Below are 115,343 nucleotides of genomic sequence, written 5' to 3' on the forward strand. Positions count from 1 at the left end.
GCTGAACCAATTTTGAAAATCTCTATATTATGTTGGGCAAAAATTGCTTCCACTTCAGCATTCGCTTGGAAAACAACTCCGATATTCTCATTAAATAAGGCTTTAACCGTATCTTTTTCTCCTAAAGAAGTCAAGTCGATTAATGCTCCTAATTTATCATCTGCGAAACACATTTCTAATAAAGTTGTGATTAAACCACCGCTTCCAATATCGTGTCCTGCTTTAATTTTTCTGTCTTTGATTAAATCTTGTAAAACGTTAAACGCTTTTTTGAAGAATTCCGAGTTTTGAATTGTTGGAACGTCATTTCCAATTTTATTCAACACCTGAGCGAACGAACTTCCTCCTAATTTAAATGAATCTTGCGATAAGTTGATGTAGTATATGTTTCCGCCATTTCGTTGTAAAACGGGTTCTACTACTTTTGTAATGTTAGAACAATTTCCAGCTGCTGAAATAATAACCGTTCCTGGTGCAATTACTTCATCATTTGGATATTTTTGTTTCATAGAAAGCGAATCTTTCCCTGTTGGAATATTGATTCCCAATTCAATAGCAAAATCCGAACATCCTTTTACAGCTTCATATAAACGAGCATCTTCACCTTCATTTTTACAAGCCCACATCCAGTTCGCGGATAACGAAACCGATTGTAAACCGTCTTTTAAAGGTGCCCAAACGATATTTGATAACGCTTCAGCGATAGCCGTTCTTGAACCTGCCACCGGATTCACTAAAGCCGAAATAGGTGAGTGTCCAATAGAAGTAGCAATTCCTTCTTTTCCTTTGAAATCCAAAGCCATTACTCCGACATTGTTTAGAGGCAATTGTAAGGGACCAACACATTGTTGTTTTGCCACGCGTCCACCTACACAACGGTCAACTTTATTGGTTAACCAATCTTTACAAGCAACAGCTTCTAATTGTAAAACTTGACTTAAATAGCTTGCTATATTTTCTTTTGAATATTCTAAATCTGAATAATTGGTTACAACGGTTTTATCCGTCATAATGGTTTTTGGCGAACTTCCGAAGAAATCTTCTAAGGCATAATCCATTGGTTTTACACCTGTAGATTTTGATTCGAAAGTAAATCGATGGTCGTTTGTAACATCACCTACCTGATACATAGGAGAACGCTCTCTATCGGCAATTCGTTGTAAGGTTTCAATATCTTTTTCACCAATAACCAATCCCATTCTTTCTTGTGATTCGTTTCCGATGATTTCTTTAGCTGAAAGCGTAGGGTCACCAACTGGTAGTTTATCTAAATCGATTAATCCTCCGGTTTCTTCTACTAATTCTGAAAGACAGTTCAAATGTCCACCAGCACCATGATCGTGAATTGAAACAATCGGATTATTATCGCTCTCTACCAAACCACGAATAGCATTGGCAGCACGTTTTTGCATTTCTGGATTCGAACGTTGGATGGCATTTAATTCAATTCCTGAACCAAAAGCACCAGTATCTGCAGACGAAACTGCAGCTCCGCCCATTCCAATTCTATAATTTTCACCCCCTAAAATAACGATTTTATCGCCAACAGTAGGTTTCTTTTTAATTGCTTGATCTAATTTTCCGTAACCAATACCACCCGCTTGCATGATGACTTTATCGTAACCAATTTTACGATTGTTTTCTTCGTGCTCGAAAGTCAAAATAGAACCCGTAATTAGAGGTTGTCCAAATTTATTTCCAAAATCTGAAGCTCCGTTGGATGCTTTAATTAAAATATCCATTGGAGTTTGGTACAACCAAGGTCTTTCTTCCATTCCGTTTTCCCATGGACGTTCTTCTGCCAAACGTGAGTATGAAGTCATATAAACCGCAGTTCCCGCTAATGGTAATGAACCTTGTCCGCCAGCTAAACGGTCACGAATTTCTCCTCCTGAACCCGTTGCCGCTCCATTGAATGGCTCAACCGTTGTAGGGAAATTGTGCGTTTCTGCTTTTAAGGAAAGAACCGAATCAAATTCCTTTTCTTGATAGAAATCTGGTTTGTCCGCGCTTTTTGGAGCGAATTGTGTTACTTTCGGACCTTTTACAAAAGCTACGTTATCTTTATAAGCAGAAACAATATCGTTTGGATTTGTTTCTGATGTTTTCTTGATTAATTTGAATAGAGAAGTTGGTTTTTCTTCTCCATCAATCACAAAGGTTCCGTTGAAAATTTTGTGACGACAGTGCTCAGAATTCGCTTGTGAGAACGCAAAAATTTCAGAATCGGTTAACTTTCTACCTAATTTAGTAGAAAGGTTATTTAAATACTCAACCTCTTCTGGGCTTAGCGCTAAACCTTCTGATTTGTTGTAAGCGTCAATATCTTCGATATCCAAAATCGGTTCTGGTTGGATATTAATTGTATAAATTTCTTGATGTAATTCCGAATACTTTTGCGACAGCATTGGGTCGAAATCATTAAAATCAGCAGTTACCTTTTCAAATTCCTCAATACGAATTATGCCAGAGATACCCATGTTTTGCGTAATTTCTACCGCATTTGTACTCCAAGGGGTAATCATAGCGGCACGTGGTCCAACAAAAAAATCCGACAATACGGATTTTTCTATTTTATGTGCGTTGCCAAAAAGCCAATTTAATTTGTTGATGTCTTCAGTCGATAATTCGTTTTGCGTTTGAACCGCAAAAACGGTGTTGGATTGGTTTCCGAAGAAATGAATCATTGTAGTTGTGTTTTTTATTTGTACGGACAAGTCGCGACTTGTCCGTACGTTGTGTTGTTGTTTTGAAAGTGCAAATTTATTCTAAAAAGTTAGAAGTTCAAAGTTTTAAAAGCGCATTAAACAAAAAAAGCTGTTCTTTTTTTGAACAGCTTCATTCATATTAATTTATTTTTTTATTTTAATCGGGTAATACCAATATTGATGTATTTAGCGTCTAAAGGAGTTCCATTGTTGTTTAAAACGTACTGAATCCTGATGATGTCTCCAGCATTAACCGTAATTCCTGAAGATCCACTAAATCCAAATTCGTCAACAGTAGGATTATTAACAATTCCTCTTGCTAAATAATTATACAGTAAACCGTTTTTATAAACGGCAATAATGTGTTTCACATTGCCTATAGGCAGATTTGATGTGGTTAGTCCAGCTACAATTGAGTAAACACCTGTTTTTAAAATTCGGATGGTTCCATTTCCTATAACTTCATATGTTAGGGGTTCGTTTTGAATAATACTTGCCGCATTTATTGGTAAATCGTAATACGTGTTATTTCCTGTTGAGAGCGCATTGTTTCCAGCACTAAATTCTCTATTTAAAAGAATAACATCATTGTTTACGAAAAACATACTTTGCCAACCAGCAGCAGTTTTTACATACATGGCATCTTCGGTGGTATTATATACTATAGAGCCATTTAATGGAGAAGGTATTGCATACATTTGAGCTCCTGTCATTCTGGGAGGAACAAAAGTTTGAGTTGAACTTTCTAATTCTAATATAGAGCTAGAACTGGGAGTTGTTGTTCCTATTCCAACTTGAGCGTATGTAACTAATGAGTTGATGATTAGTAAAAAAGTAATAATTTTTTTCATTATCTTAGTTTTGTGATGTTATAGGTTACTATCGCAATGGTTTTGGTTGTCCCGTTTTCATTCAAAAAATAGCGTAAATCAAAAACATCATTTGCATTCGCATTTATCATAATTACACCATTTCCGCCCCAGAAATCGTTAGAAGGGAAATTAAAACTCGTAGCAGAAAGATTTCCTACTGCAATATTATTTTTATAGAGTTTTAGATAAAATTTTTTATTACCAGCATTCAAATTTGAGGTGCTTAAAGTTGAAGCAAATAAATAAATTCCATCTTTCAGTATAGTTACTCTACCATTAGTATTATTAACACTGAAAACGGCAGGGTCATTTTCTACTATATTGCTATTGTTCAAAGGAAGTTGGAACTCGCTTGTAGTTGAAGTTGTAAATGTCCCTGAGTTACGTCTCAGAAAAAGAGCGGGAGTTCTGTTACTTTCAAATTTTGTCCATACATTATTAATATATACGTATGGTACTTGTTCTGTAACATTAAAAACAAATGAACCCTCTAGGGGATTAGAAATGGCGTTCATCTCTGATGTAGTAACTCGCGTAGTGACAAATGCTTGATTAGAACTCTCTAATTTGAGTAATACACTTGGCTCAATCGTCGTTGTTCCTATACCTACTTGGGCAAAGCTGTTTGTAAGTAATAAAAAAAAGAATAAAAATTTCATAGGGTAAATTGAGGTACAAAGTTAACCAAAATTAATGCAGATTGAAATTTTAGGAAGATGTGGGAATGCAAATGTATGAAATAAATTAAATTTTAATCAAATACAATAAAATTATAAGCTCCTATGTCAGATGGATTAGTCCTAGAATTGTTCAAAATATCATTAAAAGTAGAGTAGGTATAATTTCCCATTCCTTTGGCGGCTGAGTTTTCTCCTATAATCAATTCATTATTACGAGCGTCTTTAAAATCGGGTGTATTGGAAATTTGGTTAACAGCAATCAAACAATCTTCAAACAAACTTGAATTAGAAAAATTATAAAGAGGATTGTTTGAAAATTGATTACTAAAATCAATAAACTTTATCAAACAATGATTGAAATTATAGTTGAATACACTACCTACTTTTATTAACGATAAACTAAAATTATTTGAGCCATAAAGCAAACAATTTTTGAAGCTGGCTTTTGTTAAGGCTGTTTCACTTGTTTCACTAAGATTTTCATTGCTTAGGACTACACACGTTTGATTAGATGTTGGCCAATAATTCGCAAAAGTACAATGGGTAAAATCATAACTTCCTCCAAATGTTCCAGCAAATGAAGCTTGACCACAATTATTGATCACTACATTTCGACCTTCTATATTTCCTGTTCGAGCTAAAATTCCAACATTAGAACAATTGTAAATCTGTGTGTTTTCCATAACAAGTGTAGGTGTTGAAGTACCATCATTTCCTGACACTAAAATTCCAACGGTTGCATTTTTTATGGTAAGATTTGAAAATTGATTATTAGTGCTTCCTTGTGTTAACCAAATAGTGCCCCATTGACCAGGAGTTTCAGAAAAGTTGGGCTCTAGTCGATCCCCTTCAAAAATTACTTCATTTTCCAAAGTAGCCGTAGTGGAGTTTGATCCATTCACATGTATAGAGGCATTATTGGCAACAATTAAACCAGACTCGGAATGAAAATGAATTCTTGCACCTGCATCAACTATTAATGTTTTGTTTGAAGGAACAGCAGCATAACCATAAATGACATAAGGTTTGGTATTGTTCCAATGCAATTCATCTCCATTAATTGGATTGGTTTCTTCTAGAAATCTACCCCTAATCCTAATTGGATTTCCATCTTCATCAATTCCTAAATTAAGTTCGTCGTATGTATAGGTTTCATCTGGATTTTGAATCCTGCCAGGATAAATAAAATAAGCATCTTGAATTAAGGTAACCAATTCCACTTTTTGATGATTTGGATGGGTTTCTTCCCCAAATAATATTTGATCGGTATACAAAAAATCGGAAGGATTAGTATCCGCTACTTGAGCAGTGACCGAAATAAAAATAAAAAGACTGTCTTTTGCTAATAGTTCAACATTTTCAAAAATTTGTCCCGCCATGCCGTCTACCATCAATCTATATTTTGAGGTGGTTTCATTTGCAAGTTTAATTGTTGGAATGGAGATGTTTTTATCACTCTTATTGTAAACCTTAAGCGTATAGGTGCTAGAACTAGTATTGGTGAAAACAGTATCTAAGTAAACAGTGTCTTTAGAAAAAGCTAGGTTTCCCACATTTGATTCAAATTCAAAATCATTACGACATGATGTTAGTGAGATTGTTAAAACCAAAAGTAAAAGTAAATAGCGATACATGAAAATGGAATTTTTGTAAAAGTAATTATTTATTTTGCTCAGGCATAAAAATACTTATTAAAACGTTAATTCTACTAAAATATTCTATTTGGAATGATTAATTTTACAAAAAATATAATTATGATTTTTGATAGAGAGAAAATGCTACAATTGTGTAACGATTGGAGCAAAAATACTTTAATGAATACTTTAGAAATTGTATATACAGATGCAGGGGAAGATTTTCTTACAGCAACTATGCCTGTAAATCCTAGAGTGCATCAACCGATGGGTTTATTACATGGAGGTGCATCAGTAGCATTAGCAGAAAGTGTTGGAAGCGCTGCTTCTCTTATGTTTGTAAATCCCGAAAAACAAGAAGTTAGAGGTATTGAGATTTCAGCCAATCATTTGAAAAGTAAGCGTGAAGGAATGGTTACTGCTACAGCAAAAATCATTCACAAAGGGGCGAGTTTGCATTTATGGGAAATTAGAATTGTGGATGAAGAAGGGAAATTAATTTCACTTTGTAAGCTTACCAATATGGTATTATCAAGAAGGTCATGATACAACTTTTGGATGTCATACAAAAGCAACTAAACCTAAAACTTCCGTTTGTTTGTTATTTAAAACCCAATTCATTTGATTGGAATTTAATTGTTCAGCACACGGACGAATTGGTTACTTTTAATGGACAAAAAGGTTTTGTTTTTTTTCCTTTCGAAAAAGGAAATAAAATTGTAATTCCATTTAAAAAGGACTGTTTTAGTTCAGGTAGTTTGGCTTTTTCCGAAGACACAATTTTAAGAAAAGCTACTTATGAATTCAACAACACGGAGAAAGAAGCTTTTGAAAAATTAGTAGCTAGAGGTATTGAAAGTATTGAGGATGGAATTTTTCAAAAAGTTGTACTCTCGAGGAAGATAGTTATAAAAGCATTTATTTCAGAAATTGCAACGTTCAAAAATTTAATTTTCACTTATCCAAATGCTTTTCGTTACCTGTTTTTTCACCCTAAAGTAGGTTTGTGGATGGGGGCTACACCAGAGCAATTAATACAAATAAATGACAGTCACTTTGAAACTGTAGCTTTAGCTGGAACCCAACTTTACTCAGAAAATATTACATGGAGTAAGAAAGAGGTTGAGGAACAACAAATAGTTACAGATTTTATAGTCCAAAGTATTGAAGGTAAGGTCAAACATTTTGAGGTTTCTGAAAGTAACACCGTTCAAGCAGGAAATTTAGCGCATATTAAATCAATAATTTCTGGGGAGTTAACTAATGATTATACTCCAAGTGAAATTGTGGAAGATTTACATCCCACTCCAGCAGTATGTGGTTTGCCAAAAGAGGAATCGAAAGCGTTTATTTTATCGAATGAGCGCTATGACAGAGCCTATTATACTGGCTTTTTAGGGGAATGGAATATGAATAAAAATACGGATTTATTTGTGAATTTACGTTGTTTACAAGTCGAAGCGCACGCAGTCAATATTTATGTTGGATGTGGTATAACCAAAGACAGTAATCCTGAGAAAGAATTTTTTGAAACAGAAAATAAATCATTTACGATGCGTACTATTTTAGTAAATAAAAAGGTCTAGTTTTAAACTAGACCTTTTTATTCTTAATAACTTACATATTCTGTAATTTCAAGACCATATCCAATCATACCTACTCGTTTGGTTTGAGCCGAACTGTTTGATAATAGTTCAATTTTAGAAATATCTAAATCATGAAGTATTTGTGCTCCGATTCCAAAGTCTTTACTGTCCATTTTAATTTGTGGAGCTCTCATTTCTCCTTGGTTTTGTAGCGTTTTTAATTCAGTAATTCGGTCCAATAATTCTAGTGATTTTACTTCCTGATTGATAAAAATTATGGCCCCTTTTTCAGCTTCATTTATTTTGTTGAAAATATCATCTAGTTTTTTGTCATTGTCACTAGTTAGCGTGCCTAAAATATCATTATTAACCTGAGTTGTATTAATACGGGTTAATACGGGTTCTCCTGAATTCCAAGTTCCTTTTGTCAATGCAATATGAACTTGTTTGTTAGTGGTTTGTAAATAGGCACGCATTCTAAAAGTTCCAAAACGAGTTTGAACATCAAAGTCCTCTTTCTTTTGAATCAAACTATCGTGTTGCATGCGGTAAGCCACTAAATCTTCAATAGAAACCAACTTTAGATCGAATTTTTTAGCTACTTCAACAAGTTCAGGCAAACGTGCCATCGTTCCATCTTCATTCATGATTTCAACAATTACTCCTGCAGGTTTGAATCCTGCTAAACGAGCAAAATCTATAGCGGCCTCGGTGTGCCCGGTTCTTCTCAAAACACCACCTTGTTTAGCAATTAGCGGGAAAATATGTCCTGGGCGTGCTAAATCAAAAGGTTTTGTTTCGGGATCTATCAAAGCTTGAATTGTTTTCGCTCTATCAGATGCTGAAATACCTGTTGATACTCCGTTTCCTTTTAAGTCGACAGAAACAGTGAAAGCAGTTTCCATGTGATCCGTGTTGTTACGTACCATAGCATGCAGGTCTAGTTCCTTACAACGTGACTCTGTTAATGGTGCGCAAATTAATCCCCTACCATGGGTTGCCATGAAGTTAATCATTTCTGGTGTTACTTTTTCGGCTGCAGCCAAGAAGTCACCTTCATTTTCTCTATCTTCATCATCTACTACTATAATTACTTTTCCTTGACGGATGTCTTCAATAGCTTCTTCAATCGTGTTTAGTTGTATGTTTTTAGACATGATGCTGTATTAGTTGTTGTCGTTTTTGTTTTGAGTTATTTTTGAAAATAATTTTACAAATGGGTCAGTTATCCAATCAAAGTTGATCATGATTCCAATGTCATTCGTGGCTCTATAGGTTAAAAGTATGGCAAATGGGGTTAATACCAAAGATGACATTGAAGATCCTAGAATTGCTGGGATACTATCTTCTTGAGCCAGTTTTCTTCCAAAGGTGTTTATAAAATGGAATGTAATAAAAATCAGCATAGCAAATACGATAGGTAGCCCTAAACCTCCTTTACGAATAATTGCTCCTAGTGGTGCTCCAATAAAAAACATTAACAAGCAAGAATATGCAATTATAAATTTTTCATAAATGGCTAACCAATGATTGTTTATGCTTTTTGATTTGCTTTCTAATTCAATTTTATTGTTTTGAATATTAAAGGATATACTTGAAATATTATTTTTAGCAGTCTCAATAATCCTTCTTTTATCTGCTTCAGAAAAAATAGTTAATAAATCTTCTGTTTTGTTTGTTTTGGCTGTCTTTTCAACTTTTGGTCGCTCTCTAAAAACATCATTATTTCTTTGAATAATGTTATCTGCATAAGAAACCATGTCTTTGTTGTAGTTTTTTTGTAAAGAATCTACAGTATATTTTAATTCGGTTACGGTTAACATTTTTTCAGAGGTAATGTCACCGTTTTCCAAGTCCGTTTGATTCAGCTTGGTTAAATCGATATTGATGACATATTTTTTAAAACTACTTTTAGCAAACGGTAATCGCTTACGTTCCTCATATTTTTTTGGATGAATGTCTTCATAGTAATACCCATCGTATAATTCTAATTGTAAATAATTAGAATTGTCTTCACTAACTAGCAATCCTCTTTTGGCTTTAATGATAGTATTGGCACCAAGCCCCATTTTATTGTTTTTCACGTGCATGGTTACTCCTTCTAAAATTTCACCATTATCTCCTGATTTTTTGTCTACTTTAATGTTAGAGGTACCTATGGTTTCAAACTGACCCTCTACAATAGCCATTGCAGGTTTTTGCTGTACAATATTTTTTCGCAAATTTATGAATCGAAATTGTGCATCAGGAATTACATTGTTAGCAAAGAAAAAAGCAATTATAGATAAAAATCCAATGCTAATGGTTAACATTTTCATGGCGCGTTGAAGCGAAATACCTGAAGATTTCATAGCAGCGAATTCATAATTCTCAGCAAAACTACCAAAAGTCATAATAGAAGCGAGTAAAACCGATAATGGTAAAACCATAGGTACGATTGTAGGAGCGTAAAAAGATAAAAATTTAATTATAGTAAAAAAGTCCAAATCTTTACCAGCCAGTTCAGCAATGAAAAGCCAAATTCCTTGTAAAACGAATATAAAAAACAAGATTACAAATACCGAAGTAAATGTAATCATGAAAGATTTAATGATGTATTTATCTAATATTTTCACCCGAACGAAATTAGTCTAATTTATTGATGTAATAATTAGGGTATTTTGACTTGGTAAAGGTAAAATGATTTTTCGATAATGGCTGATTTGTTTTAAAAGAATTAACAGTTAAAGTAGTTTTTGTTCCATTTTTACCTACTTCAATAACTGTGTAAATATGTTTGGTTTGAACGTCAATACCAATTAAAATTTCTTTTCGTTGGTCTTTACTACTATTGGGTATCAATTTTACATATTGAATTTTTCTTCCTTTCACATTTTGAAGAATATCCCAAGCATATCGATAACCCGAATTAAAAAAGGTCAACATCTTATTTGGGGTTATGGCATTTTCATCATTAGCATCAAAATTAGCCACGGTAATTTCTTCATCTTCTGGAACGATTGTATAAACTTTTTTTCCATCAAATATTTTAGTAACTCCCATAAAGCTAAGATTGTATAAATTCCCTTGAAGCGCTACATTACCTTTGCTTTCTTGGTTAATATTTTCTTTTGGATTATGTAGGGCGTATTTAAAATCAATCACAATATTGTCATAGGATTTAACTTTAGAAGAAACTTCATCTAGTAATTCCTTAGCTTTTTTAGCATCTTGAGCTTGTATTGAAAAACCTAGAAGTAGTGCGATTGTAACTTGAAAAAAACGTGTCATTTTATTTACTTTTATTCATTATTTAAAAAATGTTCTAGAGTAGTTAAATCTGGTATTAAAACCGATCGGGCCTTGCTGCCTTCAAAAGGGCCTACAATTCCAGCAGCTTCTAATTGATCAATCAAGCGGCCTGCTCTGTTGTAGCCTAATTTTAATTTTCGTTGTATTAAAGAAGCACTTCCTTGTTGTGCTGTTACAATTACTTCTGCGGCTTCTCTAAACAAAGAATCCCTTTCGGATATGTCTATATCAAGTTTTATGCCACTTTCTTCACCCACATATTCTGGAAGTAAATACGCTTCTGGATAAGCTTTTTGTGCTCCGATGAAATCACAAATTTTATCTACTTCAGGTGTGTCTACAAAGGCGCATTGTACTCGCACAATTTCATTTCCTTGCGTATATAATAAATCACCTCGACCTATTAATTGATCAGCACCTCCAGAATCTAAAATCGTTCTTGAATCAATTTTTGATGTTACCCGAAATGCAATTCGGGCTGGGAAGTTGGCCTTTATCATCCCTGTAATAACGTTTACCGAAGGACGTTGCGTAGCAACTATTAAATGAATTCCAATAGCACGGGCTAATTGTGCCAAACGAGCAATAGGGGTTTCCACCTCTTTACCTGCAGTCATAATTAAGTCAGCAAACTCGTCTACTACTAAAACAATATAAGGTAAAAAGCGGTGCCCATTTTCTGGATTTAATTTGCGATTTCTAAATTTTTCGTTGTACTCTTTGATGTTACGAACCATCGCATCTTTTAATAAAGAATAACGGTTGTCCATTTCAATACATAAAGAATTTAAAGTGTTGATTACTTTTGTGTTATCAGTGATAATAGCATCTCCACCATCAGGAAGTTTCGCCAAATAGTGGCGTTCAATTTTATTGAAAAGCGTAAGCTCAACTTTTTTCGGATCCACCAAAACGAATTTTACTTCGGCAGGATGTTTTTTATACAATAATGAGGTTAATACAGCATTTAATCCAACAGACTTTCCTTGTCCTGTAGCACCAGCCATAAGTAAATGGGGCATTTTGGCCAAATCTACCACAAATGTTTCGTTTGAAATGGTTTTTCCTAAGGCAATTGGTAATTCCATTTCAGCGGTTTGAAACTTTGGAGAAGCTATTACACTCTTCATGGAAACCATGGTTGGATTGTTGTTAGGAACTTCAATGCCAATAGTTCCTTTACCTGGAATCGGCGCAATGATTCGAATGCCCAAAGCTGCTAGAGATAAGGCAATATCGTCTTCTAAATTTTTGATCTTAGAAATACGAATACCTGCTTCGGGTACGATTTCGTATAAAGTAACTGTGGGGCCAACTGTGGCTTTAATTTGTGAAATACCAATACTGTAATTTTTTAAAGTATCAACAATTCTATTTTTGTTTTCTTCTAATTCGGCTTGATTGATCGTAATACCACCTGAAGAATATTCTTTTAATAAATCGATAGGAGGAAATTGGTAATTTGACAATTCTAATGTTGGGTCAAAAAGACCAAAGTCTTGTACTAATTTGGCAGCCAAGTTTTCTTCAATAACCTCTTCTTCCGCTACTTTTTCAATTACGAAAGCGTCTTCATTTACAAAATCTTCTTTCGGAATACTTTTGTCTTCAATTGAAAAATCTTTTATTTCGGATGTTTCAGATTTAGATTTTGGGTCTAATGTCAATTCAGATGCTGATGCTATTGTTGGTTTTAAAGCTTCTTTATTGATTTCGAAATTTGACGGATAGGTTTTCAACTCGAAATTTCCCATTTTTTCTTCGTCTTCTCTCAAGACAAAGTCTTTTTTGGAATTAGTTTGTGGCGCTAATGCTATTTCCGAATGGATTTCTTCATCCTCTAGCATTATTGAATGCTCCTCTGATGGCGTAATAGTACTTTCAGCTACGGTATCTTCATTTAGCTCTGATTGTGGCTTTTCAAAAACTTTTGTAAAACTTTCGGGCGACATTTTAATTTTGAAAACTAAGAAAAGGACTATTCCAAACAAAAGGACTAAAAGTGTTCCTGTTTTGCCAATATAATCTTGAATGTATAGATTCATTTCATATCCAACCGTTCCTCCCAGTTGAGGCATATATTCCCAGAAAAAACCAAAAATGACAGCCACGAAAATAATTAGATATAAATCCCAAAAAATACTTCTTTTTAGCTTTGATAAAGCCATGTCTAATACTAAGTAGGCACCCATTAAAAAAAGGACTCTTACAAATAAAAAAGAAGCTACTCCGAAACCTTTGTAAAGGAAGAAGTCTGCTAGATAAGCACCAAATTTACCTAACCAATTTTCGGCTTTTACATTTCGGTTCGTTAATTCGGTAACGATATTTTGATCATTATTTCCTGTCAAAAAATAAGAAATAAAAGACAACAATAATGCTACAGAAAAGAAAATCAATAAAATACCCAGAACAAATTTCTGTTGACGATTTAAACGCCAAGAAAATTTTTCTTTGATTTCAGAAGGAGAATTTACGGAATCTTTAGTTGTTTTTTTAGCCATGTAAACGCAACAATTTGTACAAAAGTAGCTAAATTAAAACAAATATGGAAAATAAATAATGCAACCGATGATGATGGCTGTTATGGCTGCAAAGAATACAGCGCCAGCAGCAATGTCTTTGATAAAACCAATGCGTTCATGAAAATCAGGATGAACAAAATCTGCTATTTTTTCTACAGCGGTGTTTAAACCTTCAATACTTAATACCAATCCGAAAACAAGAATTTGCATCATCCACTCATACCGATTTATACCAAAGTAGCATCCTGCTATAATCATAATTATTACTATTATAGATTGCACCATGATGCTGTGCTCAGTAGTAACTAATTGTTTTGCTCCTTTAACTGCAAAAACGATACTTTTTAATCGTCCTGTAAAAAGGGTTTCGTCTTTTTTGAATTTCATTTGTATGGTAGTTAAAAAGACTGTCCTAAAATCAAATTAATAATTTTAGGACAGTTGTACTTTTTACAATACAGCTAAAGCGGCATCATAATTTGGCTCGTCTGCAATTTCTTTTACTTGCTCTGTGTGTAAAATAGTACCATTTTCATCTAAAACGATTACTACACGAGAGTGTAAACCAGCTAAAGGACCGTCAGTAATTTCTAACCCATAGTTTTTTCCAAAACTACCGTCTTTGAAATCGGATAAGTTGATTACGTTATCTAAACCTTCAGCCCCACAAAAACGTTTTTGAGCAAATGGTAAATCTCTTGAAATGCATAACACTTTTGTGTTTGCTAAAGCGCTTGCTTTTTCATTAAATTTTCTTACCGAAGCAGCGCATGTTCCTGTATCAACACTTGGAAAAATGTTTAATACCACTTTTGATCCTGTAAAATCAGCAAGTGATGCATTTCCTAAGTCGTTTTTTACTAAATTAAAATCAGCAGCTTTCGAACCTACTGCAGGCAATTCGCCATTTGTGTGAATAGGATTTCCTCCTAGTGTAATTGATGCCATAGCTTTAATTTTTTTTTTGAATAACAAAAGTAACGAATAATTGGCTAAAAAAGTAATTTCATTACTCTACAGCATTTTTTTATTTTAAAAAAACCAAAAAGTAATTTCTAGCGTAAATGTCATTATAAAACTTAAAAAAAATACATATTATGAAAACGAACAAATTTTTTGCTGCTTCTGTAGTTGCTTTCGGTTTATTATTTGGAACAATCTCTAATGCGCAAACAAAAGAGAAAACGGTTGAAGTAGGAGGGGCTCCTATGTATCCAAGTAAAAACATTGTAGAAAATGCGGTTAACTCAAAAGACCATACTACATTAGTAGCAGCTGTAAAAGCGGCAGGATTGGTTGATGTTTTAATGTCTGATGGTCCTTTTACTGTTTTTGCCCCAACCAATGCTGCGTTTGCTAAATTACCTGCTGGAACAGTTGAAACCTTGTTAAAACCAGAAAATTTAAAAACGTTACAGACTATTTTAACGTATCATGTTGTAGCAGGAAAAATGAATGCTAAAGATATTGATGCTGCTATTAAAAAAGGAAACGGAAAAGCTACTTTAAAAACAGTTAGTGGTGGTACATTAACAGCTTGGATGAAAGGTAAAGAATTATATATTACTGACGAAAATGGAAATAGTGCAAAAGTTACTATTGCCGATGTGAATCAAAAAAATGGAGTTATTCACGTAGTGGATACTGTTGTAACTCCAAAATCATAATTCTCATAATGTTTAGTTTAGTTGGTTGAATAAAAGCTCTGAAGTTCGTTCAGAGCTTTTATTATTTTTGTTGTAACCAATTTTTAAAATCAAAGAAATTTTGAGGTGCCACACCATGCCCCACAGGATATTCATGGTATTCTACTTCTAACCCTAAATTTTCTAAAGCTGGTTTTGCTTTTCTTGCCCATTCTACGGGAATTACTTGATCAACCGAACCATGTGAAACAAAGAATTTTAAATGTGAAATGGCATTAGTCTCAATAACTTCAGGTATAATTTCTTGATTAAAGTAACCGCTTAACGCTACTACTTTTGAAACTTTCTGAGGATAGGTTAGGGCAGTGGCATAACTTAAAATGGCACCTTGGCTGAAACCAATTAACGTTACATTTTTTGCATCGATTGGATATTGTTTTACGATTTCGTCAATAAAACCTGCAATTAACTCAACCGACTGTTTCGCTTGTACATTATCCGAAAATTTATTTTCGTCTGCATCAAAATGAATCGCATACCAAGCGTGTCCGTAAGGTTGTAAATCATATGGAGCACGAACCGATATTACATAATGGTCTTGTGGTAATTCACTAGCAAAAGAAAATAAATCTTCTTCGTTGCTTCCATAACCATGCAACAATAGTATTAAAGGATTCTTATCATTTTTTATTTTTGGTTCTTGTATGAGATAGTGTAAATTCATTCTTATTATAAGAGTTTATGAGTTTTAAAAAAATTAAAAACTTTTGAATACGTTTTGATAGAATTCACCTAGAAAAGGGACTGGTTTCTGTTCACCATTTAAAGCGTTCATAAATCCGAATAACCATAAAATAAAGATGAATGTCCAAAAAGAAGCAGAAACCATCCAACTATCAAAATATCCAATAGGATAACCTAATAAAAAGAATGTTAGAAAAATTCCTAGTGCTTGACGGATATGAAAACTTGCAAAAGAATTTTTTGTTTCGTTGTTCATAAATATTGCAATGATTGTGCCTACTATAGTGATATAACTTATCCAAGCGATTTGTTTACCTTGTTCGATTTCCTTCATCTTACATTATTTTAAGAGTTTATTATTAATTGTCCGTTGTTATAAATTCCAATTGCTCTTCCTTTCATTTTTTGTCCTAAGAAAGCCGAATTTTTAGATTTTGAAAGGATATTTTCTTTTCCAAATGTCCAATTGTCTGTTGTAGTGAAAAGGGAAATAGCTGCTTGATTATTGGTTGCTATAGTTGGGTTTTCTAAATTTAAAACCCTTTTGATCGCATTTAGTTTTTCTATTACAACTTCCATTGGTAAAACCGTTAATAAAGCACTAAAAGCACTCTCTAAACCAATTGTTCCGTCTTTAGCTAAATCGAACTCTAATTTTTTGTGCTCTATATCTAGCGGATTATGATCAGAAGTAATGCAATCAATAGTCCCATCCAAAACAGCTTCTACTAAAGCTTTTCTAGTTGCTTCATCGCGTAATGGGGGCGAAACTTTGTATCGGGTATCAAATCCCATTAATACTTCTTCGTTTAATACTAAATTATGAACGGCAACACTACAAGTTATTTGTATTCCTTTTGCTTTGGCATCTTTGATTAATTTGATACTTCCTTGCGTGGAAATAGTTGGGATATGTAGTTTTCCTCCTGTATATTCTAATAAAAATAAGTTGCGTGCTACCTGTAATTCTTCAGCCAAAGCAGGAATTCCTTTCATACCTAATTTGGTGCTGACGGCGCCTTCATTAGCAATTCCAATTCCTTTTAAAGTACTGTCTTGAGAAAATGCGATAACCATTGCGTCGAAATCTTGCACATATTGTAAGGCAATTTTTTGAAGGTTGGCGTTTTGTAAGGCTTTTTTATAATCTCCAAATGCAATAGCGCCTGCGTTTTTCATATCAAATAGTTCTGCTAAATCTGTTCCTTCACTTCCTTTGGTTAAAGCTCCGATGGGATATAAAGTTGTAGCGTGGTTTTTTGCTCTGTCTAATACAAATCGCACTTGCGCTTGATTGTCAATTGTTGGGTTTGAATTGGGTTGTAAGGCTATCGCTGTAAAGCCACTTTTAGCGGCTACTTTTAGTCCGTTTTCAATAGTTTCACGCTCTTCATAGCCAGGTTCTCCGAAGGAAACAGAGCTGTCCATCCAACCTTTAGAAACGTGTAAATTGGATATATTCACTACTTCAAAACCTGAAGGAGCTGCGATTTCTTTTTCTATTTGCGTTATCGTGTCATTTTCAATTTTGATGTCCATCACTTTGTTGTGATACGGACTTGAAGGGTCTATAATTTTGGCTTGTTTTAGAATAACTTGCGTCATTTTACAAATTTTTGGATTAGTAGTTCTGTTATTAAAAATAGTAGTGTTGCAATGATAAACCATTTCCAAATTTCATTGCTTGTACGTTCGGAAGCAATGTCGTTTAGAACGGTGGCTATGTTGTTTACTTTTGTGAAATTTTCAAAATTGGCATTTGAAACTTGCGTTAAATCACTTTCTGTTCTTGGATAATTGAAACTGATTTTCTTTAGTGAATTGTTTGCTTTTATGACATCAAAATTCCCGGCTTCTTCTGGATAATCACCAAAAGACAGTTTGCATTTGGTATTCAAAATTTGTTGCATTGGAATAAAACTGTAGCTTTCTTTTTGAATCGAAACAACTTCGTCTTTGGTTAAAATGGTTTCTAAAATTAGGTTTTCGTTTTCTCCAATGGTGTATGCGTTAATTCCTGTTTTTCCTTGATTTTGTCCCATGTTGTAAAAGGTGGGAACAATCAAAGGGGCATTTTGGAAATTACTGTTTTGTTTGTTTATCGGAGCCGAAAACGCGTAAAACGTTCCCAACCGATTCGTAGTTGAACCTACGAAAACCGAATTATCGTCATATTGTAAAATATTCGTAATTCCTGATAAAGTGAAACTTTCTTTTACATTTGGATATTGGAAATTACTCACTTTTTTCTCAAAAACTGTTTGGTATAACGGATGATTAAAGTTGATTTTCGTGATTTGCTTTTCAGAAGTTGAAAGTTGGGAATAGCTTAATCCACCGAAGTTTTTCACGAAAGCATTTAATGAACTCGGCGTGTTTTTCGCATTCGGAATCAAAACGATATTACCACCTTTTTGGTAAAAAGATTTCAATGTTGTTCCTAAAGCAACTGGCAAATCTTCTAATTCGTTTAACACAATTGCATCTTGATTTTCGATTTGATTGTAATCTAAAGTAGCCAATTCCGTACTTTTAAAATTGAATTCATCAGCTGTAAAAATGCGACTTAAGAAATTGTTTTTATCTGAACTCCCGATTGCAATTACATTTGCTTTTTCTGGTTTTGAAATGCTCAAATAATAATCGTTATCGTAGCTTAAGCTATTATCTTCGATACTTATGTTTCCGTGAAAATCGTTTTTTGGAATGGTGATTGCAATTTCTGTCTTTTGATTTTCAAATTTTGCAATGGTTTTGGCAATTGCCTTGTTGTTGCTAAAAACTGAAAGAGGCACTTCATTTTCTGTTTCTCCAAAAGCTTGAAGCGTGATTTTCAATTCGTAAAATTGATCTAAAACTTGTGAAATTGCAACGTTATCAATGCTTATGTTGGTTTTGTTTTGCGCTTCAGGTTGGATGAAATATACTACATTGTTTTCTACTAAATCCAATGCTTTTTTGCTTTCGGATTGAATTGCATCGGTAATGATAACGTAGTCTTTCTTAGTATTTTTCTTTTTGGTTTCCACTTGATTAATCAGATAATCCAGCCGAAATGGCATTGCCGAATAGTTTAAATTCTGCAATTCTTTTTGAATGGCTTTGATATCGGTATCCCAAAAAACATCAGAATTGGTAAGTAATGAGAATTGTTGGTTTTCTGGTAATTCTTCTAATAAATCTTGAATGCTGCGTTTTAGTAATTCGCCCCTCGCTCCTTTGGCTTGCATGGAGAACGAGTTGTCTAATAAAATGATGAGTTCGTTTCCTTTGTTTGTAGTGTCTTTGGCGTCAAAAAAAGGTTGGGCAAAAGCAATAATCAAACAAGCTAACAACAACAAACGTGTTGCCAACAATAACCATTTCTTGATTTTAGAACTTTTTCGGGTTTGAATTTGAAGTTCTTTAAGGAGCTTTACGTTTGTAAAATATTCTTTTTTAAAACGTCGTAATTGAAATAAATGCACCAAAATTGGTATGACCAACAGAAAAAGGAAGTAGAGAATTTCTGGATGTTTGAACTGCATTTACTATTAGAATTTGTCAAAAGTACGAAATTCCATTTAGAATTTAGAAATTAGAATTCAGAAAATGTTGGGTGGTGTTTTTTTGGAACGCAGATGACACGGATTGGAGAAATTTACGCGGATTTTACTGCCAACTAAAAACTGAACACTGATCACTAAAATATTATCTTTTCTTTTTCTTCTCCGCACGTTTTCTCTCAACCGCACGGTTTCTGGATTCTGTTTTTCTTGGCGTTCGTTTTCCTGGACCGCCTAGGTTAACTTTAGTATTTTTTTCTTTTTTCTTATGAAAAGCCTCTCCACCTTCTTTTTTAGGTGTTTTTAGTAAGAACTTCATTTTTTTCTTTTCCTTTTCGAAGTCCAAATAGCGTTCTTCTATTTTTAAATCTTCTGGGATAGGGAGTTCTTTAATCTCGGTATTCATTAATAATTCTACCTCAATTTTTGGTTCCACTTCACTTGGTGAAATCAAACTTATGGCAATACCTGTTTTGTCAGCACGACCGGTTCTACCGATACGGTGCATGTATTTTTCTGGTTCTTCGGTAAATTGTAAGTTAATAACATGGGTGATATCGGAAATATCCAAACCACGCGCCATGATATCTGTGGTAACCAAACCTCTTAATTCGCCTGCCTGAAAAGCTGCCATCGTATTCAAACGGTAATTTTGCGATTTGTTTGAGTGAATTACTCCAAATTGCTCAGGAAATTCACTTTCTAAGGTTTCTGAAACTAATTCTACGATACGTTTGTTGTTTACGAAAATCAACACGCGATCCATTCCTTCGGTTTCACGAACCAAATGTTTCAACAGGTTTAATTTGGTCAAGAAATTCGGAACTTGATATACAATTTGTTCAATTTGTTCTAAGGGAGTTCCACTTTGTGCCAAGGAAACTTCCTCAGGAAATTCGAAATATTCATCTAACATGGCATCTACTTCTTCAGTCATGGTTGCCGAAAATAAGATGTTTTGTTTTTTGCCACGCATCATTGATAAAATTGAAGTCAATTGGGCACGGAAACCTAAGTTTAGGATTTCGTCAAATTCGTCGATTACTAATTTTTGTAATTCATCGAATCGCAATACACCATCCAATCCTAAATCCATTACACGACCGGGTGTTCCTACTAAAATATCAACGCCTTCCGCTAATGCTTTTCGTTGTGTATTGATATTCACACCACCATAAATACCTAGCGTTCGTACACTCATGTATTTTGTAAGTTTTTCAACTTCTTCTGCAACTTGTACAACTAATTCACGCGTTGGAACTAAAATAACTACTCTTGGCGATTCGTTATTTTGAAATTTCCATTGTTTTAAAATTGGTAACAAATAGGCGAATGTTTTTCCGGTACCTGTTTGTGCAATTCCCATCATGTCTCTTCCTGAAAGAATTACCGAATGCGATTTTTCTTGAATAGGCGTAGCGTGAACAAAACCTAATTCGTCTAATGCTTTTTGTAATGATTTTGGTAAATCGAATTCTAGGAAAGTTTTCATATGCGTAAATAAAATTGTTGGCAAAGGTACGGAATCTTTTTGGATTGAATTTTGGAGTACTTATGCCTTGTGAAGAACGTTTACTTTTTTGGATTTTGGAGCAAGCAAAAGGATATTTAAAAACCTTCAAATACGCCCAATCCAAAAAGAGCAAAATCATATTTTACAGGGTCCGTTGCATCTAATTTTCTTAAATTTTCATCTAATTCAGCCAACGCTTTAGCATCATTTTGTTTGCGAGTTAATAAACTTAATTTTCTAGCCACATTTCCTGAATGTACATCTAACGGGCATGATAATTTAGAAGGGGAAATAGATTTCCAAATCCCCAAATCAACACCATTATTATCTTTTCTACAATTCCATCGAAGCCACATATTTATTCTTTTACTAGAAGAATTTTTACTTGGGTCAGATACATGTTTTTCAGTTCTATTAAGATGAGGTATTTCAAAGAATATCTTTTTAAATTCAGTGATAGCATTTTGCATTGAATCTTTTCCTTGATGTTTATCAAATATGGATTCTAATCCACCGTGATTTTCATATATATTTTTTAAGCTTTTAATAAATACAGAAAAATCTTGTCCATTAAAAGTTCGGTGAACAAAAGATTCTAGTCTAACTAAATCATCATTATTATGAGACATAATAAAATCATAAGGAGAATTTCCCATCAAATCCATCATTTTCTTAGAATTATTGATAATCATTTTACGATTTCCCCAAGCAATAGTTGCGGCAAGAAAACCTGAAATTTCAATATCTTCCTTTACAGAATATAAGTGAGGTATTTGAATAGGATCGCTTTCAATAAAATTGGGATTGTTATATCGTTCGACTTTTTCGTCAAGAAATTCTTTTAATTCTAATGGTGTCATTTCGATTCAAACATTGCGTTAGTCAATCGGTTCCATTTTAGAGAACGGCATTAAAAATTTACTATGTTTCCATTTACCATCGTAAGTTTTCTATCTGCCATATTAGCAAGTTCTTCGTTGTGTGTTACAATTACAAATGTCTGACCAAACTCATCACGAAGTTTGAAGAAAAGTTGGTGTAAATTTTGTGCCGTATTGGTATCTAAATTTCCTGAAGGTTCGTCGGCAAAAATAACGGCAGGTTTGTTAATCAAAGCTCTAGCCACTGCAACTCGCTGTTGCTCTCCTCCAGAAAGTTCGCTAGGTTTGTGAAATATTCTTTCCCCTAGACCTAGATAATACAGTAGTTTTTTGGCTTCATTTTCGACTTCTTTTTTATTTCTATTAGCAATAAAACCGGGAATACAAACATTTTCTAGCGCTGTAAATTCGGGTAGTAATTGATGGAATTGGAAGATAAACCCCAAATGTTGATTTCTAAATTTTGATAGTTCCTTGTCTTTTAGATTTAACACAGATATACCATTGATTTCAAGTGTAGTATCTTGCTCTTTAGAAGGTAAATCGAGAGTACCTAAAATTTGTAACAATGTCGTTTTTCCGGCTCCTGAAGCTCCCACGATGGAAACAATTTCACCCCTCTTGATATGTAAATCCACTCCTTTTAGAACATGAAGTGTATCATAATATTTATGTAGATTTCTGGTTGTGATCATAACGGAACATTTGTACAAAGAAACAAAGAATTTTGCCGAATAAAAAAACTATTCTATAACTATTCGCGTAATTGAAATAATAAATTTTAGTTAAATTAGGATTTGTGTTTAATTTTTATGTAAATTTGTTAAACAAAACAATAAATTGATTTTATGAGAAAAGAAATAGTATTGGTATTGTGTTTTATTTTTAGTTCTTGCATAGCTAAAGAGAAACCGATTGTTGAAGAAGAATTTAAAGAACCTGTAAAAATAAAAGTAAAAGAAGGTATGGAAGTTGCAACATTTGCTGGAGGCTGTTTTTGGTGTACTGAAGCCGTTTTTCTAGAAGTTAAAGGAGTTGAAAAAGTAGTTTCGGGGTATATAGGAGGTAAGACCATAAATCCTACATACAAGGAAATTTGTACAGGTGAAACAGGTCATGCGGAAGCCATACAAATAACATTTAATCCAAATGAAGTGGCTTATGAGGATTTGTTAGAAATTTTCTTTGGGACTCATGATCCTACCACGTTGAATCGCCAAGGTGCTGATGTGGGAACCCAATACAGAAGTGAAATATTTTATCATTCGGAGGCTCAAAAAACAAAAGCGGACAACTACATTCAATTGTTGGAGAAGGAAAAATTATACGAAAAAAAGATTGTGACTAAAGTTTCATCTGCTACTGTTTTTTATCCTGCAGAAGATTATCATCAGAATTATTACAATCAAAATTCTGGTCAAGGTTATTGTCAAATGGTTATTGCACCTAAATTAGAAAAGTTACGTACCTATTATAAATCGAAGTTAAAATAGAAAGGAAAAATTGTTATGAATACAACTATAGAAAAAGAGATATTTGATATTATAGGTGATAATCACCAAATGACATCGGTTGAAACTCCACTGAGATCAGATGCTTTTGATAGATCAGATGCTCAAAAAATGGAAGTTATTGAACACCATTTTGAAATCATCATGAAAGAATTGGGTTTGGATTTAACTGATGACAGTTTGCAAGGAACACCACATCGCGTGGCCAAGATGTTTGTACAAGAAATTTTCTCAGGATTAAATCCTGCAAACAAACCCAAAATTTCTGTTTTTGACAATTCTTACCAGTATGACAAAATGCTTGTGGAGGCAAATATTAGTTTTAATTCTACTTGCGAGCATCATTTTTTACCTATTGTAGGGAAAGCACATATCGGTTATGTTTCGTCAGGGAAAGTTATAGGGCTATCAAAACTAAACAGAATTGTAGATTATTATGCTAAGCGACCACAAGTTCAAGAACGCATGATTATGCAGATTTTTATGGAATTGAAAACAGTTTTAGAAACGGACAATGTAATTGTTGTAATGGAAGCTACGCACCTGTGTGTTTCAAGCCGCGGTATTAAAGATGAAAGTAGTTATACCTCAACTTTGCAATATGGAGGTGTTTTTAATCAAAAAGAATTTCGTGATGATTTTTATAAAATGATTCACAAAGAGTAGTTTGGCATTTGTTTTGTATATTCGTTAAGTATATACATAACATAAAATGACAACAGTAGTGAACAATATAGCGGAACCTGTAAAGAACGATAAAAACTCAAAATTAATTTTGAGTTTATTGTTTGATGGAATAGGAATGTTATCCTATTTGGTCCCTGTTTTTGGAGAAGCAATTGATTTTATTTGGGCGCCAATTTCTGGAATACTCCTGATTGTGATGTTTAAAGGAGCAGTTGGGAAATTAGCTGGGGTATTCGGTTTTATTGAAGAATTAGTCCCCTTTATTGATTTTATACCAACATTTACCATAACTTGGTTTTATACTTACGTCATAAAAGGAGGTAAGGAACAAAATTAAAAAAGGAGCTATTGCTCCTTTTTTAATTTTGAATCTACATATTTTCCTATGAAACCAAGTTTCATGCGATTTAACATTTTTTTTTCGAATTCCCAGAAAAAATCAAATTGACCAAAAATTGCGCCAATAATTACAAGAAGAACTTGATAAGCGGGGAAAATTATTAAAAGCCGAATTGGCCAATAGAGCCAAAGCGATAAGTTTTCTTTAGTTATGCCCAAGAAGTTTGTTAGCGGTTTAGATAGATAGGCAGCACTTGATCCTGTAATGGCAAATACGATAAAAATTATTGTTAACTGCCAGTTAGATGATATGTTCCAACGTTCTTTTAGTTTGTTCATATGATTAGATTCTTGGAGTGAAGCCTCCTAACTTTTGGTTTTTAGTTAATTGAAAATAGACTAAGTAATTGTAAAGCATATAATTTACTTCATAACCATAGTTGGTACTGCTATCATAATTAATTGTCATTTCATAAAGATTGGGGTTATATTGCATAGGTTGCATGGCTCTTCTGTTCCACTCCAATACCCAAAATATATTTCTAGCTTCCAAATAGGATTGCGAGTAGTAATTTCTTGGTTTTGCAAAACTATTGAACCAAGACGAAAAACCAACATCAAAAATTAAGACCTCATATTCTAATTCTTCATTGGCTATGCGAATAGTGTCGCTTTCTAGTTTTGGTTTATCATCAAAGCTTTTTTTGTCCTGAGTAATGGTACAGCCTATCAGAACAAAAAGCAAAGCAGACAAAAGTAAAATAATACGTTTCATAATTTTTGCTTTTGAAAGTATAAAGATAAAAAAAAGCACCGGATTTACCGATGCTTTTGAATGTTTTATTGCTATTACTTACCAAAAAGTTTTCCTAAAAGTCCGCCTAAACCTCCTTTTTTCGATACAGCAGCCATAGCATCTCCCATATCAACTTTTCCGTCATTATTTTGATCTAAACCAAATTGGCCACCATATTTAGAAACAGCTTCCATTAAACCACCTCCTTTTCCATCAGAAATAGCACTTACTAAATCGCTCATGTTAAATCCAGGTTGGTTCGGGTCTTTGGCTTTATTAATTAATCCTCCCAAAATTTGAGGGATTAAACCTCCAGCAACACTACCCGCAGCATCAGAAGAGAGACCAAATTTCTCCCCTAAGTTTCCGGTTACTTTTTCGGTTAATTGCTGTACTACAGGATTATTTCCATCAATTGCAGCTTTACCACTTAAAATTTCAGTTAAATTGTTAATATTTCCATTAGCAACCATGTCCTTTAAGCCTGTGAGGATTGAACCTCCAGCCTCTTGTATTACCGCATCATTTTGTTCATTTGGCACGGCTGGGTTATTTACGACAGCATCGCCTCCAAATTGTTTTACTAATTCTGATAGTTGGTCAAACATAATTTTATAGTTTTAGTTTAGCTTACTAAGTTACAAAAATTAATTGTTTTTTAAAAGACTAATGATTTGCTCTGCTAATTCTGTTCCAATTCTGTCTTGTGCTTCTAAAGTAGCAGCACCTATATGAGGTGTTAATGAAATTTTTGGGTGCATTAAAATTTGAATTTCTGGATTTGGTTCGTTTTCAAATACATCTAAACCAGCAAATAAAACTTTTTCATTGTCCAATGCTTCGATTAATGCTACTTCATTAATGACTCCACCACGAGCACAATTTACAATTCCAACATTTTCCTTCATTAATTGAAATTCCTCTTTATCAAGTACGTAACCATCTTGAGCAGGCACATGTAAGGTGATAAAATCAGAATGTTTGATTACGTCTTCTAATGATTCTGTAACAATTTCAACATTGATGAATTGTCCATTGTAGAAATCCACACGGATTACCGCTTCATTCACATATTTATCAGCAGCAATTACCTTCATGCCTAATCCTAAAGCCATTTTTGCAACTGCTTGACCAATACGACCAAAACCAATAATTCCTAATGTTTTTCCTCTAAGTTCAATACCGTTGGCGTATGCTTTTTTCAATCCGTCAAAATTGGTATCGCCTTCTAATGGCATGTTTCTATTTGCATCGTGTAAGAAACGAACACCAGTAAAGAGATGTGCAAAAACCAATTCAGCCACGCTTTCAGACGATGAAGCAGGTGTGTTGATTACATGTAACCCTTTTTCACGAGCATAAGCTACGTCAATATTATCCATTCCAACACCACCACGACCAATGATTTTTAATCCTGGACAAGCATCAATAATGTCTTTTCTCACTTTTGTGGCACTACGAACTAACAACACTTTAACATCATGTGTATTGATAAAATTAGCGACTTGTTCTTGTGCTACTTTTGTTGTAATTACTTCAAAACCTCCTTTTTCTAAAGCTTTAATTCCGCTTTTTGAAATTCCGTCGTTTGCTAAAACTTTCATTTTATTTTTATTTTTTATGCTAGTTACTATTTGCTAGTCACTAATTACTAAATTTTACTCTCTAATTGTTGCATTACATCCACCAAAACCTGAACACTTTCAATTGGCATTGCATTATACATGGAAGCTCTATAACCACCAACCGAACGATGTCCAGCTAAACCAGAAATACCAGCCGCTTTCCACATCGCATCAAATTTTTCTTGGTGTACTTTATCATTTAATAGAAAGGTTGCATTCATGTTACTTCTATCTTCTTTAGCTGCCGTTCCTTTAAATAATGGATTGCGATCTATTTCAGTGTAAAGTAAATTTGCTTTTGTTTCGTTGATTTTTTCAATAGCCGAAATTCCACCTAGTTTTTTCAACCATTGTAAAGTTAAAAGTGATGCATAAACTGGAAATACGGGTGGTGTATTGTACATACTTTCTTTAGAAACGTGTTGTTGATAGTCTAATATGCTTGGAATTGTTCTTCCAGTTTTTCCTAAGATTTCCGTTTTTACAACTACTAGTGTTGCACCTGCTGGCCCCATATTTTTTTGTGCTCCAGCATAAATTAAGTCAAATTTTGAAAAATCTAAAACACGAGAAAAAATATCCGAACTCATATCACATACTAATGGAACATTTACTTCTGGAAACGATTTCATTTGCGTCCCAAAAATTGTATTGTTACTTGTACAATGAAAATAATCTGCATCAGCAGGAATGATATAGCTTTTTGGGATATGATTGTAATTTTCAGATTTTGATGAAGCTACTACTACCGTTTCTCCAAAATGCTTTGCTTCTTTAATAGCACCACTAGCCCAAGTTCCGGTATCTAAGTAAGCTGCTTTTCCGTTAACTTTCATTAAGTTATAGGGAGCCATTAAAAATTGCATGCTCGCGCCACCGCCTAAAAACAATACTTCGTATCCTTTTCCTTCTAATCCTAAAAGTTCTAAAACTAGAGCTCTTGCTTCGTCCATCACGGCTACAAAATCCTTACTGCGGTGTGAAATTTCTAAAATAGATAATCCGGAGTTGTTGAAATCTAAAATAGCTTGTGCCGATTTTTCGAATACTTCTTGCGGAAGTATACATGGACCAGCACTGTAGTTGTGTTTTTTCATTGTAGTTGTAGTTATTTATTTAAAAGTCAAATTTCGTAAATCTTTAATAAAAAACAGTTTTAAATACTACAATAATTATGAGATGTTATTAACAAAAACGATTTCGCAATTTTATTTCTTCTTTTTTAACGTTTTTCGATTTGAATTTACTTTAGCCTCCAAATTAAAATTGGGTTCGTGTTTGTGTATTTCTTTCTCTTTTTGAATTTTGATAATTTTTGAAATTTTCATGTTACAAACTATTTAAAAACGCTAAAGTATCCACATTATCAGCATAATCCCAGAGTTTAGGTTGTTGGGTTTGACCAAAAGCCACTGAATTTGGAATTAAGTTTTTAGAAACCACACATTGAATTTGCTCTGCATCAGCATTTAATCGGAATTGAATTTCTTCTAAATCTTCATAGCATTCATAAAAGACAGATGAAATAGGCGAGGCGTAGCTCACATCTTCTTTAATCGTTAAAAACGCATTATCTAATAATTGAAAATTACTCATTAAGAAAACGGCTTTGTTGTAATCGTAGTTGTTCGCATATTTTTCGTACTGAATCACATCACGATATTCATACATCGCATTGAAGAAAGTGTCAAAATTGTAACCTTTAGGAACAAAAATTTTAGAGACATTGCGACATCCTAATCCAAAATATCTAAAAATATCCTTGCCTAAGTTTACTAAATCTTCATGCGATTCTGTTCCATCTAAAACGGCAACTGAGTTTCTGTTTTTGCGAATGATGCTTGGTTTGTCTTTGAAATAAAATTCAAAATAACGAGCGGTGTTATTACTTCCTGTGGCAATTACTGCATCAAAACCTTCTAGTTTTCCTTCTGCAAACGTTATTTTAGAGTTTAGTTTAGGCTGAATCGAAATTAAGTATTTCGCTAAAAATTTTAATAAATGTTGGTCATTTGAAGAGGTTTTTACCAATACATCATGTTCCGAAATCAATACCGAAAGAAAATCATGAAAGCCTACCAACGGAATATTTCCAGCTAAAATTAAGCCTACTTTTTTCGGTTTAATTTTTGAAAAATCATAGTTAGAAAGCCACTGATTTAAGTTTTCTTCTGTTAAAGCTTTCGCCCAAGATTGTACGCTAAATTGTACTTGCTCTGGTGTAAACCAACCATTGTGTGATTGTGAAAGAGCAATCAAGTTGGCAAAGTCATCGAAGAACAAATCATTGTGTAAAACCGATGCCGATTTAACGTTTCCCTCTTCAGAAAATTGACGTAAGAAATTCCCTAATTCAACAAAACTCGATTTTATTTCACTTTGTGACATTTGTAACTTGTTTATGTTTGGTTTACATTGTATTTTTGTAGCGCAAAATTAATCATAATATTAGAATATCACGTTTTTCTGAATTCTAATTTCTTAATACCGTTACTAACATGGCAATTATTATAACAGACGAATGTATCAACTGTGGAGCTTGCGAGCCTGAATGTCCCAATACAGCAATTTATGAAGGTGCAGATGATTGGAGATGGAAAGATGGTACAAAACTAAGTGGAAAAGTAATTTTACCTGACGGAACAGAGGTTGACGCCGATGCCGTTCAACGTCCTATTTCAGATGATATTTACTATATTGTTCCAGGAAAATGTACAGAGTGTAAAGGTTTTCATGAAGAGCCACAATGTGCGGCAGTTTGTCCTGTGGATTGTTGTGTTCCTGATGATAATCATGTAGAAAGCGAAGCGACTTTGCTGAATAGACAATCTTTTTTACACAACGAGTAATCGTCACAACATCAAAAAAAAGAGAGTTTTCAACAGAAAGTTCTCTTTTTTGTTTAAATTTATACTTGAAAACTAGTTTAAAAAGCAATTTTATCCCAAATCGGAATTGTTTTTGACTTTTTAAATAATGTTCCATGATAAAAAAAATTTCCCTCACGTTCTTATTCTTTTGTCATTTCCTGTACTCTCAAACTTTAGAATTTGCTGTTATTGTTAAAGATTTTGATACTGATCAACCCATTGATGAGGTAACCATTACTGCTGTAAAAAGTGGTCAAAGCTTTTTAACGAATAAAGAAGGTAATTGTATAGTTAATTTGTCACGACCTTCTGATTTGGAATTTCTTCACGGTTCATATAAGAGGATGGTGGTAAAATATACTGCTTTAAACAAAAAAAATAATATTGTTTACCTAGAGCCTATAGTAGAGCAATTGGAAGATTATGTTGTTACACGAGAACATCCTCAAGAAATTTTGAGAGGTTTGGTCGCTAATTCTAGAAGTAGAATTTCTTTGCCAATTAATTTAAAAGTCTATCTCAGAGAATTTTATAAACAAGATGACCAAATTGTTTTTTTTAATGATGGATTAATTAATTTTCAAATTTTAGGTACTATTAGAAATATCAAGACCGATATTTTAGTAGAGCAAAATAGAGCTATTGGGTTTATTGAAGGTAATTTTTATGCTGACATTTTAGGTTATAATTTAAACAACATAATTGAAAATTACTATCAATTTAAGTATCTAGATGAGGTACTCGATGCTGGTGCTAGGAAGAAATATGAATTTTATGTCAAGACCTTTTCAGCAAATGAAGATGAATTAGTTATTAAAATAGTTCCTTTAGATGATTCAAAAGGGATTTTATCTTCTTTTTCCATTCGATACGATACTAAAAAGAGAATCATTTTAGAACTTAGTTCTTCTGTTTCACCTGAACGATTACAGAAATACAAGGAGAATTTCTTTGCTACTAGAAAAGTATATAAACTTGAATTTAAAAATACTTTTAGAGAATTTGATAATCTGTATTATTTAGTAAACTCTAAGGAAGTTATCGGTTTTGAAAAAAGGATTAAGAAGAAAGAAGTGCGCATTGAAGTGAAAAATCACATGGTGGTAACCGATTTAGATAAAAAATTATTTGAGTATAGTGATAAAAACATATTCAAAGACAAATCGTTAATCAATAAGAAGTCCTCCTTCTTTACCAATTACTGGGATGTTGCATCTGGTTTTGTTGCTACAAATGAAGAAAAATTAATTATTGATCAATTGGGTAAGGAATATAACGAGGTTGAAGCGGAGAGTGATATCCCTAGTAATAAATGAATTGATTTTACAACAAAGACCTTTTATTTAATACTTTGATACTAATCCGGATTAGAGTATATTTGCGCACTTTTAAAAATTACATTCAGAATGAAACGCTTTGCGTTACATATCACTTAATAAAAAAATATCAAAATAGATATGAAAGCAGGAATTGTAGGATTACCAAATGTTGGAAAATCAACTTTATTTAATTGTTTATCAAACGCAAAAGCGCAAAGTGCTAACTTTCCGTTTTGTACTATAGAACCTAATATTGGAGTAGTAAACGTTCCAGATCCACGAATTGCTCGTTTAGAGGAATTGGTAAAACCAGAGCGTGTTCAAATGGCAACGGTAGATATCGTAGATATTGCAGGTTTGGTAAAAGGAGCAAGTAAAGGAGAAGGTTTAGGAAATCAATTCTTAGGAAATATTAGAGAATGTAATGCTATTATTCACGTTTTACGTTGTTTTGATAACGATAATATCGTACACGTTGATGGAAATGTAAATCCAATTCGTGATAAAGAAACTATCGATATCGAATTGCAATTAAAAGACTTAGAAACCGTTGAAAAACGTTTGGAAAAAACCAATCGTGCAGCTAAAACGGGAAATAAAGAAGCACAAGCTGAAAAAGCGTTGTTAGATAGAATTCGTGAAACCTTATTAGCGGGAAAATCTGCTCGTACGGTAATTCCTCAAAATCAAGATGAGGTGGAGATGATGGAAGAATTCCAATTAATTACAACAAAGCCAGTTTTATACGTTTGTAACGTTGACGAAGCTTCGGCAGTAAACGGCAACAAGTATGTAGACCAAGTTCGTGAATTAGTAAAAGATGAAAATGCTGAAGTGATTATTCTTTCAGTAGGAGCAGAAGCGGATATTACCGAATTAGAAAGCTACGAAGAGCGTCAAGTGTTCCTAGAAGATATGGGCTTGACAGAGCCAGGTTCGGCAGTGTTAATTCGTGCCGCTTACAAATTATTAAAATTACAAACCTATTTCACGGCTGGTGTTAAAGAAGTTCGCGCTTGGACAATCAACATCGGTGATACAGCACCAAAAGCAGCAGGAGTTATCCACACTGATTTTGAAAAAGGATTCATCCGTGCAGAAGTAATTGCTTTTGAAGATTTTTCTAACTACGGTTCAGAAGCAAAAGTAAAAGAAGCAGGAAAATTAAGAGTAGAAGGTAAAGAATACATTGTGAAAGATGGTGATGTAATGCATTTCCGTTTTAATGTGTAATTTCTGAGAATATAGAAAATAAAGAAACCGTTGAAAGCTTTTCAGCGGTTTTTTTGTGGCACAAAATTTGCCTTTGGAATCAAAACAAACTATCATGAAAAATCTCTTAATTTTATCGGCAATAATGCTATTTTATGCTTCTTGCAAAGAACGAGCAGCAGAATACCCTATTGGTAACACATATTATTATCAAGAACCACAGCCTATCAATGATTCAGAGTTAAATTCAATTCCAAATAAATATTTAGGATTGTATGTAAATGAAGATTCCATCTATTTGAATGTTTCCAAAAAAATGATTGCTAAAGAAAGTTTTTTTAAATTTCGAATCCATAAAAATAGTTTAGATTCAATTGCTGATGAAATTGTGAGCGATAATGGTAAATATAGGTTCAAAAATGAAACGACTTTTTTAGAAGATAAAATTATTGGAGATTCTATTGAATTTTCAAAAAAGGAAATAGATACTTTTTTTATCTTTTCTGATAAACAAAAAGCGAAACGGATTAATGGTAAGTTGGTTATAAGTGATAAAGATTCCATTTATTGGCAATCTAAATTGGTTTATTTGAATAAAGATAAATTGGTAATTAAGTATTTGTATTCGGATGATGATTTAAGAAAAATGGATTCTATAACTAAAGTAAAATCCAAACAGTTAGATTCGACAACGTATGTGATTTTTCCATCAAGATCTGAATTTAAAAGATTTTTTGAAGTTAAAAACTTTGGTTATGAATCAAAATACAAGAAAATTGCAAAATGAAAATTATCAAAAAGCTGCTGAAATACATAGTGATTTTCATTTTATCATTGGTCACGTATTTGTTAATCGTAACGTTATTGTCTTTTATTTCTGTAAACGAAGATTTGGTTGAAAATCAAAAAGAAATTCCCATTTACATTCTAACAAACGGTGTGCATACCGATATCGTTTTGCCAATTAAAAATGAACATCACGATTGGTCAAACCAACTCAAATTTGAAGAAACAAAATCAAAAGATACTACGTATCAATATGTAGCTTTAGGCTGGGGCGATAAAGGTTTTTATTTAGAAACACCAACTTGGGCAGATTTAAAAACAAGTACAGCTTTAAAAGCGGTTTCAGGATTGAGTTCGTCAGCAATGCATGTAACGTTTTATAAAAATTTGAAAGAGAATCAATCTTGCAAAAAGATTCAAATTTCGTTAGAAAATTATAAAAAGTTAATTGCATTTATTAACGAATCTTTCCAAATCAAATCAGGCGATTTCCTAAAAATTGAAACCGATGCCGTTTACGGAAAACACGATGTTTTTTACGAAGCAAACGGAAGTTATTCATTATTTTACACTTGCAATTCTTGGGCAAACCAAGCCTTAAAAGCAGCCAATCAAAAAGCTGCTCTTTGGACAATTTCGGATAGTGGAATTTTTAGACATTATGAGTAATTAGAAAGTCTTTTTTCTTAACTCTTTTTTCTATCTTCTTAACCATATTTTGTCAATAACTTCTCGGTTTTTCGCTTCTAAACTTTGGAGATAAATGCTATATTGCACAAAATCCAAAATCTGTCTATGTTAGAGCAAAATCAATATACCGAAGACAACATACGTTCGCTCGATTGGAAAGAGCACATTCGTATGCGTCCGGGTATGTATATCGGAAAATTAGGTGACGGTTCATCGCCTGATGATGGTATTTACATTCTGTTAAAGGAAGTAATGGACAACTGTATCGATGAATTCGTTATGGGTGCCGGAAAAACCATTGAAGTCACTATCAAAGATAAATTGGTAACCGTTCGCGATTACGGTCGAGGCATTCCGTTAGGAAAAGTAGTCGATGTAGTTTCCAAAATGAACACAGGAGGAAAGTACGATTCTAAAGCCTTTAAGAAATCTGTTGGTTTAAATGGTGTCGGAACAAAAGCCGTGAATGCGCTTTCAAATTATTTCCGTGTAGAATCCGTTCGTGATAACCAACAAAAAGCAGCCGAATTCTCAGCTGGAAATCTAACACTTGAAGAAGATATTCAAGAAACTACTAAACGAAAAGGAACCAAAGTTTCTTTCGTTGCTGATGATACGATTTTCAAAAATTACAAATACCGAAACGAGTACATCATTAAAATGCTCAAAAACTATTGTTATTTGAATCGTGGTTTAACGATTTATTACAATGGTGAAAAATACGTTTCGGACTATGGATTGAAAGATTTATTAGAAGAAAATATTTCGGCAGAAGATATGGTATATCCTATCATTCACTTGGAAGGAGACGATATCGAAGTCGCAATTACGCACAGTAAATCTCAATATTCTGAAGAATACCATTCGTTCGTAAATGGACAAAACACTACACAAGGAGGAACCCATTTAGGTGCTTTTCGTGAGGCGATTGTAAAAACCATCAAAGAGTTTTACAACAAACCTTTCGAAGCTTCTGATATTCGTAAATCAATTGTGTCTGCAGTTTCGGTTAAGGTTGAAGAACCCGTATTCGAATCACAAACGAAAACTAAATTAGGTTCTACCGATATCGGTCCAAATGGTCCAACGGTTCGTACGTTTGTAAATGATTTCATCAAAACGAATTTAGATAACTTCTTACATAAAAATCCAGAAGTTGCCGATGCGTTACTTCGTAAGATTTTGCAAGCCGAACGTGAACGTAAAGAACTTTCAGGAATTCGTAAATTAGCTAAAGAACGCGCTAAAAAAGCAAGTTTACACAATAAAAAATTACGTGATTGCCGTGTGCATTTAACCGATGCTAAAAATCCTAGAAGTTTAGAAAGTACGCTTTTTATTACCGAGGGAGATTCGGCTTCGGGTTCGATTACCAAAAGTCGCGATGTAAATACACAAGCGGTTTTCAGTTTACGTGGAAAGCCCTTGAATTCGTATGGAATGACGAAAAAAATCGTGTACGAAAACGAAGAATTCAATTTATTGCAGGCCGCATTAGACATTGAAGAATCGATGGAAGATTTGCGCTACAACAACATCGTAATCGCAACTGATGCCGATGTGGATGGGATGCACATTCGCTTGTTGTTGATTACGTTTTTCTTACAGTTTTTTCCTGAGTTAATCAAAGACGGACACTTGTATATTTTACAAACGCCTTTATTTCGTGTGCGAAATAAAAAGGAAACGATTTACTGTTACAGTGAAGAAGAACGCGTTAACGCCATCGAAAAACTAAAACCAAAACCAGAAATCACCCGATTCAAAGGATTAGGGGAGATTTCGCCAGATGAGTTTAAGCATTTCATAGGGCAAGACATTCGTTTAGATCCTGTCATGTTAGATAAAGCCACCACGATTGAAACCTTGTTAGAGTTCTACATGGGTAAAAACACCCCAGACCGACAAGAGTTCATCATCAACAATTTGAAAGTGGAGTTGGATGTGGTAGAGAAGTAAGCGTAGCACAAAGTTTCACAATGTAAGGCACAAAGTCACTCAAAGGAATTTTAAGCATTGTGAAACTTATTGAAAAACATAGTGTAACATTGAGATATGATAAAATATGACTGAAGAAAACGAAATAAGCCGAATAATTTTAGATTGTGCCTACAAAGTTCATACAAAGTTAGGTTCAGGATTGTTGGAAAAAGTGTATAGAGAATGTTTAGCTTATGAGTTAACAAAATGCGGATTAGAAGTTAAACAAGAATGTCCATTTCCAGTTATTTATGAAGATATAAAAATGGATTGTGGTTACCGAGTAGATATTCTAGTAAATAATAAAGTTATAGTTGAATTGAAAGTAGTTGAAGATTTTACTATTGAACATACTGCTCAATGTTTAACTTACATGAAACTATCGGAATGCAGATTAGGATTGCTTTTAAATTTTTATAAGAAATCATTAAAAGACGGTATAAAAAGATTAATATTATAACATTGTTTTTTGGTACACAAAGTATCACAATGTAAAGCACAAAGTCACACAAATTAATTTTAAAACATTGAGTTACTTCGTAAAAAACTTTGAGAATCATAGTGCTAAAAAAACAAAAAAAAACAAAGTAGAAATATAAACATTGTGAAACTTAGTGTAAACTTTGAGTAACATAGTGATACAAAAACATGAAAGAAGTAGTTGTTGATTGTAATATCAAAACCAAGAATTCCACAATCACTGTCTACGGAATTGAATTCGGTTAAGTATAGAATTAGATATTTGTAATTATTACAGAAAAAAGAATAAATTTTAAACATTGTGAAACTTTGTGTAAACTTTGAGTAACATAGTGCTACAAAATCATGAAAGACGAAGAAGATAACATCATCCCAGAAGACGACAATTTAGAGCATCAAGACCAGCCTCAAAAAGAGGAAGGTTTTGAAGATATTCATTTGTCAACGGGACATCATTTTTACGAAAACAACGAAAATCCAGAGGATACCATTACGAAAGTTACAGGAATGTACAAGGATTGGTTCTTGGATTACGCTTCCTATGTAATTTTAGAGCGTGCCGTTCCTGCGATTGAAGACGGTTTTAAACCGGTACAACGTCGTATTATGCATTCCATGAAAGAGTTGGATGACGGTCGTTATAACAAAGTGGCGAATATCATCGGACACACCATGCAGTATCATCCACACGGAGATGCGAGTATTGGCGACGCAATGGTGAACATCGGACAAAAAGATTTGTTGATTGATTGTCAAGGAAACTGGGGGAATATTCTAACCGGTGACGGAGCCGCAGCTCCACGTTACATTGAAGCACGGATTTCAAAATTTGGCCACGATGTGTTGTTCTCGCCAAAAGTTACCCAATGGCAATTGAGCTACGATGGTCGTAAAAACGAACCGATTCATTTACCCGTAAAATTCCCATTATTGTTAGCGCAAGGTGGTGAAGGTATTGCCGTAGGTTTATCGACTAAGGTTTTACCTCATAATTTCATTGAGTTAATTGATGCGTCAATTAAAATTTTAAAAGGAAAACCATTCACTTTATTCCCAGATTTTCCAACAGCCGGAATTGCCGATGTTTCTAACTATAATGATGGAATGCGAGGTTCTCGTGTTCGTGTGAGAGCTAGAATTGCACCTTTAGATAAAAATACGTTGGTGATTACCCAAATTCCATTTTCAACCGATACGACCAAATTGATTGATAGTATCTTGAAAGCCAATGAAAAAGGAAAAATCAAGATCAAGAAAATTGAAGACAATACCGCTGCTGAGGTTGAAATCTTAATCCATTTACAACCCGGAACTTCACCAGACAAAATGATTGATGCGTTATATGCGTTCACCGATTGTGAATTGTCTATTGCGCCTCTAGGTTGTGTGATTGAAAATTGCAATAAGCCTTTATTTATTGGCGTTTCCGATATTTTGAAGATTTCTACGAATCGTACTTTGAATATTCTAAAACGCGAATTGGAAATTCAATTAGACGAACTTGAAGGCAAGTGGCATTTTGCGAATTTAGAAAAGATTTTCATTCGTGAAGAGATGTATATCGACTTCAAATTGTATTCGGATAGAGATTCGCTTTACAACTACATGTACGACCGATTTGAGCCTTTCAAAACCATTTTAATCCGCGAAATTGAAGACGATGATTTGCAACGTTTGACGCAAATTCCAATGATTCGTATCACACGATTTGACTCGGATAAAGCTGACGATGCGATTGCGAAATTGGAAGCCGAAATCGAGCAAGTGAAATACCATTTAGATCATTTGATTGATTACGCGGTAGATTATTTCACCAATTTAAAAGACAAATACGGAAAAGGAAGAGAACGCTTAACCGAATTACGTAATTTCGATAATATTCAAGCGACGAAAGTAGTATTGCGTAACCAAAAGTTCTATGTGAATAGAGAAGAAGGTTTCGTAGGAATGGGCTTGAAAAAAGACGAATACGTGGGCGAATGTTCCGATATAGATGACATTATCGTTTTCTTACGCGATGGAAAAATGATGGTAACGAAAATTGATGATAAAAAGTTCATCGGTAAAGACATTATACACGTTGCTGTTTTTGATAAAAACGATAAACGTACCATTTACAACATGATGTATCGTGATGGTAAAAACGGTTCAACTTTTATCAAGCGTTTCAATGTTTCTGGGGTAACTCGTGACAAATTCTATGATTTAACACAAGAAAAATCAGGATCGATGGTGTCCTATTTTTCAGCGAATCCAAATGGAGAAGCAGAAGTGGTGACTATTTTATTGCGTCAAGTAGGAAGTGTGAAAAAACTGAAATGGGATGTCGATTTCTCTGAAATTGCAATCAAAGGAAGGGCTTCACGCGGAAATACAGTAACCAAACATCCAATCAAAAAAATAGAACTCAAAGAAAAAGGGATTTCTACACTACGTCCCAGAAAAGTTTGGTTTGATGATACGGTGCAACGTTTGAATGTAGATGGAAGAGGGGAGTTATTAGGCGAATTTAAACCCAATGACCGCTTATTAATTATCAATCAATCAGGAAAACTGAAAACGATAATACCAGAGCTTTCTACCCATTTTGAAGAAGATATGATTGTTTTGGAAAAATGGAATCCAAATAAACCGATTTCGTGTATTTATTTTGATGGCGAAAAAGAACGTTATTTTGTGAAACGTTTCTTAATTGAAAACGAAAACAAAGAGGAAATTTTCATAACCGAACACGAAAAATCACAATTGGAGATTGTAGCTACCGATTGGCGTCCAGTAGCGGAAGTTGTTTTTGCGAAAGTCAAAGGCGTTCAAAAGGAAAATCAGGTAGTCGATTTAGAGCAATTCATAGCAGTAAAAGGAATTAAAGCGTTAGGGAATCAATTAACTGCGGATAAAATTAAGCAAATCAATATGTTGGATCCTCTGCCTTATGAAGAAGTTTTGGAAGAACCAGAAATTCCAATTAACGATGCTACAGATGAAGGAAACGATATTCAAGATTTCAATATAGAATTAGACGACGACGGACAAATTACGTTGTCTTTGGAATAACGAAAAGCCTTTCAATTTGAAAGGCTTTTTTGCTTATTGGATATTTTTCAAAAACGCTAAAATTTCCATTTCATTTTTTAATTTTTTTCTTAAGAAAAAGGCAAAACCTATTAAAAATCCATAACCACTAACCACTAGGTATATGAAGAATGGAGTTGAAAATTCCGTTTTGAATGTTGGGATTAATAGTGAAAAGCCTAATAAGTAAACCATATAGATAATAGGAGTAACGACATAATGAATTTTTTTTCTCCACTCATAAAAAGCAGTTGCTTTTTTACAGTAATCAACTAAGGGTAATGAAGTATTTAGAGACTCAAATTTTCTTATACTAACCCCTTCAATTAGAATACGAATTAACATTGAGCTTATCATTAGTGCTAATCCTAATGTAAAAAAGGAAAAAGAATAGCTTCCTATCCAAATAAAATAGGTAATCAAAATTAATGTTGTGATGCCAATAATTACTAGAGTGCCAATGTGATTTAATTGTATCTTTTTGGAATGTTCTTCTGCCATTACAATCAATTCAGCTGTATTTTTTTTGTGATTTGAAATACTTTGGGCATTCCAAATATCTTGTAAATTTTCGAATGTTTTCATTGTTGTACACATTGAGTTAAATTTTTTTTGATTCGGTGAATACGAACTCGTAAAGATTCTTCTTTGATTCCTGTAACATCCGAAATTTTTTCATAATCAAATCCTTCTAAAATCATAAGGATAATTATTTTACCTGTTTCATCTAGTTTTTGAATGCAATCGTACATCTTTTTTAGTTGTACATCTTTTTCTTCTGAATAATTTTCCGAAGGAATTATGGGAAACGAATCGGTGTTAAATTCTTTCTTTGATTTTTTCTTTCTGAGATGTAACAAACAGGTGTTGACGGCTATTCTGTATATCCAAGTGCTAATGTTTGCTTCCTTTCGAAACGTATCTAGTTTTTCCCAAATTTTAATAAAAACTTCTTGAGAGGCATCGTCAGCAAGAGCAGTATCCCCTTGGAAGTAACCTTTACAAAGTCGGAATACTTTTGGATAGTGTTCTTGATAAATGATATTGAACTGTTGCTTTTTATCCACTTTAGTTCAGTGTTAGTTTGACATTTTTTAAAAACCATTCGGGTTGATCATACATTACAAAGTGAGCTGCATTTTCAGCATAATGTATGACTACACTTGGTAAATTTTCATATTGCTTGGTATAAGTGTTTTTAACCATTTCTAAGTTTGGAGATGATGCCGCTAAAATTACAACAGGAATTTTAATTTTTGCAATATCTTTTCTCAAATCTAAATTAAGCATATCGATATATCCATAAACATAGGTTTTTCTGTCGGCTAAACACATCCATTTGTTAATGGTTTCGTGTTTGTTTTTATTCAAGCACATATACGAAACGGATTGAGAATTCATAGAGTCGAATTCAGTCTTACTCATTTTAAGCATCGCATTGCTTTGTGGGTTATCATAAGGTATTTTTTCTCCCTTATAATTAGGAATCATTAAAGCAGCAGATCCTGGAAGCGCATCCACTAAAATTGCTTTTTTGAACATAGCTGTTTCGGTAGCAGCTAACCAAAGGCTTAGTGTTCCGCCTAAACTATGTCCCATCAAAGTGGGTTTTTCTAATTTTTCTTCTTTTACATATTTTATAATTTCCTCTTTAATGGTTGTTAGCCATGGTGTTTCGATTGGGGAAACATTCCCAAATCCAGCAAAAGTAAAAATGTGACATTCGTTAGTTTTTGATAATTCTGTAACGGTTTCTTCCCAAAGTTCGCCCGTACATCCAAATCCTGGGAACAATAAAATAGGTTCTCCTTTTCCTTTTACATTTACCGTAAATGCTTTTTGACCATTTGAAATTTGTGTAATAAAGACCATGGCTAATGCCATTAAAAATGATTGCGTTTTCATGTTGTTTTTGTTTAAATTTACCTTTTGATACATCATGTTTCAAATTGTTACATGATTTTATTGATTTTTATCATTTTTCATTCGAATTTAAAAATTTAACTTCGTCCTAAATTAATACATAACAACATGTCAACATTTCCATCAGATATTGAAATTGCGCAAAATGCAACGATGTCTCACATAAAAGATATTGCTAAAAAAATCAACATCTCAGAAGACGATTTAGAATTTTACGGCAAGTACAAAGCCAAATTACCACTACACTTACAACAAGAAAACCCAAAAGGGAAACTAATTTTAGTTTCGGCTATGTCGCCAACGAAATATGGAGAAGGAAAAACTACTATGTCAATCGGTTTGACGGATGGTTTGAATTACATTGGTAAAAAAGCGATTGCTGTTTTACGTGAGCCTTCACTTGGACCTGTTTTTGGTTTAAAAGGTGGTGCTGCTGGTGGTGGTTATGTACAAGTGTTGCCAATGGAAGACATCAATTTGCATTTTACTGGTGATTTTTCCGCAATTGAAAAGGCAAATAACTTGCTTTCGGCAGTGATTGATAACAATTTACAAAACTCGAAATATTCTTTAAATCTTGATCCAAAATCGATTGCATGGAAGCGTGTAATGGACATGAACGACCGTTCTTTACGTCAAATCATTATTGGAGTAGGAGCGAAAGCAAATGGAACTATGCGTGAAGATGGTTTCAATATTACTCCCGCTTCTGAAGTCATGGCGATTTTATGTTTGGCAAAAGATTTAGAAGATTTGAAATTTCGATTAGGAAATATATTTGTTGGGAAAACAGTAGATGGGAAAGCTATTTTTGCTAGAGATTTGAATGTAGTAGGAGCCATGGCAACTTTATTAAAAGACGCTATTAAGCCTAATTTAGTACAAACGATTGATGGAAATCCAGCCATTTTACACGGAGGGCCATTTGCTAGTATTGCGCAAGGAACGAATACGGCAATTGCGACCAAAATGGGCTTGTCATTAGGAGATTACGTAGTAACAGAAGCAGGTTTTGGAGCTGATTTAGGTGCTGAAAAATTCTTGCATATTAAATGCGAGCAAAGCGGTTTAAAACCCGATGCTGTTGTTTTAGTAGCAACAATTAGAGCCATTAAACATCATGCAGGTTTAGTAGCGGAAGATTTTAAAACGGAAAACGTAAGCGCAATTGAAAAAGGCTTTTGCAATTTGGAAAGACACATTGAAAACATGCAACAATTTGGATTGAATCCTGTGGTTTGTATCAATGCTTTTCCAGATGATACACAAGCGGAATATGATAAACTGAAAGAATTGTGTGCGACTAAAGGAGTTACTGCAATTGTAAGTACGGCCTTTGCTCATGGTGGAAAAGGTTCGGCTGAAGTGGCACAAAAAGTAATAGCAGAAATTGAAAAAGGAACTGCGAATTATAAACCGTTGTACCAATCTTCGGATTCTATTGAACATAAAATTAATGTAGTTGCCAAAACCATTTATGGGGCGAATTCGGTTGAGTTTTCTCCAAAATCGAAAACGCAATTGAAAATGATTAACGATTTAGGATTTGGTCACTTTTCGATTTGTATGGCCAAAACCCCAGCGAGTTTTTCCGATAATGAAAAATTAATCGGTCGTCCTGCGAATTTTGATATTACGGTTCGCGAGTTTGAAATTTCTTCAGGTGCTGGATTTGTGGTGCCGCTTTTAGGAGACGTTATGCGAATGCCAGGCTTACCAGCGATTCCCAACGCAGAACGTATTGATATTGATAACGAAGGAAGAATTACAGGATTGTCTTAAAAACAATAATTGATGAAATGCATTTTACTTTTATTTTTTGTATTTGCTTCCTCATTATATGGGCAAGACGCTAACACTTCAAAACTTTTACTAATTGATTCAATTTGTTCATCAATAAATAGTTTGAAACCAAATGAATATAAAACTTATCAAAGTTCAGGAATAATTAAAAAAAAGAAATTTGTGTTTTTTTATAAAAAGATTGGAAGTTTTCATATTGATGGTTTTTACATTAATGATAAACTTCTAAAAGTTGTTTACACGCACAATTTAAGTGAAAATGTTTTTAATGAAGTTTATTATTTCAGCGAGAATAAGATTATAAGATATGAGTGTACATCTTTAAAAAGTAAAACTTTTAATAAAAGCGAAGTTCTATCGAAAGCATATTTCGAGAATGATTTCTTAATTATTTTTAAGACAAATAATTTTAATAATTTTAATAATTTTAATAATTTTAATAATTTTAATAATTTTAATAATTTTAATAATTTTAATAATTTTAATAATTTTAATAATTTTAATGACTTAATAGTAGTACAAACCGCAAATCAATTAAAAAATGATTTTTTAGACTTTATTAAATTATAATATATCTTTATAGTAATACAAATCTAAACTAACCCTAATAGTAATAAAAATAAAAATGGTCACTAAGGTTTTCGAAGTCACCATTTTTTATTGTATTTTGAATAGGAATACTAACTATTTGTTCCGAATTCTAATTCGCTTTCTTACGCATTTTCATATTTATAAATTCTACAGCTAATGAAAAAGCAATAGCAAAATACAAATAGCCTTTTGGAACTGCACCTACATGTTGTCCAACTAGTTCGGCATTAGATAAGTGCATACTTTCCGTAATTAGCATAAATCCAATTAGGATTAAGAAGGCTAAACCTAAGATTTGAATTGATGGATTTGCGTTTACGAAATTTCCAACAGGTACGGCAAACAACATCATAACACCAACTGAAATTACTACTGCAGTAACCATGATAACTAATGCCCCTTCAATACCATTAGTCATTCCCACAGCGGTTAAGATACTGTCAACAGAGAAAATCAAATCGATAAGAAGAATTTGTCCAATAACACTTCCAAATGATTTTGTAGCTGACGTTTTTAATTCTTTTTCTTCTTCGCCTTTGTGATCTACCTTTTCATGAATTTCTTTGGTGCTTTTATAGATAAGAAATAATCCTCCTAATAATAAAATTAGAGCTTGACCTGTAATTTCAGCTGAGAACCAACCAAAATCAAAACTAAACCAAGGTGCTTTCATTGCAATTAAAATGGTGATTCCAAAAAGTAATGCGATGCGCATGAACATGGCTAAAAATAATCCAATTCGTGTGGCTTTTTTTCGCTTTTCTTCTGGTAATTTTCCAGTTACGATTGAAATAAAGATGATGTTATCGATACCTAAAATAATTTCTAAAAATGTTAGGGTTAAAAGGGCTATCCAAGCATCAGGGTTTAAAAATACTTCCATTTTATTTATGTTTTAAATCTTGTTATACGGGATTAATTTGTTTTTGTTACGGTACCGCGTTGTTTTTTTGAATCGCCCACAAAAGAATATTCAAAAGTGTAAGTATTGTCTTTGGTTGTCAAAATTTTCATTTGAATTGCCTTTCTTTCTTCGCGGTTTTTTGGGTTGATGTTTTGAATGATATATTCGCAATCGTTTGTCCAACGTACTTTAAAGGTGTCAATTTTTCCTTCATACATTTCGATTTGAATCGAATCGTTTCGTTCAAACGTACTCGTGAATTTTTTGCCTTCGATTTCGGTTTCGGATCTAAATTTTCCTGTTTTAAAATGGTTACAATTACGCTCTTGTTGGTAACATGAAGTTAGCAAGCTAAGGAGTAGTAAACTGCAACAAGAATATAGTGTTTTTGATTTCATATTTTAACTTGTTATTGCATAGCGTTTCACGGACTTCTTTATCTCTTATTTTATGTTGCGAGCGCTACACAGATACGTTTTACTAATTTGAGTTTTTTGAAGTTTCGACATTAAAAATGTTGTTAACGTTTCACCTATTATTACCCTTTTCTATCGCCATCAAACAAGCTTTTCACCATGGTATTAATTCCTTTGTAAATTAAAAAAATGGCTGCAAAAGCGATCACAATCCCTAAAGCCAATACGTAAGGATAATACGGATGTTTTTCGTTGGTAAATGCGTTATTAATAACGATTGGGCCAAGAAATAATAAAGGCAAAGCACCTCCGAGATATTTAATGCCTTTAACGAGTATATTTTTATCTGTAGCCATTAGAAATTAATTTGAAGTCCAAGACCATTAGAATTATTTACGATATTGAATTCGAAATTGTCGCCTAAACTTTTCTTTTGATCTTGTAAACCAGAATTATACATATCGATACTTTCTTGAACCATTTTCTTTTTTCCAGATAAAATAGGGATGGAAATCGCCATTAAACCAACACCTGCATAAGTAAGAGCACTCGGATATTTTACTTCTGAAGTTAATCCCATAACTAAATCAGCAACAGTTCCGCCTAAGCCCAAACCCAAAATAAAGCCTCCAACAGATTCTTTTGTTTTTGCTTTTTTGAAAACATGTAAAGCCTTTAAATCGGTTTCCATCGCTTTTTTAGTTTCAAAAGAAGATAATTGTTCTCCATTTTGAAAAATTTTCCCGTTTGTGTATTCTAATTTTTGTGCGAAAGATAACGAAAAGCTTACTATGGTAATTGTTAAAAAAAATTGTTTCATCTTGTATAGATTTAAAAATTTAATTGAATTCCAAAGCCACTATTGTTACTAACTATATTTAGTTCAAGAGCATTGTCAGAATTGTCTAATTTCGATTTTATATTTGCGTTGTAGGTATCAACACTCTTATTCAAGAGTTTTTCCCTACCTGATAAAACAGGGATAGAAATAACAATCGCACCTAAGCCAATGAATGTTGGAGCTCCCGGGAATTTATAGTTATAGGTGTTTCCTCCAACAATTGCATCTGTTAACATAAATCCTAATCCAAATCCAAGCAATAAACCTCCAACGGTACTTTTGGTTTTAGCCGTTTTATAATATGCTAACGCTGTTATATCTTCAGCTAATTTTTCTTTAATTTCAGAATTAGTAAGTTTTTCTTCATTTTGATAAAAATCCCTATTTTTAAAAACTATTTCTTGAGAAAAAGAAAGTGAAAAGTTAAGTAGGGATAGTATTAAAAGTAAATATTTCATGTTTTTTTATTTGTTGTTATTATAAAAATTCACTGCATTTCTGACACTTCTGTGTGTTTCTAAAAGTTTTCCAGCTTCTTCATAACTCACTGGAATTTCTTCCATAATCATCCGAGTTCCTCTGTCGATTAATTTGGTGTTACTCAATTGCATATCTACCATCTTATTGCCTTTTACACGTCCTAGTTGAATCATGGTTGTAGTCGAAATCATGTTTAAAACTAATTTCTGAGCCGTTCCTGCTTTCATGCGAGAACTTCCGGTTACGAATTCTGGACCTACGACCACATCAATAGGAAATTTTGCCGTTTTTGATAACGGACTTTCCGCATTACAACTAATACTTCCTGTGCTGATGTTGTTTTGATTACACATTTCTAAACCGCCAATTACATAAGGTGTGGTCCCTGAAGCGGCAATTCCAACCACAACATCGTTTTCATTGATGTGCCATTGTTGTAAATCTTTCCAAGCTTGTTCTCGGTTGTCTTCGGCAAATTCTACGGCTTTTCTTATTGCTGTATCACCACCTGCAATAATTCCGATAACCCAATCAAACGGAACTCCAAATGTAGGGGGACATTCTGAAGCATCGACTATTCCTAAACGTCCCGAAGTTCCAGCGCCTATGTAAAACAAACGACCGCCTTGTTTCATTTTCGATACAATTTCAGTCACTAATTTTTCAATTTGAGGCAATGCTTTTTCAACAGCTAACGGTACGGTCCTATCTTCCTTGTTAATATTTGCCAACAAATCCTTCACCGACATTTTTTCTAAATGTTCGTAATTGGAAGTTTGTTCGGTGGTTTTGGTGAAATTCATGCGATTATTTTAAAACATGATGTGCCAAAACATTTTGTACATCATATACATTAACAGATTTATTAAATTGTTTCACCACACTTGGATGTGCTTCGCTAGAAACCCAAATTTTTAATTCTGCTTCTAAGTCGAAAGTGCCTGCCGTTTCTACACTAAAACGCGAAATACTCTTGTAGGTAATAGATTTATATTCAATTTTACTGCCAGTAATTCCTTGCTTTTCAATTAATATTAATCGTTTATTGGTGAAAATAAAGGTATCGCGAATCAATTTGAAACCCAATTCAATTTCTTCACCTGTGATTAGTAATTTGCCGTAATCTTTCATTAAAGTTTCTTGATTTACAGCACCTGCATTTCCAAGTAAGGCAGAAAAAATTCCCATGTTTATTAATTTAAATGTTTTTCAAATTTAAGTAAAAACTACTTATTTTTTTGTTGCAAAGTAATATTAATGCGAATGTCCCATCTCCATCAAAAATGCCAATAAAAATCCTATGACAATCATGGTGATTTTTGCCAAATTGAATTTATGGCCTTCATTACTTTCAAAAATGATGGTAGAGGAAATATGAAATAAAATTCCCACTACTATAGCCGAAATTTCTTTAGCGTAATGTTGAGCAAAATGCATTTGTTCAGCTAAAAACGTACCTATAGGAGTCATCAAGGCAAAAGCAAACATAAAAGCAAAAACCATCATTTTATTCATTTTCGCATTCACGAAAAATAACGTTAAAATAATAGCGATAGGTAAGTGGTGCACCGCAATTCCGTATGCTAAGTTGTGATTATTGTGAATAGGGAACCCTTCTAATAGGGCATGGAGACATAAACTGATGAACAACAACCAAGGGATCTGATGCAATTCATTGTGTTCGTCGGTATGCACGTGAACATGACCGTGTTCGGCTCCTTTTGAAAAAAATTCTAATAAGATTTGGAATAGAATTCCTATCATGATGAAAACGCCTACTGGTAAAGTCTCATGATGGGATTCTCCTTCGTGAATATGGTGATGCCCTTCACTGAATAATTCGGGGAGTAAGTGTAAAACAGTTAACGAAAGCAAAAATGCACCACTAAAAGCCAATAACAATTTGATGTTTTTCTTTTTTTGTGGTTTTAAAAGTAACGCGAATAAAAAGCCAATAATTACGGCCGAAAAAGTAATGATATATTGCATTATTTAAAAATCATGATTAAACGTTCCGATTGGTTTTTATAGAATTTTCGCAATTTGTAATCGCCAAATATGTCTAAGAGATAAATGCCTGCCTCCTCCATTATTCTTTCAAAATCTTCCAAACGAAGGGCTTGCACTTTTTCTGTAAAATGAAATTTTTCTCCGTTATCTTCGAATGAAATTTCTTTAAAAATGTGATCGTCTTTGTAATAGCGTTGGATGTGAAAATCAATTCCATCCACTGATTTTATTTCATCAGCCACTAAATTTTCTATTACATAATCCACATTCATGAAGTCGATTACTCCAAAACCGGTTTCGGTTAAACTGTTATGAATGGCTTTGATAGTTTTGTAATTATCGGCATTGTCTTCGAAATAGCCAAAACTGGTAAATAAATTGAATATGGCATCGTATTTTTCGTTACAGGTTTCGCGCATATCATGTACTTTGAAATGCAGCTTATCATTAGCAAACTCAGATGCTTCTTTGATACTGTTTTCTGATAAATCAACGCCAGTTACTTCAAATCCGAGCGAATTTAAGTAAATCGCATGACGTCCTTTTCCACAGGCTAAATCTAAGATTTTGGCATCTTCGGGAAGGTTTAAATAATTCGTCAAATTGTCCATTAACAATTGCGCTTCTTCGTCATTGCGTTCTTTGTATAAGATGTGGTAATATTGGGTGTCGAACCAAGATTCGAACCAGTTTGAAGTAGGTTGGTTGTTTTTAGTTTGTTGTTTGTTGTTGTTATCTGACATTTAAAACGAGATTGATATCTTTGAACTTGCAAATTTAGTGTATTTTTGCACGATAATTCAATTAATAAACACATTGATTTCTGTTTATGGGATCAATTGAAAAACAATAGTAAGGAAAAGGGAATTACTATTTTAAAAAAAAAGATAATGGAAAATTTTAAAATGACGGCTAAAACTTTTTTTGGTTTTGAAGAAATATTAGCCAAAGAATTACAACTTTTAGGTGCTCAAAAAATAGAGATAGGAACACGAGTGGTGAGTTTTATGGGGGATAAGGGGTTTATGTACAAAGCGAACTTGGCTTTAAGAACTGCTTTAAAAATCTTGAAACCCATTCACACTTTTAAAGCTTATAACGATAAAAGTTTATATGAGGGTATCAAAAAAATGGATTGGTCGGAGTATTTGAACGAACACCAAACGTTTTTAGTAGAAACTACCTTACACTCGGAGCATTTCAATCACAGTCAGTTTGTTGCGTTGAAAACCAAAGATGCCATTGTAGATCAATTTCGTGAGTTGAATGGCAAACGCCCAAGCATCGATAAGGATTTTCCTGATTTACAAATACATATACATATAGATCGAGACACCGTAACCGTTTCTTTGGATACTTCGGGTGCTTCTTTACATCACAGAGGGTACAGAAGTGCGACCAATATTGCGCCTATCAACGAAGTTTTAGCAGCAGGAATGTTGATTTTATCGGGTTGGGAAGGGAAAAGTCATTTCTTAGATCCAATGTGTGGTTCGGGAACTATTTTAGCCGAAGCAGCGATGATTGCTTGTAATATTCCAGCGAATATCAATCGAAAAGAGTTTGCTTTTGAGAAATGGACCGATTGGGATGCCGAATTGTTTGATAACATTTTAGAATCGTTATTAAAGAAAACACGTGAATTTCATTATACGATTAAAGGATATGACAAAGCGCCAAGTGCGGTTACAAAAGCAAAAGATAATGTTAGAAATGCCAATTTAGACGAATACATTACTATTACCAACGAAAATTTCTTCGATTCTAAAAAAGAAACCGAAGGTCCGTTACATATGGTGTTCAATCCGCCTTATGGAGAGCGTTTGGATATTGATATGGAGCGTTTTTACAGAGAAATTGGTGATACCTTGAAACAAAATTATCCAAATACCAACGCTTGGTTCATCACAGCTAATTTAGAAGCATTGAAATTCGTAGGTTTGAAACCGAGTAGAAAAATTAAACTTTTCAATGGTAAGCTTGAAGCACGATTGGTGAAATACGAAATGTATGAGGGTAGTAAGAAAGGAAAATATATGAATACTGATGAGTAAAGTGAAAAGTAAAAAGTGAAAAGTAAAAAGTGAAAAGTGAAAAGTGAAAAGTCATTTTAACGATTCAACAATTTATCGATTTAACAATTAAACATTATAAACAATGAATAAAAAAGTAAAATCATTCTTATATAACTTCTTAGGATTTAGTGTGTTTTATATTCCGGCTTATTTATTAGTCATGAATTATTCACACTTACAGGGATTGTGGATTGCAGGAACTGCTTTTATGGTGTCGTTGATTTTGGCTCCAAAATTTCAAGCCGTTAAAACCCATGATGGTGAAAAAATCTATATGAAGTGGCTTTTTATAAAAGGTGTGAAAGAAGTTGGATAGTAAAATCGCGAGTGTTGCACTGTCCCCAAATAGTGTCTAACTTTTTGGGGCAGTCTATGTAGGCTCTGGATTTTTTGTTAAGATTATTTTTTCTTATTATTGACATAAAGTGTTAATCCGTAGTAGGCTAATCCCATAAATAATAAATGCAATAGGATTTTTGGAAAGTTATAACTCGGATTTTCAAACAACAAGGCAATTGCCATATTGGCTAAAAAAAAGCTTAATAGGATTCGAATTCCAGTAATTCTTAAATATCTCATTTAATTATTTTAGCATTATTACAGTTATTGTAAGTGTATTTTCCAGCACTTACAGCTAATGTTAATTAAATTGGTATCCAACTCCAATCTTTAATAAATTTACATTAGTGTTGTATTTTGTTCTAGGAATTTCATCACCGACATTTAGTATGATATAATCATATTGAATTTGAACAAAAAGATTTTTCATCGCTATGTATTTTAAGCCAATATTAAAATCAATCCCACTTTGTGTATCACTTTTATTACTGATATCAAATCCATTATTGCTTCCTTTGTAATCAAAGATCATTGAAGTATATCCTAAGCCAATAAAAGGTTGAAATTTCTGAACATTAAATTCACCAAATATTTTAGGTTGAAGCATATAGTTGGTTACTTTATAATCTTGAAAGTAACTTTTGTTATCAAAATATAAAACCCCTCCATTGAATGCAACACCAACATTGATGACTTTTGAATTAATGAAACGGTATTTTAGACCAACATCAATTATGCTTTTATAATTTTCTGCAATAAAATTATTGTCAAATGGTATTGGATAATTTAATTCTATACTAAGTTTTGAATTTTGACTTAATGAATTTAAACTGAATAATATAGCAAGAACTAGAAATTTAATTTTCATTCTATTTTTTCTCGTTTGTCGTTTTATTCTTCTTGTAAATAGGAATGAAATAACTTAAGGTATAGTTAAATCCTGCTCCAAATTTTCCATCATACGTTCGGTTGTAACCAGGTATGAAAAGATTGTCAAATCCATCTGGTTTTTTGTTGGAAACCAAATAGTGTAATCGTACAGAGAAACCTAAGTATACATTGTTAAATAACTCCGCTTTGATACCACCGATAACTTCTAACCAACTTGCATTTAAGCCACTAAATTCTTCTCCTGAAAGAACAATATTTTCTCCGTAATAGTTGGTTGGGTCATAAATTTTATAGTTGTTCAAGGTGTGGCTGAAACTACTTACACCATATCGCATTCCTACATAAATCATGTTTTCCATGTCGAGCCAGTTTTCAAACGAGTTGTAATCAAAACCCACTTTAAAATACGTTCCTTTTGTGGTAAAGTTTAAACGATCATCGTCTACGGTTTTGTCTTCGTTTCCAAGTTCTCCAGCGATGTAAAAACGCTTGGTTAAACGATAATCTCCCACTACTTCAAAACCACGATAGTTTTTTTCGTAAAACGAACGGGCAATTTTATGTAAATCAGCACCCAAACGTAATCCATAGCGTTCAGGATACATAACTTTTGCAGTGTCTTTGGTTTGTGCATTTCCTAATAATGAAACACACAACAAGGTCAGACTAAAAATATATCTTAACATGTACTTCATTTTCGGTTTCTATATTAGGTTGAATTACTTCGATATTTTGAATCCAATATCCTGCAACAGGAAAAGCACTAGGGCTATTTTCAGTTGAGTTAAAAATTGTTTTGTAACCACATGCGCGAGAAATGTAAATATCTTCTTTACCATAAGTAAATGAAATTACATCATTATTTTCAGTAGCATCGCCGTAATTGAATTTAAAATCAAATTCAGAGATTTCAGCAAACGTTTTTAAAGGGATTGCAATTTTATTTCCGTTTGATAAATATCTAGCCTCATTTGTATCTTCTAAACTTTCATTAAATACAACACCTTCACCTGTTCCGAATTCTTCAACCCTAAGATTCGTAACATTCTTCAAAACAGTAGGATTACCGGCATCGTAAAATTCAATGATTAATCTTGGTGTTACAGGTGTTCCTTCGGCACAAATATCATCTTTTTCACAGTTCCAAAAAGAAAGTGATAAAAGCAAGGATAGGGTTATAAAAACTATTTTTTTCATAGATTTTTTATTTTACAACATAGATATATAGTTTTTCAAAATGAGTTGAGACGTGAAACTTTTCATAGTTTTCATAGCTTTGTGTAAATGAAATGCTATGTTTATCTCAAAAAAAAATGCTTTTCTATGTTTCTATGTGGTTTAAATTTAATTATCGTTTTTCTAAAAGAACCACGTTTTCCACATGATGCGTTTGCGGGAACATATCCACTGGGCGCACACGAACTACTTTGTATTTTTCGTCCATCAAAGCCAAATCACGTGCTTGTGTTGCTGAATTACAACTAACATACACAATTTTTGGTACATCCGTTTTTAATAACATTTCTACTACGTCTTTGTGCATTCCGTCTCTTGGAGGATCGGTGATGATAACGTCGGGTTGTCCGTGTTGGTTGATGAATTCGTCGTTGAAAACGTTTTTCATATCCCCAACATAAAACTCACAATTCGTAATGTTATTGCGTTCGGCATTGGCTTTTGCATCTATAATCGCTTCTGGAACGGCCTCTACACCAATTACTTTTTTCGCTTTTTTAGATACGAATTGGGCAATGGTTCCGGTTCCTGTATATAAATCGTAAACGGTTTCGTTTCCAGTTAATCCAGCAAATTCTCTCGTGATTTTGTACAATTCATACGCTTGATCCGAATTGGTTTGATAGAACGATTTTGCATTAATACTAAAATGCAAGCCTTCCATTTCTTCCAAAATGTAATCGCGCCCTTTGAACAAAATAATGTCTTGATCATACAACGTGTCATTCAATTTCTGATTGATAACATATTGTAACGACGTAATTTGAGGAAAACGCTCCACTAAGAAATTCATCATTAATTCGATGCCGTTTTTATCATTTTCAAAAAACTGAATCAACACCATAAGTTCTCCAGTTGAAGCGGTACGAATCATCAATGTTCGCAATAAACCTTCCACAGCTCTAGCATTGAAGAACGTTAAGTTGTTTTCGTTAGCAAATCGTTTAATTTCGTTACGAATTTCGTTAGATGGATCTTCTTGTAAATGACATTTCTCAATATCTAAAATCTTATCCCACATTCTTGGAATATGAAATCCAAGTGCATTTTTATTGTCAAATTCGGCTCCCGATTGAATTTCTGCATCGGTCATCCAACGCGCATTCGAGAAACCAAATTCCATTTTATTTCGGTAGAATAATTGCTTTTCTGAACCTAATATGGGCTCGAATTCTGGCAATTCAATTTTACCAATTCGCTTTAAATTGTTGTATACTTCTTGATTTTTATAGAACAATTGTTGGCTATACTTCATGTTTTGCCATTTACAACCACCACAAGCACCAAAATGGTCGCAAACCGGTTCAATTCTATGTTCTGAAAATTCATGGATTTTTATAGCTTTACCTTCGTAGTAGGCTTTTCTTTTCTTCATGGTTTGTACGTCTACCACATCGCCTGGCACTACATTTGGAAGAAATATTACTTTACCATCAGGAGCTTTAGCTACCGATACACCTTTTGCACCTGCATCAAGGATTTTTACGTTTTCGAATACGATTTTTTCTGTTCTCTTTTTTCCCATGAGGCAAAAATAAGAATTGTTGAGTGGATTTGATAAGATTTTTTTGATTTCTACTATTTTTAAAATTAATAGTTGTAGAATTCAATTGATTTAATCGTAAATTAGCTAAAATGATTTTGAATTATGAGAAGCAATACAACTTTTACAAGTGCTATTTCCAATATTGAATTTCCAGAAAAAGATAGAGTTTCGGGCAAAACAATTAGAACCTCCATTTTAAACTTAATTTTAGAAGATTTCCCTGATTTTGATGTGAATGATTCCATTTCTGTACAAGAATTGAATGTATATCGCGAAAAGTATATTTCAAAATTTTTACGAAGCGAAATTAGTCAATTATCAAAATTAGAAAAAGATGTAGTTCGGTCTTTAGGTGATGATACTTCATTTGTAGCTTAAGTAGAAGAGGAAGTCGATACTAGGAATTACGGTCAGATTATCGCAGATAAAGTAGCTTCTTTTGGCGGTAGTTGGACTTTTATCATTGCATTTTTTATTTTCATTTCGATTTGGATTGGTTCTAATGTGATTATTTTTACGAATAAAGAATTTGATCCGTATCCCTTTATTTTATTGAATTTGATATTGTCTTGTATTGCAGCATTGCAAGCACCAGTTATAATGATGAGCCAAAACCGTCAAGAAGAAAAAGATCGTGAACGTGCTAAGAAAGATTACATGATAAATTTGAAATCAGAGTTAGAAATTCGAATGTTAGATGATAAAATTGATCATTTGGTTATGCATCAACAGCAAGAGTTAATTGAAATTCAAAAAGTACAAATTGAAATGATGAACGATATTTTGAACCGAATTAAGTAGGAAATTCTATTTTTGCAACAAATTATTACCATGAAAACCCATTTAGCGCTACTTCGCGGAATTAATGTTTCCGGACACAACATGATTAAAATGGACGTTTTGAAAAAGCTTTTAGAAAGCGCGGGATTTCAAAATGTACGCACTTATATTCAATCGGGAAACGTTTTTGTAGATTCAGAAGAAGAACATGGCGCGAGTGTTGGGTTTAAAATCAAACAAGAAATTTTCAAAGAATTAGGGTTGGAAGTTCCTGTGGTGGTTATTAGTAAAGAAGATTTGGAAGCGTGTTATAAAAACAATCCGTATCTTATAGAAAAAGAGAGCGATACTAAGAAGTTGTATGTGGCTTTTCTTTCGAAAGAATTACAAGGAAGCGCCATCAACGACTTAAAAATTAGTCAATTCAAACCCGATGACGCTACGATTGATAAAAGCAGAATTTACATCAAATACGCAGTAGGAGCTGGAAAAACTAGATTAGATCAAAAATATATCGAGAAAAAATTAAACGTTGTCGCTACGATTAGAAACTGGAATACGGTTTCGACGTTATTGGAAATGTTTTAGTTGAGCGATGGAATTTGGAATTAGGGAGTTTGGAGTTTTTTCTTCCAGCATCCAACTTCCATCTTCCAACAAAATTTACTACTTTTGCTAAACGGTTGATTTCTCACCACTAAGAAGGAATTGCGATGTAACAATCAACAACAAAATTTTATGTCAGTTTTAGAAAAAATGTCCCAAAACTTAGGGACGGCTGAAGCAATTGCATTGGAAGAAAAATACGGTGCACACAATTATCATCCACTGCCGGTTGTTTTGAGTAGAGGAGAAGGCGTTTATGTTTGGGATGTAGAGGGAAAGAAATATTACGATTTTCTTTCGGCTTATTCTGCGGTTAATCAAGGACATTGTCATCCAAAAATTGTGGGTGCCATGGTGCAACAAGCCCAAACGTTAACGTTAACATCAAGAGCATTTTACAATGATAAATTAGGTGTTTACGAGCAATTTGTAACCCACTATTTCGGATTTGATAAAGTTTTACCCATGAACACAGGAGCTGAAGCAGTAGAAACGACTTTGAAATTGTGTAGAAAATGGGCTTACGAGCAAAAAGGAATCAATGAAAACGAAGCACAAATTATCGTTTGTGATGGTAACTTCCACGGAAGAACTACTACGATTATTTCGTTTTCAAACGATGAAAATGCGCGTAAAAACTTCGGACCTTATACAGCAGGATTTATTAGTATTCCCTATGATGATATTGAGGCTTTAGAAAAAGCTGTGAATTCATCAAAAAATATTGCAGGATTCTTAGTAGAACCTATTCAAGGTGAAGCTGGTGTTTATACGCCATCAGAAGATTTTATTAAAAGAGCTAAAGCAATCTGTCAAGCCAATAACGTTTTATTCATTGCTGACGAAGTACAAACAGGAATTGCAAGAACGGGTTCGTTATTAGCGGTTTGTGGAAATTGTACTTGTGAAGCAAAATGTGAAAAACAAGAAACGTATACCCAACCTGATATTTTAATTTTAGGAAAAGCATTATCAGGCGGTGCTTATCCTGTTTCGGCGGTTTTGGCAAATGATAGCATTATGAATGTGATTAAGCCAGGACAGCATGGTTCTACTTTTGGAGGTAATCCAGTAGCAGCTGCGGTGGCTATGGCTGCTTTGGAAGTTGTGGCTGAAGAGAACTTAGCTCAAAACGCTAGAAAATTAGGTAAAATATTTCGTGACGAATTGGGTAAATTCATAGAAACTTCAAATATTGCTACTTTGGTAAGAGGAAAAGGATTGTTGAATGCCGTTGTTATTAACGACACTGAAGAAAGCGACACTGCTTGGAATATTTGTGTACGTTTAGCGGAAAACGGTTTATTAGCAAAACCAACTCACGGAAACATCATTCGTTTTGCTCCGCCGTTAGTAATGACAGAAGAACAACTAAGAGATTGTGTTGCGATTATCATTAATACTTTAAAAGAGTTTGAAAAATAAAAAAAGTCCCGATTTCGGGACTTTTTACTTTTATATTTTAGATAAAGCATCTTCATATTTTGAATTGATAACGTTCCAATCAAAAACATTAAAAATCGCTGTTAGGTATTCGTTTCGTTTGTTTTGGTAATTAAGATAATAGGCATGTTCCCAGATATCAATAGCAAGTATGGGAGTTCCTTTAATTTCTGCATTTGGCATCAAAGGATTGTCTTGATTAGCGGTACTTGTAATCGCTAGTTTTCCGTCTGGAGTAACGATTAACCAAGCCCATCCACTACCAAATTGATTGGATGCGGTTTCCGTAATTTTTTTCTGAAATTCATCAAAAGAGCCAAACGCTGTTGTTAACGCATCGTTTAATTTTTCTTCTGGATTTCCACCACCTTTAGGATTTAAGATCTCAAAAAATAAGTTGTGGTTGTAGTACCCTCCTGCATTGTTTCTAACGGCACTGTTTTTTGGATCCAATTTGGTTAGAATTTCCTCTATAGTTTTTGTTTCTAAATCGGTTCCCGCTATTGCTTTGTTTAATTTATTTGCATAACCTAAATGATGTTTTGAATAATGAATTTCCATGGTTTTGCCATCAATGAAAGGTGCTAAATCATCATATGCATATTTTAAACCTTTCATTTTAAAAATACCCCCTTCATCTACTTTAACATCTGCAGGATTTCCATAAACAGAATTAGTTATGGGTGTTTCTGGATCAGGAATTTTGACTTCAATTAATTCATTTTCCTTTTTACAACTCAGTAGGGTTGTAGTAATACAAATTAAAATTAATAATGTCTTTTTCATAGTAATGGTTTTCAGAGGTTACGTTCTATCATTAAGTTATTAATAATCTTGATGTATTCGGTTTTTGCTTCGTCAGGAGTAAGATGTTTAACTTGCATCCATGCGTTTAATTTAAATGCATTTCTTAAGTCCTGAGGATTTTGAAATAGTAACGGATTTGATGTTTCTGATGTTGCTTGTTTATAAAGACCATATAATACTAGTTGCATGTCTTGTGGCACAGATTCTTGAGGAATTAACTGTGCATTAGCAAATGCTTCGTCAAACAAAGTATTTATATCCTTATTGTTCATTCTTATGCTTTTTTACTTATGACTGTTTTGTTACCAATAGCCTTGTCTCCTAATTTTACATTGATTTCGGTTCCAATAGGTAAATAAATATCAACTCTAGATCCGAATTTGATAAAACCAGCATCTTTTCCTTGAACAACACGCATCCCTTCTTGCGCATAATTTACAATTCGTCTTGCTAAAGCACCCGCAATTTGGCGATAAAGGATTTCCCCATATACTCTATTGTTGATGACAACAGTTGTTCTTTCATTTTCTTCACTAGCTTTTGGGTGCCAAGCTACTAAATATTTACCAGGATGATATTTGCTATACTTTACAATACCATTCACACAATAACGCGTAACATGAACATTAATAGGCGACATAAAAATGGAAACCATCAAGCGTTTGTCTTTAAAATATTCAGGTTCATAAACTTCTTCAATGACTACTACTTTACCGTCAACAGGTGCAAGTATGTGGTTGTCACTATTATCGGCAATTCTCTTTGGATTTCTAAAAAATTGCAATACCAAAACTAAGATGGCTAATGCCAAAATATATAACACAGATTTTAGCCATTCTATGGTAAGGAATGCGTCCGCCATAAAAATAATACCTACCACTACCAGTAGTGTAATGAAAATGATTTTTGAACCTTCTTTATGAAACATAATATAAAATTAAATAAAACAAATTTATGAAAGGAATAACAAATATGATACTATCTAAACGGTCTAAAATTCCGCCATGACCAGGCATAATTTTTCCACTGTCTTTAATTCCAGCGACACGTTTAAATTTGGATTGAATTAAATCTCCAAGTGTACTAAAAACACTAACGATAATTGCAATTACTATCCAAATGTACAAAATGTTTGATTCGATGTAAAATTTTGACAACAAAACACTTGAAATAACGGTGAACAGCATACCTCCTAAAAATCCTTCGATTGTTTTTTTGGGCGAAACACTAGGAAATAATTTGTTTTTGCCAAAAGTTTTGCCAACCAAATAAGCAAATGTATCGTTGGCCCAAATGAGAATTAAAATAGAAATTAGGATTTTTGGGTTGTAACCGCTTTTTCCTATTGCAATATAGTTGATGGTTATAAAAGGAATAATGATGTACCCTATTAACAAAAGATAACGAGTTGCCGTTTTGAAATTTGTTTTTTTTGAATTGAATAAATACAATAATAGTTTTATTGAAATCACTATTGATAACGCAACAATAATGGTCTTAAGTAAGATATCTTGATGGGCATTCCATAAAAAATAATAGGAAATTGCTGCGAGTGGTATGCAAAAAAATATGTTTAAGGAGGTCATTTTACAAAACTCATACACTCCAATTATCATAAAAACACTAAAAAGAATGGCTAAACTTTCTTGAGAGTGGTCGATGCAGCCTAGTAGTAAAATAATATATACGGCTCCTGATAATGCTCTTTTAAGCGTTTCGTTCATTATTATAAATCTTCTAAAAGAAGTAAGTAAAGATTCTTGTGACAACTACCATAATGAAGAAAATCTTGTTCTTTTACTTCTTCAAAATATTTAATTGTGGTAATGTTAGTAGGGTATGATTTTTCGTGAGAATTTTTAATACGCCTTAACCCATCTCCTTTGCTAGAAACAAATTGACTTGTAGTAGCAAATACAATCATGTTCGTTGGAAGTTCGTTTGGCTTGTAGTGTTTCAATTGGTTGGAGGAAAAAAGAATAGAGCCTTCATCCGCTATCAAATTTTCACATGCGGTTAGAAAAAAAGTAGCTTTGTAATTTTCGCTTGGAGCCAGTTTATTTTCTTCTAGAAGTTTGAAAAGTCTGGAATCAAAACACAAGGCCTCTTTTTCAAACCAATCGTTTTCAGCTAAAATATTTTCAAAATTTTCTGATATTTCATCTAAATTTTCGCAATAAATAAACTTACCTCCATTTTTTTTGAAATGTAAAGTAAATTGTTCTTCGATAGGAAGTGAAATATCAGGTGTGTAAGGACTTCTGACTTCGCTTTTTTTAACGTCATCGACCTCTTCTCCTAATGTTCCAAAAATTTTTCTAAAAAGACTATTCATCTAATTTAAGTAGGTAATTTAGATAGTAAAAATCAAAGATAAAAAAAAACTCAGTTATATGGTCAAATAACTGAGTTTTTTATTAAGATGTACTTGTTGATAAGTACTTATTCTGCTACTATAACTTCCTCTTGCTTGTCAAAAGGTCTTAATCCAAAAATAGTTTCTAAATCATCCTTGAAGATTACCTCTTTTTCTATCAAGATATCGGCTAATTGTGTTAATTTTTCTTTATTGGTTTCCAATATGTGAATTGCTCTTTGGTATTGTTCTTCGATTAGTTTTGAAATTTCAGAATCAATAACTTTAGCCGTTTCCTCAGAATAAGGTTTTGAAAAATTATAATCAGATTGTCCAGTCGAATCATAGTAAGTAATGTTTCCAAGCTTGTCATTCAAACCATAAATGGTTACCATGGCTCTTGCTTGACGAGTTACCTTCTCTAAATCGCTTAAAGCTCCTGTTGAAATTTCGTTAAAAATTACTTTTTCAGCAGCTCTTCCTCCCATAGTTGCACACATTTCATCTAGCATTTGATCGGGTCTTACAATTAGTCTTTCTTCAGGAAGGTACCATGCCGCACCTAAACTCTGTCCACGAGGAACAATGGTTACTTTTACAAGTGGGGCAGCGTGTTCTAACATCCAACTAACTGTAGCGTGACCAGCTTCATGAATGGCAATAGCACGCTTTTCAGCAGGGGTTACAATTTTATTTTTCTTTTCTAATCCCCCTACAATTCGATCTACAGCGTCTAAGAAATCTTGTTTGTCAACAGCTTTTTTGTCTTTACGAGCTGCGATTAAAGCTGCCTCGTTACAAACGTTTGCGATATCTGCACCCGAGAATCCAGGAGTTTGTTTTGCTAAAAATTCAGTATCTAATTCTTCTGACTTTTTCAAAGGTTTTAAATGTACTTCGAAAATTTCCTTACGTTCTCTAATGTCTGGTAAATCAACATAGATTTGTCTGTCAAAACGACCTGCACGCAATAATGCTTTATCTAATACATCCGCACGATTGGTTGCTGCCAAAACAATAACGTTTGAGTTCGTTCCAAAACCATCCATTTCCGTTAATAACTGATTTAAGGTGTTTTCTCTTTCGTCATTTGCGCCTGTCATGTTGTTTTTTCCACGAGCTCTACCAACGGCATCAATCTCATCAATAAATATTATAGATGGGGATTTCTCCTTAGCTTGTTTGAATAAATCGCGTACACGTGATGCTCCAACTCCTACAAACATTTCTACAAAATCAGAACCTGATAAAGAGAAAAATGGAACTTTGGCTTCACCAGCAACTGCTTTTGCTAATAATGTTTTACCTGTTCCAGGAGGTCCTACTAATAACGCCCCTTTAGGAATTTTACCTCCAATTGAAGTATATTTTTCAGGATTTTTAAGGAATTCAACAATTTCTTGTATTTCTTCTTTAGCACCCTCTAATCCTGCAACGTTTTCAAAAGTAACACGCGTATCGTTTTTTTCATCAAATAATTTCGCTTTTGATTTTCCGATACTAAAGATTTGACCTCCGCCACCACCAGAACCACCAGACATTCTTCTCATCATGAAAATCCAAAGCACAACTAATAATAAGATAGGGATAATGCCAATTATCAAATCTCCTAAAAAGCTTTCAGGTTCTTTCTCATAGAAATTTATTTTCTTTTCTGCATCTGCTTTCGCCAAACTCTCTTGGAAAGTTCGTAGATCTCCAATTTCAAAATGATAGTGAGGTCCTTTAGTATTTAATTTACCTGTGATATCATTTTTTACTTTATCGTGTACTTTGTTTTTTAAAGCTTCTTTTTTAAGAAATACAGTAGCTTTAGTATTGGTAAAAATAACTTTATCTACCTCTCCAGCATTCAAAAATTCATTGAATTTAGAAATACTTGTTTTTCCTGGATTGCTTAAATCTAATCCATTAGAGAAAAAATTGATACCAAAAAAAATTAATATAACTAGTCCAATACTCATCCATGGACTAAACTTAAAGTTAGAATTGCTATTTTGTGCCATAATAAATTTTAATATTTGGTTTCGATGGTAGTGATTTTTGCATCACCCCATAAACTCTCAATGCGGTAGTATTCGCGGATGTGTTTTTGGAAAACATGAACTACGATGTTTACGTAGTCCATTAAAACCCATTCCCCATTTTCGGCACCTTCAACATGCCAAGGTTTGTCTTTTAGTTCTTTGGAAACTATTTTTTGAATTGATCCTACTATTGCATTTACTTGTGTGTTTGAATTTCCATTACAAATTACAAAGTAATCACAAACCGTATTGTCAATTTCTCTCAAATCAAGAATATCAATATTTTCTCCTTTTACTTCTTCAATTCCTTTGATGATATTAGCTAATAAATCATCATTATTAATCTGCTTCTTCGCCATTTATTATTTTTCTATTTATGCAAAGGTATCATTTTTTGTCATTATTTTTGAACCTTAACATAAGATTAAATTTTGTCACTGTATTATGAGAATTATCAAACTCGATGCCATAGATTCTACGAACCGTTTTTTAAAGGGACTTGCTCTAGAAAAAAAATGCGACAATTTTACGGTTGTGAGTACTGAATCGCAATATGAAGGGAAAGGTCAACGGGGGTCAGGTTGGAGTTCGGATGCGGGTAAAAACCTAACATTTAGTGTTTTATACCAACAAAAAGGAAAACTATTATCGAGTCTTTTTACGTTGAATATCATAGTTGCTATAAGTGTTGTTGAGGCTTTAAAAAGCGTTAGTAATTTAAATTTTGTAATCAAATGGCCTAACGACATTTTGGCAGAAAATAAAAAAATTGGCGGCATTTTAATAGAAAATAGTTTTAAAAACGCAAATGAAGTACAATCGATAATTGGGATTGGGTTAAATATAAACCAATCTCATTTTGAAAATCTACCTCAAGCATCATCTTTATACTTATTAGAAAACACCATTTTTAATAGGGATTCGCTGTTACAAGCAATAGTGCAGCGACTGGAATTCAATTTAAAACAAATATCTGTATTGGGAGCAACTCATTTTTGGGATGTTTACCATCAAATCTTGTTTAAGAGAAATGTTGTTTCTGCATTTGAATCGGTCACAGGAAGTCGTTTTGTAGGTAAAATTCAGGAAGTTACTCAAGATGGGAAATTAGCGGTACTTCTTGAAGATGACTCGATTTGCTTTTTTGATGTTAAAGAGGTAAAAATGTTATACTGATTCAAATCATTCTAAAATAATCAAACCTTTGTTAAACTTAGCGGAAAAGTTTTTGTTTTTGAGTACATTTGTGGCAATTTATAAAAACGTATTCCTATATATCTCATGGAGAAAAAAATATTATCCCTGTTATCTTCCACTCGCTTAATGGCCGTTTTATTTATTCTTTTTGCCGTTGCTATGGCTGCTGGAACTTTTATTGAAGACGCTTATAATACTGATACAGCAAGAGTTGTGGTTTATAATGCCGTTTGGTTTGAAGTTATTATGGTGTTTTTCATCATCAACTTCCTAGGTAACATCAAACGTTATCAATTGCATAAAAAAGAAAATTGGGCAACCCTAATTTTACACCTATCCTTTATTTTGATTATTGTTGGAGCTTTTGTAACACGTTATATTAGTTATGAAGGAATGATGCCTATTAGAGAGGGCGAATCAGCTAATATGATTTATTCCGATAAACCTTATTTAACGGTTTTGGTTGATGGGGATCACGAAGGACAGATGCGTCGCAAAACCTTTGAAAAAGGGTTGTATTTAGCGCCAGAAATCAAAGAAGATGCTTTTTTAAATACGTTTGCTAGTAATGATTTTTCGATGGGAGGTGATTTTAGTGGCATTCCATTTGAAGTAGAACATCAAGAATTCATTATGAATGCTACCGAAACCGTTGTTCCATCAGAAACCGGACAACTGCTGTTGAAAATGGTTGAGTCGAGTGGAGGAACGCGTCACGAACATTATATAAAAGAAGGGGAAGTACAAAATTTACATAACGTTCTTTTTGCCTTTAACAAGTATACTGAAGGGGCTATCAATATTACTAAAATTAGTGAAGCGTACACCATTCAAACTCCTTTTGAAGGAGATTTTATGCGAATGGCGGATCAATTGAAAGGAAAAGTGGTAAAAGATTCTATTCAACCCTTAATGCTTCGATCTTTATATAATATTGGTGGTGCTCAGTTTGTATTTCCAGAGCCAGCAATTAAAGGAGAATTGACTTTTAAATCGAATAATGATTTCAAAGACAAACAAACCGACGATGCGTTGAAAGTAAAAATCAAAACACAAGGAAAAGAAGAAATTGTGACATTGGTTGGTTCCAGAGGAAAACAAGGCATTCCGCAAAGCGTCAAAATTGGTGATTTAGAATTTACTCTTTTCTTTGGAAGTAAAATTTACAACACTCCTTTTTCTGTTAAACTAGACGATTTCATCGCTGATAAATACCCAGGAACTGAAAATAGTTATTCGGCCTACAAGAGTAAGGTTGAAATTACAGATAAAGCATCTGGAAAAACATTTAAAGACAGTATTTTCATGAATCATATTTTAGATTATGGAGGTTACCGATTCTTTCAAGCCGGATTTGATCCTGACGAAAAAGGAACTAATCTTTCTGTAAGTCACGATTTCTGGGGAACTTGGATTACTTACATTGGATATTTCTTATTGTACTTTGGTCTGATGGCCATATTATTTACAAAAAGTAGTCGTTTTGCAAGTTTGAAAGAAAAAGTGATGAAAGTTAAAGCTAAGAAAGCTCGTTTATTAAGTCTATTTTTGATTTTATTCTCCACTTTAACTTTTGCGCAACAACATAATCACCAACCCAGCAAAGAAGAAATTCTGAAGTTATTGAAAAAATATGAAATTACCTCAGAACACGCAAGTGAATTTGGTAAAGTGGTGATACAGGATAACGGGCGAATGAAGCCTATCAATACGTTTTCATCAGAATTACTTCGTAAAGTATCCAAAAGCGATACGTATGAAGGTATGAATTCGGATCAAGCGTTTTTATCGATGACGCAGTATCCTCAGTATTGGTATTCTTTGCCAATCATCTATTTAAAAAGAGGAAATGATAGTATTCGTAAGTTAATTGGTGTTGAAAAAGAAGCGAAATACGCACCTTTGATTGCCTTTTTTGATGAAACAGGAAATTACAAATTGGCTCAATTTTTAGAATCGGCTTATAAAGAACCTGTTCCAAACCAATTCCAAAAAGATTTTATTGAAGCAGATAAGAAAGTTAATCTTTTGTATTCGGCTTTGAGTGGACAAATTTTGAAAGTATTTCCAATTCCCGGTGATAAATCTAACAAATGGGTTTCGTTTTTAGAAGCAAATGAACCAACAGGTACGGCTCTAGATTCGATTAAAAATGTAATGCCCTTCTACTTAAATGCTTTAGAAAAAGCATCCGAAAGTAAAAATTATGAATTACCCAACAGTCTTTTGAAAGGACTAACAGAATACCAAAAGAAATATGGAAAAGCTGTAATGCTTTCGGAAAGTAAAATCAGTTCTGAAATAGCATACAATAAATATGATGTCTTCAAAAGATTGTATTATTTGTACATGTTGGCTGGAGTTTTAATGCTGGCTTTCTGTATCGTACAAATTTTTAAAGATTCAAAAGCAATCCGAATGATTATCAACGGGTTTCATGGATTAATTGGTTTGTTTTTCATCTTGCATTTAGTAGGATTAATTGTAAGATGGTACATTTCAGGTCATGCACCATGGAGTGATGCTTATGAAAGTATGATTTATGTGGCTTGGGCAACAATGTTCTTTGGATTGGCTTTCGGAAAGGATTCGAAACTTACTGTAGCTTCAACAGCATTTGTAACTGCAATGATTTTGATGATTGCGCATTGGAATTGGATGGATCCATCTATCGGGAACTTACAACCCGTTTTAAATTCGTATTGGTTAATGATTCACGTTGCAGTCATTGTAGCGAGCTACGGACCATTTACTTTAGCGATGGTTTTAGGTCTAGTGGCTTTATTCTTGATGATTTTTACCAATGAAAAGAACAAAGAGCGAATGAAATTAAGCATCGACGAAATCACTTATATAAACGAAATGGCGTTAACCGTTGGTTTGGTCATGTTAACCATCGGAAACTTCCTAGGAGGGCAATGGGCTAACGAAAGTTGGGGACGTTATTGGGGTTGGGACCCAAAAGAAACTTGGGCTTTAATCAGTATTATGGTATATGCATTTGTAATTCACGCACGTTTTGTACCCGCATTAAGAGGTAGGTGGATTTATAATGTTATGAGTGTTTTTGCTTTCGCCTCGATTGTAATGACGTATTTTGGTGTGAATTTTCATTTGAGCGGTTTACACAGTTATGCTTCAGGTGAAAAACAAAGTGTTACGTATTATATTTATATCGCTATTGTGGTTGCTATTATTTCAGCATTGGCTTATTTTCCCTATAAGAAGTATTACAAGAAATAAGATACTATGATACTATAATGAAGAAAAGAGGCTGTTCATAATTTGAACAGCCTCTTTTTTATTTAAGAATCGTTTTGATTTTCTCTATTTCATTTTCATTGGATGAAATTACGTTTAGCAAGTCTTTGGCCTTAATTTCAGTGGCACCACTTGGAGTCAAATATTTGTTATCTCTTTTAATCATGGTGATTACAGAAGTTTTAGGAAATGCTAAATCGACAATCTTTTTACCAATAATGGAACTGTTTGGTGAAATTTCAATTTGTTCGAAAACGTTTTTCGGAATTTCTAGGATTAAAGCTTCGTTTGGACGAATTGGTTTTATGTTTTCAGGCATAGATACTTTCAACCATTTAGCTACAACCGATAAAGTAGTTCCTTGAAATAAAATCGAACTTAACGAAATGAAAAATACGATGTTAAAAATCATATCGGCTTTGTCAATTCCTGCAATTAGAGGATAAGTAGCAAATACAATTGGAACCGCACCTCTTAGACCTACCCAAGAAATATATAACTTTTGTTTCAATCGCATTTTAAAAGGAATGGTACTTATGAAAACACTTAATGGTCGTGCGACAAGAATTAAGAATAATGAAATTAATAATCCTATTCCAAAAACATCATACACATGAGAAGGATAAACTAGTAATCCGAGTGTCAAGAATAATACAATTTGCATTAACCAAGCCAAACCATCAAACATTTTTAAAATAGCTTTTTTGTGAATTAAATCTTGATTACCTAAGTAAACCGCACAAAAATAAATGGCCAAGAACCCATTTCCTCCAATAGCATCAGTTGCTGAGAACGTTAAAAACATTAAGGCTATAACTAAAATAGGGTATAGTCCTTCGAAGTCTAAACTGATTTTGTTAATGATGAGTTTGCTTAATTTTCCAAATAAAAATCCGGCAATGGCTCCGATACTCATTTGTTTTAAAAATAGTGGAATCAAATCATACACTTCTTTATCCTGATTGACTACTAAACTCAAAAAGGCTATGGTTAAAACATATGCCATTGGGTCGTTACTTCCGCTTTCTAATTCTAATGTAGGTCTCAAATTGTGCTTCAGTGCTAAACTTTTTGATCTTAAAATCGAAAATACGGCTGCTGCATCTGTTGAGGAGACAATAGAGCCTAATAATAAACTTTCGAAAATAGTAAAATCGGTAACTGCCCAAACAAAAGCTCCTAATGAAAAAGCAGTCAATAAAACCCCGACTGTGGAAAGCACCAAGCCCTCTTTTAGGATGGGTTTTACCGCTGTCCAGTTGGTGTCCAAACCACCCGAAAACAAGATAAAGTTAAGCGATACAATCCCAATAAACTGTGCATATTCTGGATTATCAAAATGAATTCCTCCAATACCTTCCGAACCTGATAACATTCCGATTGCTAAGAATAAGACTAAGGTGGGAACCCCAAATTTATACGAAGTTTTACCAGCAAGAATACTTATCAATAAAAGAATCGAGCCTACAAACAAAAAATTTTCTATCGTTAAACTCATGTGTATTATTTTGGAATTATTATTAAAGGAAAAGCGGCTTTTTTAATCAAATTATCGATGGATAATCTTCTGAAAAACAAATCAAAAAGATTTCTTGGTCCTTTTTGTACTACTAAAAAGCCAGAAGTAAAATCCATTTGGTTTTTGAAATCCGAATTGGCAAAATTTCCAACAATAATTTTTGTGGATGTATTGTATTTTTGATATAACTCTTCTAATGATTTCAAGTGGGTTTCTATTTCAAAATAATCATCTTCGTCATCAATGTGAGTGAAAAAAACAATTTTTTTGACCTGATTTTTCAATGAGTTCAGTAAATGTTCTAGTTGCGAATGATTAATTTCAAACTTGGGATGCGAAGCAAAATATAAGGTTTCGGGCATGTTGTAGCTGAAATCTTGAGGTAATGCAATCAAAAGCGAATTTGTTTCTTCAATAATTTTTAAGATGGTGCTTTTCGTGAAAAAACGCTCAAATTCTTCTTTTTCTTTTTGTTTTACAATTACCCAATCACAAACCGACGAATCATGAAGGCTTTCTAAGTAATTCACAACGTTTTTTTCCGTAATTTCACATTCAATATCATGAGTTTTTAAATCGATGATTTCGTTTATTTTTGCAATAGCTTCTTTTTTTTCAACTTCCAAAATTTTTTTTTTGGTTTCTGAATCGGTGAAAGAAGGAATCAAGCAATCGGTTTGATGGACGAGGAGTAAATTACTGTTTATTTCAGTAGCTAAATTGTTACTAAAGTTTATTAGTTTTTCATTGTCCTCAGAAAATTCAAATAGTGTAATAGTTCTGTTTCGCATAGAATTTCAATTTGTTACAAAATACAAATTATTTCTTTTTTAACTTATGTTTAGCATGTTAAACTTAATTTAAAATTTAACTTTGAAATAAAAAAGATGAAGAAATTAGTAACCTTGTTTTCAGTAGCAGCATTGTTTTTTAGCTGTCAAAATCAGGCACAAAAAAAACAAACGACTACTCAAACAGCAATCACAACCCCTATGGCAAAAGAAACCATTTACCAGTTTAAAGTAGAAGATTTGAGTGGCGATACTTTTGATTTTTCCACCTTAAAAGGAAAGAAAATCTTAGTAGTTAACACCGCTTCTGAATGTGGTTTAACACCGCAATACGAACAATTACAAGCAATCTACGAGAAATACAAAGACAAAAACTTCGTAATTGTAGGTTTTCCAGCGAATAATTTTGGAGCACAAGAACCAGGAAGTAATGCTGAAATTGCTACTTTCTGTCAACAAAATTATGGTGTTTCGTTTCCTATGATGGCTAAAATTTCGGTAAAAGGAGGAGACATGCATCCGGTGTACCAATTCTTAACGCAAAAAGCTAAAAACGGATTAGAAGACAGTGAAGTACAATGGAATTTCCAAAAATACTTAATCAATGAAAATGGTGAATTAGCTAAAGTAGTTTCTCCAAGAACATTGCCAACCGATGCTGAAATCGTAAATTGGATTGAAGGGAAATAATTTAGTATTCAGTATTCAGTGTTCAGTATATAGTGTTCAGTTTGTTCTTTTTTAGAATACTGAACACTTTTTTTATAATATCTTTTGAACAAATACCGAATGTAACCATCTGTTAAACTTAAATCCTGTTTCTTTAAGGAATCCAACTTCTTCGAAACCAAATTTCTTATGAAAATCGATGCTATTCGTATTTTCAGAATCGATAACACCAATCATCGTATGAAGGTTTTGTTTTTTTGCTCTTTCAATTAATTCGGTTAGTAGTAGCTTGCCAATGCCTTTGCCAATACAATTCTTATTCGCATAAACCGAATGTTCTACTGTGAATTTATACGCTTCTCTAAATCGGAATTCACTATAAAAACCAAAACCTATTACTTCATTGTTCAATTCGGCTACAATTACTGGGAAACCTTTTTGTAATTTTTCATCAAAAATAGCTTCTTGAGTGGCTAAGGTTCGCACGTTATAATCATATAAGGCAGTCGAATTCAAAATAGCATCATTGATGATGTCTAAAATGGCTGGGCAATCTTGTGTTTGATAGTCTCTAATTTTTATCTCCATTTCGTTAAGAAATTATAAGGGTAAAAGTACTAAAAACCTTTTCAACTTCGTAACTTTGTAGTTCAGTTATTTTTTTTAAAAATGATGTATCCAAAAATTCCTTTAGCGCAAAGCATTATTGAAATTTGCCAACAAAAAGGAGTCCAACATATCGTAATTTCACCTGGTTCTCGTAATGCACCTTTGACTATTGGATTTACTAATAATCCATATTTTAAATGTTACAGTATAGCTGATGAGCGATGTGCTGCATTTTTTGCTTTGGGAATTGCCCAACAAATTCAGAAGCCTGTAGCTGTTGTTTGTACTTCAGGTTCTGCGGTGTTGAATTATTATCCTGCAGTGGCAGAAGCATTTTATAGTCAAATTCCTTTAGTCGTTGTTTCGGCAGATAGGCCTCAAAGTAAGATTGATATTGGCGACGGACAAACCATTCGTCAGGAAAATGTAATGGGAAATCATTGTTTATACAATGCTAATTTGCGAGAAGATGCTTCGGCTGAAAACGACCATCACATTCAAATGGCATTGCATGTTGCGGTTACCCAAAAAGGTCCAGTACACATCAATGCTCCTTTTGAAGAACCTTTGTATGAAACGGTTACGGAATTACAAGTAAACCCCGAAATTATCGAATTTATTACTGAAGACAAACATTTTTCTCTCGGTAATAACACAAAAGAAACTTGGAACAAAGCCACTAAGAAATTGGTTTTAGTAGGAGAGTTGTTTCCAAATTCTTTAGAACAAAAGTATTTAGATATTTTAGCGCATGACCCAAGTGTGGTGGTATTGACTGAAAAAACATCGAATTTACATCATCCTACATTCATTAATCAAATTGATACGTTGATTACACCATTTGACGATGAAGATTTCAAAGCGTTTCAACCTGAAATTCTTTTAACTTTTGGAGGAATGGTCGTTTCGAAACGTATCAAAGCGTTTTTACGAAAATATAAACCAGTACACCATTGGCATGTGGATGAATTACGTGCATATGATACTTTTGGGGCGCTTACCTTTCATTATGAAACTAAAATCAATACGTTTTTGAATCAGTTATTGACTGTAGATACAATGGAAAGTTCCTATAAATCAAGTATTGCCACCATTTGGAAAGATAGAGTAACGAAACAGGAAGAATATACAGCAAAAATCCCGTTTTCGGATTTTAAAGTGTTTGATTTTATTTGTCAAAACCTGCCAACTAATAGTCAGTTACAAGTTAGTAATAGTTCGGCGATACGTTATTTGCAGTTGTTTGATTTAGACAGCAGTTTACAAGTTTTTTGCAACCGTGGTACCAGTGGAATTGATGGTAGTACTTCAACAGCCATTGGAGCTGCTTTAGCGTCTGATTTGCCGACGATCTTGATTACAGGCGATATTAGTTTTTTGTACGACAGTAATGCTTTATGGAACAATTACATTCCAAAAAACTTCAAAATCATTTTGTTAAACAATAGTGGTGGTGGCATTTTCAGAATTCTACCAGGGCATCAAGAAACAGAAACGTTTAATAGGTATTTCGAAACTTCGCATCAATTAAACGCCTCCCATTTAGCTAATATGTATGGATTGGATTATTTTGAAGCGAATGATGAAACTTCACTACAGCAACAATACTCAGCATTTCTAAACCAAAACGAAAAACCAAGTATTCTAGAAATTTTCACGCCTGAGAAAGTGAATAATGGAATTTTGTTGGCATTTTTTAGCCAATTAAGTTAATTTCTTTAAAGTTTATGTCTCAAATTGTTTTTATTAAATGGTATAAATTTAATGTGTCATCTTTACTGTAAAAGAAAAGAATTCATTAAAAAATAGCAAAAAAAATATGTTTTTAAAAAAGAAAACTTTAAATTTGAGTGTTAACAACTAAAAAATAATAAAATTATGAGTAAAAGAGATGAATTAATTACCAAGTATGCCGCTGATTTGAAAGAAAAGTGTGGTGTTACTGCCGATATGGATTTTTTGACTAAGGTAGTAATTGGGTGTGGTCCTTCAATTTATAATCCAGATTCTTCAACAGTATCAGGTTCAGACTCTAAAGAATTGGAAACTGTAAAAAATAATTTTCTTATCAAGAAATTAGGATTAAAAGATAGTCCTGATTTAGATAAAGGAATTGAGGCTGTCATAGAGCAATATGGAAAATCGAATAAAAATAAGTATAGAGCCGTGGTTTATTATTTATTAGCTAAGCACTTTAAAAAAGAATCGGTATATAAATAAAAAAATGTTTATTGCTCTTCATTAGAAGACTTTTATGAAATTTTCTATTGAAGAGTATTCCTATGTAAAGATGTAATGTTTTAATTGCATCTTTTTTTTATGACTTAACTTAAAAAGAAAAGGGGGTAAAAGCAAAAAAGTCGAGGTGGAGCCCCCGACTTTTTAAATGAACGTGTAACCACATTTCTGTGTCGTTCGGTGCAAATGTAAGTCCATTTCTGCAATAAACAAGTTTTTTTTTAAATTAATTTAAAAAGTTAGGATTTAACGTTCGTTAAAAAGTTTTTTCTTCCTATTTTTGCTGCGTTTTTAACACCAATTATATATCATGGTAAAAGATTTATTCGAAAGAATTCAAAACAATAAAGGTCCGTTAGGAAAATGGGCTTCACAAGCAGAAGGATATTATGTATTTCCAAAATTAGAAGGAGAATTAGGCCCAAGAATGATGTTTCATGGGAAAGAAATTTTAAATTGGAGTATTAATGATTATCTAGGATTAGCAAATCATCCAGAGGTTAGAAAAGCTGATGAAGAAGCAGCTAAGCAATTTGGAGCGGCCTATCCAATGGGGGCTCGTATGATGAGTGGTCATACGAATTATCACGAACAATTAGAGAATGAATTAGCTGCTTTTGTTAATAAAGAGTCGGCTTATTTATTGAATTTTGGGTATCAAGGTATCATGTCTTGTATTGATGCATTAGTTACGAAAAATGATATTATTGTTTATGATGTAGATGCTCATGCTTGTATCATTGATGGAGTACGTTTGCATATGGGTAAACGATTTACTTACAAGCACAATGATTTAGAGAGTATGGAGAAAAACCTACAACGTGCAACTAAAATGGCTGAAGAGACTGGAGGTGGTATTTTATTTATTACTGAAGGCGTTTTTGGAATGCGAGGGCAACAAGGTAAATTGAAAGAAATTGTAGCTTTAAAAGAAAAATACAATTTCCGTTTACTTGTAGACGATGCACATGGTTTTGGGACACTTGGAAAAACTGGAGCAGGAGCAGGAGAAGAACAAGGATGTCAAGACGGAATAGATGTGTATTTTTCTACATTTGCTAAGTCAATGGCAAGTATTGGTGCTTTTCTAGCAGCAGATAAAGATGTGATTGATTATTTGAAATATAATTTACGTTCTCAAATGTTTGCAAAGGCATTGCCAATGATTCAAACTATTGGAGCTTTAAAGCGTCTTCAACTGTTGCGCGATAATCCAGGTTTAAAAGATAAATTATGGGAAAATGTTAATGCATTACAAAATGGATTAAAAGAGCGAGGCTTTAACATTGGAGATACTAATACTTGTGTAACTCCCGTATATTTAGAAGGTTCTATTCCAGAAGCTATGGTTATGGTGAATGATTTACGTGAAAATTATGGAATTTTCCTTTCTATTGTAGTGTATCCTGTAATTCCAAAGGGAATTATCTTATTGAGAATGATTCCTACTGCATCTCACACCATTGCTGATATCAATGAAACGTTATCCGCATTTGAAGCTATTCGTGAGAAATTAATTAACGGAACTTACAAGAAAATTGCAGAAGCTAACGTGCAAAATGTAGAGTAGTTTGCAACTAAATTATATAAATATCCCCAAATTTCATTTGATATTTGGGGATATTTTTTTGGTTACTTGTGATTTTATTTAACAGCTTCGACTTTAAAACCTTGTTTGCGCAATAATTTTATTACGCCTTTTTCACCTGCTAGATGTGCAGCACCCACCCCAAAAAAAGTAGGTTTTTCTTTCATGGTTTTTACCATTAACGGAATCCAATTTTGGTTTCGGTTATTCAATAAAACGTCTTGATTTTCAGAAGTAATTTTATTTTCAGAATCGTCTAACATTTCAAGCATTCCTTCAATGTCTTTATTTTTATATACTTCCATCATTTTGGCTAATTCTGCTTTATCTTTTTCTAAATCACTTTTTGCCATTTTAACCAATTCTTGAGCTTGAATTTCATAGGATATGGTATCAAAAACGTTCATTTGATCTTCAACGGTTTCTAATCCGTAAATCTCTTCGTTTTGTTCTTTAGTTACTCGCATTAATTCGCTTTCAACCGATTGAAACGAACAATCTATCATTTTTGGATACAGCATAGTACTAACAATAAAAGGTTTGAAACCATCAAACATTTTTGCCGACATGCTCATGTGTTTTTTTAAAAAATCATCTACCGCTCTAAAATCGTCTTCATTTAGTAGTGTTGATAATTTGGTACCATCTTTCATCATCATGTATTTCATCATTTGCATTTGCATTGATTTATCATCCATGTCTAATTCTAAATACAACTGTTGGGTTTTATCCAATGCTTTTATTGTATTTTCATCCAAAGAAGCATCGCATGTGATGTGAATAGTTCCATACAAATAGGAATCGGCTTTTAGTCCGTTTCCAGAAATTTTCCACAATAAACTATTTTCTAACTTTTGAGAATAAGAAAATAAGGAAGTAAAAAGGGTCGTAATTAAAATGATATATTTCATTAAAAGTCAATTTTTTTCAGTTCGTTATAATTTTTTTGAAGTCTGTGTAATAAAATTCCGTAGAGTAATCGGTAGAATAACCAAAATAATCCTATGAATATAATGATAACGGCAGCATAAACTAAAAGCATAATGCAGAAAAAAGTATTTGGGTCAACGTTTGAAGAGGCGTTGTCTATTACTTTTTTTATAGATGGATCGTACAAGAATTGAAATATAAAAACAATTATCATTGAAATTGCAATCATTCCTAAATTGTACCAAACATAATACTTGACTGTTTTTCGAGTTTTTAAAATGTTTTGCATCAATTGTTTCACATTGTCTGTAGTGTTTATTGCTTTGTAGTTTTTGAAAAACAAAAAGATAAAAAAGATAATTACGCCATAACTTATTATGGACATAATTGGCATAAATGTATCCAAATGATATAATTCAAGCGTTTCTAAATACTGATCGTCTGCAGTAAAAAAAGTGATACTTAACCACAAAAGGAGTTCTAAAACACTAATTATCATGATCCACTTCACGATTGAAGACGACCCTTTATGTAGCATTCCATAAATTTCCTTTTCACTTATTTGATGAAAAGAGCCTTCTCGCTTTTTCCAGTCTTTTTTTAATAATTCTAATTCATCCATATTTACGGATTTAATATTTTTTTTAATTTCCCTTTTACACGATTCATCTTTACTCGTGCATTCACTTCACTAATCCCCAACGTTTCTGAAATTTCGGTATAATCTTTATCTTCTAAATACAAGAAAACTAAGGCTTTTTCAATGTCGTTTAATTCACTTATAGCACTGTATAAAAGCTTTAATTTTTCTTCTTCTTCAAAGTTGTAATCATCTTGGGTTACCTTATGAAATGTACTATCAAACTCAATAGTGTCAATGGTTCGTTTCTTTTTTCGGTATAAAGTAATAGCGGTGTTTAATCCCACGCGATAGGCCCAAGTAGTAAATTTGGAATCCCCTCTAAAGTTGGGAAACGCCTTCCATAACTGAATCGTAATCTCCTGAAATAAATCGTTGTGCGCATCCTCATCAGAAGTATATAATCGACAAATTTTGTGAATTATATTCTGATTCTCTTTGAGTTGTTTTACGAAAAGTGCTTCCGATTCTGATTTCATATGCAATAAGTAGTTGTTTAGCAAATTTTGTTACAAGTTTAGCGAAAATGAAATTTAAGTACAAGGGCAAGTTCAAATATCAAAAGTCAAATTCAAAAATGATTTTTAAAATAAAGCAAATTGTACTCGTATTTGAATTTGTTCTTAATTTTGAACTTGAGCTTGAAATTTATTACCTTTGAGGTACTAGAAAAGTAACAATGAACATACCTCGTAGTAGTTTTCCAAGAATTGTCATCATAGGTGGTGGCTTTGCAGGAATATCTTTAGCGAAAAAACTTCGCAATAAAAACGTACAAGTTGTTTTATTAGACAAACACAATTATCATAATTTCCAACCTTTAATGTATCAAGTGGCAACGGGCGGTTTAGAACCCGATTCGATTGCTTATCCCATAAGGAAAATCGTTCAGGAATATAAAGATTTTTATTTCCGATTGGGTGAGGTTCGTGAAATTAATACCGAAAACAATACGATATATGCTGATATTGGGGAATTAAAATTTGATTATTTAGTCATTGCTACGGGTTCGAAAACCAATTATTTTGGGAATAAAGAAATCGAGCGTAATAGTATGGCGATGAAAACGATTCCGCAATCGTTAAACATTCGCAGTTTGATTTTAGAGAATTTTGAACAAGCTTTGCTTACTAATGATATTGACGAACGTCATAGTTTGATGAATTTCGTTTTAGTAGGAGGTGGACCAACTGGAGTAGAGCTAGCAGGGGCTTTAGCCGAAATGAAAAAAGCCATATTGCCAAAAGATTATCCCGATTTAGATGTTCGAAAAATGGAAATCAATCTAGTTCAAGGAAGCAATCGTATTTTAGATTCGATGAGCGAAAATGCTTCAGAAAAAGCAGAAAATTTCCTTTTGGATTTGGGAGTAAGTGTTTGGAAAAACGTTCGTGTAACAGGTTACGATGGAAAAACCGTAACCACCAATTCCGATTTATCGTTTGATTCTGCAACTGTGATTTGGACAGCTGGAGTACAAGGTGCCTTACCTCATGGTTTAAAAGCGGATAGTTTTATCAAAAATGTTAACCGTATCAAGGTGAACCAATATAATCAAGTAGAAGGTTATGATAATCTCTTTGCAATTGGCGATATTGCTGTAATGACTTCAGAACAATATCCGCAAGGACATCCGATGATGGCACAACCTGCGATGCAACAAGGACGATTATTAGCCGATAACTTGATTAGAATTATTAATAAAAAAGCACCCAAACTTTTCGAATACAAAGATAAAGGTTCTATGGCTACTATAGGTAGAAATAAAGCCGTTGTCGATTTACCAAAATTCAAATTCAGTGGCGTTTTCGCCTGGTTTGTTTGGATGTTTGTGCATTTGTTTTCGTTAATCGGATTCAAAAATAAAGCGGTCGTATTCTTAAACTGGGTCTATAATTACATCCGTTTTGACAGAGAAGCGCGTTTGATTATGCGTCCTTACAAGAAGAGAAATCAAGTGAGTTTTACGAGTGATGAGTTATAAGTGTCAGTGTTCAGTTTTTAGTGTTCAGTTACTGCCAACTAATCACGGAACACTGCCAACTCCTTTATAACCAATCACTAATCCTACAAACTTACTATAGCCTTCCATACCGTCTTTTTGTTGGTTGGCTTTTAGGAAATTGTCGTAGAAATATTCAAAAAAGGTATTGATGGGCGTTTGGTATTCCTTCCAAAAGGCTCTGTTTTCTTCAAAGTTTTTCAAAACGCCTTTGTTGATTCTTTTCAAATAAGATTCCGAACTTCCTTCTTGTATCATCTCCAAATTATGTAGCGCATAACGTAAGGCAAAACTATAAGCCGAATATTGGAAATACAAATCTTCATTTTTGGCGGCCGTTACAAATCCGATGAAATTGCATTCGCTTTCGCTACCAATTCCGGTTTGATGTGCCATTTCGTGGCAAGTGGTTAATGGTGAAGTGTATTTCGGTTTTAAATAATTCACTTGCGCTTCATTGGTAAACGGATTCAAATAACCACCAAAACCCATATAACTCAACGGATAACTAAACAGCGACGATTTAATACTTTTTACTTCGTAACGGAATTCTTGTAAATCACTCGGTATATTTTCATAGCCTTTCAAAGCCAAATTGTAAATCTCATCATGCGAATACGGAATCACAACGGCAACCGAATCATTTTTAGTGATTTGTAATTGTAATGCATTGGTTTTTACCAACATTTTTTCAATAAATACTTTCAATTGATCTACCGAATATTCTTTTTCAATATTCAATTTTTCATGCAACGGAATGCGGTAATAGTTCATTCCCCAAAGCAAATGAAAGAAAAAGTAAAACACCGAAACCCAACTCAAAATTGCTAATCCGTTATCCTTCCATTCCTTGAAAAAGCCGATTCGGTGTTTCCAAATCCAACGGAATAAAAGTAAAATCAGAATAAAATAAATGACATCACCAAATGAAAACGGCAACCAACCTAACACTTTTCTCGATACAAAAGCCAATTTTGGATAAAAACCTTTGCTGTACCCATTTTCTACAAAATCAGGAAACAAACCAATCGTTTTCACAACGATGATTTGAATAAGTAAGAATACAGGAAGGATGAATTTTCTTTTCACGCATTAATATTTGCCATAAAATTAACTAATAATATAGAATCGCACATTTCTTTTTTTGTAAATTTGTTATTTAAATGAGGAATAATGACAAAAATAACTTTAAATATTCCGGATAACGAGTTGGCTTTCTTTATGAAACTGATTGAAAAATTTAATTACGAAACGGTAGTTAATGATGTTACTGTTTCTGAAGAAATGAAAGTAGTTTTAGATGAAAGAAGAGCGACCTCAAAAAAGGAAAATTTTGTTCCTTGGGAAGAGGCGAAAAAGCAAATTCGTTTGAAAACTAATAAATGAGTTATAAAATCGTAATTGAACCTCGAGCAATTGTTGATATTCAAGAAGCAGTTGAATATTATGAATCAAAGAGAGAAGATTTAGGAGCTTATTTCTTTCAGATTGTGGATGAATATAGTGAATCAATTGCAAAGAATCCCTTTTTTCAAATTCGATATAAAGATTATCACGGATTACCCATTAAAATTTTTGCTTATATCATTCTTTATTGCATTGATGAAAAAGAGAAAACGGTTTATGTTTTATCCGTTTTCAATACCTCACAGAATACAACTAAATATCCCAAATAATTTTAAAAGTCTGACTATATTTGTGCTGTGTAATATTTAACACAAACATGAAACTTTAAACCTGAAACAAAAATGAGCCAAGAAATAAGAAATTTAGAGCCAAAAGCACTTTGGAACAAATTTGCCGATTTGAATGCCGTACCGCGTCCGTCTAAGAAAGAAGAGCGTGTGATTGCGTTCATGATGGAATTCGGACAAAAATTAGGATTGCCAACAGTGAAAGATCATGTTGGGAATGTGATTATCAAAAAACCTGCGACTCCAGGAATGGAAAACCGCAAAACTATCGTAATGCAATCGCATTTGGATATGGTACACCAAAAAAACAACGATACTAATTTCGATTTCGATACACAAGGCATTGAAATGTATGTTGATGGTGACTGGGTTCGTGCTAAAGGTACTACGCTTGGTGCTGATAACGGTTTAGGAGTAGCAACAATCATGGCGATTTTAGAAAGTACTGATATTCCTCATCCAGCAATTGAAGCGTTATTCACAATTGACGAAGAAACTGGAATGACAGGAGCAATGGGCTTACAAGGCGGCATGTTGGACGGAGAAATTTTATTGAATTTAGATACCGAAGAAGACGATGAAATCGACATCGGATGTGCGGGTGGAGTAGATGTAACGGCTACAAGAAGCTATAATGAAGAAGAAACGCCAGAAGGTTCGGTGGGTTATACCATTACCGTGAAAGGCTTAAAAGGCGGTCACTCGGGAATGGATATTCATAAAGGATTAGGAAATGCAAACAAAATCATGAACCGTTTGTTATTTGACGGATTTGAGAATTTTGGTTTACAAATTTCTGAAATTTCTGGTGGAAGTTTACGTAATGCGATTCCAAGAGAAAGTGTTGCAAAAGTTATTATCGCTGCGATTTATGACGAAGCTTTTGTTTTTGATATGCAAGAAATCATCAACGAAATCAAAGCCGAGTTCAAAACAATGGAACCGAATTTAACGATTGAGATTGTTAAAAGCGATTCTACACCAGCAAAAGTGATGGATTTAGGTGTTCAAGAAGGCTTGTTAAGAGCGATTTATACTGCGCACAACGGTGTTTACAGAATGTCAGCTGATATGGCGGATTTAGTAGAAACATCAAATAATATTGCGCGAGTAATTGTAAAAGATGGCGAAATTTCGATTCAGAATTTAACGCGTTCGTCTGTGGAGACTTCTAAATTTGATTTAGCAAACGCTTTGCGTTCGGCTTACGAATTGTTTGGTTGCGAAGTAGAATTTGGAGGAAGTTACCCAGGTTGGACACCCAACGTAAACTCTGAAATTTTAGATGTATTGACCTCTATTTACGAAAAACAAAACGGTGCAAAACCAAATGTGGTAGCTTGTCACGCTGGATTAGAATGTGGTATTTTAGGAACCAATTATCCTAACATGGACATGATTTCTTTTGGACCTACCATTCACGGTGCACACAGCCCAGATGAAAGAGCTAGTATTTCTTCTGCTCAAAAATATTGGAAGTTTGTATTGGAAATTTTACAAAATATTCCGGTTAAGAAATAATAAAGAAGAATCCCGAGTTAGCTCGGGATTTTTTTATGGTTGGCGTGAGCATATTGCATTTGACCGTTGTATTATTAGCTTTGCTTTGTATTTATGAGCGTGATACTCGTGTTGGTAAAGTAATTTTTTATTTATTCGTTGTTTCAATACTAGTTTCCCAGCCATCGTAACTTCCGTTATATTTTGGAGCGAGTTTCCAAAGTTGGATAACGTATTGATTAACACTTTCTTCATCAACTTTGTCAACACGTTTAATTTGTAATTGAAAAGGAAAAGCATCTTTTATTTTACTTTTTGTAACAATACTAAAATTCAATTTTTCAATTTCTTTAATAAAATTTTCTCTATCGTTTTCGGTTTTAAAGTATATCCAATGAAATACTTCTCGTTCTAGAGTTAAATTGTCACCACCTTCCTCTAAATTATCTAACACGCTTCTGTTTCCAATCTTTTGAAACTCTTCCTCATTTGGATATAAAAGTTGAAAATATTTATTCCAATTTTCGTCAACTTCAAAATTGATAGTGTATTTAAATTGATTGTATTTCTTTAAAATTTCTTCAAAAGTTGCTTGAATTTTATTGTCTTTAGTGTAAAAATAAAAATCTCTAAGTCCATTTGAAGTTATTCGACCTACAAATAATTCGTCTTTGGTTAGTTTTTCAATTAATTTATCTTCAATTTCTCCAAAAACGTTAAGTTCTTCCTTTGAGGAAGACAGTCCCGCTTCATTTACCCGCTTCATTTGAAATGAAATTTTTAAAATATTTGGTTTAGAATTGATTGGTGCAATTTCATTTAATCCTATGTCCACGACAATGAATTGTATAATTTCATTCTCATTCCTATTGAAAAATTCAAAATTTTCTATGTGTTTGTTTTGCCCAAATAAGTTTCCAAATATTCCCATGACAAGTGTTAAAATTATTGTTTTTAATTTTTTCATTTTTTTCTACAGTGTTTAGAGTTCACGAGTTAGATACATATGTGCGAAACTATTTAACTAGCATATTTGCAAGATTGGCTAAAGCTTAGCTAGCTTCTATTTAAAAAATATTCATAATTTCTGTGACAAATAAGCGCACTTTCGTAAAACTATCTTATATCATTCTGTACAAAAATCATTATAAAAAATAATGGCATCTTCAAGTTCAGCAAAAGTGTATTTATGTTTTTTGAGGTCATGTACTAATGTTTCACAATTTGAAAGATATTCAGAAACTTGTTTTGCCCAACTTTTTAAAGGATAGCAATCAATACAAGTTGCAATTTCTTCATTATCTCTTTTTAAATAATTGCTTTGTACAATTTTTTCAGAAGTTTTAGGGAAAGGGTTTTTGCTTAGATCATTATTTTCAAAATATTATTTATAGGTGATAGTTTCTGGACTTCGATAAAGTTTAACTTCGCCATCAACTAAAATTTCTAGTAATTTAGGATATTCGTATTTGCTTGTTTTTATATATTCAAAAGTTTTAGTCATTTCAAAGCCAATAAAAGTAATTTTAGAAATATCTTCGAAATCCCAAAAATCACCTTTTTCTTCTTTTGTCAATCTAAATTTTATTTTTTCTTTAGGATCTAAAATATTAACAATTTTAAGCATTCCGTATCCTTCAATAGCAGTTCCATCCTTAAAATATAAAATACATTCTTGATCTTGCGAAAATGAGAAAAAGCTATTAAGTGATAAAAAAAGTAGTAGTTTAAAGGAGAATAATTTCATTTTTGTTTGATTTTTCTAGCTTCAAAGATACTATGTTTAATCATTTATGGAATAATTATTAAAAACAAAAAAGGCTCACTTTCGTGAACCTTTTCGTTTGTTAACTCAAAATAATTAAAACTAAGATAGGGAAAATAATTCCAGCAACGGCTAGTTTCCAACCTCGCTTCTTAAAGGTGTTTTTGCCGTGAGTAACCATTAAAGTTCCCGTAATGGCAATTAATATTAAGGAGATTCCAAAAATGTCAGAGTAGTAAATCCACCAGTTGGATGTAGTTTTATGCAACTTCATCGTTTGGCTGATAATCGGTGTTTTTTTGAAAGCTACAATTTCGCCTTTTCCCGTTTTCATGTCGATTTCTACATCGTGCTTTTCAAATGAAATTTTAAACGTGCCTTTCTTTACATTGTGGCGACGTATTTTATCATCGATGCCTAATTGTTTTCCTAAGTTTTCAGCAAATTCTTCTGTAATTTGGCTTTCTTCGGGCAATTGTACTTTGATGTTTTTGGTTTCGATGGTGTATTTTTCAGGATGCCAATGTTCTCTGTGGTTCATTAAAATTCCAGAAAAGGCAAACGAAATAATCAATCCTACATAGAAGTAGCCAAAATCGCGGTGAATGTCTCTAACTAATTTTTGTTGTTTCATTTTTTGTTCTAATTGAATGCTTAAAATTTATAACGTAGCGAAGTTAAAATCTGTCTAGGTGCAATTGGATTTACACTGTAATTTTCGTGCAAGGTGTAGTTTAACTCGTTTGTGATATTCGATAATTTGCAAAGAAACGAAAACTGCTTCCAGTTGTAACCTAATGACAAATCAATAGTTGTGTACCCATTTACTGGAATCTCTCTATCCCAAATTCCATTTGGTCGTGTTGGATCTATTTGATTGTTCCAACCACCAAATCTGTCTCCAATATAATTTCCAATAGCACCAATAGCTACATTCTTGAATATTCCTGTTGGAACGGTATAAAAGAAACTTAAGTTAGCCGTATGTTGTGGTGTTCTTGCTAAACGATCCCATTCGATAAAGCTTCCCGTTAACCCTGTTGTTTTGGTATAACGCATGTCGTTGTAGCTGTAACCTGCCATAATGTTGAAATCGGCCATAGGCTTGTACGTAATATCCAATTCGATTCCTTTGCTGGTAGTTTCTCCGCTTAATGCTTTAAGGTTTGGATTTGTGTTGATGTTTCCGTTGGCGTCAAATTCTGCCGTTTGCACTAAATTGCTGTTTACGATTTGATATAGTGTTACGTTTGTTGTTAATTTTCCTTTCCAGAATTCGTTTTTAATTCCGGCTTCAATTTGGTCAATGATTGATGGTTCTAAAGCTTCGTTATTGATGTCTATTCCATTATTTGGTGTAAACGAGTTGGAGTAACTTGAGAATAAAGTAATGCTTTTTGTAGGTTGGTAAATCAATCCTACTTTTGGTGAGAAAGCTCTGTCGTTTTTGATGATTCCTTCAGTTTCTGTACCACCAGCATAAGTTACAGGTTTAGCTTCTTGGTACGAATAGCGAATTCCTAACAAGGCTTTGAATTTTTCATTGAAAGAAATCAAATCTTGTGCATAAATTCCAAAACGAGTGGTTTCTGTTTTTACGATTCGGGTTATTTCCGAGGGTAAAACGGGACCATCATAAGTGGAGTCGTATAAAGAAGGATCAAAGATGTTTACAGGATCTCCATATGTTGTTACCGTTGCTCCAGTAGTTGGATTGAAAAAGCGAAATGTATACGCATCGGTATATGAAATTTCAGTATCGATACCCGTAAACAATTGATGTTTGATTTTACCGGTTTTAAAGTTGCCTTGTAAACTAATTTGGTTCGCAAAAATTTGTTCTACGGCTTTATTTCTTCCATACGGACGGTTCCAATCGCCATTTGCTGCAGGTTGAATGCGTTCTGTTCCAATAGACTCTCGGTCGTAATCCTGGAAAGAAGAATTAAAATTAAGTTTCCAGTCTTCGTTGAGTTCATGATTTACTAATATAGAAGCGGTAGCTTGTTTCGTGCTTCCGTTTGACCATTTTGCGCCTAAATAAGCGTTTCTTGGTACATCAGCAATTTCTTTTCCAATAGATCCTGTCCCAAAATCGGGTGTCCAATCGTCGCTTAAATAATCGGCTTGAAGCGTAATTTCGGTTTCTTCACTCAGTTTAAAAAGTAAAGATGGGTTTACGTAGTAGCGTTCTTTGGTTACATAGGCTCTAAAACTTTCTGAATTTTCATATGAACCATTAAAACGATATGCAATCGAATTATTAAAAGCACCATACACATCAGCCGAAGGTTTGAAGAAATTATAACTTCCCGCTTGCATAGTGAATTCGCCACCGGTTTTGAAATTTGGCGATTTGGTTACCATGTTCATAATTCCACCAGGAGCTACATTTCCATATAAAAGTGCAGCACTTCCTTTTAGAATTTCCACTTTTTCTAATGAAGAAACTTCTGGAATAGAACCGCTGTTGAAACGAAAACCGTTTTTAAACATGTTGTTGGCCGACATATCGTAACCTCTTGACCAAAAAGATTCCTGAGCGCCACCACGAGCTGAACCCACGTAAACGCCATTAGCATTTTTAACCACATCACTCAAACGAACCGATTGTTGTTGTTGGATAATTTCTGTTCCAATAACTTGAATGGCTTGCGGTAAGTCTTTTTCTTTGATTCCAGCTCTGTTTACGGAAGATTTTGAAGGTGTGTTTTTGGCTTCGATAACTACTTCTTTTAATTTTTTTACAGTATCGTTTTCTGTAAAGTTATATTCACTTACATCGTTAAGATTTTCTTGTGAAACAGCCTGAAGTGCAGACAATAGAACTATAGTTTTTAAAATGTGCTTATACATCTTATTTGGATTTAATTAAAATAACGATACAAATGTATAGTGTGAAAATGAAACCACAAAGTTTATTTAGATTTATTTTAAATAAAATTTATAACGAATTGAAATTCAAATGGTAGGTTGAAAAGTTTTTTTAAGAGATAAGAGAAAGGAGAATGGAATAAAGAGTAAATCCCGAGGGAAATCGGGATTTTTTATGCTTTAGTATTGGCGAGTAGTAGTGAATAACTTTTTTACGATTTGCCGGCTTTGCTAGGTTTGGGTTTATATTGCCCTAAACCATTCCATTTGGACTTAAGCTAAATATACAGAAATATCTTTCCATTAAACACTTAAGCCATATTCCGCAAAACTGCAGTTATGTTTTTTTTCTTTTTTTATTATCTTTTTCCAACTCAATTTGAAACTTATCCAATGCTTCTTTAAGCGCTTTGACTGTTCCAAAGCTACGGGTCCTGTCATCTTCAGCTCTTACTTCTATTTTGCCAATAGGAGGCAACCATAAGATATCATTATCACCTAATGGTAAGCCATCTCGTCGTAACGGTTGTGCATTTAAATTAGTATTGTTCCATATTTCCAGCGCTCTATTTTTTGCGGTATTTAAATTGACTAATGCGGGAAGGTTGTCACCGTTAATTAAGTTAGCTAAATCCTTTGATTCGGGTAGGGGAATTCCTTTCCAAGCATTTATAGTTTTTGTAAAGTAATCCCAAGCTTTACCTGTGTAACTTTTTGTGGCAATAATTCTTGATAATTCTTTCAATTTAAGTTTTGCACTTTCTCGAGTTAATGGAGAAGATAACTCAGTAATGGAATCAGAATATAACAAATAGTTTTCATCATTTATTAGCTTATCAAATATAGTCATCAATTCCGATGGTAAATCATTTTTTTGCGGACCAAATGATTCAAACTCTACTTTTTCATAGTAATTTAGAATAGCTTCTAGTTGTGCAAGTATTATTCTAGAAGTTGAGTCATAAATTTTTGTTCGTAGAAAAGATAAAGATTTTAAGGATAACTCATGGTTTAACGGAATTTGAATATTGTGATTAAATTCCATGGCTAATCTTTTAATATCTAGGTGAATTCTATCGATGTGCGTAATGATTTCTCTAGAAGTGTTTTTGGGAAATTTGAGAAAGTTTGTTTCTTCGGTTATTTCAACACGAAACTCTTTGCGTAAGTTATGTAGAAGTCTATTTACAGTTTCTATTTCTTTTTCATCATTAACAATCTTAATTCTTTTACTCAAGAGTATTGGCATTTGATTTAAAGTCGAAATTTCTGGTGATGAACTTGGCATTATAATTTTCGTTGCTCCTAAACAAATATATTCTTCAAGCATTTGTGCAAAACCTGAAAAGTCATTTGTGATAATAACTTCTTCAGTGCTTTTTTTTATTCCAATTCTGCCAATTGGCAACGGTTCATATAATATTTCAGATTTACCCATTTTAAGTAGTTAATGGTTTGTAATAAGGCATAACTCGTTTATTTGTCTGACAAATATCAGATTTATCTTCTTCCAAAAATAATAAAAAAATCTTACAAGTTATCAAATGAAATTTTAATCGGTTAAATAACAAAAAAAGCCCACCTAAGTGAGCTTTAATTCCAAAATATTCCATTTTTTAAATCGTTATAACTTAACATTTCGTTTGTGTTTTCGAAGTTGATGAGTACGAGTAATTCATACAATTCTAATCGATTAATGAGAATGATGAAATTGCTTTGCAACGTTGGTATGGGAATTTTCTTTTTATAAATGGAGTGTTCGTATTCCTTTTCCCAATAGTCGATATCAATACGTTTTAGGTAATTTGCAAACGCAATTAATTCGTCTTCGGTAAGGCTAAAGTTGAGGTTATTGAAGGTTAATTGGTAATTGCCACAACCTTTCAAGAAAATCAGCATGCCGTTTTGGGTTTGTTTTAAAATGGAATAATTGCAACACATAACTTTATTTTTTATTTCGTTTTCCCCACCAAATAAAGAATCCTGTAACCGGTAATGACGCACAAACTAAACTAATTATCAACGCTAAAATCTTGCTCCAAATGCCAAAAATAGCGCCAATGTGAATATCGTAATTTGCAGCTACGGCTTTTTCGCCCAAGTTTTTATCGTGATGCGAATGTTGGTGCAACAATTCTCCCGAGTTTTCATCAAAAATCAAACTGTGATTCACATGATAGGAGTAGGAGAGTTGCTTCACAAATACATCATAATTCGGATGTTCGTGGTCGTCTAAATGTTCATAGCCAAAATCCAAACTGTATTGAAATGCATCTGGGTATAATTCTTCGACCTTTTTACCAATTTTATCTAATGTGTGTTCATTACGCATTTCGATAGGCGCTTTGGTTTGTATGTGCGAAAAATCAGGATACGTTGTGCTTCCGCCCGAAAAGACGAAGTATAAAATCGCTTGAATGAAGAAAAAGGCATAGAATAATCCCGTAAAGGCAACCACAAAAGCTAATGACGAAACGTAAAATCCTAAAATATTATGCAAATCGTAGTTTTTGCGTTTCCAACTTTTTACGTTTTTCCAATTAAAAGCAAAACGTTGTTTTCTGGCGTTTTTGTTTTTAGGCCACCACAAAATAATCCCCGAAATCAGCATGAATAAGAAAATCAATGTTGGGATGCCACAAACATACGTTCCCCAATCGGTTTTCAGCATAAAACTGAAGTGAATCGATTTGATGATGTTGAAAAAATCAGCTGTTTCATCGTAAACGCCACGGATTTCGCCCGTAAACGGATTCACATACACCGATTTGTAAACGACATACTCTTCGTAAAAATTCCAACCTTCTGGATTTCTTTCGTAGTAATAGAAAATGTAGCTTCGGCTTTTATCAATAGGAACCGTTACCCAGTGAATGGGATATTTTTCATTGGTAAAAGCATCTACTTTTTGCTCTAACACTTTAAGCGAAAGCGGTTGTTTGTTAGCGATATTGGATTCGTGATGGTAAATAGCATCTTTTCGAAGGTAATTCGTAATTTCTTCTTGAAACACATAAATAGCACCTGTAATCGAAATGATAAAAACAATTAAACCTGTGGATAAACCTAACCAAAGATGTAATTTTAGAATCCCTTTTTTGAAACTTGATTTTTTCATGTGATAACGATAAAAACTCCTCATCGAAATGAGGAGCTTGCTTTAAACTAAACAGAAAATAAACTAAAATGATTTTTAATCTACGTAATACATATTCTTATTAAGTCACAGATTACAAAGATTTTCACGGATTATTATTTTTAAAATTTTTAAAAAACCTTTATAATCCTTTAATCAACGGCAATAATTTTAACATAATAATATAACAGCCACTAAAATTTGTATGTCACACCAGCAGTAATACTACGTAAACGTTGTGGCGTAACCGTTGACCAACCTGAATAATATTTTTCATTTAATAGATTATTCAATTTTAGAGTCACATTAAATGTATCATTATCATAAGATAGTGCCGAGTTTAATACGGTATAATCTGGTAATGCGAAGGTGCCTATATTGGCTCTGTTTAACGTTTTGTATTCACTAGCATAATTCCCACCAAAGCCAATACCAAAACCTTTTAATTCGCCTTCTGAAATCGTATAGTTTGCCCAAAAATTCACTAAAGTTTCAGGACCTGCTTCTTCTGGGCGAAGTCCTAAATAGCCAGCGTTAAGTGTTTCTCTAGTTACTTTAGCTTTGTTTTGACTGAAACCAGCAATAACATTTAATACTTTAAATGGATTTGCTACAACACTCACTTCAACTCCTTTACTTTCTACTTCCCCCCCTTGAATCGAGTTGTTAATGTTATTTGGATCAGTAATTACGCGGTCTTTCACACGAATGTCGTAGTAACTTACCGAAGCTGAAATAATGTCTTTATATAAACTTGTTTTCAAACCTACCTCAATCTGATTGGCTTGTTCTGGATCAAACTCTTTTATTCTTGGATTGCTACCATCAACATTAGCCACAGTTGTTGGAGCCACGTTTTGGAAACCATTCATATAATTACCAAATACTGAAACTTTATTTTCAACAATTTGATAAACAGCACCAAATTTTGGAGATAAAGCAACTTGTCCTTCCGTTTTATTACTATCGTATTGTGATGTTTTTCCGTCAAAATAATCCAAACGCAAACTTCCCATTACCGATAATTTATTAGTTATATTGAGTACATCAGAAACATAAGCACTCATGACTTCTTGGTTGGCTTCAGTATTTCCAGCAAAACTTCCTACAAGAGCATTATCAACACCAGCTTGAGTTAAAACGGTTGCAATTGGATTACCGTTTGTATCAACTCCATTTGTATCGGTTCCATTAATCAAAGATACAACACCATAGTCTGTCCAACCTGTTCCTCCATTCAACAACCTTGAATTGTAGTAATCTACACCGGCTACTAAACGGTTTCTCATGTTCCCTATTTTGAAATCACCTATGAAATTTTGTTGGATATCGGTGGTATAAAATGTACCGTCTGCTTTAGAAATATAACGCGTGAATTCATCACCATTTGCAGCATCAAATAAATATTGGTAGTAACCATTTGTTTTTGTAGTACTTTTTGATAAAACGGTTTGAGAAGTCCAATTTTCAGAAAGCTTGTACAAGGCTTGCATTTGCATGTTGAACGAGTCATTGTTTATGATTAAATCATTTGAAGTAAAAGATTTTTTATAATTTTTATCAAATAAACTCATGCTATCAAATGAAAGCGGTAGGTTTCGAGTTAAGAACAACATGCTTTGTTTTGCTGATGTATTCTTAAAAAACTCTGTATTTACAAGAAAAGTTAATTTATCACTAACTTCATATTTTAGAGAAGGAGCAAGAAAGAAGGAGTTTGAAAATCCGGCATCTTGGAACGATTCTTCTGTTGTGTAAGCAGAATTTATTCTAACGGCAGCTTTATTCTTTAAAGGAATATTTATGTCAGTAGTAACACGATTACTACCATAGGTTCCATTGTTATAGCTAATTTCGCCACCAAAAGTTTGATAAGGTTTTTTTGTAACCACATTAATTAACCCACCATAAGAAATAACACTGCTTCCGAAAAGGGTTCCTGAAGGACCTTTAATTACCTCTACATTGTCAATATTTATTGGGTCAATTGTTGTGTTTGTCAATGATGGTAAACCGTTTGTCATTGTTGGTTGCACTGCAAAACCACGCATTGCATAATATTCAGCTCCATCACCATTTCTTCCAGTAGATTCCCAAAGGCGAGTTACACCAGTAGCGTTTTTAATGGCATCATTAAAGTTGGTAACTACTTGTTCTTTCAATAGATTGGCTGGAATAGAATTGTATACTTGTGGATTCTCAATGTCTTTTAAAGGCATTTTTGAAACTGTGGTACTACTTTCTCTTTTGTATTTGTTTTCGCGAATTGCTTCAACAGTATACTCTTTTAAAACTTTAGTTGAATCTGTCTTTTCTTGACTAAATCCAACCCATGAAGATAATACGATTAGTGGTAATACTATTTTATGCATTTTATTTAGATTTAATTAAAATAATAATGCAAATTTATAAAGTGATTTGTAAAACACAAAACTTATTTAGATTTATTTTAAATAAAATAACTAACTCTTTGTTTTTCAGTGTAAATGCTTTACATCTAACTTTGTAAATTTAAACTTTTATACTTAAAACTAAAATTGTAACTTTGCACGCCAAAAATAAATAACAGCTATGTTAGATAGATTACAATATGTAAAACAACGTTTTGACGAAGTGTCGGATTTGATTATTCAGCCTGATGTTATTGCTGATCAAAAACGTTATGTACAATTAAATAAAGAATACAAAGATCTTAAAGCTTTGGTTGAAAAGCGTGAAGAATACATTAATCTTGACGGTAATATCAAAGAAGCGAACGAAATTATAGCGGATGGTTCGGATGCCGAAATGGTGGAGATGGCCAAAATGCAATTGGACGAAGCAAAAGAACGTTTGCCTCAGTTAGAAGAGGAAATCAAATATATGTTGATTCCTAAAGATCCAGAAGATGCGAAAAACGTAATGGTGGAAATCCGTGCGGGTACAGGTGGTGATGAAGCTTCTATTTTTGCTGGAGATTTGTATCGTATGTATACTAAATATTGTGACGCTAAAGGCTGGAGAACATCTGTAGTGGATGTAAGTGAAGGAACGTCTGGAGGTTTCAAAGAGGTAATTTTTGAAGTAACAGGGGAGGATGTTTACGGGACTTTAAAATACGAAGCAGGAGTACACCGTGTACAACGTGTTCCACAAACCGAAACTCAAGGTCGAGTACATACTTCAGCAGCAACGGTAATGGTATTGCCAGAAGCAGAAGAATTTGACGTACAAATCGACATGAATGACGTTCGAATTGACTTTTTCTGTTCGTCTGGACCTGGCGGACAATCGGTAAATACTACGAAATCAGCGGTTCGTATGACGCACATTCCAACTGGTTTGGTGGCACAATGTCAGGACGAAAAATCGCAACATAAAAACAAAGACAAAGCCTTAACCGTTTTACGTTCGCGCTTGTATGAAATGGAATTAGCAAAAAAGCAAGAAGAAGATGCGAAAACGCGAAATTCACAGGTTAGTTCGGGTGACCGTTCAGCTAAAATTCGTACTTACAACTACGCTCAAGGAAGAATTACTGATCATAGAATTGGTTTAAGTATCTTTGATTTAGATGGTTTTATGAATGGAAATCTTCACAAAATGATTGAAGAATTACAATTGGTAGCCAATACCGAAAAATTAAAAGAAAGCGAAGTTTTCTAAGATATAAGCCTCATTTATTGAGGCTTTTTTTATGATCTAAATCAAAAATATTTTGCAATTTTGCGTCTAAACAACAACAACATGACAACAGAACAACTAACTACTCAAATCCGAACTAAAAAATCATTTCTTTGCATTGGTTTGGATGTCGATTTAAATAAAATTCCCGAACATTTACTACAAACCGAAGATCCTATATTCGAATTCAACAAAGCTATAATCGATGCGACTCATGATTTATGTGTTTCGTACAAACCAAACACAGCTTTTTACGAAGCTTATGGCATCAAAGGTTGGCAATCGCTAGAAAAAACGATTAATTATATCAACAAAAGATATCCTGAAATTTTCACTATTGCAGATGCCAAACGTGGCGATATTGGCAATACTTCTTCGATGTATGCAAGAGCTTTTTTTAAGGATTTAAATTTCGATTCGGTAACGGTGGCGCCTTATATGGGAAAAGATTCGGTTGAACCTTTTCTAGCTTTTGAGGACAAGCACACGATTATGTTGGCCTTAACTTCAAACGAAGGCGCTTTCGATTTCCAAACGCAAAATGTGGAAGGAAAAGAGCTGTATAAAGTAGTTTTAGAAACTTCAAAACTTTGGAAAAACGCGCATAATTTAATGTACGTAGTGGGTGCAACTAAAGCCGAATATTTCACGGAAATTCGAAAAATAGTTCCTGATAGTTTCTTTTTAGTTCCCGGTGTTGGCGCTCAAGGCGGAAGTTTAGCAGAAGTTTGCAAATATGGCATGAATACTAATGTTGGCTTGTTGATTAATTCTTCAAGAGGAGTTATTTACGCTTCTAACGGAGTGAATTTTGCAGAAAAGGCTAGGGAAGAAGCGTTGAAATTGCAACAAGAAATGCAAACCATTTTAGGGTAAATTTTGAATATTGAACGCTGAATTTTGAAAACATGCAACTCGCCGATCAATTAGGAACCCAACACACTTTCAAAAAAACACCTTTACGAATCGTTTCGTTGGTGCCTTCGCAAACCGAATTGTTATATGATTTAGGTTTAGAGGAGCATATTGTTGGAATTACTAAATTCTGTATGCATCCGTTTCATTTAAAAGCACTAAAGACGATTGTAGGCGGTACCAAAACCATCAAATTCGATAAAATAAAAGCACTTCAACCCGATATAATCATTTGTAATAAAGAGGAAAACACCAAAGAAATCGTTGAAGAATTATCCCAAATTTGTCCGGTTTGGGTTACGGATATTCTCACCATTGAAGACAACTTACAAATGATTCATGATTTTGGTCAACTTTTCAACAAAAGAACCGAATCCCGTAAATGGATCGATAAGATCAATTTCGCTTACCAAGATTTTCAACAGTTTATCAAAGATAAACCCGTAAAGAAAGCCGCTTATTTTATTTGGGCCAACCCACACATGGTGGCAGGAAATGATACTTTTATTAATGAATTATTGCAATTGAATCATTTCGAGAATATTTATACAAGCAAAGAAGAGCGTTATCCTGAAGTCGAGTTAAAGAAAATTCGTTTAGAAGGTGATCCTGATTATGTGTTTTTGTCATCCGAACCCTTTCCGTTTAAAGACGAACATGCTTTTGAAATAGGACGTTTTACCCATCATGCCAAAACGGTTTTTGTGGATGGCGAAATGTTTTCTTGGTATGGAAGCCGTTTGTTAAAAGCATTTGATTATTTCAAATTACTACACTCCAAAATTTAAAATTTGTTTAGTTTTTTGGTGGAATGAAATGTAGTACATTTGATAAAATTTTAATTTTTGATTTCATATACAATTTATAAAAACGAAACCAGTACCGAATGGGTGACTTTTGTTCATGGAGCAGGAGGAAGTTCGTCTATTTGGTTCAAGCAAATTCGTGATTTTCAAAAGCATTTTAACGTGTTACTTTTGGATTTAAGGGGGCATGGCGGCTCAAAGGAACAATTAAAGACAGCTTTCAAACAAAAATATACGTTTAAAGCAATTGCGGAGGATATTGTTGAGGTAATTGATTTTCTAAAAATTGAAAATGCTCATTTCGTAGGAATTTCTCTAGGTTCTATCGTTATTCGTCAATTAGCAGAAATACATCCCGAACGTGTGAAAAGTATGATTTTAGGGGGGGCTATTTTAAAAATGAACTTCCGTTCGCAAATCTTGATGCGATTGGGAAATCTGTTTAAATATGTTTTGCCGTATTTGGTTTTGTATCGTTTTTTTGCTTTTGTGATCATGCCGAAAAAAAACCACAAACAATCCCGTTTGTTATTCATCAACGAAGCCAAAAAACTGTATCAGAAAGAATTTATTAAATGGTTCAAACTTACTGCTGAAATCAATCCCGTATTAAGGTGGTTCCGTCAAAAAGAATTGAATATTCCTACCCTATATGTTATGGGGGAGGAGGATTATATGTTTTTACCCTCGGTAAAACAAGTCGTTGCCAACCATGTTAAAACCGCCGAACTTTTCGTTATTCAAAACTGTGGACATGTGGTGAATGTGGACCAGCCAGTTGTTTTTAATGAAACGGTTATTGGGTATTTGAAGAAACGAATCTAAATTTTTTAAAACAAAAAACTCCGATTTACATCGGAGTGATTTTTTTAACTAACCCTAACCAAATGAGAATCTCTCAACTTATTACTTTGCAAATATCGTGCGATTTTCTGTAATGCAATGTTAAGTTTATGTTATACTTATGTTATTGATTATTAAATTTTTACGAAAACGTTTTCTTTGTAAATAATGAGTGACAAAAAATTATTTTTTATCTTGTAAAGCAAAGACTCTTCTTAATAAATCAGAACTTCTTGCAGTTAAATTTGTTCGAATATTTTTTTCTTCTACCGATATCATCTTGAAAACACCATCCATTGCTTTGTTAGTTGTATAATCTGTTAAATCAGGATTCACCTTTTTAACCAATGGAATAGCATTGTATCTGGTGATCATTTGATTCCATATTTTATCCGCTCCAACTTTAGTGTATGAGTTTTTAATCACGGGATTAAATTTTGCATACAACGAGGTAGAAGTGGTGTTTTGTAAATACGTAGTTGCCGAATTTTCATTACCCATCAAAATGTTTTTAGCATCGTTAAACGTCATTTGTTTAACAGCATCAACGAAAATTGGAGTTGCTTCTTTAACGGCATCTTCGGCAGCACGATTCATCAGTTTCAGACCTTCGTCAGCTAATTTACTCATACCTATTTGACGCAGTTTTTTATCGACGGTTTGTAATTCTTCAGGTAATAAAATTTTTACTGCTTCATTTTTAAAAAAACCATCGGTAGCGGTTAACTTCGAAACTTGTTTAGTAATTCCATTATTTAAAGCTTCTTTTAAACCATTTCCAATTTCAGCCTGACTCAAAATTCCTGTTCCTTGAGGTAGTTGATCTAATACTTGTTGCATTTCGGCACATCCGAATACACCAAAAACAATTAAACTTAATACGATTTTTTTCATGTTTTCTATTTTGCTTACGAATAGACAAAGATAGTGCCAATTTTTATCACAATTAATTCAAAAATTTGAACGAAATAAAATTATTAAATTCGTAAATTGCACCCTTTAAAACGAACAAAAATTACATATGGAACTACAAACTCCTTATATTCCTAAAAATAAAGTAAGAATTGTGACCGCAGCGTCACTTTTTGATGGACACGATGCGGCCATTAATATCATGCGTAGAATTATTCAAGCTACGGGTGTTGAGGTGATTCACCTTGGACATGATAGAAGTGTGGAAGAAGTTGTAAATACCGCTATTCAAGAAGATGCAAATGCCATTGCGATGACTTCTTATCAAGGGGGGCATAATGAATATTTTAAATACATGTATGATTTGCTTAAAGAAAAAGGAGCGGCTCATATCAAAATATTTGGTGGTGGAGGTGGAGTAATTCTTCCTTCTGAAATTGAAGAGTTACATGCCTACGGAATCACTAAAATTTATTCGCCAGACGATGGTCGTGCCATGGGATTACAAGGTATGATTAACGACTTAGTTCAAAAAGCAGATTTTCCTGTGGGAGATGTGTTGAATGGAGAAGCCGATCATTTAGAAGAGAAAAATCCAAGAGCGATTGCTCGTGTAATTTCGGCAGCTGAAAACTTTCCTGAAATTGCAAAAGAAACTTTAGATAAAATTCACACTGCTAATGAAACTTCTAAGATTCCCGTATTAGGTATCACCGGAACAGGTGGAGCAGGAAAATCATCTTTAGTAGACGAATTAGTGCGTCGTTTCTTAATAGATTTCCCTGAAAAAACTATCGGATTAATTTCAGTGGATCCATCAAAACGTAAAACAGGTGGCGCTTTGTTAGGAGATAGAATTCGTATGAATGCGATTAACAATTCTCGTGTTTATATGCGTTCGTTAGCGACTCGTCAATCAAATTTAGCGTTATCAAAATATGTAGCCGAAGCGATTCAAGTGTTGAAAGCAGCTAAATATGATTTAATCATTTTAGAAACTTCAGGAATTGGACAATCGGATACTGAAATCCTTGACCATTCAGACGTTTCTTTGTATGTAATGACGCCTGAATTTGGTGCGGCAACACAGTTAGAGAAAATCGATATGTTGGATTTCGCTGATTTAGTAGCGTTAAATAAATTCGATAAACGTGGGGCTTTAGATGCGATTCGCGATGTGAAAAAACAATACCAACGCAATCATAATCTTTGGGATGTAGATACCGATAAGATGCCAATTTTTGGTACTATCGCTTCCCAATTCAATGATCCAGGAATGAATACGCTTTACAAATCTATCATGGATAAGATTGTAGCCAAAACAGGAGCGGATTTAAAATCGACTTTCGAAATCACGCGTGAAATGAGTGAGAAGATCTTCGTTATTCCACCACACAGAACCCGTTATTTATCGGAAATTGCAGAAAACAATAGAAAATATGACGAAACTGCTTTAACGCAAGTAGAAGTAGCGCAAAAATTATACGGAATTTTCAAAACCATCGAGTCAGTGAATGGTAATTTACCTCAAATTGATAAAGTTGGAATTATTGAAAGTTCTTTACAGATTAACGAAAACAACAAAGAGTTTTTAGGCTTATTATTAAAAGAATTCGACCGAGTAAAAATGAATTTAGACCCATACAATTGGGAAATTTTATTGACTTGGGAAGAAAAAGTAAATAAATATAAAAATCCGGTATACTCTTTTAAAGTTCGTGATAAAGAAATCAAAATTGAAACGCATACCGAATCATTATCACATTCTCAAATTCCAAAAGTGGCGTTACCAAAATACCAAGCTTGGGGTGATATCTTAAAATGGAATTTACAAGAAAACGTACCAGGAGAATTCCCATTTGCGTCTGGATTATATCCATTTAAACGTGAAGGTGAAGACCCAACGCGTATGTTTGCAGGAGAAGGTGGTCCAGAAAGAACGAATCGTCGTTTCCATTATGTTTCTTTGGGAATGCCAGCAAAACGTTTGTCAACCGCTTTCGACTCGGTAACGTTATATGGAAATGACCCAGACCACAGACCAGATATTTATGGCAAAATCGGAAATGCAGGAGTTTCGATTTGTTGTTTAGATGATGCTAAGAAATTATATTCAGGTTTCGATTTGAGTCACCCAGCGACCTCAGTTTCCATGACCATCAATGGTCCTGCACCAATGTTGTTAGGATTTTTTATGAATGCGGCTATTGACCAAAACTGTGAGAAATATATCAAAGAGAACGGTTTAGTAGCGGAAGTTGAGAAAAAGAAAAAAGAACTTTACGACGATAAAGGTTTAGAAAGGCCAAGATACAATGGTGAATTACCAGAAGGAAATGATGGTTTAGGTTTATTATTGTTAGGTCTAACAGGAGACCAAGTATTGCCAGCTGCTATATATCAAGATATTAAAGTAAAAACTTTAGCACAAGTTCGTGGTACTGTTCAAGCGGATATTTTAAAAGAAGATCAAGCGCAAAATACGTGTATTTTCTCGACAGAATTTGCATTGCGTTTAATGGGAGATGTTCAAGAATATTTCATTCAACAAAATGTGCGTAACTTCTATTCAGTTTCAATTTCAGGTTACCACATAGCAGAGGCAGGAGCCAATCCAATCACGCAGTTAGCGTTTACATTAGCAAATGGATTTACTTACGTAGAATATTATCTAAGTAGAGGAATGAATATCAACGACTTCGGTCCGAATTTATCATTCTTCTTCTCTAACGGAATTGATCCTGAATATGCGGTTATTGGTCGTGTGGCACGTAAGATTTGGGCAAAAGCCTTAAAAAACAAATACGGTGCCAACGAAAGAGCCCAAATGTTGAAATACCACATTCAAACATCAGGACGTTCGTTACATGCTCAAGAGATTGATTTCAATGATATTCGTACGACTTTACAAGCGTTATATGCGATTTACGATAACTGTAATTCGTTACACACGAATGCTTATGATGAAGCCATTACGACTCCAACAGAAGAATCAGTGCGTCGTGCAATGGCGATTCAGTTGATTATCAATAAAGAATTAGGTTTAGCGAAAAACGAAAATCCAATCCAAGGTTCTTTCATTATTGAAGAATTAACCGATTTAGTGGAAGAAGCGGTTTTACAAGAATTTGATAGAATTACCGAAAGAGGCGGAGTTCTCGGTGCAATGGAAACGATGTACCAAAGAAGTAAAATTCAAGAAGAATCGTTGTATTACGAAACGTTGAAGCATACAGGAGAATTCCCAATAATTGGAGTTAATACCTTCTTAAGTTCAAAAGGTTCGCCAACCGTTATTCCAGCAGAAGTGATTCGTGCAACAGAAGAGGAGAAGCAATTCCAAATCAAAACATTAGAGAATTTACATCAAGCCAAAGCAAAAGAGGTTGAAAATCAAATTTCAATTATTCAAGAAGCTGCGATTCAAAATCAGAATATTTTTGAAAAATTGATGGATGCCGCTAAAGTATGTTCGTTAGGACAAATCACCAGCGCATTATTCGAGGTGGGCGGCCAGTACCGAAGAAATATGTAATATTTTAAAAAATATATCCTGTAGAGACGCGATTTATCGCGTCTCTTTTTTTTGAATGTATTCAAAAAAAATCAAAATCATTTCGATTTTTCAAAATATTTTCTTTATTTCGTTAAACGATATACTATTATATGCCATGCAAAATAAATTTCAAAACAAATACCGCATTCCTGCTGCGCGTCTACAAATATGGGATTATTCCAATAACGGAGCCTATTTTATCACCATTTGCACCCAAAACCGACACCATTTTTTTGGACAAATTCAAAATCAAAAAATGCAATTATCCGAAATCGGAAAATTGGCAGAGAAATTTTGGTGTGAAATTCCCAATCATTTTCCAATGGTTCAATTGGGAAATTTTGTGGTGATGCCAAATCATGTTCATGGGGTTTTGATTATTGATAATTCCCAAACATCCGTAGAGACGCGATTAATCGCGTCTGATAATCATAATGTAAACAATAATATAGTAGAGACGCGATTAATCGCGTCTCTACAGGGTGGAACGGGTGGATTTTCAGGTGATAAAAATCCGATGTTGTGCAATTCGATCTCAAAAATCATTCGTTGGTACAAAGGGCGATGTTCATTCGAATGCAGACAAATCAATCCCAATTTCGCTTGGCAATCCCGATTTCATGATCACATTATTAGGAATTCAAAATCATTTGATACCATTCAAAATTATATAGAACAAAATCCATTAAAATGGAAAGAAGATACATTTTATAAAATATGAAACCAATAATCAAAACCTTTCCAACTACAAAATTCATCGGAATGAATAGTCGATTTTCGTATTCTGATTATCGAATAGGTGAATTATGGGAAAAATTTATGCCTAGGCGATATGAAATTCAAAATGTGATAGGTGCGGATTTGTTTAATATTCAAATCAATCCAGAAAATTTTGATTTCAATCCCCAAACCGAATTTGTAAAATGGGCTGCAATTCCTGTTTCAAATTTTGATTTTGTTCCTGAAGGAATGCAAACATTATTTGTAGAAGAAGGTTTGTATGCTGTTTTTAATCATGTAGGTGATGCTTCTAAAGCAAGAGAAACTTTTGCTTATATTTTTGGTGTTTGGTTGCCTAATTCGGAATATGAATTAGATAATCGACCACATTTTGAAATTTTAGGGGAAAAGTATAAAAGCAATAGTCCTGATTCTGAAGAAGAAATTCGGATTCCAATTAAGAAAACAATTTAATATTCTCCATCCACGTAAAACCATTTATCATTTTCGAATTTAAAAGTTGAATGTTCATAATGCACTTGTGCTTTTAAATTTTCGTCTAAAAAATACGCTTTGAAAGTTACTGTAGTTTTGGTTGAAGCTAAAACTTCTAATTTTAGCCATTTGTTAGCTTGACTCCAAGCTAAAATGTCTTTTTTGTTGTGGTAGCGTCTTTTTGAAATATGAGTAGTGTTTACTAAATAATCAGCGTCACCTGTTGCAAAAGCGCTGTAACGAGAACGCATTAATTTTTCGGCAGTTGGAGCATTTGTTACTCCTTTGATAAAAGGTTCACAACAATCTTGAAAGAGAGCAGCATTTCCACAGTAGCAATTCGACATAAATTACGATTTAGATTCGTTGAATTTTCTGGTGATTTCTTTTAATTTTTCGGCACGAGTATTCTTTTTTGCTTTTTCTTTTGCCTGTTCTTTGTGTAATTTATCGTTATGCGCTTTGATGTTTTTTGGATTATTTCTTCCCATTTTTGTTGTCTTTTTGGAGATTCAAAGATACAAATTTAAAATTGGATTAAAGTTTGGCACAACAATTGGTATTTAGGTAATAAGAAATAATATAAACTATAAAAATCATGAAAAAAATTACCCTATTGATAGCTTTTATCGGGATGATAACACTACAAAGTTGTACAGTTAACGAAGTTAGAGATGATATTGATAATGATACAATAAGTGAAGTTTTTGAAGTTACTCGTTCCTTTAGTACAGGCAATGGATTTAGTACTTTTGTTGATCTTGGTACTCCAATTTATGCGTCTGACATGATTTTAGTTTACCATCTATATGATGTAGTTGGTGGTCAAGATGTTTGGCGATTAATGCCTCAAACGTATTATTTTGATAATGGAGGCGAATTAGATTACAACTTTGATTTTACACAAAATGATGTTACTCTTTTTCTAGATGCTAATTTCCCATTAACAAACTTAGATTTTAGTTGGACACAAAATCAAACGTTCAGAATTGTAATTATTCCAGGCTATTTATCTAATAGAATGTCAACCCAAGTTGATTTTAGTGATTTTGATGCAGTTTTGAAAATGAATAACCTTAAGGAATCAAACATAAAAAAAATACCTTAAATAAATAATGCAAAGCCCTATAAATTAAACTTATAGGGCTTTTTAATTTTTAGTTAAATGTTTTTCATGTATGTTCTTCTTCTCTTCGTGATTTTAGAATTAAAATGTTTCCACAAATTATGGATGGCATGATTTTCCTCTAACTCAGGAGTTCTAATGCAGGTTTCAATTCCTTTTGCTAAACATATTTTATAATATTCGTCAAAAATGATCGCTGTTACCCCTTTACTTTGATATTCGGGTGTTATTCCAATTAGATAAAAAACCACCTCTTTTGAGTGCTTGCGAGCTTGTAATAAATGATAAAACCCAAAAGGAAATAACTTACCATTAGCCTTTTTAAGAGCTTTAGCAAAACCAGGCATTACAATAGCAAATGCAATCATATTGTCATTTTTATCTAAAATGAATTTGATGAACTCTGGATTGATAAAACTAATATACTTCTTTTTAAAATACGCTTTTTGTATATCGTTTATGGGAACAAAAGACTGTAGTTTCGAATACGTTTCATTAAACAAATCAAACATCTTGTCTACATAAGGCATAATGTCTTTTGTTTTGGTAAAGTTTAAACTTCGAAGTTCATATCTTTTTTTTATTAATTGACTCGCTTTCTGAAAAGGTTCTGGGTTTATCCCTTGAAAAGAAAAATCACTTTCAATGTATTCCTTTTCTTTTTTAAAGCCCAGTTGTTCAAAGTGTGTAATATAATAAGGCAAACTATACCAAGTTATCATATTACCAATTTGGTCAAATCCTTCGCTTAAAATTCCTACTTTGTCTAAGTTAGAAAACCCCATTGGGCCTTCCATGTGATTCATATGGTGTTTTTGGCCTAATTCTTCTACTTTAAGTAATAGTGCTTTAGTGACTTCGATATCATCAATAACGTCAAACCAACCAAATCTAACTTTTCTCTTTTCAAGTAAGTTAACCTCTTCCCAGTTTATTATAGCGGCCACTTTTCCTACTATTTTATTGTTTCTATAAGCAAGGTAGAAATGGGCTTCCGCTGTTTGAAAGGCAGGGTTTTTAGTTTTGTCAAACGTTTCTAGTTCATCTGCAATTATGGGGGGGATCCAATACGGATTATTTTTATACAATTCGAAAGAAAACATGATGAATTCTTTCATCTCTTTTTTGGTAACAGCTTCTCTTATTTCAATCATTTTATTCAACGGTATCTTTTCTTTTTTTTGCTTCTTTTTCGGCTTTTTTATTCATTTTTTTATCCATTTTACTGCCATTATTTTTCATGATTTTTACTTCTTCATATTGATCTGCAAATCGCCATGAAAAACCTATTCCGGCATTAAATAACCCAGGGGTGTCTTTGATGTTTTTTCCTATTGAGGCATCCACTTGCATATGATTATCAAACAAAAATGCAGCACCTAATCTAAAGACACTGTCACTGTAATAATCTCCTTTGTAGCCTTGGTTTTCAATAAATCCAGACCATTTTGAATTGAAACCTCTAATTAAAGTTATGATGTAATTTAAACTTGCAAAATCAGTTCCTATTTTGTCATAGGTTAAATTGGTAACAAATACCCATCTTCCTCCAAAGTGATTTTGAGCAATTGCTGTTACTTTTGGACTCACTGTAGGTTCTTCTATGGTAGCTGGGGCATAGTTAAATGGGTTCTCTCCAACATTAAAATTAGCTCCTGCATATAATGAGAACGCTGGAATAAATTGACGCCATTTGAATTTTTGATTGGCTTTCCAACTGTAAATGTTAACTTTTTCTTCATAGTTCTTGAAAGGGTCGTAAATTAAATATTTCGCTCCTAAGGTGAGTTGTTTGAAACCATTTCTCTTTTCTTCAAAAAAGCCTGAAGTTAATTTGTCATTTTGATATTGAAGTTCTCCAATTATTTCTAATTCTTCCTTCCAAACGCCATAACGAAGTACTAGTTCCCCCATGAAACCATTTGATTTGTAACCTAAAATTTCATGGTCTTCTGAAACATAATTTACACCTGTTTCAACTTGGAAAATTTTTTTTCCAACAGCAAATGCCATCATCGACTTTCCAGGACGATTGGAGTTAATTTCATCGGTAAATTGTCCAAATGAAGTTTGTGAAGTAGTACCTAAAAGTAGTATAAGAAATACCTGAATTGATTTCATAAAAAAAGATTTATGTCCAAAAATAGTTATTTTATCATAATTTTATGAAACAATTTTGAAGTTTTCCCAACCAATATCAGTATTTTTGAATTTTAAATTTTATTAGCATGGAGATGGCTTCACTTACAGGTTTTATAAAAACACTCTTTTATATTATTCTGTTTTATTATTTGTTTAAGTTTTTAATGCGAATTTTTGCCCCAATTTTAATGCAAAAGGCGGTCAATAAAATGCAAGAAAAAATGCAAGAACAGTACAGACAACAACAAGAACAATACAATAACACTTCTCAATCGACAAAAAATACACCAAAACCCAAAAAGGAAGTAGGAGAATACATCGATTATGAAGAGGTGAAATAATTCTACGTTTATCAACATTACCCAAAAGGATATTATTACAATATCCTTTTTTTAGTTACTTTAGCACCTTTATTTATTAACAATAATATGAAGAACATAAAAGCATTTTATCCCCATTTATTAGTTGTTGTTGGATTTATCTTAGTTTCGTTGTTTTATTTTTATCCCGTTTTAAAAGGAGATAAAATTTTCCAATCCGATATCGTGCAATACACCGGAATGGCAAAAGAACAAATTGATTTTAGAAAAGAAACTAGTGAGGAACCCTATTGGACGAATAGCGCTTTTGGTGGAATGCCAACCTATCAATTAGGAGCTAAATATCCAAATGATGTTATTGGAATGCTCGATGATGCTTTACGTTTTTTACCAAGACCAGCAGATTATTTATTTCTTTATTTCTTAGGTTTTTATGTGTTGTTAATGGTTTTGAAAGTAGATCCATTAAAAGCCTTTTTTGGTGCATTAGCTTTTGGATTATCAACCTATTTGATTATTATTTTAGGTGTTGGACACAATGCTAAAGCCCATGCTATTGCTTACATGCCAATGGTTGTGGCTGGAGTTTTATTGGTGTTTCAAAGAAAGTATATTATTGGAGGTGCGTTAACCATGGTGGCAGCAGCTTTAGAAATCAATGCCAATCACTTCCAAATGACCTATTATTTACTGTTATTGTTAGTCATTATTGCAGTTTATTATGTAGTAATTGCAATCAAAAATAAAGAATTCAAAGAGTTAGGTAAAGGAATTGGGGTATTTATTATTGCTGCAATTTTAGCTATCGGTGCTAATGCAACCAACTTGATGGCAACATCAGAATATGCTAAATTTTCTACCAGAAGTAACAGCGAATTAACTTTTAATCCTGACGGTTCCCCTAAAACGGATAGCAATGCGATGTCGTATGAATATATCACGGAATATAGTTACGGAATTGCAGAAAGTTTAAACTTGATTGCACCAGGACTTTTTGGAGGTTCTAACAATGAAAATTTGGGAATTGAATCGGAAACGTATCAAAACTTTGTGGCGCAAGGTTATCCAGCTGACCAAGTTCAAGGTTTTGTGGAACACGCTCCAGCGTATTGGGGAGCACAGCCTATTGTTGCGGCACCAGCTTACATAGGAGTAGTAGTGTTTTTCTTATTCGTAATGGCATTTTTTGTGGAAAAACGAAATATCAAATACTTATTTTTAGCTGGAGCAGTATTTTCATTATTACTTTCTTGGGGTAAGAATTTCAGTATTTTGACGGATTTCTTTATTAATTATGTTCCATTATATGACAAATTTAGAGCGGTTTCGTCTATTCAAGTGATTTTAGAATTGTGTGTTCCTGCTTTAGCTATTATTGGATTGTACCAATTTTTCAAACAAGATGAAAAAGCAAAATGGAACGCCCTTTGGAAATCAGGAGCTATCACTTTCGGACTTTTAGTCGTATTATTCCTCATTAAAGGAATGTTTAATTTCTCATCTGCAAACGATGCAGTGTATGCGCAAGCCTATGGAGACGAATTCATCCGAACTTTAAAATTAGACCGTGAAGCACTATATACCTCGGATGTTTTGCGTTCGATGTTGTTCGTGGAATTAACTTTTGCTGTTTTATTCCTTTTCGTAAAAAATATGATGAAGGAAACTACGGCGATTATTGCGGTTGGAGTTTTAATGGTTTTCGATTTGTTTATGGTAGACAAACGTTATGTAAACAACAATCCCGATCAATTCAAAAGCGCAAGAGAAGTCGATATGCCATTTGAACCAACAGAAGCCGACCAAAGAATTCTAGCCGATACAACACATTTCCGAGTTTTTGAAGTAGAAGGAGGAATGAGCAGCGCTAGAACATCGTATTTCCATAAATCGATTGGAGGTTATCATGCTGCGAAACCAAGAAGAATGCAACAATTGTTCGACTACCAAATCGCTAAAAATAACGTTCGTGTATTAAACATGTTAAACGTTAAATACGTTATCCAATCCGATGAAAACGGACAAAAATTAGCTTTAGCAAATCCTGCAGCGAATGGAAATGCTTGGTTTGTAGAGAAAATTAGGTTTGTGAATTCTGCCAATGAAGAAATGAAAGCTTTGGATAGTTTGGATAATAAAAAAGAGGCTGTAATTAGTAATTATGATTTTGGAACATTTTTTAAACCAGTATTTAAAAAAGATTATGTAGTTGATTCACTTGCTCAAATTAAATTAGTAAGCTATAAGCCTAATTATTTAAAATATATTTCAAATAATTTTAATGAAGGAATAGCTATTTTCTCTGAAATGTATTACGAAAATGGATGGAATGTCTATATTAATGGGGAAAAAGATTCAATGTTAAGAGCAAACTACGTTCTAAGAGGTTTGCAAATTCCAGCAGGAAAACACACTATCGAATTCAAATTTGAACCTCAAGTGGTAAAAACAGGTAGCACCATCGCATTAATGAGTTCAATCGGAATGCTTTTATTGATTGGAGCTGGAGTTTATTTTGAGCTAAAGAAAAAGATTCAAGATTAACGATTTTTGATTTTTGAACTTGAATATTTTGTAAATTTGAAAGAATATCTGTCAAAGAAAATGGAGGCAAAATTGAATCACGATAAACCCGAAAAGTTAGAAGCTAAGCGAATAGCTGAAGTAAAATCGCTCTCTTACATAGAACGATTAGAACGATTGATGGCTATTATTGAGCTTTCTTATTCTTTAAAAAATGCTCCCAAAATTTATCCCATTAAGAAATGATTGCACAAATTTTAAATATTTGGAAATCTTTTCAAAAGCATAAGGTAAAGTACATCACCATTGGTGGTTTTGCGGTTAACATTTATGGATATAACCGAAATACCGGAGATTTAGATATTTTAATAGAAGATTCGATTGAAAATAGAAAAAATCTTAGAAAAGCGTTTGTTGAAATTGGTATAGGAGATTTTGAATCTATTGAAACGATGCAATTTATTCCAGGCTGGACCGATTTTACATTAGACTTTGGACTTCGTTTAGATGTCATGACTTCCATTAAGGGTTTGGAGGATAAATCATTTGATTCTCTTTTGTCTGATGCTACAATTGTAATGTTAGGCGACATTCCTGTTAGTTTTATTGATTATAAAAATCTAGTCATTGCAAAAAAAGCAACGAACAGACTCAAGGATCAACTAGATTTAGAAGAATTAGGAAAATTAAATGACAATATTGAATCATAACTGAATTTTGAAAACCAAAAAAATACTCATCATATCGTATTACTGGCCACCAGCAGGAGGTCCAGGCGTACAGCGTTGGTTAAAATTCGTTAAATATTTACCCGATTTTAACATTGAACCTCACGTTTATATTCCAGAAAATCCTACATATCCTTTGCTTGATGAGAAATTATTGAGTGATGTTTCTGATAAAGCGATTATCATCAAACAACCCATTTTTGAACCCTATGGATTGGCTTCGGTTTTTTCAAAAAATAAGACTAAAAAAATCAGTTCTGGAATCATTCCAAATCAGAAAAAGCAGTCGTTTGTTGAAAAAGCAATGCTTTGGATTCGTGGTAATGTTTTTATTCCAGATGCGAGAGTATTTTGGGTGAAACCTTCGGTTAAGTTTTTGAAACAATATCTTCAAGAACATCAAATCGATACGATAATAACGACTGGTCCGCCACATAGTTTGCATTTGATTGGTTTGCAATTGAAAAAAGAGCTCAACATCACTTGGATGGCTGATTTTCGAGATCCTTGGACAACGATTGGCTATCATAAACAATTAAAATTGAGTTCGTGGGCTGCCAAAAAGCATAAAGATTTGGAGAAAGAAGTTATGACGACTTGCGACCAACTTATAGTAACTTCTCCGACGACAAAAGCCGAATTTGAAACAATTACATCAAAACCTATTGAAGTAATTACAAATGGTTATGACGTGGAAAGAGTAATCAAAAAGCCTTTGGATGAAAAATTCACTTTGGCACACATCGGTTCGTTTTTATCGGCTAGAAATCCAAGAATTTTATGGAAAGCTTTGAAAGAATTAACCAAAGAAAATCCAGAATTCAAAAAACAGTTCCAATTAAAATTGATAGGAGCGGTAAGTGCTGAGGTACTTCAGGCAATTAAAGAATTTAGGTTGGAGCGATATGTAAATCATTTAGGTTATCTGCCTCACGATGAAGCTATAATTGAACAAAGAAGTTCACAAGTATTGTTATTAATTGAAATTGATTCAGAAGAGACCAAGTGTATTATTCCTGGAAAATTATTCGAATATATGGTTTCAGAGCGACCAATTATCGCCATCGGACCAGAAAAAGCTGATTTTGCTCAAATAATTAAAGAAACAAATACCGGAACTTTCTTCAAATATGATGAATTAGAAGCTTTAAAAGCACAAATTCTGACTTTTTTCGAGCAATATCAACAAAATAATTTGAAAGTGTATCCGGTTGGTTTACAACAATACAGTAGAAAATCATTGACCGAAAAATTAGCCAAACGGCTAATCACGAATCACTAATCACTTTTCACTAAAACATGGGAATTGTCATCAAGCAATCGATTAAAAACACCATCATAACCTATATCGGTTTTGGAATTGGCGCGATTAATACGTTATTTATGTATGGACAATTTTTGGGGGATACCTTTTATGGTTTGGTCGGTTTCATTTTGTCAGCAGCCAATATTATGATGCCTTTGATGGCGTTTGGAGTTCATAATACCTTGGTGAAATTTTATAATGAGTATGAAACGGAAGAGAAAAAATCACAATTTCTAACCTTTGTTTTGGTTTTACCTTTATTAATTGTACTTCCCATAAGTTTGATTGGCTATTTAGGCTATCATCAAATTGCCGAATTATTATCGCAGAAAAATTCAATTGTTTACGATTATGTGTGGCAAATTCCTGTAATCGGGCTTTGTATGGGTTATTTTGAGATTTTTTATGCTTGGGTAAAAGTACATATGCAATCGGTTTATGGGAGTTTTGTAAAAGAAGTGCTACTTCGAATCCTGATTTCTATCTTTTTATTCGCGGTTTATTTTAATGTGATTTCGCCACAACAATTTGTTTTTGCTTTGATGGGAATTTACTTTTTATCGCTTTTAACCATGTTTTTTTACGCAATGAAAGTGAAATTACCACATTTAAAATTGGTTTTTCCAGACAATTACAAAGCAATTCTAACGTATTGTTTTTTTATTATCTTGTCTGGAAGTGTTGCTAATATGTTGTTAGATGTCGATAAATTCATGCTGAATTTTTACATCAATATCGATAATATCGCTTTTTATTCGGTTGCTATATTTATTGCAACAGTGATTGCAGTACCAAGTCGCGCCATGCACCAGATTACTTATCCCATTACAGCAAAATTAATGAGTGAAAATAAGCATGAGGAATTAAACGAATTGTATAAAAAGTCTTCGATTACGCTTCAGGTTATTGGTGGTTTGATTTTAGTTGGGATTTTAGTTAATAGCAATCAATTGTACACGGTTTTGCCGAAAGGATATAGCGAAGGAATTGCTGTCGTTTTCTTAATCGGAATTTCTAAGTATTTCGATTTGATTTTAGGAAATAACAATTCGATTATTTTTAATTCGAAATATTATAGAGCAGTATTGTTTTTAGGATTGTTCCTAGTTTTTCTTACGGTTTCCTTAAATATGATTTTTATTCCGTTATACGGCTTGAATGGAGCAGCTATAGCAACCTTAATTTCCATTACGTTATATAGTTTGTCTAAATTACTGTTTGTTGTGCTTAAAATGAGGCTATTTCCGTTTACTAGAAATACGATTGTCTCGTTAGTTTTGGCAATAATTACTTTTGGAGTGTTTTATTATTGGGATTTCAATTTTCATCCTTTTGTAAATATAATCTTGAAATCCATTTTAGTGACTATTTTCTACTTAGGATTGAGTTATTATTTGAAGATTTCTTCAGATATTAATTTTGTAATGATGTCTGTTTTTAAGAGAATATTCAAATAATAATTGCACACAAAGACGCTATGGCACATTTTTTTTAAAACCAATAAGTTATTCAAGTTTGTTTTCTATGTTTATTATGTAAAGTTAAACGACTAAAATTACTCACAAAGTATAGCTATTAATCTATGTCTTTAAAAAAGTTTAAAAGTTCAGTTAAGTTATTTTTTTAAATTGATTTTTGAATTTGACTTTACGTTTGAACATAAAAAATCCTGCATCATCTTCTTAGAATCCGCAGGATTTAAAAACAAACTTAACCAACCAATTTTTATTTTTTCTTCATTTCAAAAATTTCTTTTTTGATTTCTTTTACATCATCATCAGACATTTTCGCTTTAGAACCGTCTTTTCTGTAGTAATAATAGTCTTCGTCGCTTCCGAAATCATCATCGTAATCGTCTCCGTAGTCATAACCACCGTTTCCGCCATTATAATGAGTACCTCTTGGGTTGTAAAGATAGCCGTTGTTTCCATGGTTAATAAAACCATATACATTTACTATTCGTCCTCTTCTGTCGTAAACAATTCGCATGTTACCCACTTTTGTTACCGCAAAACTATTGTAAGTCATGTAAATCGTTCCAATGCGTTTTACTCTACCAAAAGCATCATAGTTGATATACACATTTCCTACGCGTCTTACTCTACCAAAGTTATCGTGCTCAATGCGAACCCCTCTCTCAGATGGACCATAATATTCTCGAGTTCTTGGAGCGCCATTAGTTCTGTTTACATGATATCTTATACCAGTAGGTCTTGTGTTGAAATCAAATTCTCCATTTGGAAACAACATAAACTCAATACCTCGTTCTTTAAAAATGATAGGTTCGGCATCTCGATAATCGATGTAATACCCTCTTCTGTTTGTATTGTCAGAAAAAACAGAGCTTTCTGACGCTAATGCCAAGTTTCCTACCAGAACGATACTGGCTACTACTAAAAGTGTAATTTTTTTACTCATGAAATACAGATTTAGTTTTCGGAATTCGTGAATCATCGATTTCATAATACAACAATTTAAAAGTTGGGCAACTTCATTTTAAAATTCGTTTCCAAAACGGTTGCTTGATTATGGAATTTCAATTGCTGTGCCAAACTCAAAAAAAGTGTTGTAAACGAGTTGTTAATGAGTTGTTATTAAATAAAAAAAGAACGCTAACTGTTTGATAGCGTTCTTTTTAAATTGTAGATTTTATTCGATAGTATTAACTTCCGTATCTTCTCATCATTTCTTGTTGCATTTGTTCAATACCCTCCATTCCTAAAGTTGAGAATAAAAAGATTACATAAATTAAATAAATAACTCCTAATGCAATTCCGATAATACTTAAGATTTTTCCTATTTTTAAATTGTTGTAGTTAGTGTATACACTTGGGTTTTCAGCATATAGTTTAGCATCTTTATTGGCTAAAACTAATCCAATAGCTCCAAGGATAATACTAATGATTCCATAACAACAACAGGTTAAAATAGAGAAGATTCCTAAAATTAGGACAGCGGTAGCATTAGGTAATTTTTGATTTTCCATAAAATATAAAGTTTAATTGGTTACGGTATTAGAATATATTTTGATAAAATAAGCTATTAGTAATACGGCTCCATTTAAAACGGCGCTTGCAATAACTAATTTATAGTAGTTTCTTTTTTTATCAAAAAGATGAAATCCCAAAAGAATAAAAAACAAACCTAATGTATAAATCGCAGGAAACATTTTAAAAGCTTCCCAAAATTCACCTTCTAATAAAAAAGCAATGGCTCTTTGTGTTCCGCAACCTGGACATTCAACTCCAAAAAGTTGTTTGTTCATACAAGGTAACATGTGTTCTTCCATAATGCTTTTTTGTGGTTAAAAATTGTTCCACAAGTTTACAAAAAAAAGTTCAAAAACAAATACTAATTTTAAAAGCACTACTTTTGAAAACTTTATTTAAAGAGAAAATTATGAAACAATTTTTATACATTTTGGTGTTCGCAGCGGTCGGAATTTTTGCCATGATGGAACAATCAAAACCAGCTCCAAATCGATTTATTATGATAGGAGCAATGGCTGTTTTTATGTTTGGATTATTTAGATTAATGAAGAAAATTCCATCTAAAAATGATGGAGAAAACGAAGAAGAAAATGGCACAGAAATTTGAAATAGGAGATAAGGTTGCGGTTTTAGACGACGACATCTCCGGAGTAGTAATTAAGGTTCAAAACAATGAAATTTCAGTGGAAACAACTGATAAATTTGTGATGACATTTTTTGTCAACGAATTAGTTAAAATAAATAATTCCAATGAGTTAAGTGGTTTTTTCTCTACTCAAAGTTTAGGTTCTGTTTTAAAAGATAAAGAAGAGCCAAAAAAGCGCAATTTTGTCAAGGAAAAGCGTTCTCGTAAGGATGAATTTGTCTTAGAAGTGGATTTGCACATTGAAAAGTTAGTGCCTTCAAAACGTGGAATGAGCAACTATGATATTTTAACGTTACAAGTAGAAACAGCAAAACGGCAACTCGATTTTGCAATCAAAAATCGGTTGCCAAAAGTGGTACTTATTCATGGCGTAGGTGAAGGTGTTTTGAAAGCCGAATTAGATTTTATGTTGGGGCGATATGATACCATTTCGTTCCAAGATGCGAACTATCAAAAATATGGTTTGGGAGCTACTGAAGTTTATATTAAACAAAAGTAGGAACTAGAAATTGTTATGATTTTTGGTCATGTAATTTAAGTAGCTTTCTCAAAAACTGATTTTCTATTTTTTACGTAAGTACATATACATTGTTATAAATAATTGTTAAACAGTGTATCAGGCTTTTTAATTAGGTAGTTAAGGTTTAATTTTGCAAAAAAAATAAAATATGATTAAGAAATTACTTCTGTTTTTTGTATTTACTTCAATTGTTTCTCATGCTCAAATAGGAATTGGTACAACTGCTCCAGATCCCTCTTCAATGTTAGATATTAGAAGTACTAATGCTGGTTTGTTGATTCCTAGAGTCAATCTAACATCAACTACAGACAATGTTACGATTCCAAACCCAGCCTTAAGCTTAATGGTTTACAACTTGGCTACTCAAAATGATGTAACTCCTGGATTCTATTTTTGGCAAGGAGGTTCTTGGAGTGCTTTGTCACAATCCACTATTCCGACTACACCCACTTCAGGATGGGGTTTAAATGGAAATACTTTAACAACGGGAAGTGAATTTCTTGGAAGTACAAATTATCAACCCTTGCATTTTAGAGTGAATAACCAACAAGTTGGTAGATTCCATCCAAATGGGGGCATCGCTTTCGGAGTAGGTGCTCTTGCAAATGATAATCATTCAATTGCAATTGGTTCAGGAGCAAGATCTTCAACCAGTAATCAAGCAATTGCTATTGGACAGGCTTCTAACGCTTCAGGTTTTCAAGCTACAGCTATAGGTTTTCAATCTAGCGCAACAGCTAACAACACATTATCTTTTGGAACCAATGCAGCCGCATCAGGTTTTCAATCCTACAGTTTTGGGGTAAATTCTGTTTCGAATACAAACAATGCTTTAGCACTCGGAACAAGTTCAAGAGCAACAGGTCAACAAGCGACTGCTTTAGGAAATGAAGCGAATGCAAGTGCACAAAATGCAACTGCTATTGGATATCAAGCAATTGCAACACAATCCAATTCTATAATTTTAGGAAGTTCAACAAATACTAACAATAGAGTGGGTATAGGAACAAATACTCCAGATGAACGTTTGCACATTAACGGTTCTGTTAAAATAGTAGATGGTACACAAGGCGCTGGTAGAGTGTTAACTTCTGACGCAACTGGTAGAGCTAGTTGGACAAATTCTCCAGGTCTAAAAGCATATGCTGATATTTATAATAATGTAAATCGTATTATTTCAAACGGAACAAATAGTGTTTCATTTGGTTCAACTAATGCATCATCAAATATTACAGTTAGTAATACAGGTTTTACAATTTTAACCACTGGAAGATATAGAATCTCATATAGATTAACTTTATTGAACAATAGTAATAGAGAGGTTGATTTAACATATAATTTACTTCTAGGTAATAATGTAATACCAGCTTCATTGAGTGTCACAAGGTTAAATCCAAATGTAAACGAGAGAATTTCTTTGAGTGCTAATGTTATTGTGAATTTGACAGCTGGTCAGACAGTATCTCTTGCAGGTACCCCGGTCTATTTTCAAAATGGTGGTGGAAATGGGAATGGAAACAGTGCTTTTCTTATTGCTAACGGATGTAATATGACAATAGAGTTGATTGATTAAGAATTTAAAAAAAAAAGAAAACCCATTCGAAAGAATGGGTTTTCTTTTAAGATTTAATGTCGTATTTTTGATTTCTTAATTTATTAACCTTGAGAGCCATATTTTCTAAGAAAATCACTAATGCGTTAGTTTTTAAAAAACAACTTTTAATTTGGGCCAACCAATACAGAGAAGTTGTTTTTTTAGATTCGAACCAGTATCATCAAAAGTATTCGAGTTACGATGCAGTTTTAGCAGTTGATGCTTTTACTTCAATTAAAACTGATTACGAAAATGCCTTTCAAGATTTGTATCAGTATCAAAGTCAAGCCAAAGATTGGTTGTTTGGCTATTTATCTTATGATTTAAAAAACGATACCGAAGCTTTACATTCTAACAATTTCGACGGATTAGAATTCCCAGATTTGTTTTTCTTTCAACCCAAAAAGTTGTTTTTAATAAAAGATAATGAAGTCGAAATCCAGTATTTGAGATTGTGTGATGATGAAATAGAAACGGATTTCAATGCTATTATTTCAACAGAACTTTGCGACTTTGCGATTTTGCGAGAAATTACAATAAATCAGAGAATTTCAAAAGAAAATTACCTTTCCAAAGTTTCCAAAATGCTCGAACACATTCACCGTGGCGACATCTATGAAGCGAATTTCTGCATGGAATTTTTTGCCGAAAATGCTCAAATCGAACCTTTGGAAATCTATCAAAAACTGAATGCAATTTCCGATTCACCATTTGCGGTGTATTTCAAGAATAATGTTCACTATTTACTTTCCGCTTCACCTGAACGTTATTTAAGAAAAGAAGGAAATAAAGTCATTTCCCAACCCATTAAAGGCACGGCCAGAAGAAGTTTCGATTTAGAGCAAGACAAACAATTAAAATTTGATTTAGCTCAAAACGAAAAAGAGCGTTCTGAAAACATCATGATTGTCGATTTAGTTCGAAATGATTTATCGCATACCGCAACAAAAGGAAGCGTTCAAGTAGAAGAATTGTGTGCGATTTATACTTTTAAGCAAGTACATCAAATGATTTCTACAGTTGTATCCGAAGTAGAAAATACAACATCTCCCATTGAAA

Annotated in this window: 120 protein-coding genes (2 of these 120 cut by a window edge); 50 read left to right on the plus strand and 70 right to left on the minus strand. The window is 33.3% G+C overall.

Going from position 1 to position 115,343, the window contains the following annotated elements; all coding sequences use genetic code 11:
* The 4 genes from purL to BUE95_RS09065 form a co-directional block, all read right to left on the minus strand.
* Positions 1–2,687, minus strand: the 5' portion of a protein-coding gene (purL, locus tag BUE95_RS09050; protein ID WP_073583654.1) for a phosphoribosylformylglycinamidine synthase. The gene continues 979 nt to the left of window position 1, outside the view; 2,687 of the gene's 3,666 nt are visible here — the first part of the coding sequence; the start codon lies at positions 2,685–2,687; the stop codon falls past the left edge of the window.
* Positions 2,688–2,860: 173 nt separating this feature from the next.
* Entirely contained in the window at positions 2,861–3,559 is a 699-nt protein-coding gene (locus tag BUE95_RS09055; RefSeq protein WP_073583656.1) for a hypothetical protein, read from the minus strand.
* Positions 3,559–4,239: a hypothetical protein gene (locus tag BUE95_RS09060; protein ID WP_073583658.1), complete on the minus strand. Its 681-nt coding sequence runs from the start codon at positions 4,237–4,239 to the stop codon at positions 3,559–3,561. Before BUE95_RS09060 ends, BUE95_RS09055 begins: the two co-directional genes overlap by 1 nt.
* Before the next feature lie 92 nt (positions 4,240–4,331).
* Positions 4,332–5,894: a hypothetical protein gene (locus tag BUE95_RS09065; RefSeq protein WP_073583660.1), complete on the minus strand. Its 1,563-nt coding sequence runs from the start codon at positions 5,892–5,894 to the stop codon at positions 4,332–4,334.
* Positions 5,895–6,014: 120 nt separating this feature from the next.
* Here BUE95_RS09065 and BUE95_RS09070 point away from each other — a divergent pair, with 120 nt between their 5' ends.
* Positions 6,015–6,440 carry a PaaI family thioesterase gene (locus BUE95_RS09070; protein ID WP_073583662.1) on the plus strand — a complete coding sequence of 142 codons (426 nt, stop codon included), beginning with the start codon at positions 6,015–6,017 and terminating at the stop codon, positions 6,438–6,440.
* Positions 6,437–7,480, plus strand: a complete 1,044-nt coding sequence (locus tag BUE95_RS09075; RefSeq protein ID WP_073583664.1) for an isochorismate synthase — start codon at positions 6,437–6,439, stop codon at positions 7,478–7,480. Before BUE95_RS09070 ends, BUE95_RS09075 begins: the two co-directional genes overlap by 4 nt.
* A 23-nt stretch (positions 7,481–7,503) precedes the next feature.
* Here BUE95_RS09075 and ribB read toward each other — a convergent pair whose 3' ends face one another.
* From ribB to tpx, 6 genes are all read right to left on the minus strand, one after another.
* Entirely contained in the window at positions 7,504–8,637 is a 1,134-nt protein-coding gene (gene ribB / locus BUE95_RS09080) for a 3,4-dihydroxy-2-butanone-4-phosphate synthase (protein ID WP_143165262.1), read from the minus strand.
* 9 nt (positions 8,638–8,646) lie between these two features.
* Positions 8,647–10,095, minus strand: coding sequence for an LptF/LptG family permease (locus BUE95_RS09085; protein ID WP_073583668.1), 1,449 nt, complete (start codon positions 10,093–10,095; stop codon positions 8,647–8,649).
* A gap of 10 nt (positions 10,096–10,105) precedes the next feature.
* The gene (locus tag BUE95_RS09090; protein ID WP_073583670.1) at positions 10,106–10,750 is read right to left on the minus strand and encodes an outer membrane lipoprotein periplasmic chaperone LolA1; all 645 of its coding nucleotides are present in this window, start codon (positions 10,748–10,750) and stop codon (positions 10,106–10,108) included.
* Positions 10,751–10,761: 11 nt separating this feature from the next.
* Entirely contained in the window at positions 10,762–13,275 is a 2,514-nt protein-coding gene (locus tag BUE95_RS09095) for a DNA translocase FtsK (protein WP_073583672.1), read from the minus strand.
* Positions 13,276–13,308: 33 nt separating this feature from the next.
* The gene (locus BUE95_RS09100; RefSeq protein ID WP_073583674.1) at positions 13,309–13,683 is read right to left on the minus strand and encodes a diacylglycerol kinase family protein; all 375 of its coding nucleotides are present in this window, start codon (positions 13,681–13,683) and stop codon (positions 13,309–13,311) included.
* Positions 13,684–13,746: 63 nt separating this feature from the next.
* Positions 13,747–14,244 (minus strand): thiol peroxidase, encoded by a 498-nt coding sequence (tpx, locus tag BUE95_RS09105; RefSeq protein ID WP_073584176.1) that lies wholly within the window; start codon positions 14,242–14,244, stop codon positions 13,747–13,749.
* A 149-nt stretch (positions 14,245–14,393) separates the two neighbouring features.
* Here tpx and BUE95_RS09110 point away from each other — a divergent pair, with 149 nt between their 5' ends.
* On the plus strand, positions 14,394–14,963 hold the full coding sequence (locus tag BUE95_RS09110) for a fasciclin domain-containing protein (protein ID WP_073583676.1): 570 nt from the start codon (positions 14,394–14,396) through the stop codon (positions 14,961–14,963).
* A 61-nt stretch (positions 14,964–15,024) separates the two neighbouring features.
* On the opposite strand, the gene BUE95_RS09115 is transcribed toward BUE95_RS09110, so the two are convergent.
* The 7 genes from BUE95_RS09115 to BUE95_RS09145 form a co-directional block, all read right to left on the minus strand.
* The gene (locus BUE95_RS09115) at positions 15,025–15,666 is read right to left on the minus strand and encodes an alpha/beta hydrolase (RefSeq protein ID WP_073583678.1); all 642 of its coding nucleotides are present in this window, start codon (positions 15,664–15,666) and stop codon (positions 15,025–15,027) included.
* Positions 15,667–15,699: 33 nt separating this feature from the next.
* Positions 15,700–16,020, minus strand: coding sequence for a hypothetical protein (locus tag BUE95_RS09120; protein ID WP_073583680.1), 321 nt, complete (start codon positions 16,018–16,020; stop codon positions 15,700–15,702).
* 11 nt (positions 16,021–16,031) lie between these two features.
* Positions 16,032–17,291 carry a dihydroorotase gene (locus BUE95_RS09125; RefSeq protein ID WP_073584178.1) on the minus strand — a complete coding sequence of 420 codons (1,260 nt, stop codon included), beginning with the start codon at positions 17,289–17,291 and terminating at the stop codon, positions 16,032–16,034.
* Positions 17,288–19,213, minus strand: a complete 1,926-nt coding sequence (locus tag BUE95_RS09130) for a vWA domain-containing protein (protein ID WP_073583682.1) — start codon at positions 19,211–19,213, stop codon at positions 17,288–17,290. Before BUE95_RS09130 ends, BUE95_RS09125 begins: the two co-directional genes overlap by 4 nt.
* 163 nt (positions 19,214–19,376) lie before the next feature.
* Complete coding sequence (locus BUE95_RS09135; RefSeq protein WP_073583684.1) at positions 19,377–20,723, minus strand: DEAD/DEAH box helicase; 1,347 nt, start codon at positions 20,721–20,723, stop codon at positions 19,377–19,379.
* A gap of 116 nt (positions 20,724–20,839) precedes the next feature.
* Positions 20,840–21,604, minus strand: a complete 765-nt coding sequence (locus BUE95_RS09140; RefSeq protein WP_073583686.1) for a TIGR02757 family protein — start codon at positions 21,602–21,604, stop codon at positions 20,840–20,842.
* Between the two features lie 50 nt (positions 21,605–21,654).
* Entirely contained in the window at positions 21,655–22,320 is a 666-nt protein-coding gene (locus tag BUE95_RS09145) for an ABC transporter ATP-binding protein (RefSeq protein ID WP_073583688.1), read from the minus strand.
* 270 nt (positions 22,321–22,590) lie between these two features.
* Between BUE95_RS09145 and msrA the strand changes: the two genes are divergently transcribed.
* Genes msrA through BUE95_RS09160 form a run of 3 tightly spaced genes read left to right on the plus strand, consistent with a single transcriptional unit; the run spans position 22,591 to position 24,160 of the window.
* Entirely contained in the window at positions 22,591–23,118 is a 528-nt protein-coding gene (gene msrA / locus BUE95_RS09150; RefSeq protein WP_200778616.1) for a peptide-methionine (S)-S-oxide reductase MsrA, read from the plus strand.
* Between the two features lie 15 nt (positions 23,119–23,133).
* A complete protein-coding gene (gene folE / locus BUE95_RS09155) occupies positions 23,134–23,802 on the plus strand; it encodes a GTP cyclohydrolase I FolE (RefSeq protein ID WP_073583692.1) in 669 nt (222 codons plus the stop codon).
* Between the two features lie 46 nt (positions 23,803–23,848).
* Positions 23,849–24,160 (plus strand): hypothetical protein, encoded by a 312-nt coding sequence (locus tag BUE95_RS09160; RefSeq protein ID WP_073583694.1) that lies wholly within the window; start codon positions 23,849–23,851, stop codon positions 24,158–24,160.
* An 8-nt stretch (positions 24,161–24,168) separates the two neighbouring features.
* On the opposite strand, the gene BUE95_RS09165 is transcribed toward BUE95_RS09160, so the two are convergent.
* The 6 genes from BUE95_RS09165 to BUE95_RS09190 form a co-directional block, all read right to left on the minus strand.
* Positions 24,169–24,501 (minus strand): DUF6787 family protein, encoded by a 333-nt coding sequence (locus BUE95_RS09165; protein ID WP_073583696.1) that lies wholly within the window; start codon positions 24,499–24,501, stop codon positions 24,169–24,171.
* A 4-nt stretch (positions 24,502–24,505) separates the two neighbouring features.
* Positions 24,506–24,937: a DUF6146 family protein gene (locus tag BUE95_RS09170; RefSeq protein ID WP_073583698.1), complete on the minus strand. Its 432-nt coding sequence runs from the start codon at positions 24,935–24,937 to the stop codon at positions 24,506–24,508.
* A 74-nt stretch (positions 24,938–25,011) separates the two neighbouring features.
* Entirely contained in the window at positions 25,012–25,566 is a 555-nt protein-coding gene (locus BUE95_RS09175) for a DUF937 domain-containing protein (protein WP_073583700.1), read from the minus strand.
* A 39-nt stretch (positions 25,567–25,605) separates the two neighbouring features.
* Positions 25,606–26,562, minus strand: a complete 957-nt coding sequence (locus BUE95_RS09180) for a D-2-hydroxyacid dehydrogenase (protein WP_073583702.1) — start codon at positions 26,560–26,562, stop codon at positions 25,606–25,608.
* A 47-nt stretch (positions 26,563–26,609) separates the two neighbouring features.
* Complete coding sequence (gene serC / locus BUE95_RS09185) at positions 26,610–27,680, minus strand: 3-phosphoserine/phosphohydroxythreonine transaminase (RefSeq protein ID WP_073583704.1); 1,071 nt, start codon at positions 27,678–27,680, stop codon at positions 26,610–26,612.
* Positions 27,681–27,912: 232 nt separating this feature from the next.
* Entirely contained in the window at positions 27,913–28,971 is a 1,059-nt protein-coding gene (locus BUE95_RS09190) for an acyl-CoA reductase (RefSeq protein ID WP_073583706.1), read from the minus strand.
* A gap of 110 nt (positions 28,972–29,081) precedes the next feature.
* Between BUE95_RS09190 and BUE95_RS09195 the strand changes: the two genes are divergently transcribed.
* The 8 genes from BUE95_RS09195 (at position 29,082) to BUE95_RS09230 (ending at position 38,974) form a co-directional block, all read left to right on the plus strand.
* Positions 29,082–29,432 (plus strand): 4Fe-4S dicluster domain-containing protein, encoded by a 351-nt coding sequence (locus BUE95_RS09195; RefSeq protein WP_073583708.1) that lies wholly within the window; start codon positions 29,082–29,084, stop codon positions 29,430–29,432.
* Positions 29,433–29,566: 134 nt separating this feature from the next.
* Positions 29,567–30,769: a hypothetical protein gene (locus BUE95_RS09200; protein WP_073583710.1), complete on the plus strand. Its 1,203-nt coding sequence runs from the start codon at positions 29,567–29,569 to the stop codon at positions 30,767–30,769.
* A 141-nt stretch (positions 30,770–30,910) separates the two neighbouring features.
* A complete protein-coding gene (gene ychF / locus BUE95_RS09205) occupies positions 30,911–32,005 on the plus strand; it encodes a redox-regulated ATPase YchF (protein ID WP_073583712.1) in 1,095 nt (364 codons plus the stop codon).
* Positions 32,006–32,099: 94 nt separating this feature from the next.
* Positions 32,100–32,771 carry a hypothetical protein gene (locus tag BUE95_RS09210; RefSeq protein ID WP_143165263.1) on the plus strand — a complete coding sequence of 224 codons (672 nt, stop codon included), beginning with the start codon at positions 32,100–32,102 and terminating at the stop codon, positions 32,769–32,771.
* A complete protein-coding gene (locus tag BUE95_RS09215) occupies positions 32,768–33,439 on the plus strand; it encodes a TIGR02117 family protein (RefSeq protein ID WP_073583716.1) in 672 nt (223 codons plus the stop codon). Before BUE95_RS09210 ends, BUE95_RS09215 begins: the two co-directional genes overlap by 4 nt.
* 126 nt (positions 33,440–33,565) lie before the next feature.
* Entirely contained in the window at positions 33,566–35,419 is a 1,854-nt protein-coding gene (locus BUE95_RS09220; protein ID WP_026726247.1) for a DNA topoisomerase IV subunit B, read from the plus strand.
* Between the two features lie 106 nt (positions 35,420–35,525).
* Positions 35,526–35,900 (plus strand): GxxExxY protein, encoded by a 375-nt coding sequence (locus BUE95_RS09225; RefSeq protein ID WP_073583718.1) that lies wholly within the window; start codon positions 35,526–35,528, stop codon positions 35,898–35,900.
* A gap of 365 nt (positions 35,901–36,265) precedes the next feature.
* Entirely contained in the window at positions 36,266–38,974 is a 2,709-nt protein-coding gene (locus tag BUE95_RS09230; RefSeq protein WP_084530263.1) for a DNA gyrase/topoisomerase IV subunit A, read from the plus strand.
* Positions 38,975–39,007: 33 nt separating this feature from the next.
* On the opposite strand, the gene BUE95_RS09235 is transcribed toward BUE95_RS09230, so the two are convergent.
* Genes BUE95_RS09235 through BUE95_RS09245 form a run of 3 tightly spaced genes read right to left on the minus strand, consistent with a single transcriptional unit; the run spans position 39,008 to position 40,897 of the window.
* Positions 39,008–39,577 (minus strand): hypothetical protein, encoded by a 570-nt coding sequence (locus tag BUE95_RS09235; RefSeq protein ID WP_143165264.1) that lies wholly within the window; start codon positions 39,575–39,577, stop codon positions 39,008–39,010.
* On the minus strand, positions 39,574–40,059 hold the full coding sequence (locus BUE95_RS09240; RefSeq protein ID WP_073583722.1) for an RNA polymerase sigma factor: 486 nt from the start codon (positions 40,057–40,059) through the stop codon (positions 39,574–39,576). The genes BUE95_RS09235 and BUE95_RS09240 overlap by 4 nt, the downstream gene beginning before the upstream one ends.
* A 1-nt stretch (position 40,060) precedes the next feature.
* Positions 40,061–40,897 (minus strand): alpha/beta fold hydrolase, encoded by an 837-nt coding sequence (locus tag BUE95_RS09245; protein ID WP_073584182.1) that lies wholly within the window; start codon positions 40,895–40,897, stop codon positions 40,061–40,063.
* A gap of 126 nt (positions 40,898–41,023) precedes the next feature.
* Here BUE95_RS09245 and BUE95_RS09250 point away from each other — a divergent pair, with 126 nt between their 5' ends.
* A complete protein-coding gene (locus BUE95_RS09250; protein WP_073583724.1) occupies positions 41,024–42,697 on the plus strand; it encodes a formate--tetrahydrofolate ligase in 1,674 nt (557 codons plus the stop codon).
* Positions 42,698–42,820: 123 nt separating this feature from the next.
* Complete coding sequence (locus tag BUE95_RS09255; protein WP_143165265.1) at positions 42,821–43,288, plus strand: hypothetical protein; 468 nt, start codon at positions 42,821–42,823, stop codon at positions 43,286–43,288.
* Positions 43,289–43,418: 130 nt separating this feature from the next.
* Here the strand turns inward: BUE95_RS09255 and BUE95_RS09260 are convergent, their stop codons facing one another.
* The 9 genes from BUE95_RS09260 to BUE95_RS09300 form a co-directional block, all read right to left on the minus strand.
* Complete coding sequence (locus BUE95_RS09260; protein ID WP_073583728.1) at positions 43,419–44,192, minus strand: TerC family protein; 774 nt, start codon at positions 44,190–44,192, stop codon at positions 43,419–43,421.
* Positions 44,193–44,224: 32 nt separating this feature from the next.
* A complete protein-coding gene (locus BUE95_RS09265; RefSeq protein WP_073583730.1) occupies positions 44,225–44,611 on the minus strand; it encodes a DNA topoisomerase IV in 387 nt (128 codons plus the stop codon).
* A gap of 140 nt (positions 44,612–44,751) precedes the next feature.
* A complete protein-coding gene (locus BUE95_RS09270; protein WP_073583732.1) occupies positions 44,752–44,985 on the minus strand; it encodes a DUF6095 family protein in 234 nt (77 codons plus the stop codon).
* Positions 44,985–45,449 carry a hypothetical protein gene (locus BUE95_RS09275; RefSeq protein WP_073583734.1) on the minus strand — a complete coding sequence of 155 codons (465 nt, stop codon included), beginning with the start codon at positions 45,447–45,449 and terminating at the stop codon, positions 44,985–44,987. The genes BUE95_RS09270 and BUE95_RS09275 overlap by 1 nt, the downstream gene beginning before the upstream one ends.
* Before the next feature lie 11 nt (positions 45,450–45,460).
* Complete coding sequence (locus tag BUE95_RS09280) at positions 45,461–45,928, minus strand: hypothetical protein (RefSeq protein ID WP_073583736.1); 468 nt, start codon at positions 45,926–45,928, stop codon at positions 45,461–45,463.
* Positions 45,929–45,934: 6 nt separating this feature from the next.
* Positions 45,935–46,753 carry an N-acetylmuramic acid 6-phosphate etherase gene (murQ, locus tag BUE95_RS09285; protein WP_073583738.1) on the minus strand — a complete coding sequence of 273 codons (819 nt, stop codon included), beginning with the start codon at positions 46,751–46,753 and terminating at the stop codon, positions 45,935–45,937.
* Between the two features lie 4 nt (positions 46,754–46,757).
* Positions 46,758–47,138 (minus strand): PH domain-containing protein, encoded by a 381-nt coding sequence (locus BUE95_RS09290; RefSeq protein WP_073583740.1) that lies wholly within the window; start codon positions 47,136–47,138, stop codon positions 46,758–46,760.
* A gap of 66 nt (positions 47,139–47,204) precedes the next feature.
* On the minus strand, positions 47,205–47,939 hold the full coding sequence (locus tag BUE95_RS09295) for a ZIP family metal transporter (RefSeq protein ID WP_073583742.1): 735 nt from the start codon (positions 47,937–47,939) through the stop codon (positions 47,205–47,207).
* Positions 47,939–48,703: an SAM-dependent methyltransferase gene (locus BUE95_RS09300; protein ID WP_073583744.1), complete on the minus strand. Its 765-nt coding sequence runs from the start codon at positions 48,701–48,703 to the stop codon at positions 47,939–47,941. Before BUE95_RS09300 ends, BUE95_RS09295 begins: the two co-directional genes overlap by 1 nt.
* 147 nt (positions 48,704–48,850) lie before the next feature.
* On the opposite strand from BUE95_RS09300, the gene BUE95_RS09305 reads away from it, so the two are divergent.
* Complete coding sequence (locus BUE95_RS09305) at positions 48,851–50,014, plus strand: THUMP domain-containing class I SAM-dependent RNA methyltransferase (protein ID WP_073584184.1); 1,164 nt, start codon at positions 48,851–48,853, stop codon at positions 50,012–50,014.
* Positions 50,015–50,117: 103 nt separating this feature from the next.
* Positions 50,118–50,351 (plus strand): hypothetical protein, encoded by a 234-nt coding sequence (locus BUE95_RS09310; RefSeq protein WP_073583746.1) that lies wholly within the window; start codon positions 50,118–50,120, stop codon positions 50,349–50,351.
* An 83-nt stretch (positions 50,352–50,434) separates the two neighbouring features.
* On the opposite strand, the gene BUE95_RS13570 is transcribed toward BUE95_RS09310, so the two are convergent.
* From BUE95_RS13570 to rlmD, 5 genes are all read right to left on the minus strand, one after another.
* Positions 50,435–50,614 (minus strand): hypothetical protein, encoded by a 180-nt coding sequence (locus BUE95_RS13570; RefSeq protein ID WP_143165266.1) that lies wholly within the window; start codon positions 50,612–50,614, stop codon positions 50,435–50,437.
* Positions 50,615–50,675: 61 nt separating this feature from the next.
* Positions 50,676–51,242 (minus strand): outer membrane protein, encoded by a 567-nt coding sequence (locus BUE95_RS09315; protein ID WP_073583748.1) that lies wholly within the window; start codon positions 51,240–51,242, stop codon positions 50,676–50,678.
* A gap of 1 nt (position 51,243) precedes the next feature.
* Entirely contained in the window at positions 51,244–51,951 is a 708-nt protein-coding gene (locus BUE95_RS09320; RefSeq protein WP_073583750.1) for a DUF6048 family protein, read from the minus strand.
* A complete protein-coding gene (locus BUE95_RS09325; RefSeq protein ID WP_073583752.1) occupies positions 51,932–52,462 on the minus strand; it encodes a DUF6452 family protein in 531 nt (176 codons plus the stop codon). The genes BUE95_RS09320 and BUE95_RS09325 overlap by 20 nt, the downstream gene beginning before the upstream one ends.
* A gap of 151 nt (positions 52,463–52,613) precedes the next feature.
* Positions 52,614–54,026 carry a 23S rRNA (uracil(1939)-C(5))-methyltransferase RlmD gene (gene rlmD, locus BUE95_RS09330; protein WP_073583754.1) on the minus strand — a complete coding sequence of 471 codons (1,413 nt, stop codon included), beginning with the start codon at positions 54,024–54,026 and terminating at the stop codon, positions 52,614–52,616.
* Between the two features lie 123 nt (positions 54,027–54,149).
* Between rlmD and BUE95_RS13910 the strand changes: the two genes are divergently transcribed.
* The 4 genes from BUE95_RS13910 (at position 54,150) to rocD (ending at position 56,858) form a co-directional block, all read left to right on the plus strand.
* Positions 54,150–54,425 (plus strand): hypothetical protein, encoded by a 276-nt coding sequence (locus BUE95_RS13910; protein ID WP_317041532.1) that lies wholly within the window; start codon positions 54,150–54,152, stop codon positions 54,423–54,425.
* A 39-nt stretch (positions 54,426–54,464) separates the two neighbouring features.
* Positions 54,465–54,848 carry a DUF1003 domain-containing protein gene (locus BUE95_RS13915; protein ID WP_317041535.1) on the plus strand — a complete coding sequence of 128 codons (384 nt, stop codon included), beginning with the start codon at positions 54,465–54,467 and terminating at the stop codon, positions 54,846–54,848.
* Between the two features lie 30 nt (positions 54,849–54,878).
* Positions 54,879–55,415, plus strand: coding sequence for a DUF1697 domain-containing protein (locus BUE95_RS09340; protein WP_073583756.1), 537 nt, complete (start codon positions 54,879–54,881; stop codon positions 55,413–55,415).
* Positions 55,416–55,565: 150 nt separating this feature from the next.
* On the plus strand, positions 55,566–56,858 hold the full coding sequence (gene rocD / locus BUE95_RS09345; protein ID WP_073583758.1) for an ornithine--oxo-acid transaminase: 1,293 nt from the start codon (positions 55,566–55,568) through the stop codon (positions 56,856–56,858).
* A gap of 30 nt (positions 56,859–56,888) precedes the next feature.
* On the opposite strand, the gene BUE95_RS09350 is transcribed toward rocD, so the two are convergent.
* The 7 genes from BUE95_RS09350 to rsfS all read right to left on the minus strand — a co-directional run bounded on the left by BUE95_RS09350 (position 56,889) and on the right by rsfS (position 62,425).
* Positions 56,889–57,662 carry a superoxide dismutase gene (locus BUE95_RS09350; RefSeq protein WP_073583760.1) on the minus strand — a complete coding sequence of 258 codons (774 nt, stop codon included), beginning with the start codon at positions 57,660–57,662 and terminating at the stop codon, positions 56,889–56,891.
* Between the two features lie 11 nt (positions 57,663–57,673).
* Entirely contained in the window at positions 57,674–57,955 is a 282-nt protein-coding gene (locus tag BUE95_RS09355; RefSeq protein ID WP_073583762.1) for an acyl-CoA-binding protein, read from the minus strand.
* A 2-nt stretch (positions 57,956–57,957) separates the two neighbouring features.
* A complete protein-coding gene (locus BUE95_RS09360; RefSeq protein ID WP_073583764.1) occupies positions 57,958–58,611 on the minus strand; it encodes a phosphatidylserine decarboxylase family protein in 654 nt (217 codons plus the stop codon).
* A complete protein-coding gene (locus BUE95_RS09365; protein WP_073583766.1) occupies positions 58,601–59,407 on the minus strand; it encodes a phosphatidate cytidylyltransferase in 807 nt (268 codons plus the stop codon). Before BUE95_RS09365 ends, BUE95_RS09360 begins: the two co-directional genes overlap by 11 nt.
* Before the next feature lie 2 nt (positions 59,408–59,409).
* Complete coding sequence (locus BUE95_RS09370) at positions 59,410–60,018, minus strand: LUD domain-containing protein (RefSeq protein ID WP_073583768.1); 609 nt, start codon at positions 60,016–60,018, stop codon at positions 59,410–59,412.
* 107 nt (positions 60,019–60,125) lie between these two features.
* On the minus strand, positions 60,126–62,045 hold the full coding sequence (ftsH, locus tag BUE95_RS09375) for an ATP-dependent zinc metalloprotease FtsH (protein WP_073583770.1): 1,920 nt from the start codon (positions 62,043–62,045) through the stop codon (positions 60,126–60,128).
* A gap of 8 nt (positions 62,046–62,053) precedes the next feature.
* Positions 62,054–62,425, minus strand: a complete 372-nt coding sequence (gene rsfS / locus BUE95_RS09380; RefSeq protein WP_073583771.1) for a ribosome silencing factor — start codon at positions 62,423–62,425, stop codon at positions 62,054–62,056.
* A gap of 85 nt (positions 62,426–62,510) precedes the next feature.
* Here rsfS and BUE95_RS09385 point away from each other — a divergent pair, with 85 nt between their 5' ends.
* Both BUE95_RS09385 and ccsA read left to right on the plus strand, forming a co-directional pair.
* Positions 62,511–63,242: a biotin--[acetyl-CoA-carboxylase] ligase gene (locus tag BUE95_RS09385; protein ID WP_073583773.1), complete on the plus strand. Its 732-nt coding sequence runs from the start codon at positions 62,511–62,513 to the stop codon at positions 63,240–63,242.
* 105 nt (positions 63,243–63,347) lie between these two features.
* The gene (gene ccsA / locus BUE95_RS09390) at positions 63,348–66,506 is read left to right on the plus strand and encodes a cytochrome c biogenesis protein CcsA (protein WP_073583775.1); all 3,159 of its coding nucleotides are present in this window, start codon (positions 63,348–63,350) and stop codon (positions 66,504–66,506) included.
* Between the two features lie 58 nt (positions 66,507–66,564).
* Here the strand turns inward: ccsA and BUE95_RS09395 are convergent, their stop codons facing one another.
* Positions 66,565–68,022 carry a potassium/proton antiporter gene (locus BUE95_RS09395; RefSeq protein WP_073583777.1) on the minus strand — a complete coding sequence of 486 codons (1,458 nt, stop codon included), beginning with the start codon at positions 68,020–68,022 and terminating at the stop codon, positions 66,565–66,567.
* Between the two features lie 5 nt (positions 68,023–68,027).
* Positions 68,028–68,834 (minus strand): hypothetical protein, encoded by an 807-nt coding sequence (locus tag BUE95_RS09400; protein ID WP_073583779.1) that lies wholly within the window; start codon positions 68,832–68,834, stop codon positions 68,028–68,030.
* A 96-nt stretch (positions 68,835–68,930) separates the two neighbouring features.
* On the opposite strand from BUE95_RS09400, the gene BUE95_RS09405 reads away from it, so the two are divergent.
* A complete protein-coding gene (locus BUE95_RS09405) occupies positions 68,931–69,524 on the plus strand; it encodes a glutathione peroxidase (protein WP_073583781.1) in 594 nt (197 codons plus the stop codon).
* 72 nt (positions 69,525–69,596) lie between these two features.
* Here BUE95_RS09405 and BUE95_RS09410 read toward each other — a convergent pair whose 3' ends face one another.
* A complete protein-coding gene (locus tag BUE95_RS09410; protein ID WP_073583783.1) occupies positions 69,597–70,091 on the minus strand; it encodes a GNAT family N-acetyltransferase in 495 nt (164 codons plus the stop codon).
* A gap of 81 nt (positions 70,092–70,172) precedes the next feature.
* Here BUE95_RS09410 and menD point away from each other — a divergent pair, with 81 nt between their 5' ends.
* The 3 genes from menD (at position 70,173) to BUE95_RS09425 (ending at position 73,920) form a co-directional block, all read left to right on the plus strand.
* Positions 70,173–71,825 (plus strand): 2-succinyl-5-enolpyruvyl-6-hydroxy-3-cyclohexene-1-carboxylic-acid synthase, encoded by a 1,653-nt coding sequence (gene menD / locus BUE95_RS09415; protein WP_073583785.1) that lies wholly within the window; start codon positions 70,173–70,175, stop codon positions 71,823–71,825.
* A 165-nt stretch (positions 71,826–71,990) separates the two neighbouring features.
* A complete protein-coding gene (locus tag BUE95_RS09420; RefSeq protein WP_073583787.1) occupies positions 71,991–72,332 on the plus strand; it encodes a DUF2853 family protein in 342 nt (113 codons plus the stop codon).
* Positions 72,333–72,660: 328 nt separating this feature from the next.
* Positions 72,661–73,920, plus strand: coding sequence for a cysteate-C-fatty acyltransferase (locus tag BUE95_RS09425; RefSeq protein ID WP_073583789.1), 1,260 nt, complete (start codon positions 72,661–72,663; stop codon positions 73,918–73,920).
* 74 nt (positions 73,921–73,994) lie between these two features.
* Here BUE95_RS09425 and BUE95_RS09430 read toward each other — a convergent pair whose 3' ends face one another.
* The 3 genes from BUE95_RS09430 to BUE95_RS09440 are packed head-to-tail and all read right to left on the minus strand — an operon-like array spanning position 73,995 to position 75,987.
* Positions 73,995–74,849 (minus strand): TraB/GumN family protein, encoded by an 855-nt coding sequence (locus BUE95_RS09430; protein ID WP_073583791.1) that lies wholly within the window; start codon positions 74,847–74,849, stop codon positions 73,995–73,997.
* Positions 74,849–75,490: an ABC transporter ATP-binding protein gene (locus tag BUE95_RS09435; RefSeq protein WP_073583793.1), complete on the minus strand. Its 642-nt coding sequence runs from the start codon at positions 75,488–75,490 to the stop codon at positions 74,849–74,851. The genes BUE95_RS09430 and BUE95_RS09435 overlap by 1 nt, the downstream gene beginning before the upstream one ends.
* Before the next feature lie 2 nt (positions 75,491–75,492).
* Complete coding sequence (locus BUE95_RS09440) at positions 75,493–75,987, minus strand: RNA polymerase sigma factor (RefSeq protein WP_073583795.1); 495 nt, start codon at positions 75,985–75,987, stop codon at positions 75,493–75,495.
* Between the two features lie 200 nt (positions 75,988–76,187).
* Between BUE95_RS09440 and BUE95_RS09445 the strand changes: the two genes are divergently transcribed.
* A complete protein-coding gene (locus tag BUE95_RS09445; protein ID WP_073583797.1) occupies positions 76,188–77,492 on the plus strand; it encodes an NAD(P)/FAD-dependent oxidoreductase in 1,305 nt (434 codons plus the stop codon).
* 42 nt (positions 77,493–77,534) lie between these two features.
* Here the strand turns inward: BUE95_RS09445 and BUE95_RS09450 are convergent, their stop codons facing one another.
* A complete protein-coding gene (locus BUE95_RS09450) occupies positions 77,535–78,599 on the minus strand; it encodes a DUF3810 domain-containing protein (protein ID WP_073583799.1) in 1,065 nt (354 codons plus the stop codon).
* An 84-nt stretch (positions 78,600–78,683) separates the two neighbouring features.
* Here BUE95_RS09450 and BUE95_RS09455 point away from each other — a divergent pair, with 84 nt between their 5' ends.
* From BUE95_RS09455 to BUE95_RS09465, 3 genes are all read left to right on the plus strand, one after another.
* Entirely contained in the window at positions 78,684–78,896 is a 213-nt protein-coding gene (locus tag BUE95_RS09455; protein ID WP_073583801.1) for a hypothetical protein, read from the plus strand.
* Positions 78,893–79,186 carry a type II toxin-antitoxin system RelE/ParE family toxin gene (locus BUE95_RS09460; RefSeq protein WP_073583803.1) on the plus strand — a complete coding sequence of 98 codons (294 nt, stop codon included), beginning with the start codon at positions 78,893–78,895 and terminating at the stop codon, positions 79,184–79,186. The genes BUE95_RS09455 and BUE95_RS09460 overlap by 4 nt, the downstream gene beginning before the upstream one ends.
* A gap of 72 nt (positions 79,187–79,258) precedes the next feature.
* Positions 79,259–80,725, plus strand: a complete 1,467-nt coding sequence (locus BUE95_RS09465) for an aminoacyl-histidine dipeptidase (RefSeq protein ID WP_073583805.1) — start codon at positions 79,259–79,261, stop codon at positions 80,723–80,725.
* Between the two features lie 127 nt (positions 80,726–80,852).
* On the opposite strand, the gene BUE95_RS09470 is transcribed toward BUE95_RS09465, so the two are convergent.
* The 8 genes from BUE95_RS09470 to BUE95_RS09505 form a co-directional block, all read right to left on the minus strand.
* Entirely contained in the window at positions 80,853–81,671 is an 819-nt protein-coding gene (locus BUE95_RS09470) for a DUF695 domain-containing protein (RefSeq protein WP_084530264.1), read from the minus strand.
* A gap of 417 nt (positions 81,672–82,088) precedes the next feature.
* Positions 82,089–82,451, minus strand: coding sequence for a hypothetical protein (locus tag BUE95_RS09475; RefSeq protein WP_073583807.1), 363 nt, complete (start codon positions 82,449–82,451; stop codon positions 82,089–82,091).
* A 100-nt stretch (positions 82,452–82,551) separates the two neighbouring features.
* Entirely contained in the window at positions 82,552–83,103 is a 552-nt protein-coding gene (locus BUE95_RS09480; RefSeq protein ID WP_073583809.1) for a PepSY-associated TM helix domain-containing protein, read from the minus strand.
* A 20-nt stretch (positions 83,104–83,123) separates the two neighbouring features.
* Positions 83,124–85,325: a TonB-dependent siderophore receptor gene (locus BUE95_RS09485; protein ID WP_073583811.1), complete on the minus strand. Its 2,202-nt coding sequence runs from the start codon at positions 85,323–85,325 to the stop codon at positions 83,124–83,126.
* A gap of 355 nt (positions 85,326–85,680) precedes the next feature.
* Positions 85,681–86,781 (minus strand): hypothetical protein, encoded by a 1,101-nt coding sequence (locus BUE95_RS09490; RefSeq protein WP_073583813.1) that lies wholly within the window; start codon positions 86,779–86,781, stop codon positions 85,681–85,683.
* 155 nt (positions 86,782–86,936) lie between these two features.
* Positions 86,937–87,284 (minus strand): DUF6686 family protein, encoded by a 348-nt coding sequence (locus tag BUE95_RS09495; protein ID WP_073583815.1) that lies wholly within the window; start codon positions 87,282–87,284, stop codon positions 86,937–86,939.
* A 4-nt stretch (positions 87,285–87,288) separates the two neighbouring features.
* A complete protein-coding gene (locus BUE95_RS09500; RefSeq protein ID WP_084530265.1) occupies positions 87,289–88,461 on the minus strand; it encodes a PepSY-associated TM helix domain-containing protein in 1,173 nt (390 codons plus the stop codon).
* Positions 88,462–88,673: 212 nt separating this feature from the next.
* On the minus strand, positions 88,674–90,851 hold the full coding sequence (locus BUE95_RS09505) for a TonB-dependent siderophore receptor (RefSeq protein ID WP_073583819.1): 2,178 nt from the start codon (positions 90,849–90,851) through the stop codon (positions 88,674–88,676).
* A gap of 199 nt (positions 90,852–91,050) precedes the next feature.
* Between BUE95_RS09505 and prfA the strand changes: the two genes are divergently transcribed.
* From prfA to BUE95_RS09525, 4 genes are all read left to right on the plus strand, one after another.
* Positions 91,051–92,124, plus strand: a complete 1,074-nt coding sequence (gene prfA, locus BUE95_RS09510; protein ID WP_073583821.1) for a peptide chain release factor 1 — start codon at positions 91,051–91,053, stop codon at positions 92,122–92,124.
* A gap of 81 nt (positions 92,125–92,205) precedes the next feature.
* Complete coding sequence (pyrF, locus tag BUE95_RS09515) at positions 92,206–93,018, plus strand: orotidine-5'-phosphate decarboxylase (protein ID WP_073583823.1); 813 nt, start codon at positions 92,206–92,208, stop codon at positions 93,016–93,018.
* A gap of 32 nt (positions 93,019–93,050) precedes the next feature.
* Positions 93,051–93,845 (plus strand): ABC transporter substrate-binding protein, encoded by a 795-nt coding sequence (locus BUE95_RS09520; protein ID WP_073583825.1) that lies wholly within the window; start codon positions 93,051–93,053, stop codon positions 93,843–93,845.
* A gap of 57 nt (positions 93,846–93,902) precedes the next feature.
* Positions 93,903–94,688: an alpha/beta fold hydrolase gene (locus tag BUE95_RS09525; protein ID WP_073583827.1), complete on the plus strand. Its 786-nt coding sequence runs from the start codon at positions 93,903–93,905 to the stop codon at positions 94,686–94,688.
* 201 nt (positions 94,689–94,889) lie between these two features.
* On the opposite strand, the gene BUE95_RS09530 is transcribed toward BUE95_RS09525, so the two are convergent.
* Positions 94,890–95,600: a DUF4197 domain-containing protein gene (locus BUE95_RS09530; protein ID WP_073583829.1), complete on the minus strand. Its 711-nt coding sequence runs from the start codon at positions 95,598–95,600 to the stop codon at positions 94,890–94,892.
* A gap of 127 nt (positions 95,601–95,727) precedes the next feature.
* Here BUE95_RS09530 and BUE95_RS09535 point away from each other — a divergent pair, with 127 nt between their 5' ends.
* The 3 genes from BUE95_RS09535 to BUE95_RS09545 all read left to right on the plus strand — a co-directional run bounded on the left by BUE95_RS09535 (position 95,728) and on the right by BUE95_RS09545 (position 100,368).
* Positions 95,728–99,153: a methylmalonyl-CoA mutase family protein gene (locus tag BUE95_RS09535; protein ID WP_073583831.1), complete on the plus strand. Its 3,426-nt coding sequence runs from the start codon at positions 95,728–95,730 to the stop codon at positions 99,151–99,153.
* 136 nt (positions 99,154–99,289) lie between these two features.
* Entirely contained in the window at positions 99,290–99,895 is a 606-nt protein-coding gene (locus BUE95_RS09540; protein ID WP_073584188.1) for a transposase, read from the plus strand.
* On the plus strand, positions 99,892–100,368 hold the full coding sequence (locus BUE95_RS09545) for a GyrI-like domain-containing protein (protein WP_073583833.1): 477 nt from the start codon (positions 99,892–99,894) through the stop codon (positions 100,366–100,368). The genes BUE95_RS09540 and BUE95_RS09545 overlap by 4 nt, the downstream gene beginning before the upstream one ends.
* Here the strand turns inward: BUE95_RS09545 and BUE95_RS09550 are convergent.
* Positions 100,365–100,736, minus strand: a complete 372-nt coding sequence (locus tag BUE95_RS09550) for a YchJ family protein (protein ID WP_073583835.1) — start codon at positions 100,734–100,736, stop codon at positions 100,365–100,367. The two genes, BUE95_RS09545 and BUE95_RS09550, sit on opposite strands and share 4 nt — an antisense overlap.
* A 3-nt stretch (positions 100,737–100,739) precedes the next feature.
* Entirely contained in the window at positions 100,740–100,880 is a 141-nt protein-coding gene (locus tag BUE95_RS13740) for a hypothetical protein (RefSeq protein WP_200778614.1), read from the minus strand.
* Positions 100,881–100,987: 107 nt separating this feature from the next.
* Here BUE95_RS13740 and BUE95_RS09555 point away from each other — a divergent pair, with 107 nt between their 5' ends.
* Positions 100,988–101,497, plus strand: coding sequence for a hypothetical protein (locus tag BUE95_RS09555; RefSeq protein WP_073583837.1), 510 nt, complete (start codon positions 100,988–100,990; stop codon positions 101,495–101,497).
* Positions 101,498–101,550: 53 nt separating this feature from the next.
* Here BUE95_RS09555 and BUE95_RS09560 read toward each other — a convergent pair whose 3' ends face one another.
* Together BUE95_RS09560 and BUE95_RS09565 are read right to left on the minus strand one after the other, a co-directional pair.
* Positions 101,551–102,669, minus strand: a complete 1,119-nt coding sequence (locus BUE95_RS09560; protein WP_073583839.1) for a GTP cyclohydrolase — start codon at positions 102,667–102,669, stop codon at positions 101,551–101,553.
* A 1-nt stretch (position 102,670) separates the two neighbouring features.
* The gene (locus BUE95_RS09565) at positions 102,671–103,636 is read right to left on the minus strand and encodes a transporter (RefSeq protein ID WP_073583841.1); all 966 of its coding nucleotides are present in this window, start codon (positions 103,634–103,636) and stop codon (positions 102,671–102,673) included.
* A gap of 107 nt (positions 103,637–103,743) precedes the next feature.
* On the opposite strand from BUE95_RS09565, the gene BUE95_RS09570 reads away from it, so the two are divergent.
* The 6 genes from BUE95_RS09570 (at position 103,744) to BUE95_RS09590 (ending at position 109,991) form a co-directional block, all read left to right on the plus strand.
* Positions 103,744–103,998 carry a DUF4834 domain-containing protein gene (locus BUE95_RS09570; protein ID WP_073583843.1) on the plus strand — a complete coding sequence of 85 codons (255 nt, stop codon included), beginning with the start codon at positions 103,744–103,746 and terminating at the stop codon, positions 103,996–103,998.
* Positions 103,999–104,085: 87 nt separating this feature from the next.
* Complete coding sequence (locus tag BUE95_RS09575; RefSeq protein WP_073583845.1) at positions 104,086–106,521, plus strand: YfhO family protein; 2,436 nt, start codon at positions 104,086–104,088, stop codon at positions 106,519–106,521.
* Positions 106,522–106,527: 6 nt separating this feature from the next.
* The gene (locus BUE95_RS13575; RefSeq protein WP_143165267.1) at positions 106,528–106,746 is read left to right on the plus strand and encodes a hypothetical protein; all 219 of its coding nucleotides are present in this window, start codon (positions 106,528–106,530) and stop codon (positions 106,744–106,746) included.
* Positions 106,743–107,210: a hypothetical protein gene (locus BUE95_RS09580; protein WP_073583847.1), complete on the plus strand. Its 468-nt coding sequence runs from the start codon at positions 106,743–106,745 to the stop codon at positions 107,208–107,210. Before BUE95_RS13575 ends, BUE95_RS09580 begins: the two co-directional genes overlap by 4 nt.
* Positions 107,211–107,217: 7 nt before the next feature.
* A complete protein-coding gene (locus tag BUE95_RS09585; protein WP_073583849.1) occupies positions 107,218–108,510 on the plus strand; it encodes a glycosyltransferase family 4 protein in 1,293 nt (430 codons plus the stop codon).
* A gap of 17 nt (positions 108,511–108,527) precedes the next feature.
* Positions 108,528–109,991 carry an oligosaccharide flippase family protein gene (locus BUE95_RS09590; protein WP_073583851.1) on the plus strand — a complete coding sequence of 488 codons (1,464 nt, stop codon included), beginning with the start codon at positions 108,528–108,530 and terminating at the stop codon, positions 109,989–109,991.
* A gap of 268 nt (positions 109,992–110,259) precedes the next feature.
* Here the strand turns inward: BUE95_RS09590 and BUE95_RS09595 are convergent, their stop codons facing one another.
* The 3 genes from BUE95_RS09595 to BUE95_RS09605 all read right to left on the minus strand — a co-directional run bounded on the left by BUE95_RS09595 (position 110,260) and on the right by BUE95_RS09605 (position 111,823).
* On the minus strand, positions 110,260–110,952 hold the full coding sequence (locus tag BUE95_RS09595) for a hypothetical protein (protein ID WP_143165268.1): 693 nt from the start codon (positions 110,950–110,952) through the stop codon (positions 110,260–110,262).
* A gap of 244 nt (positions 110,953–111,196) precedes the next feature.
* Positions 111,197–111,520 (minus strand): CCC motif membrane protein, encoded by a 324-nt coding sequence (locus BUE95_RS09600; protein ID WP_073583855.1) that lies wholly within the window; start codon positions 111,518–111,520, stop codon positions 111,197–111,199.
* Between the two features lie 12 nt (positions 111,521–111,532).
* Positions 111,533–111,823: a DUF2752 domain-containing protein gene (locus BUE95_RS09605; RefSeq protein ID WP_073583857.1), complete on the minus strand. Its 291-nt coding sequence runs from the start codon at positions 111,821–111,823 to the stop codon at positions 111,533–111,535.
* A gap of 110 nt (positions 111,824–111,933) precedes the next feature.
* Between BUE95_RS09605 and BUE95_RS09610 the strand changes: the two genes are divergently transcribed.
* The 4 genes from BUE95_RS09610 to BUE95_RS09625 form a co-directional block, all read left to right on the plus strand.
* On the plus strand, positions 111,934–112,131 hold the full coding sequence (locus BUE95_RS09610; protein WP_073584190.1) for a hypothetical protein: 198 nt from the start codon (positions 111,934–111,936) through the stop codon (positions 112,129–112,131).
* Complete coding sequence (locus tag BUE95_RS09615; protein ID WP_073584192.1) at positions 112,115–112,669, plus strand: Smr/MutS family protein; 555 nt, start codon at positions 112,115–112,117, stop codon at positions 112,667–112,669. The genes BUE95_RS09610 and BUE95_RS09615 overlap by 17 nt, the downstream gene beginning before the upstream one ends.
* A 169-nt stretch (positions 112,670–112,838) precedes the next feature.
* Positions 112,839–114,263, plus strand: a complete 1,425-nt coding sequence (locus BUE95_RS09620; RefSeq protein ID WP_073583859.1) for a hypothetical protein — start codon at positions 112,839–112,841, stop codon at positions 114,261–114,263.
* Positions 114,264–114,352: 89 nt separating this feature from the next.
* A protein-coding gene (locus BUE95_RS09625; RefSeq protein ID WP_073583861.1) for an anthranilate synthase component I family protein crosses the window boundary here: on the plus strand, positions 114,353–115,343 show its 5' portion. The gene runs 296 nt beyond the window's last position; 991 of the gene's 1,287 nt are visible here — the first part of the coding sequence; it begins with the start codon at positions 114,353–114,355; the stop codon falls past the right edge of the window.

This window comes from Flavobacterium cucumis, assembly GCF_900148835.1.
Classification (GTDB): domain Bacteria; phylum Bacteroidota; class Bacteroidia; order Flavobacteriales; family Flavobacteriaceae; genus Flavobacterium; species Flavobacterium cucumis.

Bases quoted from the DNA above. Each gene is read 5' to 3' on its own strand.
- BUE95_RS09055 (WP_073583656.1), bottom strand. From the start codon at position 3,559: ATGAAAAAAATTATTACTTTTTTACTAATCATCAACTCATTAGTTACA.
- BUE95_RS09060 (WP_073583658.1), bottom strand. From the start codon at position 4,239: ATGAAATTTTTATTCTTTTTTTTATTACTTACAAACAGCTTTGCCCAA.
- BUE95_RS09065 (WP_073583660.1), bottom strand. From the start codon at position 5,894: ATGTATCGCTATTTACTTTTACTTTTGGTTTTAACAATCTCACTAACA.
- BUE95_RS09070 (WP_073583662.1), top strand. From the start codon at position 6,015: ATGATTTTTGATAGAGAGAAAATGCTACAATTGTGTAACGATTGGAGC.
- BUE95_RS09075 (WP_073583664.1), top strand. From the start codon at position 6,437: ATGATACAACTTTTGGATGTCATACAAAAGCAACTAAACCTAAAACTT.
- ribB (WP_143165262.1), bottom strand. From the start codon at position 8,637: ATGTCTAAAAACATACAACTAAACACGATTGAAGAAGCTATTGAAGAC.
- BUE95_RS09090 (WP_073583670.1), bottom strand. From the start codon at position 10,750: ATGACACGTTTTTTTCAAGTTACAATCGCACTACTTCTAGGTTTTTCA.
- BUE95_RS09095 (WP_073583672.1), bottom strand. From the start codon at position 13,275: ATGGCTAAAAAAACAACTAAAGATTCCGTAAATTCTCCTTCTGAAATC.
- BUE95_RS09100 (WP_073583674.1), bottom strand. From the start codon at position 13,683: ATGAAATTCAAAAAAGACGAAACCCTTTTTACAGGACGATTAAAAAGT.
- tpx (WP_073584176.1), bottom strand. From the start codon at position 14,244: ATGGCATCAATTACACTAGGAGGAAATCCTATTCACACAAATGGCGAA.
- BUE95_RS09110 (WP_073583676.1), top strand. From the start codon at position 14,394: ATGAAAACGAACAAATTTTTTGCTGCTTCTGTAGTTGCTTTCGGTTTA.
- BUE95_RS09115 (WP_073583678.1), bottom strand. From the start codon at position 15,666: ATGAATTTACACTATCTCATACAAGAACCAAAAATAAAAAATGATAAG.
- BUE95_RS09120 (WP_073583680.1), bottom strand. From the start codon at position 16,020: ATGAAGGAAATCGAACAAGGTAAACAAATCGCTTGGATAAGTTATATC.
- BUE95_RS09125 (WP_073584178.1), bottom strand. From the start codon at position 17,291: ATGACGCAAGTTATTCTAAAACAAGCCAAAATTATAGACCCTTCAAGT.
- BUE95_RS09130 (WP_073583682.1), bottom strand. From the start codon at position 19,213: ATGCAGTTCAAACATCCAGAAATTCTCTACTTCCTTTTTCTGTTGGTC.
- BUE95_RS09135 (WP_073583684.1), bottom strand. From the start codon at position 20,723: ATGAAAACTTTCCTAGAATTCGATTTACCAAAATCATTACAAAAAGCA.
- BUE95_RS09140 (WP_073583686.1), bottom strand. From the start codon at position 21,604: ATGACACCATTAGAATTAAAAGAATTTCTTGACGAAAAAGTCGAACGA.
- BUE95_RS09145 (WP_073583688.1), bottom strand. From the start codon at position 22,320: ATGATCACAACCAGAAATCTACATAAATATTATGATACACTTCATGTT.
- msrA (WP_200778616.1), top strand. From the start codon at position 22,591: ATGGAAGTTGCAACATTTGCTGGAGGCTGTTTTTGGTGTACTGAAGCC.
- folE (WP_073583692.1), top strand. From the start codon at position 23,134: ATGAATACAACTATAGAAAAAGAGATATTTGATATTATAGGTGATAAT.
- BUE95_RS09160 (WP_073583694.1), top strand. From the start codon at position 23,849: ATGACAACAGTAGTGAACAATATAGCGGAACCTGTAAAGAACGATAAA.
- BUE95_RS09165 (WP_073583696.1), bottom strand. From the start codon at position 24,501: ATGAACAAACTAAAAGAACGTTGGAACATATCATCTAACTGGCAGTTA.
- BUE95_RS09170 (WP_073583698.1), bottom strand. From the start codon at position 24,937: ATGAAACGTATTATTTTACTTTTGTCTGCTTTGCTTTTTGTTCTGATA.
- BUE95_RS09175 (WP_073583700.1), bottom strand. From the start codon at position 25,566: ATGTTTGACCAACTATCAGAATTAGTAAAACAATTTGGAGGCGATGCT.
- BUE95_RS09180 (WP_073583702.1), bottom strand. From the start codon at position 26,562: ATGAAAGTTTTAGCAAACGACGGAATTTCAAAAAGCGGAATTAAAGCT.
- serC (WP_073583704.1), bottom strand. From the start codon at position 27,680: ATGAAAAAACACAACTACAGTGCTGGTCCATGTATACTTCCGCAAGAA.
- BUE95_RS09190 (WP_073583706.1), bottom strand. From the start codon at position 28,971: ATGTCACAAAGTGAAATAAAATCGAGTTTTGTTGAATTAGGGAATTTC.
- BUE95_RS09195 (WP_073583708.1), top strand. From the start codon at position 29,082: ATGGCAATTATTATAACAGACGAATGTATCAACTGTGGAGCTTGCGAG.
- BUE95_RS09200 (WP_073583710.1), top strand. From the start codon at position 29,567: ATGATAAAAAAAATTTCCCTCACGTTCTTATTCTTTTGTCATTTCCTG.
- ychF (WP_073583712.1), top strand. From the start codon at position 30,911: ATGAAAGCAGGAATTGTAGGATTACCAAATGTTGGAAAATCAACTTTA.
- BUE95_RS09210 (WP_143165263.1), top strand. From the start codon at position 32,100: ATGAAAAATCTCTTAATTTTATCGGCAATAATGCTATTTTATGCTTCT.
- BUE95_RS09215 (WP_073583716.1), top strand. From the start codon at position 32,768: ATGAAAATTATCAAAAAGCTGCTGAAATACATAGTGATTTTCATTTTA.
- BUE95_RS09220 (WP_026726247.1), top strand. From the start codon at position 33,566: ATGTTAGAGCAAAATCAATATACCGAAGACAACATACGTTCGCTCGAT.
- BUE95_RS09225 (WP_073583718.1), top strand. From the start codon at position 35,526: ATGACTGAAGAAAACGAAATAAGCCGAATAATTTTAGATTGTGCCTAC.
- BUE95_RS09230 (WP_084530263.1), top strand. From the start codon at position 36,266: ATGAAAGACGAAGAAGATAACATCATCCCAGAAGACGACAATTTAGAG.
- BUE95_RS09235 (WP_143165264.1), bottom strand. From the start codon at position 39,577: ATGAAAACATTCGAAAATTTACAAGATATTTGGAATGCCCAAAGTATT.
- BUE95_RS09245 (WP_073584182.1), bottom strand. From the start codon at position 40,897: ATGAAAACGCAATCATTTTTAATGGCATTAGCCATGGTCTTTATTACA.
- BUE95_RS09250 (WP_073583724.1), top strand. From the start codon at position 41,024: ATGTCAACATTTCCATCAGATATTGAAATTGCGCAAAATGCAACGATG.
- BUE95_RS09260 (WP_073583728.1), bottom strand. From the start codon at position 44,192: ATGGAAGTATTTTTAAACCCTGATGCTTGGATAGCCCTTTTAACCCTA.
- BUE95_RS09265 (WP_073583730.1), bottom strand. From the start codon at position 44,611: ATGAAATCAAAAACACTATATTCTTGTTGCAGTTTACTACTCCTTAGC.
- BUE95_RS09270 (WP_073583732.1), bottom strand. From the start codon at position 44,985: ATGGCTACAGATAAAAATATACTCGTTAAAGGCATTAAATATCTCGGA.
- BUE95_RS09275 (WP_073583734.1), bottom strand. From the start codon at position 45,449: ATGAAACAATTTTTTTTAACAATTACCATAGTAAGCTTTTCGTTATCT.
- BUE95_RS09280 (WP_073583736.1), bottom strand. From the start codon at position 45,928: ATGAAATATTTACTTTTAATACTATCCCTACTTAACTTTTCACTTTCT.
- murQ (WP_073583738.1), bottom strand. From the start codon at position 46,753: ATGAATTTCACCAAAACCACCGAACAAACTTCCAATTACGAACATTTA.
- BUE95_RS09290 (WP_073583740.1), bottom strand. From the start codon at position 47,138: ATGGGAATTTTTTCTGCCTTACTTGGAAATGCAGGTGCTGTAAATCAA.
- BUE95_RS09295 (WP_073583742.1), bottom strand. From the start codon at position 47,939: ATGCAATATATCATTACTTTTTCGGCCGTAATTATTGGCTTTTTATTC.
- BUE95_RS09300 (WP_073583744.1), bottom strand. From the start codon at position 48,703: ATGTCAGATAACAACAACAAACAACAAACTAAAAACAACCAACCTACT.
- BUE95_RS09305 (WP_073584184.1), top strand. From the start codon at position 48,851: ATGGAAAATTTTAAAATGACGGCTAAAACTTTTTTTGGTTTTGAAGAA.
- BUE95_RS09310 (WP_073583746.1), top strand. From the start codon at position 50,118: ATGAATAAAAAAGTAAAATCATTCTTATATAACTTCTTAGGATTTAGT.
- BUE95_RS13570 (WP_143165266.1), bottom strand. From the start codon at position 50,614: ATGAGATATTTAAGAATTACTGGAATTCGAATCCTATTAAGCTTTTTT.
- BUE95_RS09315 (WP_073583748.1), bottom strand. From the start codon at position 51,242: ATGAAAATTAAATTTCTAGTTCTTGCTATATTATTCAGTTTAAATTCA.
- BUE95_RS09320 (WP_073583750.1), bottom strand. From the start codon at position 51,951: ATGTTAAGATATATTTTTAGTCTGACCTTGTTGTGTGTTTCATTATTA.
- BUE95_RS09325 (WP_073583752.1), bottom strand. From the start codon at position 52,462: ATGAAAAAAATAGTTTTTATAACCCTATCCTTGCTTTTATCACTTTCT.
- rlmD (WP_073583754.1), bottom strand. From the start codon at position 54,026: ATGGGAAAAAAGAGAACAGAAAAAATCGTATTCGAAAACGTAAAAATC.
- BUE95_RS13910 (WP_317041532.1), top strand. From the start codon at position 54,150: ATGAGAAGCAATACAACTTTTACAAGTGCTATTTCCAATATTGAATTT.
- BUE95_RS09340 (WP_073583756.1), top strand. From the start codon at position 54,879: ATGAAAACCCATTTAGCGCTACTTCGCGGAATTAATGTTTCCGGACAC.
- rocD (WP_073583758.1), top strand. From the start codon at position 55,566: ATGTCAGTTTTAGAAAAAATGTCCCAAAACTTAGGGACGGCTGAAGCA.
- BUE95_RS09350 (WP_073583760.1), bottom strand. From the start codon at position 57,662: ATGAAAAAGACATTATTAATTTTAATTTGTATTACTACAACCCTACTG.
- BUE95_RS09355 (WP_073583762.1), bottom strand. From the start codon at position 57,955: ATGAACAATAAGGATATAAATACTTTGTTTGACGAAGCATTTGCTAAT.
- BUE95_RS09360 (WP_073583764.1), bottom strand. From the start codon at position 58,611: ATGTTTCATAAAGAAGGTTCAAAAATCATTTTCATTACACTACTGGTA.
- BUE95_RS09365 (WP_073583766.1), bottom strand. From the start codon at position 59,407: ATGAACGAAACGCTTAAAAGAGCATTATCAGGAGCCGTATATATTATT.
- BUE95_RS09370 (WP_073583768.1), bottom strand. From the start codon at position 60,018: ATGAATAGTCTTTTTAGAAAAATTTTTGGAACATTAGGAGAAGAGGTC.
- ftsH (WP_073583770.1), bottom strand. From the start codon at position 62,045: ATGGCACAAAATAGCAATTCTAACTTTAAGTTTAGTCCATGGATGAGT.
- rsfS (WP_073583771.1), bottom strand. From the start codon at position 62,425: ATGGCGAAGAAGCAGATTAATAATGATGATTTATTAGCTAATATCATC.
- BUE95_RS09385 (WP_073583773.1), top strand. From the start codon at position 62,511: ATGAGAATTATCAAACTCGATGCCATAGATTCTACGAACCGTTTTTTA.
- ccsA (WP_073583775.1), top strand. From the start codon at position 63,348: ATGGAGAAAAAAATATTATCCCTGTTATCTTCCACTCGCTTAATGGCC.
- BUE95_RS09395 (WP_073583777.1), bottom strand. From the start codon at position 68,022: ATGAGTTTAACGATAGAAAATTTTTTGTTTGTAGGCTCGATTCTTTTA.
- BUE95_RS09400 (WP_073583779.1), bottom strand. From the start codon at position 68,834: ATGCGAAACAGAACTATTACACTATTTGAATTTTCTGAGGACAATGAA.
- BUE95_RS09405 (WP_073583781.1), top strand. From the start codon at position 68,931: ATGAAGAAATTAGTAACCTTGTTTTCAGTAGCAGCATTGTTTTTTAGC.
- BUE95_RS09410 (WP_073583783.1), bottom strand. From the start codon at position 70,091: ATGGAGATAAAAATTAGAGACTATCAAACACAAGATTGCCCAGCCATT.
- menD (WP_073583785.1), top strand. From the start codon at position 70,173: ATGATGTATCCAAAAATTCCTTTAGCGCAAAGCATTATTGAAATTTGC.
- BUE95_RS09420 (WP_073583787.1), top strand. From the start codon at position 71,991: ATGAGTAAAAGAGATGAATTAATTACCAAGTATGCCGCTGATTTGAAA.
- BUE95_RS09425 (WP_073583789.1), top strand. From the start codon at position 72,661: ATGGTAAAAGATTTATTCGAAAGAATTCAAAACAATAAAGGTCCGTTA.
- BUE95_RS09430 (WP_073583791.1), bottom strand. From the start codon at position 74,849: ATGAAATATATCATTTTAATTACGACCCTTTTTACTTCCTTATTTTCT.
- BUE95_RS09435 (WP_073583793.1), bottom strand. From the start codon at position 75,490: ATGGATGAATTAGAATTATTAAAAAAAGACTGGAAAAAGCGAGAAGGC.
- BUE95_RS09440 (WP_073583795.1), bottom strand. From the start codon at position 75,987: ATGAAATCAGAATCGGAAGCACTTTTCGTAAAACAACTCAAAGAGAAT.
- BUE95_RS09445 (WP_073583797.1), top strand. From the start codon at position 76,188: ATGAACATACCTCGTAGTAGTTTTCCAAGAATTGTCATCATAGGTGGT.
- BUE95_RS09455 (WP_073583801.1), top strand. From the start codon at position 78,684: ATGACAAAAATAACTTTAAATATTCCGGATAACGAGTTGGCTTTCTTT.
- BUE95_RS09460 (WP_073583803.1), top strand. From the start codon at position 78,893: ATGAGTTATAAAATCGTAATTGAACCTCGAGCAATTGTTGATATTCAA.
- BUE95_RS09465 (WP_073583805.1), top strand. From the start codon at position 79,259: ATGAGCCAAGAAATAAGAAATTTAGAGCCAAAAGCACTTTGGAACAAA.
- BUE95_RS09470 (WP_084530264.1), bottom strand. From the start codon at position 81,671: ATGAAAAAATTAAAAACAATAATTTTAACACTTGTCATGGGAATATTT.
- BUE95_RS09475 (WP_073583807.1), bottom strand. From the start codon at position 82,451: ATGAAATTATTCTCCTTTAAACTACTACTTTTTTTATCACTTAATAGC.
- BUE95_RS09480 (WP_073583809.1), bottom strand. From the start codon at position 83,103: ATGAAACAACAAAAATTAGTTAGAGACATTCACCGCGATTTTGGCTAC.
- BUE95_RS09485 (WP_073583811.1), bottom strand. From the start codon at position 85,325: ATGTATAAGCACATTTTAAAAACTATAGTTCTATTGTCTGCACTTCAG.
- BUE95_RS09490 (WP_073583813.1), bottom strand. From the start codon at position 86,781: ATGGGTAAATCTGAAATATTATATGAACCGTTGCCAATTGGCAGAATT.
- BUE95_RS09495 (WP_073583815.1), bottom strand. From the start codon at position 87,284: ATGTGTTGCAATTATTCCATTTTAAAACAAACCCAAAACGGCATGCTG.
- BUE95_RS09500 (WP_084530265.1), bottom strand. From the start codon at position 88,461: ATGAAAAAATCAAGTTTCAAAAAAGGGATTCTAAAATTACATCTTTGG.
- BUE95_RS09505 (WP_073583819.1), bottom strand. From the start codon at position 90,851: ATGCATAAAATAGTATTACCACTAATCGTATTATCTTCATGGGTTGGA.
- prfA (WP_073583821.1), top strand. From the start codon at position 91,051: ATGTTAGATAGATTACAATATGTAAAACAACGTTTTGACGAAGTGTCG.
- pyrF (WP_073583823.1), top strand. From the start codon at position 92,206: ATGACAACAGAACAACTAACTACTCAAATCCGAACTAAAAAATCATTT.
- BUE95_RS09520 (WP_073583825.1), top strand. From the start codon at position 93,051: ATGCAACTCGCCGATCAATTAGGAACCCAACACACTTTCAAAAAAACA.
- BUE95_RS09530 (WP_073583829.1), bottom strand. From the start codon at position 95,600: ATGAAAAAAATCGTATTAAGTTTAATTGTTTTTGGTGTATTCGGATGT.
- BUE95_RS09535 (WP_073583831.1), top strand. From the start codon at position 95,728: ATGGAACTACAAACTCCTTATATTCCTAAAAATAAAGTAAGAATTGTG.
- BUE95_RS09540 (WP_073584188.1), top strand. From the start codon at position 99,290: ATGCAAAATAAATTTCAAAACAAATACCGCATTCCTGCTGCGCGTCTA.
- BUE95_RS09545 (WP_073583833.1), top strand. From the start codon at position 99,892: ATGAAACCAATAATCAAAACCTTTCCAACTACAAAATTCATCGGAATG.
- BUE95_RS09550 (WP_073583835.1), bottom strand. From the start codon at position 100,736: ATGTCGAATTGCTACTGTGGAAATGCTGCTCTCTTTCAAGATTGTTGT.
- BUE95_RS13740 (WP_200778614.1), bottom strand. From the start codon at position 100,880: ATGGGAAGAAATAATCCAAAAAACATCAAAGCGCATAACGATAAATTA.
- BUE95_RS09555 (WP_073583837.1), top strand. From the start codon at position 100,988: ATGAAAAAAATTACCCTATTGATAGCTTTTATCGGGATGATAACACTA.
- BUE95_RS09560 (WP_073583839.1), bottom strand. From the start codon at position 102,669: ATGATTGAAATAAGAGAAGCTGTTACCAAAAAAGAGATGAAAGAATTC.
- BUE95_RS09565 (WP_073583841.1), bottom strand. From the start codon at position 103,636: ATGAAATCAATTCAGGTATTTCTTATACTACTTTTAGGTACTACTTCA.
- BUE95_RS09570 (WP_073583843.1), top strand. From the start codon at position 103,744: ATGGAGATGGCTTCACTTACAGGTTTTATAAAAACACTCTTTTATATT.
- BUE95_RS09575 (WP_073583845.1), top strand. From the start codon at position 104,086: ATGAAGAACATAAAAGCATTTTATCCCCATTTATTAGTTGTTGTTGGA.
- BUE95_RS09580 (WP_073583847.1), top strand. From the start codon at position 106,743: ATGATTGCACAAATTTTAAATATTTGGAAATCTTTTCAAAAGCATAAG.
- BUE95_RS09590 (WP_073583851.1), top strand. From the start codon at position 108,528: ATGGGAATTGTCATCAAGCAATCGATTAAAAACACCATCATAACCTAT.
- BUE95_RS09595 (WP_143165268.1), bottom strand. From the start codon at position 110,952: ATGAGTAAAAAAATTACACTTTTAGTAGTAGCCAGTATCGTTCTGGTA.
- BUE95_RS09600 (WP_073583855.1), bottom strand. From the start codon at position 111,520: ATGGAAAATCAAAAATTACCTAATGCTACCGCTGTCCTAATTTTAGGA.
- BUE95_RS09605 (WP_073583857.1), bottom strand. From the start codon at position 111,823: ATGGAAGAACACATGTTACCTTGTATGAACAAACAACTTTTTGGAGTT.
- BUE95_RS09610 (WP_073584190.1), top strand. From the start codon at position 111,934: ATGAAACAATTTTTATACATTTTGGTGTTCGCAGCGGTCGGAATTTTT.
- BUE95_RS09615 (WP_073584192.1), top strand. From the start codon at position 112,115: ATGGCACAGAAATTTGAAATAGGAGATAAGGTTGCGGTTTTAGACGAC.
- BUE95_RS09620 (WP_073583859.1), top strand. From the start codon at position 112,839: ATGATTAAGAAATTACTTCTGTTTTTTGTATTTACTTCAATTGTTTCT.